At 39.0% G+C, this 115343-nt stretch carries 102 protein-coding genes, 6 tRNA genes and 1 riboswitch (1 of these 109 cut by a window edge); of the genes, 57 read left to right on the plus strand and 51 right to left on the minus strand.

The genetic code is table 11. From position 1 onward, the window contains the following. Both K6I41_RS02845 and K6I41_RS02850 read left to right on the plus strand, forming a co-directional pair. A protein-coding gene (locus K6I41_RS02845; protein ID WP_013196844.1) for a glycosyltransferase family 2 protein crosses the window boundary here: on the plus strand, positions 1–338 show its 3' end. It extends 430 nt beyond the left edge of the window; 338 of the gene's 768 nt are visible here — the last part of the coding sequence; its start codon lies beyond the left edge, outside the window; the stop codon is at positions 336–338. Positions 339–345: 7 nt separating this feature from the next. After that, the gene (locus K6I41_RS02850) at positions 346–1380 is read left to right on the plus strand and encodes a glycosyltransferase (protein ID WP_250375162.1); all 1035 of its coding nucleotides are present in this window, start codon (positions 346–348) and stop codon (positions 1378–1380) included. Here the strand turns inward: K6I41_RS02850 and ghy are convergent. Continuing rightward, on the minus strand, positions 1377–2267 hold the full coding sequence (gene ghy, locus K6I41_RS02855) for a glycosyl hydrolase Ghy (protein ID WP_192455232.1): 891 nt from the start codon (positions 2265–2267) through the stop codon (positions 1377–1379). The genes K6I41_RS02850 and ghy overlap by 4 nt on opposite strands. A 68-nt stretch (positions 2268–2335) precedes the next feature. Here ghy and K6I41_RS02860 point away from each other — a divergent pair, with 68 nt between their 5' ends. Continuing rightward, the gene (locus tag K6I41_RS02860) at positions 2336–3091 is read left to right on the plus strand and encodes a glycosyltransferase family 25 protein (RefSeq protein WP_250375163.1); all 756 of its coding nucleotides are present in this window, start codon (positions 2336–2338) and stop codon (positions 3089–3091) included. Positions 3092–3120: 29 nt separating this feature from the next. Further along, positions 3121–4050, plus strand: coding sequence for a lipooligosaccharide outer core biosynthesis glycosyltransferase GtrOC6 (locus tag K6I41_RS02865; RefSeq protein ID WP_005309593.1), 930 nt, complete (start codon positions 3121–3123; stop codon positions 4048–4050). A gap of 39 nt (positions 4051–4089) precedes the next feature. On the opposite strand, the gene K6I41_RS02870 is transcribed toward K6I41_RS02865, so the two are convergent. Further along, positions 4090–4308 (minus strand): hypothetical protein, encoded by a 219-nt coding sequence (locus tag K6I41_RS02870; protein ID WP_004789113.1) that lies wholly within the window; start codon positions 4306–4308, stop codon positions 4090–4092. Between the two features lie 203 nt (positions 4309–4511). Between K6I41_RS02870 and K6I41_RS02875 the strand changes: the two genes are divergently transcribed. Next, positions 4512–5540: a stealth family protein gene (locus K6I41_RS02875; protein ID WP_225996007.1), complete on the plus strand. Its 1029-nt coding sequence runs from the start codon at positions 4512–4514 to the stop codon at positions 5538–5540. Positions 5541–5605: 65 nt separating this feature from the next. On the opposite strand, the gene aspS is transcribed toward K6I41_RS02875, so the two are convergent. Beyond that, a complete protein-coding gene (gene aspS, locus K6I41_RS02880) occupies positions 5606–7390 on the minus strand; it encodes an aspartate--tRNA ligase (protein WP_004789117.1) in 1785 nt (594 codons plus the stop codon). Between the two features lie 171 nt (positions 7391–7561). Then, positions 7562–8326: a DUF4184 family protein gene (locus K6I41_RS02885; RefSeq protein ID WP_250375164.1), complete on the minus strand. Its 765-nt coding sequence runs from the start codon at positions 8324–8326 to the stop codon at positions 7562–7564. A 137-nt stretch (positions 8327–8463) separates the two neighbouring features. On the opposite strand from K6I41_RS02885, the gene znuD reads away from it, so the two are divergent. Both znuD and K6I41_RS02895 read left to right on the plus strand, forming a co-directional pair. Further along, positions 8464–10539 (plus strand): zinc piracy TonB-dependent receptor ZnuD, encoded by a 2076-nt coding sequence (gene znuD, locus K6I41_RS02890; protein WP_250375165.1) that lies wholly within the window; start codon positions 8464–8466, stop codon positions 10537–10539. Between the two features lie 75 nt (positions 10540–10614). Then, a complete protein-coding gene (locus K6I41_RS02895; RefSeq protein WP_250375166.1) occupies positions 10615–12078 on the plus strand; it encodes a phospholipase D family protein in 1464 nt (487 codons plus the stop codon). Positions 12079–12281: 203 nt separating this feature from the next. On the opposite strand, the gene K6I41_RS02900 is transcribed toward K6I41_RS02895, so the two are convergent. After that, on the minus strand, positions 12282–12728 hold the full coding sequence (locus K6I41_RS02900; RefSeq protein WP_004789125.1) for a hypothetical protein: 447 nt from the start codon (positions 12726–12728) through the stop codon (positions 12282–12284). 164 nt (positions 12729–12892) lie between these two features. On the opposite strand from K6I41_RS02900, the gene K6I41_RS02905 reads away from it, so the two are divergent. Then, positions 12893–13276: an RcnB family protein gene (locus K6I41_RS02905; protein ID WP_174743759.1), complete on the plus strand. Its 384-nt coding sequence runs from the start codon at positions 12893–12895 to the stop codon at positions 13274–13276. A 49-nt stretch (positions 13277–13325) separates the two neighbouring features. On the opposite strand, the gene K6I41_RS02910 is transcribed toward K6I41_RS02905, so the two are convergent. The 4 genes from K6I41_RS02910 to K6I41_RS02925 form a co-directional block, all read right to left on the minus strand. Beyond that, the gene (locus tag K6I41_RS02910) at positions 13326–13808 is read right to left on the minus strand and encodes a phosphate-starvation-inducible protein PsiE (RefSeq protein WP_013196854.1); all 483 of its coding nucleotides are present in this window, start codon (positions 13806–13808) and stop codon (positions 13326–13328) included. Positions 13809–13930: 122 nt separating this feature from the next. Continuing rightward, positions 13931–15712, minus strand: a complete 1782-nt coding sequence (locus K6I41_RS02915) for an acyl-CoA dehydrogenase C-terminal domain-containing protein (RefSeq protein WP_250375167.1) — start codon at positions 15710–15712, stop codon at positions 13931–13933. Between the two features lie 167 nt (positions 15713–15879). Further along, positions 15880–17682, minus strand: a complete 1803-nt coding sequence (locus K6I41_RS02920; RefSeq protein ID WP_004789135.1) for an acyl-CoA dehydrogenase C-terminal domain-containing protein — start codon at positions 17680–17682, stop codon at positions 15880–15882. Positions 17683–17971: 289 nt separating this feature from the next. Then, a complete protein-coding gene (locus K6I41_RS02925; protein WP_250375168.1) occupies positions 17972–18349 on the minus strand; it encodes a hypothetical protein in 378 nt (125 codons plus the stop codon). A 132-nt stretch (positions 18350–18481) separates the two neighbouring features. Between K6I41_RS02925 and baeS the strand changes: the two genes are divergently transcribed. Together baeS and K6I41_RS02935 are read left to right on the plus strand one after the other, a co-directional pair. Further along, positions 18482–20140: a sensor histidine kinase efflux regulator BaeS gene (gene baeS, locus K6I41_RS02930; protein ID WP_049838143.1), complete on the plus strand. Its 1659-nt coding sequence runs from the start codon at positions 18482–18484 to the stop codon at positions 20138–20140. 21 nt (positions 20141–20161) lie between these two features. Beyond that, positions 20162–20848 (plus strand): response regulator, encoded by a 687-nt coding sequence (locus tag K6I41_RS02935; RefSeq protein WP_003655179.1) that lies wholly within the window; start codon positions 20162–20164, stop codon positions 20846–20848. Between the two features lie 71 nt (positions 20849–20919). Here the strand turns inward: K6I41_RS02935 and K6I41_RS02940 are convergent, their stop codons facing one another. From K6I41_RS02940 to K6I41_RS02950, 3 genes are all read right to left on the minus strand, one after another. Then, entirely contained in the window at positions 20920–21501 is a 582-nt protein-coding gene (locus K6I41_RS02940; RefSeq protein ID WP_250375169.1) for a L,D-transpeptidase family protein, read from the minus strand. Between the two features lie 76 nt (positions 21502–21577). After that, positions 21578–23020 (minus strand): protein adenylyltransferase SelO, encoded by a 1443-nt coding sequence (locus K6I41_RS02945; protein WP_250375170.1) that lies wholly within the window; start codon positions 23018–23020, stop codon positions 21578–21580. 99 nt (positions 23021–23119) lie between these two features. Continuing rightward, on the minus strand, positions 23120–24292 hold the full coding sequence (locus K6I41_RS02950) for an acyl-CoA desaturase (RefSeq protein ID WP_004789144.1): 1173 nt from the start codon (positions 24290–24292) through the stop codon (positions 23120–23122). A 208-nt stretch (positions 24293–24500) separates the two neighbouring features. Here K6I41_RS02950 and K6I41_RS02955 point away from each other — a divergent pair, with 208 nt between their 5' ends. Then, entirely contained in the window at positions 24501–25034 is a 534-nt protein-coding gene (locus K6I41_RS02955) for an META domain-containing protein (RefSeq protein WP_198307074.1), read from the plus strand. A gap of 27 nt (positions 25035–25061) precedes the next feature. Here K6I41_RS02955 and K6I41_RS02960 read toward each other — a convergent pair whose 3' ends face one another. The 3 genes from K6I41_RS02960 to K6I41_RS02970 all read right to left on the minus strand — a co-directional run bounded on the left by K6I41_RS02960 (position 25062) and on the right by K6I41_RS02970 (position 28356). Further along, positions 25062–25775 (minus strand): glycerophosphodiester phosphodiesterase, encoded by a 714-nt coding sequence (locus K6I41_RS02960; RefSeq protein WP_250375171.1) that lies wholly within the window; start codon positions 25773–25775, stop codon positions 25062–25064. 74 nt (positions 25776–25849) lie between these two features. After that, complete coding sequence (locus K6I41_RS02965) at positions 25850–26428, minus strand: cob(I)yrinic acid a,c-diamide adenosyltransferase (protein WP_013196860.1); 579 nt, start codon at positions 26426–26428, stop codon at positions 25850–25852. Between the two features lie 95 nt (positions 26429–26523). Next, complete coding sequence (locus K6I41_RS02970; protein WP_250375172.1) at positions 26524–28356, minus strand: TonB-dependent receptor plug domain-containing protein; 1833 nt, start codon at positions 28354–28356, stop codon at positions 26524–26526. Positions 28357–28392: 36 nt separating this feature from the next. After that, a riboswitch (cobalamin riboswitch) is annotated at positions 28393–28599 on the minus strand. Between the two features lie 126 nt (positions 28600–28725). Between K6I41_RS02970 and K6I41_RS02975 the strand changes: the two genes are divergently transcribed. Genes K6I41_RS02975 through K6I41_RS02990 form a run of 4 tightly spaced genes read left to right on the plus strand, consistent with a single transcriptional unit; the run spans position 28726 to position 32154 of the window. Next, positions 28726–29394, plus strand: coding sequence for a phosphoribosylanthranilate isomerase (locus tag K6I41_RS02975; RefSeq protein ID WP_250375173.1), 669 nt, complete (start codon positions 28726–28728; stop codon positions 29392–29394). Continuing rightward, positions 29369–30598, plus strand: a complete 1230-nt coding sequence (trpB, locus tag K6I41_RS02980; protein WP_250375174.1) for a tryptophan synthase subunit beta — start codon at positions 29369–29371, stop codon at positions 30596–30598. The genes K6I41_RS02975 and trpB overlap by 26 nt, the downstream gene beginning before the upstream one ends. A 10-nt stretch (positions 30599–30608) precedes the next feature. Beyond that, the gene (locus K6I41_RS02985; RefSeq protein WP_192836074.1) at positions 30609–31121 is read left to right on the plus strand and encodes a DUF1543 domain-containing protein; all 513 of its coding nucleotides are present in this window, start codon (positions 30609–30611) and stop codon (positions 31119–31121) included. A 37-nt stretch (positions 31122–31158) separates the two neighbouring features. Beyond that, on the plus strand, positions 31159–32154 hold the full coding sequence (locus K6I41_RS02990; protein WP_250375175.1) for a DUF2804 domain-containing protein: 996 nt from the start codon (positions 31159–31161) through the stop codon (positions 32152–32154). Positions 32155–32162: 8 nt separating this feature from the next. Here the strand turns inward: K6I41_RS02990 and K6I41_RS02995 are convergent, their stop codons facing one another. Continuing rightward, positions 32163–33038, minus strand: coding sequence for a metal-dependent hydrolase (locus tag K6I41_RS02995; RefSeq protein ID WP_250375176.1), 876 nt, complete (start codon positions 33036–33038; stop codon positions 32163–32165). A gap of 120 nt (positions 33039–33158) precedes the next feature. Here K6I41_RS02995 and K6I41_RS03000 point away from each other — a divergent pair, with 120 nt between their 5' ends. The 5 genes from K6I41_RS03000 (at position 33159) to K6I41_RS03020 (ending at position 38483) form a co-directional block, all read left to right on the plus strand. Beyond that, the gene (locus K6I41_RS03000) at positions 33159–34208 is read left to right on the plus strand and encodes an AraC family transcriptional regulator (RefSeq protein WP_013196865.1); all 1050 of its coding nucleotides are present in this window, start codon (positions 33159–33161) and stop codon (positions 34206–34208) included. Between the two features lie 246 nt (positions 34209–34454). After that, positions 34455–35258: a tryptophan synthase subunit alpha gene (gene trpA, locus K6I41_RS03005; protein WP_250375177.1), complete on the plus strand. Its 804-nt coding sequence runs from the start codon at positions 34455–34457 to the stop codon at positions 35256–35258. Then, a complete protein-coding gene (gene accD / locus K6I41_RS03010; RefSeq protein ID WP_005309656.1) occupies positions 35255–36151 on the plus strand; it encodes an acetyl-CoA carboxylase, carboxyltransferase subunit beta in 897 nt (298 codons plus the stop codon). Before trpA ends, accD begins: the two co-directional genes overlap by 4 nt. Then, positions 36148–37434, plus strand: a complete 1287-nt coding sequence (gene folC, locus K6I41_RS03015; RefSeq protein WP_198307080.1) for a bifunctional tetrahydrofolate synthase/dihydrofolate synthase — start codon at positions 36148–36150, stop codon at positions 37432–37434. Before accD ends, folC begins: the two co-directional genes overlap by 4 nt. Further along, positions 37425–38483 carry an SPOR domain-containing protein gene (locus tag K6I41_RS03020; protein WP_049838102.1) on the plus strand — a complete coding sequence of 353 codons (1059 nt, stop codon included), beginning with the start codon at positions 37425–37427 and terminating at the stop codon, positions 38481–38483. Before folC ends, K6I41_RS03020 begins: the two co-directional genes overlap by 10 nt. A 30-nt stretch (positions 38484–38513) precedes the next feature. Here K6I41_RS03020 and K6I41_RS03025 read toward each other — a convergent pair whose 3' ends face one another. The 3 genes from K6I41_RS03025 to K6I41_RS03035 form a co-directional block, all read right to left on the minus strand. Continuing rightward, positions 38514–39092: a dual specificity protein phosphatase family protein gene (locus tag K6I41_RS03025; protein ID WP_199943768.1), complete on the minus strand. Its 579-nt coding sequence runs from the start codon at positions 39090–39092 to the stop codon at positions 38514–38516. Beyond that, complete coding sequence (locus tag K6I41_RS03030; RefSeq protein WP_199943767.1) at positions 39089–39901, minus strand: MBL fold metallo-hydrolase; 813 nt, start codon at positions 39899–39901, stop codon at positions 39089–39091. Before K6I41_RS03030 ends, K6I41_RS03025 begins: the two co-directional genes overlap by 4 nt. A gap of 301 nt (positions 39902–40202) precedes the next feature. Continuing rightward, a complete protein-coding gene (locus K6I41_RS03035) occupies positions 40203–40853 on the minus strand; it encodes a peroxiredoxin (RefSeq protein WP_250375178.1) in 651 nt (216 codons plus the stop codon). 405 nt (positions 40854–41258) lie between these two features. Between K6I41_RS03035 and secA the strand changes: the two genes are divergently transcribed. Further along, positions 41259–43979 carry a preprotein translocase subunit SecA gene (gene secA / locus K6I41_RS03040; protein ID WP_192455249.1) on the plus strand — a complete coding sequence of 907 codons (2721 nt, stop codon included), beginning with the start codon at positions 41259–41261 and terminating at the stop codon, positions 43977–43979. A 131-nt stretch (positions 43980–44110) separates the two neighbouring features. Beyond that, complete coding sequence (locus tag K6I41_RS03045; RefSeq protein ID WP_151821345.1) at positions 44111–44554, plus strand: hypothetical protein; 444 nt, start codon at positions 44111–44113, stop codon at positions 44552–44554. A 66-nt stretch (positions 44555–44620) separates the two neighbouring features. Here the strand turns inward: K6I41_RS03045 and K6I41_RS03050 are convergent, their stop codons facing one another. Further along, a complete protein-coding gene (locus tag K6I41_RS03050) occupies positions 44621–45931 on the minus strand; it encodes an MFS transporter (protein WP_013196873.1) in 1311 nt (436 codons plus the stop codon). Between the two features lie 134 nt (positions 45932–46065). After that, positions 46066–46707 (minus strand): PAQR family membrane homeostasis protein TrhA, encoded by a 642-nt coding sequence (gene trhA / locus K6I41_RS03055; protein ID WP_013196874.1) that lies wholly within the window; start codon positions 46705–46707, stop codon positions 46066–46068. A gap of 127 nt (positions 46708–46834) precedes the next feature. Here trhA and K6I41_RS03060 point away from each other — a divergent pair, with 127 nt between their 5' ends. Both K6I41_RS03060 and K6I41_RS03065 read left to right on the plus strand, forming a co-directional pair. Next, positions 46835–48046, plus strand: a complete 1212-nt coding sequence (locus tag K6I41_RS03060) for a class I SAM-dependent methyltransferase (protein WP_192455250.1) — start codon at positions 46835–46837, stop codon at positions 48044–48046. Between the two features lie 12 nt (positions 48047–48058). Further along, complete coding sequence (locus K6I41_RS03065; RefSeq protein ID WP_250375179.1) at positions 48059–48478, plus strand: GNAT family N-acetyltransferase; 420 nt, start codon at positions 48059–48061, stop codon at positions 48476–48478. A gap of 29 nt (positions 48479–48507) precedes the next feature. Here the strand turns inward: K6I41_RS03065 and K6I41_RS03070 are convergent, their stop codons facing one another. The 5 genes from K6I41_RS03070 to K6I41_RS03090 all read right to left on the minus strand — a co-directional run bounded on the left by K6I41_RS03070 (position 48508) and on the right by K6I41_RS03090 (position 54343). After that, positions 48508–49368, minus strand: a complete 861-nt coding sequence (locus K6I41_RS03070) for a patatin-like phospholipase family protein (protein WP_192455252.1) — start codon at positions 49366–49368, stop codon at positions 48508–48510. A 15-nt stretch (positions 49369–49383) separates the two neighbouring features. Further along, positions 49384–49638 carry a hypothetical protein gene (locus K6I41_RS03075; RefSeq protein WP_004789195.1) on the minus strand — a complete coding sequence of 85 codons (255 nt, stop codon included), beginning with the start codon at positions 49636–49638 and terminating at the stop codon, positions 49384–49386. Between the two features lie 164 nt (positions 49639–49802). Next, positions 49803–51938, minus strand: coding sequence for a 3-hydroxyacyl-CoA dehydrogenase NAD-binding domain-containing protein (locus tag K6I41_RS03080; RefSeq protein WP_250375180.1), 2136 nt, complete (start codon positions 51936–51938; stop codon positions 49803–49805). A gap of 18 nt (positions 51939–51956) precedes the next feature. Beyond that, positions 51957–53162 carry an acetyl-CoA C-acetyltransferase gene (locus K6I41_RS03085; protein WP_032055344.1) on the minus strand — a complete coding sequence of 402 codons (1206 nt, stop codon included), beginning with the start codon at positions 53160–53162 and terminating at the stop codon, positions 51957–51959. A gap of 170 nt (positions 53163–53332) precedes the next feature. Next, positions 53333–54343: an AraC family transcriptional regulator gene (locus K6I41_RS03090; protein ID WP_004789200.1), complete on the minus strand. Its 1011-nt coding sequence runs from the start codon at positions 54341–54343 to the stop codon at positions 53333–53335. Positions 54344–54553: 210 nt separating this feature from the next. On the opposite strand from K6I41_RS03090, the gene K6I41_RS03095 reads away from it, so the two are divergent. From K6I41_RS03095 to K6I41_RS03115, 5 genes are all read left to right on the plus strand, one after another. Beyond that, a complete protein-coding gene (locus tag K6I41_RS03095; protein WP_250375181.1) occupies positions 54554–55672 on the plus strand; it encodes a CaiB/BaiF CoA transferase family protein in 1119 nt (372 codons plus the stop codon). Positions 55673–55827: 155 nt separating this feature from the next. After that, positions 55828–57060 carry a carbohydrate porin gene (locus K6I41_RS03100; protein ID WP_250375745.1) on the plus strand — a complete coding sequence of 411 codons (1233 nt, stop codon included), beginning with the start codon at positions 55828–55830 and terminating at the stop codon, positions 57058–57060. Positions 57061–57233: 173 nt separating this feature from the next. Next, complete coding sequence (locus tag K6I41_RS03105; RefSeq protein ID WP_004789203.1) at positions 57234–59639, plus strand: glucose/quinate/shikimate family membrane-bound PQQ-dependent dehydrogenase; 2406 nt, start codon at positions 57234–57236, stop codon at positions 59637–59639. A 165-nt stretch (positions 59640–59804) separates the two neighbouring features. Further along, a complete protein-coding gene (locus K6I41_RS03110; RefSeq protein ID WP_250375182.1) occupies positions 59805–61448 on the plus strand; it encodes a nitrite/sulfite reductase in 1644 nt (547 codons plus the stop codon). Continuing rightward, a complete protein-coding gene (locus K6I41_RS03115; protein WP_250375183.1) occupies positions 61441–61929 on the plus strand; it encodes a DUF934 domain-containing protein in 489 nt (162 codons plus the stop codon). Before K6I41_RS03110 ends, K6I41_RS03115 begins: the two co-directional genes overlap by 8 nt. A gap of 49 nt (positions 61930–61978) precedes the next feature. Here K6I41_RS03115 and K6I41_RS03120 read toward each other — a convergent pair whose 3' ends face one another. From K6I41_RS03120 to K6I41_RS03130, 3 genes are all read right to left on the minus strand, one after another. Then, positions 61979–62422, minus strand: a complete 444-nt coding sequence (locus K6I41_RS03120; RefSeq protein ID WP_009389331.1) for a VOC family protein — start codon at positions 62420–62422, stop codon at positions 61979–61981. A gap of 130 nt (positions 62423–62552) precedes the next feature. Further along, positions 62553–63728 (minus strand): thiolase family protein, encoded by a 1176-nt coding sequence (locus K6I41_RS03125; RefSeq protein WP_151988987.1) that lies wholly within the window; start codon positions 63726–63728, stop codon positions 62553–62555. A 108-nt stretch (positions 63729–63836) separates the two neighbouring features. Then, complete coding sequence (locus K6I41_RS03130) at positions 63837–64352, minus strand: GspH/FimT family pseudopilin (protein WP_151988988.1); 516 nt, start codon at positions 64350–64352, stop codon at positions 63837–63839. A gap of 379 nt (positions 64353–64731) precedes the next feature. On the opposite strand from K6I41_RS03130, the gene omp38 reads away from it, so the two are divergent. After that, positions 64732–65790 (plus strand): outer membrane protein Omp38, encoded by a 1059-nt coding sequence (omp38, locus tag K6I41_RS03135; RefSeq protein WP_049838091.1) that lies wholly within the window; start codon positions 64732–64734, stop codon positions 65788–65790. A 124-nt stretch (positions 65791–65914) separates the two neighbouring features. On the opposite strand, the gene K6I41_RS03140 is transcribed toward omp38, so the two are convergent. The 5 genes from K6I41_RS03140 to K6I41_RS03160 all read right to left on the minus strand — a co-directional run bounded on the left by K6I41_RS03140 (position 65915) and on the right by K6I41_RS03160 (position 71466). Continuing rightward, a complete protein-coding gene (locus K6I41_RS03140; RefSeq protein ID WP_013196889.1) occupies positions 65915–66073 on the minus strand; it encodes a hypothetical protein in 159 nt (52 codons plus the stop codon). 3 nt (positions 66074–66076) lie between these two features. After that, a complete protein-coding gene (locus K6I41_RS03145; RefSeq protein WP_107881248.1) occupies positions 66077–67282 on the minus strand; it encodes an RtcB family protein in 1206 nt (401 codons plus the stop codon). Positions 67283–67548: 266 nt separating this feature from the next. Continuing rightward, positions 67549–69009: an amino acid permease gene (locus tag K6I41_RS03150; RefSeq protein WP_151821356.1), complete on the minus strand. Its 1461-nt coding sequence runs from the start codon at positions 69007–69009 to the stop codon at positions 67549–67551. 21 nt (positions 69010–69030) lie between these two features. Further along, positions 69031–70044, minus strand: a complete 1014-nt coding sequence (locus K6I41_RS03155; RefSeq protein WP_250375184.1) for a methyltransferase — start codon at positions 70042–70044, stop codon at positions 69031–69033. A 63-nt stretch (positions 70045–70107) separates the two neighbouring features. After that, positions 70108–71466: a uracil-xanthine permease family protein gene (locus K6I41_RS03160; RefSeq protein ID WP_250375185.1), complete on the minus strand. Its 1359-nt coding sequence runs from the start codon at positions 71464–71466 to the stop codon at positions 70108–70110. 178 nt (positions 71467–71644) lie between these two features. On the opposite strand from K6I41_RS03160, the gene typA reads away from it, so the two are divergent. The 3 genes from typA to K6I41_RS03175 all read left to right on the plus strand — a co-directional run bounded on the left by typA (position 71645) and on the right by K6I41_RS03175 (position 74663). Further along, positions 71645–73480 carry a translational GTPase TypA gene (gene typA, locus K6I41_RS03165; RefSeq protein WP_151821357.1) on the plus strand — a complete coding sequence of 612 codons (1836 nt, stop codon included), beginning with the start codon at positions 71645–71647 and terminating at the stop codon, positions 73478–73480. Positions 73481–73736: 256 nt separating this feature from the next. Further along, positions 73737–74168, plus strand: coding sequence for a large conductance mechanosensitive channel protein MscL (gene mscL / locus K6I41_RS03170; RefSeq protein WP_013196893.1), 432 nt, complete (start codon positions 73737–73739; stop codon positions 74166–74168). A gap of 141 nt (positions 74169–74309) precedes the next feature. Beyond that, the gene (locus K6I41_RS03175; protein WP_250375186.1) at positions 74310–74663 is read left to right on the plus strand and encodes a gamma-glutamylcyclotransferase family protein; all 354 of its coding nucleotides are present in this window, start codon (positions 74310–74312) and stop codon (positions 74661–74663) included. Positions 74664–74673: 10 nt separating this feature from the next. Here K6I41_RS03175 and K6I41_RS03180 read toward each other — a convergent pair whose 3' ends face one another. Further along, positions 74674–74964, minus strand: a complete 291-nt coding sequence (locus tag K6I41_RS03180; protein WP_005309756.1) for a peptidylprolyl isomerase — start codon at positions 74962–74964, stop codon at positions 74674–74676. Between the two features lie 19 nt (positions 74965–74983). Continuing rightward, entirely contained in the window at positions 74984–75808 is an 825-nt protein-coding gene (mutM, locus tag K6I41_RS03185; protein WP_250375187.1) for a bifunctional DNA-formamidopyrimidine glycosylase/DNA-(apurinic or apyrimidinic site) lyase, read from the minus strand. Positions 75809–75883: 75 nt separating this feature from the next. Here mutM and K6I41_RS03190 point away from each other — a divergent pair, with 75 nt between their 5' ends. From K6I41_RS03190 to K6I41_RS03205, 4 genes are all read left to right on the plus strand, one after another. Beyond that, on the plus strand, positions 75884–76450 hold the full coding sequence (locus tag K6I41_RS03190; protein ID WP_250375188.1) for a DNA-3-methyladenine glycosylase: 567 nt from the start codon (positions 75884–75886) through the stop codon (positions 76448–76450). A 134-nt stretch (positions 76451–76584) separates the two neighbouring features. Then, complete coding sequence (locus K6I41_RS03195) at positions 76585–78714, plus strand: TonB-dependent receptor family protein (RefSeq protein ID WP_250375189.1); 2130 nt, start codon at positions 76585–76587, stop codon at positions 78712–78714. Between the two features lie 9 nt (positions 78715–78723). Further along, the gene (locus tag K6I41_RS03200) at positions 78724–79833 is read left to right on the plus strand and encodes an NADH:flavin oxidoreductase/NADH oxidase (protein ID WP_130173364.1); all 1110 of its coding nucleotides are present in this window, start codon (positions 78724–78726) and stop codon (positions 79831–79833) included. A 54-nt stretch (positions 79834–79887) separates the two neighbouring features. Continuing rightward, a complete protein-coding gene (locus tag K6I41_RS03205) occupies positions 79888–80811 on the plus strand; it encodes an AEC family transporter (RefSeq protein WP_250375190.1) in 924 nt (307 codons plus the stop codon). A gap of 31 nt (positions 80812–80842) precedes the next feature. Here K6I41_RS03205 and K6I41_RS03210 read toward each other — a convergent pair whose 3' ends face one another. The 3 genes from K6I41_RS03210 to ygfZ all read right to left on the minus strand — a co-directional run bounded on the left by K6I41_RS03210 (position 80843) and on the right by ygfZ (position 83430). Further along, positions 80843–81667 carry a tetratricopeptide repeat protein gene (locus K6I41_RS03210; protein WP_107881240.1) on the minus strand — a complete coding sequence of 275 codons (825 nt, stop codon included), beginning with the start codon at positions 81665–81667 and terminating at the stop codon, positions 80843–80845. 183 nt (positions 81668–81850) lie between these two features. Beyond that, complete coding sequence (locus K6I41_RS03215; RefSeq protein ID WP_005309781.1) at positions 81851–82561, minus strand: DsbC family protein; 711 nt, start codon at positions 82559–82561, stop codon at positions 81851–81853. 146 nt (positions 82562–82707) lie between these two features. Further along, positions 82708–83430 carry a CAF17-like 4Fe-4S cluster assembly/insertion protein YgfZ gene (gene ygfZ, locus K6I41_RS03220; RefSeq protein WP_192834364.1) on the minus strand — a complete coding sequence of 241 codons (723 nt, stop codon included), beginning with the start codon at positions 83428–83430 and terminating at the stop codon, positions 82708–82710. Between the two features lie 212 nt (positions 83431–83642). Between ygfZ and K6I41_RS03225 the strand changes: the two genes are divergently transcribed. The 4 genes from K6I41_RS03225 (at position 83643) to K6I41_RS03240 (ending at position 85548) form a co-directional block, all read left to right on the plus strand. Next, positions 83643–84095: an SRPBCC family protein gene (locus tag K6I41_RS03225; protein ID WP_192834420.1), complete on the plus strand. Its 453-nt coding sequence runs from the start codon at positions 83643–83645 to the stop codon at positions 84093–84095. Positions 84096–84202: 107 nt separating this feature from the next. Next, on the plus strand, positions 84203–84559 hold the full coding sequence (locus tag K6I41_RS03230; protein ID WP_192834365.1) for a DUF488 domain-containing protein: 357 nt from the start codon (positions 84203–84205) through the stop codon (positions 84557–84559). 91 nt (positions 84560–84650) lie between these two features. Continuing rightward, positions 84651–84995, plus strand: coding sequence for a zinc ribbon domain-containing protein YjdM (locus tag K6I41_RS03235; RefSeq protein ID WP_250375191.1), 345 nt, complete (start codon positions 84651–84653; stop codon positions 84993–84995). 211 nt (positions 84996–85206) lie between these two features. Continuing rightward, complete coding sequence (locus tag K6I41_RS03240; protein WP_005309794.1) at positions 85207–85548, plus strand: YegP family protein; 342 nt, start codon at positions 85207–85209, stop codon at positions 85546–85548. A 54-nt stretch (positions 85549–85602) separates the two neighbouring features. Here K6I41_RS03240 and K6I41_RS03245 read toward each other — a convergent pair whose 3' ends face one another. From K6I41_RS03245 to K6I41_RS03260, 4 genes are all read right to left on the minus strand, one after another. Further along, complete coding sequence (locus K6I41_RS03245; protein ID WP_250375192.1) at positions 85603–87318, minus strand: proline--tRNA ligase; 1716 nt, start codon at positions 87316–87318, stop codon at positions 85603–85605. 58 nt (positions 87319–87376) lie between these two features. Further along, on the minus strand, positions 87377–90475 hold the full coding sequence (locus K6I41_RS03250) for an efflux RND transporter permease subunit (protein ID WP_250375193.1): 3099 nt from the start codon (positions 90473–90475) through the stop codon (positions 87377–87379). Positions 90476–90490: 15 nt separating this feature from the next. Next, on the minus strand, positions 90491–91600 hold the full coding sequence (locus K6I41_RS03255) for an efflux RND transporter periplasmic adaptor subunit (protein WP_250375746.1): 1110 nt from the start codon (positions 91598–91600) through the stop codon (positions 90491–90493). Positions 91601–91668: 68 nt separating this feature from the next. Beyond that, positions 91669–92304, minus strand: a complete 636-nt coding sequence (locus K6I41_RS03260; RefSeq protein WP_013196908.1) for a hypothetical protein — start codon at positions 92302–92304, stop codon at positions 91669–91671. Positions 92305–92589: 285 nt separating this feature from the next. On the opposite strand from K6I41_RS03260, the gene pilG reads away from it, so the two are divergent. From pilG to K6I41_RS03290, 6 genes are all read left to right on the plus strand, one after another. After that, entirely contained in the window at positions 92590–92973 is a 384-nt protein-coding gene (gene pilG / locus K6I41_RS03265; protein WP_000389061.1) for a twitching motility response regulator PilG, read from the plus strand. 23 nt (positions 92974–92996) lie between these two features. Then, positions 92997–93359 carry a response regulator gene (locus K6I41_RS03270; RefSeq protein WP_004789266.1) on the plus strand — a complete coding sequence of 121 codons (363 nt, stop codon included), beginning with the start codon at positions 92997–92999 and terminating at the stop codon, positions 93357–93359. 59 nt (positions 93360–93418) lie between these two features. Next, positions 93419–93955, plus strand: coding sequence for a chemotaxis protein CheW (locus tag K6I41_RS03275; protein WP_005309806.1), 537 nt, complete (start codon positions 93419–93421; stop codon positions 93953–93955). 44 nt (positions 93956–93999) lie between these two features. Further along, positions 94000–96081, plus strand: a complete 2082-nt coding sequence (locus tag K6I41_RS03280) for a methyl-accepting chemotaxis protein (RefSeq protein ID WP_107881234.1) — start codon at positions 94000–94002, stop codon at positions 96079–96081. A 148-nt stretch (positions 96082–96229) separates the two neighbouring features. Next, positions 96230–100732 carry a hybrid sensor histidine kinase/response regulator gene (locus K6I41_RS03285; protein ID WP_250375194.1) on the plus strand — a complete coding sequence of 1501 codons (4503 nt, stop codon included), beginning with the start codon at positions 96230–96232 and terminating at the stop codon, positions 100730–100732. After that, a complete protein-coding gene (locus tag K6I41_RS03290) occupies positions 100732–101199 on the plus strand; it encodes a hypothetical protein (RefSeq protein ID WP_198307108.1) in 468 nt (155 codons plus the stop codon). The genes K6I41_RS03285 and K6I41_RS03290 overlap by 1 nt, the downstream gene beginning before the upstream one ends. Before the next feature lie 35 nt (positions 101200–101234). Here the strand turns inward: K6I41_RS03290 and dapE are convergent, their stop codons facing one another. The 3 genes from dapE to K6I41_RS03305 all read right to left on the minus strand — a co-directional run bounded on the left by dapE (position 101235) and on the right by K6I41_RS03305 (position 103645). After that, on the minus strand, positions 101235–102371 hold the full coding sequence (gene dapE, locus K6I41_RS03295; protein WP_250375195.1) for a succinyl-diaminopimelate desuccinylase: 1137 nt from the start codon (positions 102369–102371) through the stop codon (positions 101235–101237). Positions 102372–102497: 126 nt separating this feature from the next. Then, positions 102498–102641: an entericidin A/B family lipoprotein gene (locus tag K6I41_RS03300; RefSeq protein ID WP_003655297.1), complete on the minus strand. Its 144-nt coding sequence runs from the start codon at positions 102639–102641 to the stop codon at positions 102498–102500. 122 nt (positions 102642–102763) lie between these two features. Then, on the minus strand, positions 102764–103645 hold the full coding sequence (locus K6I41_RS03305; protein WP_250375196.1) for a DUF1853 family protein: 882 nt from the start codon (positions 103643–103645) through the stop codon (positions 102764–102766). Positions 103646–103748: 103 nt separating this feature from the next. Between K6I41_RS03305 and K6I41_RS03310 the strand changes: the two genes are divergently transcribed. The 8 genes from K6I41_RS03310 (at position 103749) to K6I41_RS03345 (ending at position 105634) form a co-directional block, all read left to right on the plus strand. Beyond that, positions 103749–104108 (plus strand): YbaN family protein, encoded by a 360-nt coding sequence (locus K6I41_RS03310; protein WP_005309821.1) that lies wholly within the window; start codon positions 103749–103751, stop codon positions 104106–104108. Positions 104109–104206: 98 nt separating this feature from the next. Next, on the plus strand, positions 104207–104710 hold the full coding sequence (gene elsL, locus K6I41_RS03315) for a cell wall-recycling L,D-carboxypeptidase ElsL (RefSeq protein WP_198307111.1): 504 nt from the start codon (positions 104207–104209) through the stop codon (positions 104708–104710). Positions 104711–104916: 206 nt separating this feature from the next. Continuing rightward, positions 104917–104992 (plus strand) — tRNA-Val (locus K6I41_RS03320). Between the two features lie 24 nt (positions 104993–105016). After that, positions 105017–105093, plus strand: a tRNA-Asp gene (locus K6I41_RS03325). A gap of 47 nt (positions 105094–105140) precedes the next feature. After that, positions 105141–105217: transfer RNA gene (locus tag K6I41_RS03330), tRNA-Asp, on the plus strand. Positions 105218–105303: 86 nt separating this feature from the next. After that, positions 105304–105379: transfer RNA gene (locus tag K6I41_RS03335), tRNA-Val, on the plus strand. Between the two features lie 36 nt (positions 105380–105415). Beyond that, positions 105416–105492 (plus strand) — tRNA-Asp (locus tag K6I41_RS03340). A 66-nt stretch (positions 105493–105558) separates the two neighbouring features. Then, a tRNA-Val gene (locus tag K6I41_RS03345) sits at positions 105559–105634 on the plus strand. A 366-nt stretch (positions 105635–106000) separates the two neighbouring features. Here the strand turns inward: K6I41_RS03345 and K6I41_RS03350 are convergent. The 4 genes from K6I41_RS03350 to yccS all read right to left on the minus strand — a co-directional run bounded on the left by K6I41_RS03350 (position 106001) and on the right by yccS (position 112490). Continuing rightward, positions 106001–106786, minus strand: a complete 786-nt coding sequence (locus K6I41_RS03350) for a YdcF family protein (protein WP_198307112.1) — start codon at positions 106784–106786, stop codon at positions 106001–106003. 114 nt (positions 106787–106900) lie between these two features. After that, complete coding sequence (locus K6I41_RS03355; protein ID WP_250375197.1) at positions 106901–109483, minus strand: PepSY domain-containing protein; 2583 nt, start codon at positions 109481–109483, stop codon at positions 106901–106903. A gap of 156 nt (positions 109484–109639) precedes the next feature. Next, positions 109640–110215 (minus strand): SdpI family protein, encoded by a 576-nt coding sequence (locus tag K6I41_RS03360; protein WP_004789292.1) that lies wholly within the window; start codon positions 110213–110215, stop codon positions 109640–109642. Between the two features lie 100 nt (positions 110216–110315). After that, positions 110316–112490, minus strand: coding sequence for a YccS family putative transporter (gene yccS, locus K6I41_RS03365; RefSeq protein WP_034596023.1), 2175 nt, complete (start codon positions 112488–112490; stop codon positions 110316–110318). A 127-nt stretch (positions 112491–112617) separates the two neighbouring features. Between yccS and K6I41_RS03370 the strand changes: the two genes are divergently transcribed. Further along, positions 112618–113832: a multidrug effflux MFS transporter gene (locus tag K6I41_RS03370; RefSeq protein WP_192836047.1), complete on the plus strand. Its 1215-nt coding sequence runs from the start codon at positions 112618–112620 to the stop codon at positions 113830–113832. A 25-nt stretch (positions 113833–113857) separates the two neighbouring features. On the opposite strand, the gene K6I41_RS03375 is transcribed toward K6I41_RS03370, so the two are convergent. Next, entirely contained in the window at positions 113858–114565 is a 708-nt protein-coding gene (locus K6I41_RS03375; RefSeq protein WP_199987498.1) for a nitroreductase, read from the minus strand. Positions 114566–115072: 507 nt separating this feature from the next. Here K6I41_RS03375 and K6I41_RS03380 point away from each other — a divergent pair. Then, a complete protein-coding gene (locus K6I41_RS03380) occupies positions 115073–115276 on the plus strand; it encodes a hypothetical protein (protein WP_151767610.1) in 204 nt (67 codons plus the stop codon). Positions 115277–115343: the final 67 nt, after the last annotated feature.

The raw sequence follows: 115343 nt of genomic DNA on the forward strand, positions 1-115343 counted from the left end.
CCAATAAGGTCCATGAAAATGTGATTGTGGATGGTGAATCTCAGCGCGCTCAACATGATATTTATCATTATGGCGAGTCGAGCATTTTCGTGAAAGTCGAAAAAAATAACCAATATTCCAATTTAAAAGCATTAGAGAAATTCCAAAAAGGAAAGTCTCCAAGCGTTGCAAAATTGGTTTTGGTGATGCCAGTGACTTTTATGAAGTCTTATTTCATTCGCCGTAGTTTCTTAAATGGTTGGCGTGGTTTCGTAAATAGTATGATTAACGCGTTTTATGCATTTCTAAAAGAAGCTAAGTTGTTTGAACAGACTCTGAATAAAGATAAAAATAAGTAGGCAAGCTATGAAAATTGTTCAGGTATTGGCAACGAGCGGTGGAATTGGAGGTTTAGAGCAGCATACTTTTAATTTGGTTAATGAGCTCGCTTTAAATCATGAAGTACATGTGATTGCACATCCTTGCTATCTAGACAAGTTTAGCCAACAGGTACATTTTCATGCTGTTGATTTTGCACGCAGCCGCTGGAATATTTTTTTACTTTGGCAACTTAAAAATCTGATCCAAAAAATTCAACCTGCTATTGTTCATGCACAAGCAGGAAAGGCGGCTGAGCTGATTGCCCGAATTAAGCCATTTTTATCTGGTCCAAAATTTGTGACAACAGTACATGGTACTAAAAAGAATAAGTCTGCTTATTTAGCAGGTGATGCTGTTATTGCGGTGAGCCAAGCACTCACGCAAGGCATTCCTGAGTCTAAAGCACACGTGGTTTACAACGGGGTCTATCCTCAACCCGTACTTACAGTTGAAAATAAAGAAAAGTTATTTCAATCGATTCAAAAAAATTTTGCTGAGCTAGATACAAGCAAAAAAGTTGTTATGTGTATTGGACGTCTAGAGCCAGTAAAAAATATCAGTTTACTGATTGAGTCAATGCAACAGATTGATGCCAATTTATGGATTATTGGTGATGGTTCACTTCGAGCAAGTTTAGAAAAACAAGTCAGTGAATTAAACATGCAAGATCGGGTCGCTTTTCTTGGGTTTAGAACCGATGCTCGAGATCTGGTGCAATTAGCAGATATCGTGGTTTTGTCATCAGATCGTGAAGGTTTTCCACTCGTCATGGTCGAAGCTTTACAGGCCGATAAAGCAATGGCTTCAACCAAAGTGAACGGTGTGATTGAGTGGTTGCCGGAGCAATATCTGGCAGAAATTGGAGATGCACAAGGTTTAGCAAAAGCGATTAAATGTGCGCTTCAACCTGAGGCTCAACACGACTTTAGCCCTTTATATGCAAAAGCCAAGGCTGAACTGACTGTACCAGCCATGGCTGAGCAGACGCTTAATATTTATAAAGGCCTGCTGAAAACTTAATTATTCTTCGGTGTAAGGCGGATGGCATCAAGTACCACGAAGTTATCTTCGACATTAATGGTATGACAACCGTCATCTGCTTGATCCCAGTCTGGTAAAACTACTTCTAGTAATTTTTCTTCGTAAACTGTCGGGCTAAGCTGAGTAATCGCTTTTAATTCGATATTACCGCCATAACGTTTTAAAGAGTCTTGGCTTGGTCGAACCAATTGGCCTTTATAAATAAAAGGTTTACCCGCCATACGGAACTGCTGACTGCCTCGGCACACTGGGTTCATTGGGTGCTCTTGCCAGTTCGGATTTAAAATATCTTCGGTAAAGAATAGATCTAAACGATCACCAAATTTCTTACAATCACGACGCGTTGAAGTAAAAAGATACCATAAGCCTTCATGATAGAAAGGGGTGCTGTCGACTGCTTCGATATTCTCGATCAGATTAGAATGCTTTTCCCATTTCAGTGGAAATTCAGTACATTTCCAAAGTTCTATCGTCTTGTTGGCAGAAGTCTCTGGGATCATGTACCAAGTGTCTTCTAACTTAAATACACAAGGATAAGAAAGGTGATAGTCGAGCTTTAAGATTGTCTCTGGTGGTGTGTAGGTGCCATCTTTAAAGACTTCTAAAACAGAAAGAAAACCTACTGGATGTTCGTCATCAACTTCTTCAAAAAAAATGAAATGACGACCATTTTCATAAGTATAAAAGCTATCTGCAAATGTAAACTTTTTAGGGGAATGGATCTCAAAGAGAGAATCTAGTTGCTCAAGTGTTGTAAACGGTTGTTCTAACCAGCCAAAACGCATATACCAATGAGAGTCAAAAGATTTTGCTTTTTTTGCTTGTTGGTATTTATACCATTTTTTTTGAATCAGGCGATTTAGCATTAAATTTTACACTCGATATAACTATAATTAGATAGACTATCCCTGACTCATTTTAACATTTGAATGAAATGAAAAAATATTTAATCAGTATTGAATCTGCTAATAGTGAACGTTTAAAAAAGTTGTACTCTCAAGCAACATTTTACAAATATCGTGATGAATTTAAGCAGTTTGGGGTAATCGGTAAAAATTTAAGCGTCAGTGAATATTTTCAACAAGGGGTGGCAGGCAAGAAAAAACCGATGACGCCTGGCGAGCTTGGTTGTGCCATGTCTCATATTGCTGCACTAAAAGATTTTTTAAGCTCCGATGAAGAATATGCAATTATTTTTGAAGATGATGTGATTGAGCGTTTTGAAATTGATTTCCAAGACTTAGAAAAACATATTAGTTCTTTGAATCTAGGTCCGTGCTTTTTTCTAAGCTTGGGTGGTATTCAAATGAAAATATGCAATCGCGTTCGTGGAAAATTTTTACCCGCAGAGTTGTATAACCAAAAAATTCTAAAAGTTGATTACGATTATCTTGAAAAACTAGCCTATGCGTATGCCTATGTTGTAGACCGTAAAATGGCGCAAATGTTGGTTGATTATCATCAGCCGATAAAAATTTATGATCACTGGCAAGACCTTGTTGGACGAGGTGATTTCAGTTTCTATGTCAGCTTTTTATTCGATCACCCAATCATCGAAAATAATGATGCGTTAAGTTATTTAGAAAAAGAAAGAAGCTTAATTACTCCTATTTCACAAGATGACAGTGATTTGTTACGTTACCTAAGAGTTAAACTAAAGAAATATGTACTTAATAAATATATAATTTAGTCGTTTTTTTAGATTTTCTTACTAATTTTATGACTAAGCAAAAAAATATTATTATCGGGTCAGCAACTGGATACAGTGCTGACCTCATTTCTTCTTTTGTATATTCTTTGGAAAAGACAGACTTTGATGGCATTTTGACTTTAATTATCTATAAAGAGCAAATGCCGGAGTTTGTTAATGCATTTTCAGATATCAAAAATTTTAAAATTGAATTTAAAGTTTCAACGATTGGGAAATTTAAATCAAAGTCAAAATACTCAGGTATTTACAAGTTTAAGTTTATAAAAAATATTCTTAAGAAAATTATTGGATTAACTGTAAATGAAGCAGTTCCTGATTCAAAAATAAAAGCACTTAAAATCACAGGCTATCCGCATGTGAGTCGCTTTTTTGAATATAAAGAAGTTGTAGAAAGTCATCCGGATGCTTCACATGTGCTGCTTAGCGATGTGCGAGACGTTTTTTTTCAGGGTAATCCTTTTAAAGATCTCGGCAAAGGACTCTTTGTTGGTATGGAAAATCCAGATTATACGATAGGCACTGAGCAATATAATCAAAAATGGATTATCGATGCGTATGGAGATGGTTTTTATAATAGTGCAAAAGATGAGCAGGTTTCGTGCTCAGGCGTCACAATTGGAGATATGAACTCGATTAAAGTCTATATCAATAAAATGATTGAAGAGTTCTGCAAACAGCCATATCAAAAAATGTCTGAAAGAATCTATGATCAGGCAATGCACAATAAATTATTAATTACTGATGAATTAGCTGATGTAACTCGCTGTCAGCCATTTGAATCTATTATTGTAACTCTTGGATTATATCCAATAGATCAAATTACGATTAATGATCAAGGTCTTATTATCAATCGTAACCAAAAGATCATTCCTATTGTCCATCAGCATGACAGACATCCGGAATTGATACAGTTATGTGATAACTATATTGGGAAATAAATTTTAGGATTATCTAAATTTTATGAGGGGAAGCGGATATTAATTTTTATCCGCATTTCCTTTTAAAACCATATAAATCAGCGCAACAAAAATAAGCAATGCACCTGCTAAGCTACTTACGCAGAAATAAAGAATACGTTGATTTGTAGTGATGTTAAATAATTCATTTGCAAGGATGTAGCGCATGAAAAACCACTGCGCAAGAGAGAATACAATTACGATTAAAGCATGTCGACGTACATCAGGGCGCATTGCCATAATGAATCACCAAGGGAGAAAAAGTGGTGATATTATGCCATTTGCCCACACTCATCTCAATAGAGTCTAAATTGAGTCAATTGTGTAGAAAAATTAAAATTATGAATAAATTGTGAATTTTTATTAACATTAATAAACCTTGAATTCCATTTTTTATCTGAAATTTTCTAGTAAATTTCTGTACTTATTTGGATATATGTTTAATGCAGCCTGTTGATTTTGTAATGATTTGGGTAGACTCAACTGATACGAAATGGCAGCAACAATACATATATTATAAATCCAAAGAAACTAAAACAAAGGCGGTTGAACATGTTGATCAATGCCGCTATCGCGACTGGAATAATCTTCATTACTGGTTTCGATCTGTTGAGAAATTTTGCCCGTGGGTTAGAAAGATCCATTTAGTGACTTGTGGTCATTTCCCTGAATTTTTAGTCAAAAATCATCCTAAGTTAAATTTGGTCACACATGATCAAATCATGGAATCAAACTGTTTACCGACATTTAACTCGCATGCTATTGAAATCAATATTCATAAAATTGAGGGACTAGCAGAGCATTTTGTCTATTTTAATGATGATACTTTTATCAATAGGCCTTTAGAGCCTGAGTTCTTTTTTAGAAATGGTTTACCTTGTGATGGTGTGCGTTTACAGCCACTTATGGTTGTAGGTGAAGAGAACTTTCTAGGTGCCGTTGCCCTGACTGATGTTGCGATTATTAATAAGCACTTTGATAAGCGAAAATTACTCCATAAAAATCCCTATGCACTTTTTAACTATCGCTATTCTATGAGTAGTAATTTGGGTAATTTTTTAAGTTTATATAATCGAAAATTTTCAAGTTTTTATAGTACTCATTTGCCTCAACCTTTTTTGAAATCAGTATTTGAAGAAGTTTGGAAAACTGAAGAAGTTTATTTAAATGAAGTATCAAGTCATCGATTTAGACAGCCTTTAGACGTTAATCAGTATCTTTTTCGATTGTGGCAGTTGTGCTCATCCCGTTTTTATCCTGTCAATATATTTGAGCGTGGACAAAACTTTAACTTAAGGCTACAAAATCTCCCTGAAATTAATCAGGTTATTAAGAATGAACAACTTCCACAAATTTGTCTAAATGACGATGAACACGTGGTCGATTTTGAAAAGCTTAAAACAGAAATCATTCAAATTTTTGATCAAAAATTTAAAACACTCTCAAGTTTTGAAAAAGAAATATCCCATTAAAATTTGAAAATTAATGAATAAAAAACCCTGCATAAGCAGGGTTTTTTAATTTGAGAATCTAAAAATTATTTAGATTCTTCAGCTTTTGGCTTTTCACGTAAGCGGATGCCCAAGTCACGAAGCTGATTTGCTTCAACAGGAGCAGGTGCTTGAGTAAGTGGACATTCAGCAGTTTTAGTTTTAGGGAATGCAATAACGTCACGAATAGAAGTCGCGCCAGTCATTAACATCACTAAACGGTCAAGACCAAATGCCAAACCACCGTGAGGAGGAGCACCGTAACGAAGTGCATTTAATAAGAAGCTGAATTTCTCTTCTGCTTCTTCATCAGAAATACCAAGCGCTTCAAAAATCGCTTTTTGCATTTCTAATGTATAAATACGTAGAGAACCACCACCAACTTCAGTACCGTTCAATACCATGTCGTAAGCAACAGAAAGCGCTTCACCTGGATTGCTCTTCACTTCTTCTACGCTTGATTTTGGTAGAGTGAATGGATGGTGAACAGAAGTCCATTTGCCATCGTCAGTTTCTTCAAACATTGGGAAATCAACAACCCAAAGTGGAGCCCACTCACAAGTTGCAAGATTCAAATCATGGCCAATCTTCACACGAAGAGCACCCATTGCATCATTTACAACTTTAGCTTTATCAGCACCAAAGAATACGATATCGCCATCTTGCGCACCAACACGTGCCAACAATTCAAGTACGATCGGTTCAATGAATTTCACGATTGGAGATTGAAGGCCTTCAATTCCTTTAGCGAGTTCATTAACTTTGATGTAAGCCAAACCTTTTGCACCATAGATGCCAACGAATTTAGTGTATTCATCGATTGCACTACGTGGCAATGATGCTGCACCTGGAACACGTAAAGCAACAATACGGCCTTTAGGGTCTTTTGCAGGACCCGCAAATACTTTGAACTCTACTTCTTGCATTAAGTCTGCAACGTCAACAAGTTTCAACGGAATACGCATATCAGGTTTGTCTGATGCATAGTCACGCATTGCATCTGCGTAAGTCATACGTTGGAATTTATCGAATTTAACGCCAAGAAGTTCATCGAACATCTTCACAGTAAGGACTTCCATTAAGTCCATAATGTCATCGTCACTCATGAACGATGTTTCAACGTCGATTTGAGTAAATTCTGGTTGACGATCAGCACGTAAGTCTTCGTCGCGGAAACATTTCGCGATTTGGTAGTAACGATCAATACCACCCACCATCAACAATTGTTTGAATAATTGTGGTGATTGTGGAAGTGCATAGAAACTACCATTTTGTACACGACTTGGTACTAAGTAGTCACGCGCACCTTCAGGAGTTGCACGTGTCAAAATAGGTGTTTCAACGTCTAAGAAACCATTATCTTCGAAATAGTTACGAATAAGATTGGTCAATTTAGAACGGAAGCGTAAACGATCCAACATTTCAGGACGACGAATATCTAAGAAACGATATTTCAAACGAATTTCTTCAGAAATATTGGTATTTTCATCATTTAAAGGGAATGGAGGTGTTTCTGAAGCGGCAAGAACTTCGATGTCTTTACCTAAAACTTCAATTTGACCACTCACCATGTTGGCATTTTCAGTACCTTCATAACGGCGACGAACACGACCTGTAATTTTTAATACATATTCAGAACGTGCTTTATCTGCAGTTGCAAATGCTTCTGGAGTATCTGGGTCAATAACCACTTGAACGAGGCCATCGCGGTCACGCATATCAAGGAAAATAACACCGCCATGGTCACGGCGACGATGTACCCAACCGCATAGTGTAACGGTTTGGTCGATTTGGGCTTCAGTTAAAGAGCCACAGTAATGAGTTCGCATCATGATGAAAAATATCCAAACTATATTGGCTGAAAAGACGGATGCGTAAACCGCGCACCGTCAAAAAAAATAAGTTTTCGATTATGCCCTGTTGCATGGTTTGCCACAAGAACTAGATCAAAAAACCGCGGAAATTAACCTGAAAATGAGCAATTTGGCAGCAAATTTTCTGATTCATCCCATTCTTTGTTGCCGATCTAAAAACAAGAATAATAAGCATCCTAAGCTAAAAGTACTTAACCAACCTTGCATAAACTCATTGATAGAACGGCCCGTAAAATAATAGGTATCAGCATGCCAAACTTCATGAGGGATGTAACGTGCATAATCCCAAAATGAAAATAAGCCTAAGACTGTAGATAGAATAAACAGAGACCACGCGAAAATTTTAATTTTTTTATCTACTTTCCAGTGTTGTTTGTAGCGCTGGTAATAGTGAATACCCATCCAACCAAGAAAAGGTAAGGCAAGAGCAGAGGAGCCAAGTTGTAAAAGACGATGCAAAGGGTAGGGATGACCAAATAAATGAACGGTTTGTGATAAAAAGTCTTTAAATATAAAAGTTCTAAAGTCAGAGTGGGTAAGGCCATCCCAAATGAGATGAGTTGCTATACCGACAATGAGTGCAAATATAACGCCAATAAAAAATATAAAAATACGTTTTAAAGAGCTGAGGCCAAGATCATGTTGCACACCGAAAAAACGATACACCACTGGACGATAAAGAAAATACCAAACTGCACAAAAGACGAGGCCTAATGCAAGGTTGGGATAAATTAGACCTTTCCATTGGTGCGTCAGCATGCTGGACTGAACTGTAAATAAGCGGTAAAGATCGGGTGTCATACTCCCAATGGCTAACGCAGCAACCGGTAAAGTGTTTTGGCTAAGTTTGGATAGAGGAGGAGCTATAACGGCATGAGAGATGGTAAAAGGCATTAGAAATCAAAAATTACTCACATCATTTAGTTGACCAGTCTAACGAATCGTCTAATTAAAAATGTTTTTTATTGCAAAACAAACGAAATGTTATAATATAACAAAAATAAAACATATCGTGATTCGGGACACATCCAATGCAGTTTTATAAAAATATTTTGACCTTATCCATTTTAGCTGTCATATCCGTTCCTTCGTTTGCAGCAGAAAGTGAAAATGTTGAAAAGTTAGAAACTATTCGAATTAAGGCTCATCCACTTGAGCAAACTTCACAAGATTTTGCAGTTGCAGATACTGTTGTTGATCAAAAGCATTTATCGCAAGGTGCTGCCACCATTGGGGATGCGCTGAGTAGTGAAGTAGGAATTTATGCTAATCAGTTTGGGGCTGGTTCGAGTCGACCAGTGATTCGTGGGCAAGATGGACCACGCGTTAAAGTACTCCAAAATTCATCAGAAAATATTGATGTTTCAACGTTGTCTCCTGACCATGCGGTAACTGTAGATCCTGTGCTTGCGAAGCAAGTGGAAGTGATTAGAGGTCCTTCAACTTTACTGTTTGGTGCTGGAACTGTTGGTGGCTTAGTCAACGTAATTGATAACAAGATCCCTACGCAAATGCCTGAAAATGGTTATGAAGGACAAGTTGGCTTACGTTATAACACTGGAAGTGATGAAAAACTGGCGAGCGCTGGAGTAACTGTTGGCTTGGGTAGCCAAGTTGCTTTACGTGTTGAGGGGTTAACACGTGATGCAAATAACTACATTGCGCCAAATTACATTCATGAAGGTGAAAAAGAGCGCCGTGTAGACAATACCTTTGCTCAGGGTGATTCAGTTAACGTCGGGTTATCTTGGATTTATGACCGTGGTTATACGGGAATTTCTTATAGCAACCGTCGTGATCAATATGGCTTACCAGGGCATAGTCATGAATACGAAAGTTGTAGCGCTCATTTAACAGGAACACCACATTTGCATTGTGGAGACCATGAGCATGAAGATGGTGAAGAAGCTCATGATCATGGACAAGAAGCTCATGATCACGAACATGGCGGTCCATGGATTGACTTAAAATCTGAGCGTTATGATTTTAAAACTGAATTAAATGATCCGTTTGCAGGCTTTCAAAAGTTACGTGCACAAGCGAGCTATACCGACTATCAACATGACGAAATTGAAGAGGGTGCAATTGCAACCCGATTCCAAAACAAAGGCTATGACGGGCGTGTCGAGTTGGTACATAACCCAATTGCAAGTTGGGAAGGGGTCATTGGTGCACAGTTAGGCCAGCAAAAACTGAATTTAACTGGCGAAGAAGCCTTTATGGCACCGACCACTACTAAAAAGTGGAGCGTATTTGCTTTAGAACATAAGCAATGGAAAGACGTACATTTTGAGCTTTCTGCACGTGCAGATCAGCAAGAAGTTGATGTAGACGATAACTCTAAACAAGATTTTGATGGCTCGGCATTTTCCTATGCAGGTGCTGCGAATTGGGAGTTTGCACCCAACTACAAACTTTCTTTTGTCGCTTCACATCAGGAACGTTTACCTTTAGCTCAAGAGTTATATGCAAATGGTGGGCACTTTGCGACAAATACTTATGAGTTAGGAAATGATCAACTCAGTAAGGAAAAATCGAATAATGTTGAGTTAGGTTTGCATTTTGATAATAACAAACTTGATTACCATCTTCATGTTTACCATAACTGGTTTGATGACTACATCTACGCGCAAACCCTTGACCGTTATAAAGACTTCCGTTTAGTTCAATATACTCAAGATAAAGCACGCTTCTATGGTGCAGAGGGTGAAATTGGTTATCAAATTACCCCAATGTACAAGATTAGTGCTTTTGGTGACTATGTACGCGGTAAAATTGATGCAGAGGGTAATGCGCCGCGTATTCCAGCAGGACGTTTAGGTACTAAAGTCGATGCAGATTTTGGTGATGGTTTTAGTGGTTCTGCTGAGTATTATCATGTCTTTAACCAAGACAAAATCGCGGCATACGAGACCGAAACTGAAGGCTATAACATGCTCAATCTTGGGGTGGCATATTCTGGACAATATGGTGCAAAAACAGATTATCGTATTTATATGAAAGCGAATAACTTGTTAGATGACACGGTTTATCAACATGCATCTTTCTTATCAAATATTCCACAAGTTGGACGTAATTTTACGGTAGGTGTTGATTTTAGTTTTTAAGGCTTTAACACGAAACTAAACTTGAAAAATCAATCCAAAAGACCTAATTTGAAACTATCAAGTTAGGTCTTTTTTATGCGTATTTTTCAACGAATTCATCAAAAAATAAATTGGTCAGGGCGTCGTTATATGGCGATATTACTTTGCGTTGTTGCTATTGCATATATTGCATCGGCAATTTACCACACAGTAAAACCATTGCCGCAAGGGATTAACTTTAGTGGCAAGCTTAGACATGCCGATGTCAAATTTTTAGCAGATAAAACCTACCTTGATGCAAAAGGGCAACAGCAGGTTGATCAGCACATCTTTGATGAAATCTTGAAAATGATTGATGAGGCAAAAACCACAGTTGTGGTTGATATGTTCTTGTTTAATTCAGAAGTTGGCGATTCAAAACTAAAGCAAAGGCCATTAATGCAAGAGTTAACCGATGCATTAGTAAGTAAAAAAAGACAAAATCGCCAAATCCAGATTGTATTAATTACTGACCCGATTAACTCAGTATATGGTGGTTTAAGCCCTGAACATTATCGTCAGTTACGTCAAGCGGGTGTTGATGTGATTGAAACCAATTTAGCTCCTTTACGTGCTTCTAATCCATTCTGGTCAGGCTTATGGTACATCTGCTGTCAGAATGTTGGAAATAACCCTGAGAAAGGCTGGTTGCCGAATCCATTCGGTGATGAAAAAATTACACTGCGCAGTTATTTGAACTTATTTAACTTTAAGGCGAATCACCGTAAAACTGTAGTCGTCGATACCGATACTGGTTGGAAGTCACTGGTGACTTCAGCAAATCCGCATGATGGTAGTTCTAGACACTCAAATGTCGCATTAGTTGTAACAGGAGCGACAGCAGCAGATGTTTTACAATCTGAAGCCGCGGTTGCGCGAATGTCAGGCAGTAGTTCTCCATCGCTCATTTTAGGGGACTTTGAAAAAGACGTAACCAAACCTCAAGTTCAAGTGTTAACTGAAGGTGCGATTTATCAATCTGTATTGAAATTAATTAACTCGGCTAAGCCTAAAGAGCATCTTGATTTAAGTATGTTCTATTTATCTGAACGCAAGATTATTCAGGCTCTAAAAAGTGCTCAAGATAGAGGGGTTATTGTCCGAGTTTTACTTGATCCAAATAAAGATGCATTTGGTCGACAAAAGAATGGTATACCAAACCGTCAGGTAGCTTCAGAGCTACATGCTGCGGGAATTCCAATCCGTTGGTGTGACACACATGGTGAGCAGAACCATAGCAAAATGATTTTGAAATATAACGCCCAACAGGCTGAGTTAATTGTGGGATCTGCTAATTTTACAGCCCGTAATTTAAAAAATTACAACCTTGAAACAGATATGCTGGTTGTGGGTAAAGTTCAAGATCAAGTCTTTAAAGATGCGCAAGATTACTTCAATACCTCTTGGTCAAACCTACAAGGTAGACAGATGAGCGTGGATTACGCGAAGTATGCAGATGAGTCTAAAGTGAAGTATTGGATTTATCGTTTTATGGAATGGTCAGGGTTATCGACTTTTTAATTTTTCAATTTTTAATCTTTAGTCTTGTATAGATTTGGCAAGATGATTAGCGACATGGATGTCGCCGTTTCACTGTGTTGCAGGGAAGCAACATCAGTGAAACAAAGGTTTTTGTCACTTTTGACCTCTCAAAAGTGAGACATTAGCCTGTACAAAAGACATTAGAACATCACTGTAAGTAAAGGCTGTGCCACAAGTCCGATTTAAGGCGCTGGAGGAATCAACTGATCCAACGTCTTATCATCTAACTTTTCTAATTCACTCAAATCAGTCTTAATTTTCCACTGCGACTCATCATCTACAGGATTTGGTAAACGAGCCTCAAGCCAGTCACAGACTACATCTGGGTTAAATTCAGGATGGTTACACTGAATAATCCACGATAGAAAGTCTTTTGCTTCACCGTTCATGTATGGTGGTGGAGAAACAGGGAAGAATAAAGTCGGTAGACGTTCATTCGTTGATAGATAGTTTAAAACATGTCCTAATTCTTGAACTGTTTGCCATGCTAGCGGATGCTCTACATCAATACTGAACTTAAACCACCAAGCATGTTCGCCGTCTGCTCCATGAGCCATGATACGGGCTTCTTGTACGGTTGGAACTTTGCAAAAAAATTGATGAAGACGTTCAAAACTGATTTCAGACACAGCAATTGACCTAGTTTGAAAAATGGTAATGGTAGCACAGATACAGATTCTTCATATTTTCTTTATAGTCATTACAAACAATATCAATCAAAGCTGTTTTATTCATGGTTTCTCCTTGACTCTCTTTTAATCTAGCTCCAGATCAAGATAAAAGGAAATAGGTCATGAAAAAGCCAATCGTTCTTGTACTTTCAACATTAATGTTGGGTATGTCTGCTACTGCGATGGCCGATACGAGTCATCGTTGGGACAATAACCATGGTAAAAACTATGATCGATATGAGCATCGTGATGACCGCCGTCATGACTACCGAAATGATTATCGCGCTCCACAGTGGTCAAATGCCGATCGCGGTAAGCACTATGGTCGATATGTAGCATTTAAACGTGGCGATCGTGTTCCAGCAGAATACCGCAATAGTCGCTATTATGTTTCAGACTGGAGATCGCATCGTTTGTATGAGCCACCACGTGGATACCGTTGGGTTAAAACACCGAATCAATATTTACTCGTAGACTCAAAACACCAAATTTATCGTGTCCGTTAATTTTTGAAATCTAGAATATATAAATGGCCTCAATATTGAGGCCATTTTTTTATGCTAATTCATCATCTTGAGGCTGAGGGGGCTTTAAAGGCGTTGGTGTTTTTGCATGTTTCTCTCTCATCACTGACGGATAATTCCAAGATGCAAAACGAACAACCAAGATAGAAAGAGCTAAAATAAGAATCGAGCCGGTAATAATAACTTGGTCCATATCCGCTTTATGATCATGTTGGATATCGGAAATGAGTAGGCGAGTTAAGGCTGTAATCGCAACATAAATAAGAAAGCGTACAGGCATATGATTGGTTTTAAAGTAAATTCCAACCATTGCCCCAAGTTCTAAGTATATAAATAATAATAAAATATCATCAATTGAAGCATACTTTTTGACAGTCAAAATTTCAAAAACAGTATTGGCTGCGGACCAAGCCACCATACATCCAATAATAAACAGGGCTAAATAGTGGAAGGCTTCTACGGCGTAATGACCAAAACGGTCAAGTATTCGCTCGTATTTTTTAGGATCAGGCATAGTAAGATCTTTTGTTTGTTTCTTAATGTTTAGAAATTAAACAAATTTCATGCCAATGGAAATAGTAAATACAAAATAAAAAAGCGCCTGAATATTCAGACGCTTTTTCATAAAGAACTTAATTAAGCTTGATTCGTAAAGTAGTCTTCACTGAAGCCCATAATTAAGTCAGAACCAGCTTTAATTTTAGCAATACGTGCATCAATATCAGGCAAGATACGATCAGCAAAGTATTGAGCTAAAGCCAGTTTGTTTTGATAGAAGTCACCAGACTTATCTTTTGCTGCCGCTGCAATTTTTGCAAACATATAAGCGAAGCTGAGTAAGCCAACTGCATGTAGATAATCAACAGCAGCAGCATTCGGGAAGTCTACGTTTTCAGCAGCTTGTTCAATAATAAACTGAGTAATTGCTTCGATTTCAGTTGCAGCATCTAAAGTTGCATCTTTAATGAAGTTCAAATCGGTGTCTAAGTCATTTGCAAAGTCACGAATCTCAGTGATGTATTCAGCAATGAATGCACCGCCACATTTAATGGTTTTACGACCAATTAAATCTTGAGACTGAACGCCGTTCGTTCCTTCGTAGATTTGAGCAATACGAAGATCACGAATACATTGTTCCATGCCCCATTCACGAATATAACCGTGACCACCAAACACCATCTGAGCATCTAAAGTTGCTTGGAATGCGGTATCTGTGAGGTAAGCTTTAGCAATTGGTGTCAAAAGCGCAACGCGATTATTGGCTTTTTTCACAGCTTCAGCATCAGTTGAGAATTTAGTGATATCGAGCTGTTGACCAACATAGACTGCAAAAGCACGTGATGCTTCATTGTTTGCACGTACGTTTAACAACATGCGACGAACATCACCATGGACTAAAATGCTGTCGGCAGGTTTATTTGGTGATTGAACACCAGCTGCACTACGACCTTGTAAGCGATCAGTCGCATATTGCGCTGCATTTTGATAAGCAAATTCAGACGCGCCTAAACCTTGGATACCCATAGATAAACGTTCGTAGTTCATCATGACAAACATGGCAGCAAGACCTTCGTTTTCTTTACCAACAAGGTAACCTTTTGCTGCATCAAAGTTCATCACACAAGTTGCAGACGCTTTAATCCCCATTTTGTGTTCGATAGAACCTGGGCCAACGAGGTTACGTTCACCTAATGAACCATCCTCATTTACCAAATACTTTGGCACGATGAACAAAGAAATACCGCGTGAACCCGCAGGGGCATCTGGAGTTTTAGCAAGTACCAAGTGAATGATATTTTCTGCTAAATCGTTGTCGCCGCCAGTGATAAAGATTTTAGTACCTGTAATGTTATAAGTACCATCTTCGTTAGGTTCTGCTTTGGTTTTAATAATACCTAAGTCAGTACCTGCATGTGGCTCGGTTAAGCACATCGTACCCGACCATTCACCTGAATAAATCTTTGGTAAGTAAGTTTCTTTTTGTTCTTGAGATGCATAGCTGTTTAAAGCCATACCTGCACCCACAGAAAGAAGCGGGTAGAGCATGAATGATGGGTTAGTTGCAAATAACATTTCATCAGAAAGAACGGTGAGCATTTTTGGCATGCCTTGACCGCCCCATTCTTCATCGGCACCTAAGCCAATCCAACCACCTTCTGCATATTGACGGAATGCATCTTTAAAACCAGTTGGTGTGAACACCTCACCGTTTTCATAGCGAGCGCCTTCTTCATCACCGGTACGGTTTAATGGATGAGTCACGTTCTGAGCAAATTTAGCCATTTCTTCTAAAATTGCTTCAGCTGTTGCAGCATCTACATGAGCGAGTTTCTCATTAGACTGCCAAAATTGTTCTGCTTTAAATACATCATTTAAGATGAATTTCATATCAGCTAAAGGAGCATTGTAAATTGGCATAATCGTTCACCTTTTTTGTGCACATTGGCCTGTGCTAGATATCCTGTAAAACGAAATGGATATGGAATTTAAAGTGTAAATTTATCATTGATTTTATAAAAAAAGGACCGTCAAAACTGAGCAGTCCTTTTTTGTTTTTTAACATTGCATATCGCAACTAACTATGGTTAGAAAGCGAAATGTTCAGCGTCTAATGACATCAATGGATCTAGACCACCTGCAATCACGTCTACATGAGAACGTACGCGTGGCAAGATTTTCTTGAAGTAGAAGCGAGCAGTTGTAACTTTCGCGTTATAGAAATCAACATCGGTCGTACCTTCTGCTAATTTCTCTTGTGCAACAAGTGCCATACGAGCCCATAGATACGCTAAAGTGATATAACCTGAGAAGTAGAGATAATCTACAGCAGCAGCGCCTACTTCATCTGGGTTTTGCATTGCGCGCATACCAATCTGCATAGTGAGATCGCCCCATTCTTTGTTAAGAGCTGCAAGCGGCTCAACAAATTCTTTCATGGCAGCGTTGTCTTTATTTGCTTCAACAAATTTGTGAACAATTTTGGTAAAGTCTTTTAGCATTGCGCCTTGAGTTTGCAATACTTTACGGCCTAACAAATCAAGTGCTTGAATTTCAGTTGTGCCTTCATACAAACATGAAATACGTGTATCACGTACGATTTGTTCCATGCCATGCTCAGAAATAAAGCCATGACCACCGAAGACTTGAACACCATGCTTAGCAGATTCAGAACCTGTTTCAGTTAAGAATGCTTTTGCAATTGGAGTCAATAAAGACAAGATGTTGTCAGCAAACTTACGCTCTTCTTCTGTTTCACCTTTTTCAACGATGTCAGCATATTGAGCAAGTAAGTAAACAAGTGCACGACCGCCTTCAGCAAATGCTTTTTGAGTTAAAAGCATGTTACGAACAGCAGGGTGAACGATAATTGGGTCTGCATCTTTTTCTGGAGCTTTAGGACCAGAAAGCGAACGCATTGCTAAACGTTCTTTTGCGTAAGTTAACGCACCTTGGAAAGATGATTCAGACGCAGCTAAACCTTGAACTGCAGTACCAATACGTGCTGTGTTCATGAAGGTAAACATACAGTTTAAACCACGGTTTTCAGGTCCGATCAAGTAACCTTTAGCTTGGTCAAAGTTAATGACACAAGTCGCGTTACCATGAATACCCATTTTGTGCTCGATAGAACCACAACGAACCGCATTACGCTCGCCCACAGTACCATCTGCATTTACATGGAATTTAGGAACGATGAATAATGAGATACCTTTGGTACCTTTTGGTGCACCTGGTAAACGAGCAAGAACGATATGGATGATGTTTTCAGCCATGTCATGTTCACCAGCAGAGATAAAGATTTTCTCGCCAGAAATTGCATAGCTACCGTCAGCATTTGGTTCTGCTTTAGAACGGATAATACCTAAGTCAGAACCTGCATGAGATTCAGTTAAGCACATCGTACCTGTCCAAACACCTGAAACAAGGTTTGGTAAATAAGTATTTTTTTGTTCATCAGAACCATGATGTTCTAATGTACGTACAGCTCCGTGAGACAAGCCAGGGTACATACCCCAAGACCAGTTTGCTGTACCAACCATTTCAGAAATTGCAATACCTAAAGAGTTAGGTAAAGCCTGACCACCGTATTGTTCTTCTGCTGATAAAGACGGAAAGCCAAGTTCAATATATTTTTGATAAGCTTCTTTAAAGCCTGTTGGAGTGGTAACTACGCCATCATTCCAAGTACAACCTTCACGGTCGCCAACTTGGTTTAAAGGAGAAAGTTCATTTTCACAAAAGTCTGCCGCAGCTTCTAAATATTGATCAACCAATTCACGGCTTACGTTACCTTGGAAATCAGGTAATTTTGCATAGTGTTCTTCAGCATTTAATAATTCATGCAAAACGAATTGCATATCACGTAAGGGCGCTTTGTATTGTGGCATATCGGGTTCCTCAATACTGGTGAAACCAGAGTTATAATCTTAATCTATGAGAATGTGCCATTAGGCACCTTGGACTATTACATCGTGCAACAACTTGCATAACTGCACAAGCACCTCAGGACCTTTACTTTGTGACTGCAAAGTCAAGAAAAAAATGCTTAAACTAGCTAAGTGCTTTGAGTGTAAACACTTTTGGTTATGTTTATATGATACAAATAGTCAAAATCGTAAACAGTTATGTATAAACAAAAGGCGCCTATAGGCGCCTTTTGTTTTATGATTTTTAGAATTATTTTGCTTGAGCTGATGCAGGAGCAGGGGCGTTAACTGGTGGTTGTGGGCGCTTTGGTTCAAAACGAAGGTTACAAGTACCTTCAAGTGTCTTATCTCCAACTTGAACATTTACTGCTTGTCCATTGGCCTTACCATCACATGCTTTTTGGATTTGTTCAAAGCGAGCTTGACGTTCTGCACGGTGTTGTTCCCATGCTGCTTTTTGCTCTGGTGTGAACTCACGATGTTTCATACGGTGGTGCCCTTCACGTGGGCCATCTTGCATTATGCCTCGCTCTGGCTTTGGTGGCTGAGTCGTCGATTGACATGCCGCTAAACTTCCCATTGTTACAATTGCCGCACTGAATAATGCAATTTTTGCCGTCATTTTCATATTTAAAGCCTTTTAATGTTGTGTTTACTGATGGCTTAAAGATTAGATAATAAAGATGTAGAAACAATGGAGAGTTTTTCTTTTCGTTGTTGGTTACAATGCGAAATATAGGGTAAAAATGAGAGAGTGCTTTTGAACGTTCTACGTGTTCCCATTGCATTACGGTTATTTTTGACAGTCTTGCTCACCACATTGCTTATTGCGACTGCAAGCTTGAGCGTTTTGCACTGGACAATGCAAAAGAACTTTGCCAAATACGTGGCTGACGTTGAAATGCAGAAGCTCGACCGCCTTATTACCAATCTAGGCGATGTCTATACGGTGTACCATGATTGGGGGAATGCGATTCAGGCACAGATTTTACAAATCGAAGGAACCGCGGCTCCTGATGACTACGATCGTCTCTCGCAGTGGTGGCTTCGTCGTCAATATGACATTGCCATACAACAGCATTCTTTCGATGAACATGCCCTTATTAATATTTCACCGCAAGTTGCACCGACAAATAAAAATACTATTTTTAGCGATGAAGAGTTAAGAACGCTTGAGCAAAATTTACCTTCTCAATATCAACCCTTTGAAGGATTAAGATTCCCCTTAAGCGCAAACCAATTTCGCCCAAGTGATGATAAAAATAAGTCTAAGAAAGGGAGCTTAAAAGATATTGAAACTCAAAATGGTAAAAAGCGTTTTATTGCTTTGCCCGACCGTTTAGGTTTGAGCTCACGTTTATCTTTATATGATGCACGACACCAGTTTGTTGTAGGTGAGCCACCTTCTTCAGATCAGATGTCATTTCGCCCGATTATCTTAAACAATCAAGTGGTTGGATATTTAGGTTTAAAACCTGTTCTAGATAAAGAAGATGCTTTGAGTATTAATTTCTTTAGTAACCAAAAGCGCTATTTACTCTTAATTTATGCTTTAACCTTACTTTCAAGTTTAGTTGCAGCGCTATTGATGGCGACTTATTTTAAAAAGCCGATTCAGCGTTTATTAAATGCAACCAATGAATTAACGAAAGGAAATTATCAACATCAAGTTGTTATTAAACGAAATGATGAGTTGGGTGATTTATCAACTCAATTGAACCATTTAGCAGAAATTTTACATCAGCATGAAGAGTCGCGACGTCAATGGGTGGCAGATACTTCTCATGAGCTAAAAACGCCGTTGGCTGTATTACAAGCACAAATTGAAGCGATGCAAGACGGGATTCGAAAAGCAACCCCTGAACATTTAGATGCGATGATGCGTCAGGTTTCAAGTCTGAAAAAATTGACCCAAGACCTTGCAGACTTGGCACAGGCAGATGCCCAGCAGCTTAAGTGTTATTTGAGTTCTGTTAATCCATGGGAAGTGGTATTACAGGAAGTAGAAAACTTTAAACCTAAACTTGAGCAGGCTGGTCTCGAAATTCAAGTTGAAGGAACAAGTTCTCCGCTATTATTAGACCGTGATCGGTTTAAACAGATTATTGTTAATTTAATTAGTAATAGTATTCGTTATACAGAAACAGGTGGCAAAATTCATATTCATACAGCTCAAACTCCGCAGGAGTGGACTTTGTATGTCGATGACAGCCCATTTGGTTTAAACGATGAGCAGTTATCCCGTTTAGGTGAACGTTTCTATCGCGTAGATGATTCGCGTACGCGTAGTACAGGTGGAACAGGGCTAGGCTTGGCTTTGTCTTGTAAAATTGCGCAGGCGCTTGGTGGTACACTCAGTTTTGAACATTCACCGTTAGGTGGTTTACGTTGTGTGCTCACTTTTAAAAAGCAGAGTTAAATATAAAAGGAAAAATATCTCATGAAACATGTGATGTTGGTTGAAGATGAAGTCGAATTAGCGCATTTAGTGCGTGATTATCTTGAAGCTGCCGGTTTTGAAGTAAGTATGTTTCATGATGGTCAAGATGCCTATGCGAGTTTCCAGCAACGTAAACCTAATTTAATGGTTCTGGACTTAATGGTTCCACGAATGGATGGTTTGACCATTTGCCGTAAAGTTCGTGAACAGTCAGATTTGCCGATTATTATGGTGACGGCGCGTACCGAAGAAATTGACCGTGTATTAGGTCTCAACATGGGCGCTGATGATTACGTATGTAAGCCATTTAGTCCAAAAGAACTTGTTGCTCGCGTACAAGCTGTTTTGCGCCGTTTAGAGCGTAAAGCAGAGCCTGAACAAAATGATTCGTTCCGAATTGATAAAGCTCAACAAAGAATTTGGTATCAACAAAAATCATTGAGCTTAACGCCAACCGAATTTCGCTTACTTGAGCTATTTTTAGAGCATGTAGGGCAAGTGTATTCACGTGCACAATTATTGGATCATATTAATCCAGATAGTTTTGACGTTGCCGACCGTGTAATTGACAGCCATATCAAAAACTTGCGCCGAAAAATTAGTGAAGCAGCTGAAACTGGTAACCGTCATGAATGGATTCAAGCTGTTTATGGTGTAGGTTACCGCTTCGAATATCCTGAAGAGTAAAACACTCGCGAAAGTTATTCTGTGGATAACCACAATGTTATCCACAGAAAATGTGGATAGTTTTAAAGATTTTATGGATAAATAATAATCTTCGTATGATTTGGTACGAATTGCCAAATCTCATCTATATCTGCATTTCTAACCGCAATACATCCTAATGTCCAATCCTTATGGGGCATATAAGTCGAGCTAAACGGCATATATAAAAAGGATTTTGGAACTGATCCATGAATCATGATATTTCCACCTGTTGGTTGATTATATTGCTTGGCATAAGCAATATCTTTCGTATCGGGATAGGAAATATGCAATGATTTATAGAAAGCACTTTGTGGATTGCGCCAATCTATAGAATAGATCCCCTCAGGTGTTTTTCCATCATTTTCAAATTGTTTATGTCCTTTGGGATTAAAGCCAAGACGGATAGGATAACGACGAATCACATCCTGATTACTCTTGAGCAGAAGTATGCGTTGACTTTTAAATACTTCAATTGAGGTGATGGGCTTTGTCTTGATTAGATCCGAAATCTCTTCGGGTGAAAGAGCTTTATGGGATGAGGTAAAAGTCGGTAAATATTTTTCATATTTATAAAAAGCGATTCCGAGTGGAACTATAAGAAGTGTACAAATAATGATAGGTCTAATTTTCATATATTATTCTTTGATGCTTAAAAACTCTCTTAAGCCACTCCTAAAGTGGTTTAAGAAAGTTTTAGTTTTTAAAGTATTAAGAAGAACAGCTGACAGCTACGTCTGGTACGTCACTTGGTAATGGGCCTAAATCTTGTGGCTGTTCGAGCTCTGGTTGTCTTGTATATGGCTGGTCAAGCAGCTTAAACAAACGGTCTACTTCGCTAAAATCATCTCGTTCTGCTGCTTCAATAGCACGCTGAGCCATGTGATTACGTAAAATATAAATCGGATTTGCTTTCTGCATGTTTGCATCAAGTTCATCGATATCTTGATGTTCACGAATACTTTGATATTGGCTAAGAAACTCATCAAACTGTCGAATATCAAGGCAATCATCTCGTAGAGTTTTATATTCTTTATTTTGAAGTCGGATAAAGCTCTGAGTGTAATCGAGTTGTTCAGTTTGTAAGATTTTTAAAAAACTAAAACTACAATCAAGGCTGTCTTTATGAAAATGGGGAAGTCCCATTTTTTGACATAAACCAGTTGTGTAATGCTCAATAAAAGTCGGTTCAAATTGTTCTAAGCAACGAGCTAACTCTTCTTTGAACTGATCCTTTTGTTCAGGTTCAGCAAGTGGAATTAAGTTGTTTAACCATGTCCATAAATTCCAATGACCTATGCTTGGCTGGTTTTGATAAGTATAACGGCCTTGATAATCTGAGTGGTTATTAATCCAATTCGGGCGGAAGCGTTCCATAAAACCATATGGACCAAAATCGAGTGTTGAACCTGTAATATTTAAGTTATCGGTATTCATCACGCCATGAGCAAATCCAACCAATTGCCATTTCGCAATCATGATTGCAGTCCGCTCAATTACTTTCTTTGCAAAAGATAAAATAGGATTTTCAGTTTCTAGACACTCAGGATAATGCCACTCAATACATTTTTGAGTGAATTCTGACAGTAACTCTGGAGCGTATTGATTAATCCATTCAAAATGTCCTAAACGGATATGACATTCAGATGTTCTGAGTAGCATTGCGCCTAACTCTAGTTTTTCACGCTGTACCCCTTGAGTAGAGGTCGTAAACCCTACTGCGTGACTAGAAGCGACGCCTAAAGCATTTAAAGCATGCCCAGCTAAATATTCGCGGACAACGGAACGCAGCACTGCACGTCCATCTCCCATTCTTGAGTAGGGTGTCGGACCTGCACCTTTGAGATGTAGGTCGATGGTTTGACCTTTTGTATTGAGTATTTGTGCAATCAGTAAGCCACGACCATCACCGAGTTGTCCTGCCCATTGTCCAAATTGGTGGCCAGCATAGACCATCGCCAGAGAAGGGAATTCAGAGAAAGTACGCTGTCCGCTACAGATTTCAACCCAAGCATCTTTTTCGTCTTCTGACCATTGCAGTTCATCTGCCAAAGCAGCATTGAAATGGCCTGCTTTTGCACCACGCAAAGGCGATGGTTGCTGAACATGGAATAATTTAGAAGGAAGTGAAGGGTAGAGCGGATTAAATTGCATGGGCTTGGCAAAATAGAGAGAGCGGATTTCACTATACCATAGTTAAAAAGCAGGCATAAAAATAGCTCCCGAAAGAGCTATTTTTGATCAGAATTTATTTTAGTCTGATACCACGTTGGTATTCTTTTTAACACTACGCATAAGTGTTTCTAAGCATTCACGGTGGTGACTTAAACGGTGTTCAAGCAATTGAAAATCAACTTTAAGCTTGTGATCCATTCTATGAATTTTTTCAGCCATTGCTGCTTTTTTCGCTTGTAACTCTTGTTCTTTAAGTTTTGCCCAATCATTTAAAGTATGGGTAAATGCTTCGTATTCTTGTGCAATACGTTGTTTCATTTGACTAATGTCAGCATTTACATCATGACCATAGATAGCAAGATCTTGCTCGGCATATTTAAACTTCATCGCTAGTTCTGCTTTTTTAATATTAAAGCTTGGAATACGACGTAAATTTTTAGCTAAACCAAGTTTAGAACAAGACCAAATCAACCATTTTGTTGGGTCATATTGCCACCATTTCACACCGTTACGATAATCGTATTGGAAGATATGGTGATAGTTGTGGTAACCCTCGCCCCAAGTAGCGATAGCTAACCAGAAATTATCACGTGCCGAGTTTTCGTCTGTATAAGGACGTTTACCGAACATATGACAAAGTGAGTTAATAAAGAAAGTCACTTGATGGCTAATGATTAAGCGTAAGAGACCACCTATGAGAACTACACCCCATAAATCGCCAGTTGCCCAACCAATTAAACCTAAAATTCCAACATGAACCGCAACTACGAGTAAACCATAGTATTTATGCTGGAACATAACCAATTTATCATTGAGCAAGTCAGGTGCATTTTTAAAGTCAGGCTCAGATGGAGAATGATCGCGGATCATCCAACCCATATGGGCATACCAAAAACCACGCTCAATTGAATATGGATCTTCATCGACATGATCAACATGTCTGTGGTGAGTACGGTGACCAGATGCCCAGAACAAAATACTATTTTGTACGGCAAAAGTTCCACCGATCATTAAAAGAATTTTAAGCGGTAACGACGCTTCGTAAGCTCGGTGAGCCCACAGGCGGTGATAACCAGCAGTAATCCCCATACTACTTAGAGCTAAAAGAAAAAATAAGCTTACCCATGCGCTTACACTAAAATCATAATAATACGCGTAAATCGGGATTATGATTGCGGCAAGAATTGGTAAACCAATTAAGGTAATGCTAGCGGTCCAGTTAATTGGGGCTTTGAGTGGGGCGGAAGTCATATCCGGCAGCGCTCCTAGAATCCTTGTCAGACAAGGTACAAAGACAAAACGACATAGCAAAACCGATCATTAAGATATATTGCTATTCTATCCTTCATATTAGCACGTGCTTAGTGAGAATCACTAGCATTATTGTACAGATGTATTGAAAGAACGGTAACAGAATTAAACTATGTCACAGAGTTTTTCAAGTAGGAGAAGTTGTTTAATGAACGTACAACGATTGAAAAAAAAGAACAGCATTGATATTGCAAGGAAATTATCATTGAAGTGTATCTTGGTCACAATCAGTCTTGTATTAGCCGCATGTCAAAGTGCACCCGATCAAAATACAAAAAAAGTCCAAACAAAAAAAACAGTTCATCATGTTCAATCGCCTGTTGTAAAAAAGAGAGTGAGTCCTGATGGTATTCAAGATATTGATTGGCAGATTACTCAGATCAGTGGTCATAAGGCAAAATTCTTTACACAGTGGCCGACGCTCTCTCTAAATTCTGCTATCAAAACGGTATCAGGCCATACTGGATGTAACGCAGTTTTTGGTCGTTATACATTTAATTTTAGCCAGCAAAAACTTGACATGCAGGTAAATGCAGGACATTTAAGCTGTGATGGTGCTTTGGCCCAAGAGGCAGAACTCGTGGATGCTTTGCAGCGTATTCAACGCTTCCAACTCGTAGGTAATACGCTATATCTGCTTGATCAGAGTGGACAACGCCTTATTCAGGCACAAAAGAAATAAAAGGTGGTTTTACCACCTTTTTTATATTTATAGAGCTTGTAACATCGTGGTTGGAATATCTGTAATTAGCCCTTGTACATCTAAATCCCTAAGTCTTTTTGCTCTTTCTACATCATTCACTGTCCAGACACTAATATTTAAGTTGGCCTGCTGTGAAAGCTGAATCATTTCATCTGTTGCGAGTTGATCGTGCCAGCCAATATGACAGCAACCATATTGATGAGCGAGTTCAATTGCTGTTGCTCCAACTGGAATTTCAACTAACAAACCGCGTTTAAATTGTGAATTGATGTCACGTAAAGCAGTTAAAATTTGAAGATCAAAACTTGTGATGGTGACAACTTTTTCAAAACCTTGTAATTCGGTCTCAAGTTTTTCAACTAACTTTTCTGCGAATGCCATGTCTCTTACAGCTTTCACTTCGACTTCAATATGATCGAAATTATCAAGCAGGTTTAAAACGCCTGTGAGAGTTGGTGTTGGCTCTGAACTTGGCCAGTCAGGCCAGTTTTGACGATGATCAAATGACAGGGCTTGAGCCAAAGTAGATTGCTCAACAATTTGATCGACTCCAGCTGTACGTAAAAAATTATCATCATGGATCACGACCAACTCTTCGTCTTGAAGCTGACGAATATCAAATTCGACACCACGAATACCTAAATTTTTTATGTGCTGAAACCCACCTAGTGTATTTTCAGGAGCTTCTTTGCGTGCACCACGATGACCAATAATGCGCATAATTTTCTTCTATGAAATATTTTGACTATGGTCTCTTTAAAAAGAGCAGAGACCATGTTTAATCTAATCTATTTTTAAATAATCTCATTAATATTTTTTTGCCAAAGTACTTCTTGGCCGCCCTCGGCACGTTGTAAAGCACGAGATGCAACAAACAACCAGTCAGACAGGCGGTTTAAAAGCTGGAGCGCCGTGGTTTGAATGTTTTGATCACGTGTTTGTACCGACAGTAGAGATCTTTCTGCGCGGCGACAAACGGCACGGGCTTGATGGGCATAACTGCAAGTTAAAGAGCCTGATGGCAGAATAAACTCTTTAAGCATTGGTAAGTCTTCATTCATACGGTCAATTTCTTTTTCAAGAAATTCAATACAAACAGGCTTAAGTAAATTGTAGTTTGGAATACAAACTTCTCCACCTAAATCAAAAAGCCAATGTTGAATCAGACTTAAGCTTTTATCCCAATCAGCCTTATTAGTTACTTGGCTATCTGTGATTTGAGCACGAAGTACCCCAATAATGGCATTGAGTTCATCAACATCACCAAGTGCTGCAATTCGTAAATCGTCCTTGGCAACACGAGAACCATCGCCTAAACCTGTTGTACCTGAGTCGCCTGTGCGTGTATAGATTTTGCTTAAACGGTGTCCCATGATGGATATCCTGAACATAAAAAAGGGGATAATGTCGGTCAGAACATTACCCCGAAACTGGAGTTAAGAAAATATTTTTATAATTAAACTTTTGCTTAGTAGCTTAAGGTCACACCAGCTGATGCAAGACGGCCACCATTTACGTAATAGTATCCTTGGTCTTGATAAGCTGTTTTGTAATCAACATCTCCAATATTTTGAATATTAGTAAACAATTTAATATGCGGATTCATATTCCAGTAAGCATTAATATCTACAGTTGCGTAACCTGGATTCCTGTAATTACTATCCCAGTCTTTCGACTTTGATTTTGCAACGAGCGAAGCACTAATGCCATAAACTTCATTTTGCAGACCTGTTGTTAAGGTTAATCCTTGACGAGGGCGACGATTTAAATTCTGATGAGTCTCTTCGTTTTCAGGTTTGACATAGCTATAAGTTGCTTTTGCAAAAAGATCATCTTTCTGCCAACCAACATAAAATTCACCACCTTGGTAAGTTGCTTTATTAATATTAGTTAATTTACCAAAGTTCACTGAGCCGATAAGATCTTCAACTTCAGTATAGTAAGCAGATAAACCTGTTTTAAAACCTGCTGGTAGAGTTTGATCTATACCAATTTCATAAGATGTACTTTCTTCTGGTTTTAAATCTGGATTGCCGTTCCATGAGTTGAAAAGTTCATTAAGCGTTGGTGATTTAAAAGCAGTACCAATATTGGTATAGATACTTGTTTTATCTAAAAGTTGGTAACGTGCAGCAATTTGACCAACAGTATGTGAGCCATATTTTTCATTATCTTCTACACGAACACCGACTTGAGTGTTTAATCTATCACCATTGAATTGATGTTGAAGATAATACCCTGTCGAGTCTACGTTCTCATTGTATGGTGCTCCATAAGACAGAATATCTCCATCCAACGTACGGTGGGTGGCACCAATTAAGAGTGTTTGCTGCGGTAAAAACTTCCATTTACTATATAGCTCTACTTCCTGAGTTTTACTATGAACAAAATCAGTAGAGTCTTTTTGATTAACTTCATCTTTGAATTGTGATAAGCGAGTATTTAATTCTAAGTTATCTGTTACATTTAAACGGCTACGTAAATTGATAATCTCATTTTCGAAGTCTTGTTTAAGCAAGGCACCATTAAATGTATAAGCATCATAAAGGCTTGAACCTTCATTATGGCTATAGTCAACAGAAATACCGTAATCTTTCTGCTCAACACCAAACTTTGTACTAAAACCTTTCTGATCAAATGATGCCGTATCCGATGAGTTGGTTTTTTGATTAGTTACTTTGGTTGCGTCAGACTCTAGGCGTTGTCCACGAATTTGGGCATAAAAACCATCTTCATATAAATCAGCGCCAATAACTGATTTATAAGTTTTATTCTCACCAATTTCACCCGTGATAAAAGCTCTATTCTTTTCAGGTGTTTTTGAAACGAGCTGAATTACTCCGCCAATTGCATCAGTACCATAGAGAACAGAGGCAGGCCCTTTCAATACTTCAATTTGTTTAATATCTGTTGTGTCAATAAATGCAAGACTTGCTGTTCCTGAGGATGCATTATTTAGTCGAATTCCATCTCGTAGCACGAGAGTATGATCAGATTCTGTACCTCGTAAATAAATCTCTGCAAGTTGTCCCATGCCGCCACTTTGCACCATATTGATGGAAGCATCGGTTTGTAATAATTGTGGTAAAGAAGCGATAGGGGATTGTTCGAGAACTTTTGGTTCAATAATGTTGATACGCGCCGGAACTTCACTGGCTTTTTCAGCACTTTTTGAGGCAGTGATTACAATTGGATCAAGCTGAGTTGCATTCGTTGTATCTTCAGCAAAAATAACAGGTGAAAACCCCATCGCAATAGCGATAGCCCCTACCAGACGAGTAGGTTGAAAAGACTTAGACATAACATGCTCCATACATTCACCCCACGTGAATGATCGGGTAGATAGATGAAACAAGTAGGTCTCCGGACTTCAGCGCCATATTTATGTTATGGACATATTCACCTTCCCACATTAATGCAGTGGTGTAAGTCGATATCGACTTAAAAAATATGCTTTACATTGTTACCGTTGCGGGGGCAGTGCCGGACTTTCACCAGCTTCCCTAAAGCATGAATTGCTTACACTTGCTTCCAATTTTACGCAGTATAAAGTGGCGATTTATTTCATACAATGTCATTTAGCCCAATTCCCAGAGAACTTTTACGCAAGGGGCAAAAATTGCATTACAATGGCGCTTATTTTAAGAAATGGTTGTAGTTTAGGCAGATCATGAGCCCATCAAACCAAAAACGTACACGCGCAAAAATCTGTGGAATTACTCGCATTCAAGATGTTCAGGCAGTTGTTGCTGCTGGAGCAGATGCGATAGGTTTTGTTTTTTTTCCGCCAAGTCCAAGACATGTGACAGTTGCAGAGGTTCAAGAATTTACAAAAGTAATTCCTCCTTATGTACAAATGGTTGGTTTGTTTGTTAATGCAAGTGCCACTGAAATTCAGGATGTACTTGATTGTGTTCCCCTAGATGTATTACAACTACATGGCGATGAAACTCCAGAACAATGTCAGGAAATAGCTCGCCATTGTAAACGTCGCTGGTATAAAGCGATTCAGGTTAAACCTGATTTAGATGTAATTGCTGAAATTCAAAAATATCAGGCGGCTGGTGCTAGTGCTGTATTGCTCGATGCGTGGCATCCTGAGCTTAAAGGGGGCACAGGACATCAGTTTGACTGGTCTAAATTCCCAAAACTTGATATTCCTTTAATCTTGGCAGGTGGTTTAACCCCTGACAATGTCATTGACGCTATTCATACTACCGGTGCTTTTGCAGTAGATGTGAGCGGAGGCGTAGAATCCGCAAAAGGTATAAAAGACCAACAACTCATTGAACGATTTATGCAAGGAGTCCAACGTGGAACAGCAAAACAATGTGATTGACTATACACAGTACCCAGATGCTGCAGGGCATTTTGGTATCCATGGCGGACGTTTTGTGTCAGAAACTTTAATGGCGGCATTAGAAGATTTAGAAAATCTCTATTCCCGCATGAAAAATGATGAACAGTTTCTGGCAGAATTCGACCGCGATCTCGCCTACTATGTAGGTCGTCCTAGTCCACTTTATTATGCTGAGCGATGGTCAAAAGAGTTAGGTGGTGCACAAATTTACCTTAAACGTGAAGACTTGAACCATACAGGCTCACATAAGGTAAACAACACGATTGGTCAGGCGTTATTGGCAAAGCTTTCTGGTAAAAAACGTATTATTGCTGAAACTGGTGCTGGGCAACATGGTGTGGCAACTGCAACGATTGCAGCACGTTTAGGCCTTGAGTGTGTTGTTTATATGGGTGCTGAAGACGTTAAGCGCCAAGCCATGAACGTTTATCGTATGCGTTTATTGGGAGCAACAGTTGTACCTGTACAAAGTGGTTCTAAAACGCTGAAAGATGCCATGAACGAAGCGATGCGTGACTGGGTAACCAACGTTGATACGACGTACTATGTAATTGGTACAGTTGCAGGCCCACATCCATATCCTCAACTCGTTCGTGACTTCCAGTCGATTATTGGCCGTGAAGCACGCAAGCAGATCTTGGAGCAAGCAGGTCGCTTACCAGATGCATTGGTTGCATGTGTGGGTGGCGGTTCAAATGCAATGGGCTTGTTCTATCCATTCTTAAACGATGCCAATGTGAAAATGTATGGTGTTGAAGCGGCTGGTTTTGGTATTGAAACTGGTAAACACTCTGCGCCGTTAAATGCAGGTCATGTGGGTGTATTACATGGTAACCGTACTTACTTGATGAGTGATGAGCAAGGCCAGATTATCGAAACACATAGTATCTCAGCTGGTCTTGACTATCCGGGTGTTGGTCCTGAGCATAGCTTCTTGAAAGATATGAAGCGTGTAGAATATGTGCCGATTAATGATACAGAAGCTTTGCAAGGTTTCCGTGATTTAACCAAAATCGAAGGGATCATTCCTGCACTTGAAAGCTCGCACGCAATGGCATACGTTTCTAAGCTTGCACCGACTATGTCTAAAGATCAGATTATTATTGCAACTGTTTCAGGTCGTGGTGATAAAGATTTAATGACAGTTGCACGCATTGATGGCGTAGAAATGGTCGAGATGTAAGAGAACTATAATGCCAAGTTTGTTTATGGTGATGTTAGGCGGGCGTCATGCACGTGCTAATACAGAAGTTCATGATGTTGTCATGGCTGTAGGAGATACTTTGGAAGAAGTTTATCCTCAACTTAAACAGGCTTGGTTTGGTGAGGCTCAAGGATTACATATTGATGCTTGGGCCAAGCTCTCTGGTGTTAACTCTCAAGGGCAAAAGTATCAAATTCATTTTACAGATGCAGCACCTAAACCAGATGATTTAAAATTATATTTAATTAATCTGGGTGGATATAATGCTCGTGAATTCGGTGAACTTCACCGTTATGAGTTTGTAGTTGCACCAAATGCTATCGTTGCAAAACAATTAGGTAAACAATTTATAGATCAACAGTGGCAAAAAGCACACACAGATCGAGTCATTGATATTGATGACTGCTTAGCGATAGATTGTGTAGCAGGGCGCTATATTCATTTAATAAAAGGCGATTTTGCTGCAACAATTTGGGAAAATACGTATTTGACCGTGGTATAGGTCATTTGAAATCTAATATTCATATGGAAGTGGGTAAATGGATTTAATTCAAGAAAATGGACAGCCTCGTTATGGGCGTTTTGAATCTGTACCGTCAACCATTCACGTACAACATTATATTTATAAAACCCCTTATGGTAAGGTCTTAAAGGGCTGGCGTAAGCAATTAAAATATAAAAAATTTAAATTCTGCGGTATTCAACACAAACATTATAGTATTGGTTTAGCGATTGCAGATATCGGTTGGGTCGGGCACGGTTTTTTCTATATTTATGACCATGAAACCCAGCAAGTCATTGAGTGGAATGCGATTCAGCCTTTAGGTCATAAAACCTATCTTGATGAACAGCCATTGTTTAATCAAAGCTATTTTTCTAAATCGCCTTATCAGTTTGATATCCAACATGCCAATGGTGTGCGATATATTCGAGTAACTAAATATGGTGAGATCCAACTTAGCGCTCGTATTTTTTGTGCTGGAACCGATATCTTAAGTTTATGTACACCGACAGGTATTAACGGTTGGACCTATACCCAAAAGCAGACCACGCTGGGTGTAGAAGGGATGTTTATTAATAAACAAAACCAAATTGTACAATTTGATGAAAAGACATTTGCATCTCTAGATGATACATGTGGTTTTTTGCGACCTGAAACAGCTTGGTTCTGGCTTTCATGTAATTTTTGGGATGAGCAAGGGCGGCGTATTGGTTTAAATTTAGCTTCTGGTGTTAATGAAAGCTTTGGTAATGAAAACTGTTTATGGATTAACGGAGTTTTATTTCCACTGACTGATATTTTATTTGAAAAAGTAAATGATGAACTTTGGCAAATTAGCTCTCTAGATCAAAAACTTAATCTACAGGTCCATATTGGTTGGTGCCGATACGAAAATATTAATTTAAGAATGATTGGAAGCCAGTTCAATCAGTGGCAAGCTAAAATTAGCGGCACGATTGAGCATGAGGCAACTGATATAATCAATTGCAATGAGCAATACGGTTTACTAGAACAACATTATGCAAAATGGTAACAAGCAGGTTATAAACCTGCTTGCCAGAATGCTTCCCCAGCCGCAATAGGATCATTGGTCTTTTCAAGTGTTTCAATCCAGACTGGATATTGACGAATGACCGGATGCTGACTTGGATGAAAATCTTTTTTAAACCAATCTAGATATTGGCTTTTCATGGCTGTTAATGTGCCATTTTTGCCGAAGAACCAAGGTAAGCCTTTAAGTGTCATCAACAGTCTTTCTCTAGAACTAAAACCATCACATTTCAACATGATGTTGGTGCGATAGAGCGTAAAACCAAACATGAGTACTGTTGTAAGAACCAATACAAATCGACGAGTCGACTCAGGAACTTCACCTACTTGTTTCATGACATCAAAAGCAACATCACGATGCTCCATTTCTTCAATGGCATGCCATGCAAACAGCGCTCGGACATAGGGGTGAGCATTTTCTAAAGTTTTTTTATTGCTATAAAACGTTTCTGCCATTAATGCCGTTAAATGTTCAGCTGCTGCCGTCATTGCAATATTGTATTGTGGTGAGCGTTTGGTGAGTTCAAAACGAAAAATTCTTTTTAGTGTAGCTGTGAATTGATCAACAGGCATACCTTGTTCTTTCATGAGCTGATTCATTTTGTCATGAGCAATACCGTGTTGAGCTTCTTGTTTAATAAAGTCCACAACTCGTTTTTGTAGTTCTGGATCTTCAATTTTGTCACGGAACATACGAACGCATTCAATGAAATAACGCTCCCCATCAGGAAAGGTTAAGCTGAGTGCATCAAACATACGAGTCAAAAAAGGATCATTATTAAACCAAAAGCGAGGTGCTTCGTTTAAGTGAAAATCTAGATCTTTACGAACCACTGGCTCGACTTGATAAGAAACATGTGCGTTCATATTTTATTTCTCGCATCTAACTTGTTTACTAGTATGTCGCGGCTGGTCGGCTTTGTTTTGACAGTTATTGCCAATTTTTATACAGTTTGCGACAAGATGGCAGTAAAAAAAGGATGAGCCATGCAGGATTTTACGATTTCAAATGGGTATTTTTACCTTTGGAATACTTACTTAAAAGAAAGGGAAATGGACTGGCAGGCATTAAATCTGACGGATGTTCAGGCCCGACAAGTTCAAAATATTTTAGCTTCGTCTATTGATGCTCAATCATCTTTAAATTTTTTTCTTGAGCTTTTAGAGCTAACCGAATCTCAGCTACAAGTTTCCAATTTAGCTTTGGAAATGGCCACTTGCATTACACCCGCTAATTTTGGTGTATTGGGCTATATGGCATCCCGAAGTGGCAGTTTTGCCGAGGTTCTTGAATATATTATGAAGTTTCATCGTCTGGTGATTGACGGTGAACAAGTGGTGCCTATGCAAATTGAGCAAGATGCTTCTAAAATTCGTTTGTATTGGCCATTGGTTGATGACAGCAATATCATACTTTGTGAATTGACCTTGGCCGCGATGGTACAGCTTGCTAAACAGATAGCCCCACTACATGATTTTCTCTTGCAACAAGTTGAGTTCGTGCACCGTGCACGTGGTCCCTTAGTGCACTATCAGCGTTTCTTTCAATGCAAATTATCATTTGAAAAACCTTACTATGCATTAACTTTTGCAAGTGAGGGACTAAGTATTCGTCCTCAGCATGCAGACCCAACCTTAATGCAACTTTTAGTGAAACAGGCAGAAGAAGCATTAGCTCAGCGTAAAATACATACAGATTTAGCTCAGCAAATACATTGGATCGTCCATGAATATTTTAAGCAAAGGCAGCAGGCCCCTAAAATAGAAGATATTGCCATCGAGTTGAATATTTCAGTACGAAGCTTGCAGCGCCAGCTACAGTCATTAAACACTTCATTTAAATTAATTTTAGATGCAGAGCGTATGAGACGCTGTGAGATATTACTTAACCAAAATGCCAGCCTCACTTTAATTGCTGAACAATTGGGATATTCGGACCAGTCAGCACTTGCACGTGCCCATAAAAATTTGACAGGACAAACCCTATTAGCAAGAAAAAGACAATTACAGCTAACAAATAAAAATGCAATAAAATAGCCTTTCTGTGACGATTTTCTATTCAGATGACGATCTAATAATGGCTCGAAAATAGGAAGCTTTGATCATTGAGAAAAGTTTCAAAATATTGATAAATGTACGCCATGGGTTGTATGAATCATACAATCGAATATCGCCATAACGTTAGACCTGTTCAATGGACAAAAAATAGCGTTAAAATGCGATGTTCTTGTATTTCTACAAACAACTCCTCAATTTTAAATAATTCAAGGAAAGCACAACCCTATGTCACGTCTTGCCACCCGTTTTGAAAAGCTTAAGTCCCAACAACGTAAAGCGCTTGTATCTTATGTCATGGCGGGTGATCCACAACCGCAAGTAACAGTTCCGTTACTGCATAAAATGGTTGCGGCAGGAGTAGATGTCATTGAGCTTGGTTTACCATTTTCAGATCCAATGGCCGATGGTCCAGTAATTGCGCTTGCAGCTGAACGTGCGCTTGCGGCAGGGACTAACACATTAGATTCTCTTAACATGGTAAAGGAGTTCCGTGAACAGGATCAGGATACACCTGTTGTTTTAATGGGTTATCTAAATCCGGTTGAAGTGATTGGTTACGAGAAGTTTGTTTCTCATGCGAAAGAGTGTGGTGTAGATGGCTTATTACTGGTGGATTTACCGCCAGAAGAGTCAAAAGAGTTTGGTGCTGTGTTGAAGCAACATGACATGGATCAAATCTTCTTGCTCGCACCAACTTCTACAGACCAACGCATTCAACATGTGGCAAATCAGGCAAGTGGATTTATCTACTATGTTTCACTTAAGGGTGTAACGGGAGCCGCAACACTAGATACGGCAGAAGCTGCTGCACGTATTCAAAAAATCAAAAATGCCACTGATATTCCAGTAGGTGTTGGTTTTGGTATTAGTGATGCTGCTTCAGCAAAAGCAATGGGTAGCGTTGCTGATGCTGTGATTGTGGGTAGTGCTTTCGTTAAAAATTTTGCAACGTTGGCAGCGGATGACGCTGTTGAACAGACGGTGAATAAAGTCAAGGAGCTTCGAGCAGCGCTCGATGAGTTAGTATGAATCAAGAAGTGAAATCAGGGAAAGTTCTTAGCCCTTCGACACCATGGACAAAACGTCCGGTTCCAGGTATTGAAGTCGCAAATGAGCAACAAATTCTCAAAGCAACATTTACTGAGCCAACGATTGAATGCCCTGAATGTCATGCTCTAGTGACACGTACAGCAATCTCTTTCAATGCGTATGTTTGTCCGCAGTGTGATGAACACTTACGTATGAAAGCTCGTGATCGTTTGAACTGGTTCTTCGACAATGTAGTAGCAGAATTAGGGCAAGAATTTAGCGCGAAAGATCCGTTAAAGTTTGTCGATACCAAGCCATATCCAGATCGTATGCGTGAAGCGCAAACTAAAACTGGTGAAACGGAAGCCTTAATTGCCATGCAAGGTAATTTAAATGGCGTAGATATGATCGCATGTGCTTTTGAGTTCGACTTTATGGGCGGCTCTATGGGTACAGTTGTAGGCGACCGTTTTGTTCAGGCTGCTGAACTTGCTATTGAAAAACGTCAACCATTGATCTGTTTCGCAGCTTCTGGTGGTGCACGTATGCAAGAAGGTATGCTGTCTCTTATGCAAATGGCACGTACTTCAGCGGCGATCCAAAAGTTAAAAGATGCAGGTTTACCTTATATCGTGGTGTTAACACATCCTGTATATGGCGGTGTAACAGCTTCTTTAGCAATGTTGGGTGATATTCATATTGCTGAACCTAAAGCGATGATTGGCTTTGCTGGTAAACGTGTAATTGAGCAGACTGTACGTGAAACTCTAGAAGAACCGTTCCAACGTGCTGAATATTTGCTTGATCATGGTGTAATCGATCAGATTGTTCATCGTCACGCTTTACGTGATACTGTATCTCGACTTGTATCGAAATTGATGAACTTACCTTGAACCAACAAGCTCCACTTTCAATAGACTCTTTAGATACATGGCTCAATTATTGGAGCCATGTTCACGTTACAGGGATAGATCTTGGTCTGGAACGTGTAATTCCTGTTGCAGAAAAGCTGGGTGTGACTCAGCCTACTGCTAAAGTTTTTACAGTAGCCGGAACGAATGGTAAAGGCTCAACTACAACCACACTGGCCGCGATATTAAACGCACAGGGTTATAAAGTTGGGTTATATCAGTCACCGCATATCTATCGCTTTAATGAGCGAGTCAAATTAGGTGGAGTTGAAGTCGATGATCAAAGTCTGATTGATGCTTTTGTTCAAGTCGATCAGGCTCGTCGCGATTGTGATTTAAGCTTATCTTTTTTTGAAGCAACCACTTTGGCTGCTTTTGTCATTTTTAAACAACTGCAATGTGATGTATGGGTGCTCGAAGTTGGTTTGGGTGGGCGCTTAGATGTCGTCAATGTAATTGATCCCGACGTTGCAGTTATTACTAATATTGGCCTAGATCATACTGACTGGTTGGGCGATACTATCGAAAAAATTGCTTTTGAAAAAGCAGGCATTATTCGTCCAAACATTCCGGTTGTCTTTGCTGGTGAACAAATTCTACCTCAAGCAATCCAAGATAAAGCAGAAAGTACGCAAGCAGACTTATATACCGTTAATCGTGATTATTTTTATAAACTCGCCGATGATGGACAAAACTGGTACTTTGCCTCAGAAGGAACTACTTTAAAGCTTCCTTTAGGTCATTTAGCCATTGAAAATATTGCGGGAGCGGTTGCCGCTATTTTAAATAGCGGACTTGAAATTTCTCAGTCAGCATTAGAAAAAGGTATTCAATCTGCACGTTTAGCAGGACGTTTTGAGCAGCGTCAAGTGGAGGGGAAAACGGTAATTTTTGATGCCGGACACAATCCACATGGTGTTGAATTTTTGTTAAAGCAATTGCGAAATTTCTTAGAATACAATAAACAGTACACAGAAGTTGTCGCAGTATTTTCAATGCTGGCAGATAAAGATATAAAATCAGTAGTCGATTTATTGAAACCTACTGTTTTACATTGGAAAATTGCTGAGTTGAATGTGCCGCGTGCTGCACCGATTCAGCAACTCAATGATGCCTTGCAAGGCCAGACAGTACAACAATATGGCAATATCAAAGAGGCTTTTAAATCAGCGCTTGAGCAAACAAATAACAATCAGCTGATTTTGGCCTGTGGTTCGTTTCATACTTTAGAAGCGATTTGGGAGTATTTGGAAGAATGTCAATGAATAACAAACAACGCTGGATGGGTGGTGTTGTTTTACTGGGAGGTGGTGTTTTATTGGCAGCATTACTTCTAAAAGGGAATGAGGAAATAAAACAGGTTGAAGTTCAGCCACCCGCATCCACATCGCCAAAAACTCAAACTAAGCCAAAGCAAGCAACCGAAGGACAAATGGTACAACTACAACCTCTAGCGGTTGATGTTGAAACAGAAAAACGTTTGTTAGAAGAACAGCGCCGTTCGCGTGAAAAAGCAGTTGCTGAGCAAGAAGCACGTGCAGCTGAGTTTTTAGCAATGCAACAGCAAGCTGAAGCTGATGCTGCTCGTAAAGCCGCAGCAGAGTACGCTGCGATTAATGCACGTCGTACAGCTGCTCAAGAAAGTTCAGATAATATTCCACCAGAGTTAGTGGGTGAGGCGAAAGCTAAAAACCAGCAAACTAATGTGGCAAATAAAACAACTGATACTTCAAAAATAGATGCAGACAAAAAAGCAGCTGAAGCAAAACGCCAAGCGGAAGCTGATAAGAAAGCAGCTGAAGCAAAACGTCAGGCAGAAGCTGATAAGAAAGCAACTGAAGCAAAGCGCCAAGCAGAAGCCGATAAAAAAGCAGCTGAAGCAAAACGTCAAGCGGAAGCTGATAAGAAAGCAGCTGAAGCAAAACGTCAGGCAGAAGCCGATAAGAAAGCAACTGAAGCGAAACACAAAGCAGAAGCTGATAAGAAAACCTCAGAGGCTAAGCGTAAAGCAGAAGCTGATAAAAAAGCTGAGGCTGAAAAAGCGCGTGAATTGCTGGAAAATGGTGATAAAAAGTGGATGGTGCAAGTTGCATTGGCTGCTAACCAAGCAAATGCAGATGCAGTTGTTTCTAAATTACGAGCTAAAGGCTACAAGGTAACTACGAGCCAAACTAGCAAGGGAATCCGTATCATGGTAGGTCCTGCGAAAGACCGTGATACAGCAGATGCCGCCCGTAAGAAAATTACTTCTGATTCAAGTTTAAATATGAAATCGGCTTGGGTCATTGATTGGGTGCCATTAGATCAGCGTTAATCTGATCTAAGGGTTACTCAAAAAATGTAGTTAAGATGGATTCGACAATTGTTGTTGAATCCATTTTACATTTTCAGGGGTGAATAAACGATCAATATTTTTCCAGATAATATGGTAGCCATAACCACCTTCCTTCATTTCTTTAACCGCATCATCAATTGCCCAATTTTCAAAAATAATGCGATACATGGCAACGCTGGCGCCTGTACGGTCTGAACCATGGTAGCAGTGCAATAAAACACGCTGATTATTCTGTTTAGCAATTTTGATTTGTTGCATGACTTCTAATAAATCTTGGCGGTTAATTGCCCATGTGTTGATAGGAATATGCACAAGATTAAAATTTTCATTTTTAAAAACTAAAGTATCTGCATCTTTAGCCCTTAAATTAATAATTGTTCCAATTTGATGATTCTTTAATTCGGAAATCATTGCAGCACTAGGTTGTTCACTGCGAAAAACATCATTACTAATTTGATAAAAGTTATGGCTCTGAGAGACTAAAGTGCCCCAGTCTTTTGGTCGTTGCTCATGAGCAATACTTTCATGCTGCATACATCCTTGTAAATTTATACAGATGAGAAGTGTGATGAGCGATAATTTTTTCATGTTTGATACCGATTAAGCTCATAAGGATCATGAGCACAAATAATTTCAATCGTTGGCTCATGTTGAGCTAAATACTGTAAGCGTTTGAGATTAACAAGACGTTGCTCATTATCTTCTGCAAATGTTTTTTCCAGCACACTGAGTGATCTTAATTTATTTTTAGGATTTAACTCTAGATGTGAGTAGTAAGCATCTCCACAAAATAATAACCATTGATTTTGTTGCTTTATGGCAATACCACAATGGCCAGCTGAATGCCCCAATAGAGGTACCATTAAAATTTCATCTTGAAACAGAGGAAAGCCTTTTACCTTTTCGAGGTTGAACCATGCTTCACCTTGCTGGTATTCAACAAAGTTCCAGTAGCGATGATCTTTATATTGATTGGTTCTATAGCGAAGTTTGCCCTTAAAATTTGGAAGTTGGGCTGCGTTATATTCTGCAGCTAAAACATGCACAGTGGCATGTGGAAAATCTGAAATTCCGCCTGCATGATCAAAATCAAGATGAGTGACAAAGATGTGTTGTACATCCTTTGGATTAAACCCGAGCTTTTGAATTTGCTGAATGGCACTAAACTCAAGGTTAGGCTCAATTTTGCCTAAACGTTTAACTAATGAGCCTAGGCGTTGTTTCATATGTAAATAATCTTGCAAGCCGAAGCCTGTATCAATAAGCACTAAGCCTCGATCAGTTTCAACCAGAAGGCAATGGCAGACTACTTCAGCCCGAAAGCCTTTTTGTCCAAAGAGTGGGGCACAAACTGGGCACATGCTGCCACACTTTAAATGATGAATTTTATAGATCATGATTTTTATTTTTTATACCGAATCGCTTCGAGTTATAACTGATCTGAGCAGTAAAAACCATGTGTATTCAATACATAAATAAAAAAGCCATCACGTTGGATGGCTTTTAAGGGTGAAAAATTTACTTATTTTGCTTACGATTTACTACGTGGTTGGCTTATTTAAAATCTTTTGATGCTTGCCTACGCGCTTGTCTTGTAAGGAATCTTTCAGATGCCAGCCTACGCGCTTCGCTTGTCTTGCAAGGAACCTTTCAGAGGCTTGCCTACGTGCTTCGCTTGTCTTGTAAGCAATAAAACCTTTAGTCGGTTTTATTGCTTACAGGCTGTGGTGTTAGGCGTAAATAAGGTTTAACCGCAGTATAACCTTTAGGGAAGCGTTGTTTAATTTCTTCTTCATCTTTAAGTGATGGCACAATAACAACATCTTCACCTTGCTGCCAGTTCGCAGGTGTAGCGACTTTATGCTTGTCAGTTAATTGTAATGAATCCACAACGCGTAAGACTTCATTAAAATTTCGGCCCGTCGAAGCAGGGTATGTAATGATTAAGCGAACTTTTTTATTCGGATCAATAATTACTAATGAGCGCACTGTCAGAGTTTCGCTGGCATTAGGGTGAATGAAGCCATAAAGCTCAGATACTTTACGGTCTTTATCTGCAATGATTGGAAAGTTTACAGTTGTGTTTTGTGTTTCATTAATATCGTTGATCCAGCCCTTATGAGACTCTACATCGTCTACTGACAAAGCAATCGCTTTAACATTACGCTTCGTAAATTCATCTTTTAATTTTGCTGTGTAACCTAACTCTGTAGTACATACTGGCGTATAGTCGGCTGGATGTGAAAATAAGATTCCCCAACTATCCCCTAAAAAATCATAAAAATTAATTGGGCCTTCGCTCGATTCTTGTTGAAAATCGGGGGCAGTGTCTCCTAATCGTAGTGTCATGATCGTTCCTCAATTGCTCATAATTTGTTATTCGATTGAATGAATATGCAGCATTTACTTTATGATTAAAATTATTGTTTTTATATTTTATTATGAAATTTTTATATAAGTGTAAATATATATGACTAAAACTCATTATTTTAAGTGCTTAATCAATGTAACTTTAAGGTAAATTTGCTAAATTAGATTTCTCGGAAGTTATGCTTAATAGATGAGCGTTAATGGTGCGTTTTAGGCGCCAAATACATTAAGGGGGACTAGATGAATGAAATACCATTCATCTAACTATCAGATTTTTTTTAGGGGTTTTGTGCAAACCCCTTGTACTTCAAATTTCTGGCACCATAATAAACGACTGAGAAAAAGTTTATTCATTTGACCAAGCAAGATTTAGAGAGTTTATCCATGTTGGCAAGTCTGATCGGAGGTATCTTCGGTACAAAAAATGAGCGCGAACTCAAACGAATGCGCAAAATTGTTGAGCAAATCAATGCGCTCGAGCCGACGATATCAGCTTTAAGCGATGCAGACTTATCTGCAAAAACTCCAGAATTCAAACAACGTTATAATAATGGCGAAAGTTTAGATAAATTACTTCCAGAAGCATTTGCAGTTTGTCGTGAAGCAGCGAAGCGTGTAATGGGCATGCGTCACTATGACGTTCAGCTTATTGGTGGTATTACCTTACATGAAGGTAAAATTGCCGAAATGCGTACCGGTGAAGGTAAAACCCTTATGGGTACTTTGGCGTGTTATTTAAACGCATTAAGTGGCGAAGGTGTTCATGTCATTACTGTGAACGATTATTTGGCACAGCGTGATGCTGAGTTGAACCGTCCATTATTTGAGTTTTTGGGCTTATCTATTGGTACAATCTTTTCAATGCAAGGTCCGTCTGAAAAAGCGGAAGCTTATCTTGCTGATATTACCTATGGTACCAATAACGAATTCGGTTTTGACTACTTACGTGACAACATGGTGTTTTCTTTAGCAGAAAAGAAACAACGTGGTTTGCACTATGCGATTATCGATGAAGTTGACTCAATCTTGATTGATGAAGCACGTACACCATTAATTATTTCTGGTCAAAGTGAAGACTCTTCGCATCTGTATTCTGCAATCAATACGATTCCTCCTAAATTACATCCGCAAAAAGAAGAAAAAGTTGCAGATGGTGGGCATTTCTGGATTGATGAAAAGCAGCGTTCAGTTGAAATGACCGAAATTGGTTATGAAACTGTTGAACAAGAACTTATCCAAATGGGATTGTTGGCTGAAGGTGAAAGCCTATATTCAGCAACGAATCTGAGCCTTGTTCATCATGTGTCTGCTGCCATTCGTGCACATTTCTTATTCCAACGTGATGTTCACTATATTATTCACGATGGCGAAGTCGTGATTGTTGATGAACACACTGGCCGTACAATGCCAGGTCGTCGTTGGTCAGAAGGTTTGCATCAAGCAGTTGAAGCGAAAGAAGGTTTGGAAATTCAGCCTGAAAACCAAACACTAGCGACCACAACATTCCAGAACTATTTCCGCCTATATAAAAAACTTTCAGGTATGACAGGTACTGCTGATACTGAAGCTGCGGAAATGAAAGAAATTTATGGCCTTGATGTTGTGATTATTCCAACTCACCGCCCAATGGTACGTAATGACCAAAACGATTTAATTTATTTAAACCGTAACGGTAAATACGATGCGATTATTCAGGAAATTACGAATATTCGTGAGCAAGGTGTTGCACCAATTCTGATTGGTACAGCGACCATTGAAGCTAGTGAAATTTTATCTTCTAAGTTAATGCAAGCTGGCATTCACCATGAAGTGTTGAATGCAAAGCAGCATGAGCGTGAAGCAGACATTATTGCTCAAGCGGGTAGCCCAAATGCAGTAACGATTGCAACCAACATGGCCGGTCGTGGTACGGATATTATCTTGGGTGGTAACTGGAAAGCAAAACTTGCCAAACTTGAAAACCCTACTGCTGAAGATGAAGCACGTCTGAAAGCACAATGGGAACAAGACCACGAAGATGTATTGAAATCAGGTGGTTTGCACATCATTGGTTCTGAGCGCCATGAATCACGCCGTATTGATAACCAGTTACGTGGTCGTGCGGGCCGTCAGGGTGACCCTGGTGTTTCTCGTTTCTATTTGTCTCTTGAAGACGACCTTATGCGTATTTTCGCAGGTGATCGCGTAGTCGGAATGATGCGTGCGATGGGTCTCCAAGAAAATGAAGCGATTGAACACAAAATGGTGAGTCGTTCAATCGAGAACGCTCAGCGTAAAGTTGAAGCGCGTAACTTTGATATTCGTAAAAACTTATTGAAATACGATGATGTGAATAATGAACAACGTAAGATCATTTATTCACAACGTGATGAAGTGTTAGCTGAAAATACTTTAAAAGAATACGTTGAAGAAATGCATCACGAAGTGATGAAAGGCGTGATTGCTAACTTTATTCCACCAGAGTCAATTCATGACCAGTGGGATGTTGAAGGCTTAGAAAACGCTCTACGTATTGATTTGGGCATTGAGTTACCAATTCAAGAATGGTTAGATCAAGATCGCCGTCTAGATGAAGAAGGCTTAGTTGAGCGTATTAGCGATGAAGTAATTGAACGTTATCGCCAGCGCCGCGCTCAAATGGGTGATGAATCAGCAGCAATGCTTGAACGTCACTTCGTTTTAAACTCTCTTGATCGTCATTGGAAAGATCACTTGGCTGCAATGGATTATTTGCGTCAAGGTATTCACTTACGTGGCTATGCGCAAAAAAATCCTGAACAGGAATACAAGAAAGAAGCTTTCAACCTGTTTGTAAATATGCTGGGTATTATTAAAACTGATGTTGTGACTGATTTGTCTCGTGTACATATCCCAACACCAGAAGAACTTGCAGAAATGGAAGCTCAACAGCAGCAGCAAGCTGAATCAATGAAGCTTTCTTTTGAACATGATGATGTAGATGGTTTAACTGGTGAAGTTACACTTTCTCAAGAAAGCTTGAACGAGTCTAATGATCAGCAAGCTTTCCCTGTTCCAGAAAGCCGTAATGCACCATGCCCATGTGGGTCTGGACTAAAATATAAGCAATGTCACGGTAAGATCTAATCTGCCTTAACGAAAAAAGCAGAACAAATGTTCTGCTTTTTTTATGTTTGTAGTAAGCCTGTGAATAATGTTTGCAGTTTTAAGCATTAAATGCTATTTACTTCTCATCCAGAGTGTATGTTGGAAAGACAATGAAAAAAGTATTACAACCTTTATTTTTAACTGTTCTTGCTGTGCCTAGTTTTGTTTTCGCAGCAGAAGCAGCTTCAGCCCCTCAAACGACAACGGTTGATAAAGTACTTGCAGCAAAAGGCCCAACTTCGGCTCAAGCTGTAGTGAAGCAAGAAAATACTACAGTGATTAGCCCGCGTACAGGCATTCGCTATACGTTGGGTAACACAGGTAATCGCCCAATTATTTTACAAACGACTGCGATTGCTCCGGCAAACTCAGCAAACATTAATCGTATTGTGGCAAGTAACCCTGCTTTATCTGTGAAGAGCCAAGAAAAAGCAAAAGTTGCACTCATTGGTGAAGCTGCCGTTGCTGGTCCAGCAGCCGTTGCAGCAAGTAATGTAACAGCTCCTGCTGTATCAAATAGCATTGCACCTTCGAATCCAGCATCAATGAATTAATTCATATACGTATAAAAAAGCCAGTTCAAATTGAACTGGCTTTTTTATGGGGGTGTCTTTAAAACTTTAAATCTGATTATTCACATCATCATTTTTCGTTTCACGAATAAGTAAGAAAGCGATGAGTGATAAAAGCGATGCCGCAGTAAGATAATAACCAACTGCATATAAACCATAAGTTTCGGCAAGCTTAGTTGCAATAAGTGGCGCAAATGATGCACCAAAAATGCCTGCTAAGTTAAACGTTAATGCTGAACCTGTGTAACGAACTGAAGTTGGGAAAAGTTCAGAAAGAACTGTACCAATCGGACCGTAGGTCAAGCCCATAATCGCCAAGCCAGTACATAAGAAAAGGAAGACGATTAAGGTATTTCCAGACTCTAACATGCTAGAGAAAAACAAGCCGAAAATCGCAGCAGCAATACAGACGCCAATAGAGGTTGTTTTACGACCAAATTTTTCTGCAAAAATAGCTGATAAAGGAATGAATGCAGCAAAGCAAAGGGTTGCAAAGAGTTGAAGTTCTAAGAACTCACCACGTGCATAGCCAAGCTTTGTGGTTCCCCAGTTTAAGGCAAATACGGTTGTAAGATAGAACACTACAAATGTACAGATTGCTGCAATCGTACCAAGAATAAGCTTACCCGTATGTTTAGTGATAACTTCTTTAAATGGAATATTAACTTCTTTTTGCTTATCTAAAACTTTTTGAAATGCTGGAGTTTCATGGAGCTTTAAACGGATATATAAGCCAACAATCACTAATACAGCACTTGCAATAAAGGGAATACGCCAGCCCCATTGCATGAATGCCTGCTCAGGAATGGTGGCACTCAATAATAAAAATGAACCGGTTGCCAAAATAAAACCAATTGGAGCACCAAGCTGTGGGAACATGCCATACCATGCTCTTTTACCTTCTGGGGCATTTTCAGTCGCGAGTAATACTGCACCGCTCCATTCACCACCTAAACCCAAGCCTTGTCCTAAACGGCATACAGCCAATAGTAAGGGTGCGAAGATTCCGATGTGTGCATAGGTAGGAAGTAAACCAATACATACGGTTGAGATACCCATGGTGAGTAAAGCTGCAACCAATGTGGCTTTCCGACCAATACGGTCTCCTAAATGTCCAAATATTGCTGCACCGATGGGGCGGGCAATAAAGGCAATTGCGAAGGTCGCTAAAGATTGTAAGACTGCGGCACTGCCACTACTAGCAGGGAAAAACAAGTGAGGAAAAATAATAACGGCAGCAGTTGCATAGATATAAAAGTCGAAGAACTCAATGGTTGTACCGACTAAGCTTGCAAATAAAACCCGTGTTTTTGAATTAGTGGCTACTGCCGGAGCAGCAGTCGCAGAGGTTGAATCCATATAAAACCTTATATCAGTTAAAATTTATTTTTAATTTACTATTCCTTTTAAAGACGTATTTTTTCTAAAAGAATAGCGTGAAAGAACATCATCCATGACTCTTTCAGGATCACTGAATAAGAGTGAAAAATGAACTAAACTATGTACCAATAGATAGCAAGAAAATGTGCTCCTGCACCTAAAAGCACAAAAATGTGCCAGATCGCATGGGTATATCTTACCTTTTTTAACGCGTAAAACAATGCTCCAACCGTATAAGCTAACCCGCCAATGATCAAGAAAATCAATGCGTCTTTACTTAAATAAGTGCGCATGTCATCCATTACAAACACAGCAAGCCATCCCATTAAAATATAAGCTAGCAAAGAAATTTTTTGAAAACGATGAATAAAAACTAACTTGAAAAGTGTACCAATCGCAGCAATGCTCCAGAGTGCAATCAACAGATAGTGAGCTTTTGTAGTAGGAATTGCGATGCTTAAGAAGGGGGTATATGTTCCAGCAATTAAATAATAAATAGCTGTATGGTCAAGTTTCTTATACCAGTAGCGTAGATTTTGTGTTTGAGCAAAGTGATAGAGTGTGGAACTGGTGAAAACTAGAATGAGACTGAATGAGTATACCCACAAACCTACCCACTGAGCAGTTGAAAGATAAGATCCCTTTATAATTAAAAAGATAGAAGCTATGACTGCCATAATAATACCAGCCCCATGGCTGTAGGCATTAAATAGTTCTTCTTTTGGATCGTAAGTTTCCAACACAGATTTACTCATAAGTTTAATTTTTTTGATTAAAAATACGAATGTATAGAAATACAAAACAGTCGTAAAGTTATTTTATTTTTAATCCTAGACCCTTTAAACTTCTATTTTATATGAGTCTTCATTTTTAGGTATATCCGTGTCGGTTTTCTCCTTTGAGCAAGAACAGCAATTCTTTCATGAAATCAAGCAAATGCTTGATCAACAAGCTTTTGAGCGTTTGATCTTGAGCCAATATAAAGGAGAGTTGGCGCAACTGGAAAAAATCACTTTCCGCGTTGTAGAGCTACATGGCCAAAAACAGCTTTCAGCTCTATATCACCATACTACCCAAGATGTGACTAAAAATTATTCATTTGAAGAAGGTTTGCAACAGATTGAGCAGTTAATCATACAGTGTAAGCAAGCAAACTTATTTTCAACTAATCAAGAAATTCAACTCAAGAAAAATAAGAAAAAAGCCCTAATGAATATGGGTAAAAAGCAAGCAGTAAATGCGACACAAACGATTCAGGCACATGATCGTGAAAAGCAACGTTATGTACAGCAGGGCAATGCGTTTTTAAAAGAGCTTGGTATTACCGATGAAAAAGGCCAAATCATTCCAAGCATGGCGCGTAAATGGAAACAGATTAATAAATTTATTGAAATCTTTGCGAGTGCTTATGAGCAAATTGATGCATCTCAACAAGAGTTACGCATTGTAGATTTTGGTTCGGGCAAAGGTTATTTAACTTTTGCGTTATATGATTATTTGCAAGAGCAGCAGAAAACACCATTGATCACTGGTGTTGAATTGCGCCCGAATCTGGTTGAGTTTTGCCAGAATGTTGCAGACAAAGTGCATTTTAACCACTTAGACTTTTTTGAAGGTGACGTCCGTAGTTATCAGCCAGAAAAACTGGACGTTATGATTGCCTTACACGCGTGTGATATTGCAACAGACTTTGCCATTCATACTGGAATTCGTTTAAACGCTTCAATGATTATGTGTGCGCCGTGTTGTCACAAAGAGTTACGCCCACAATTACATAGTCCTGAAGTGTTACAACCAATGCTACAGTTTGGTATTCATGCGGGGCAACAAGCCGAAATGCTGACCGATACGTTACGTGCATTACTTTTAAAAGCGTATGGCTATGAAACTAAAGTTTTTGAGTTTGTATCACTTGAACATACCAGCAAAAATAAAATGATTTTGGCGACGAAACGCAAAAACGTTTCTGAACCTGATGCCAAGATTATGGCTCAAATCCAAGCATTGAAAGAAATGTACGGTATTAAAAAACAAACGTTGGAATTGTTGTTACAAGATCAATTGCCGATCGAAAATATTGGCTGCAAGTGCTAGGGCGGTGAGCGGATGTATAAAATTGTAGAGGGTGGTTGGGAACAGCTTGAGCAAGATGCGAAATACATCCGTGAACAAGTTTTTATTCAAGAACAGGGAATTGCACCTGAAGATGAATGGGACGACTTGGATGCCACAGTTTTGCATTTTATTGTTTATGACAAAGAGCAGCCTATCGCTACAGCACGTCTGTTGCCACAGCATAGCGTAGGGCGTGTTGCTGTTTTAGTGCCTTATCGAAAGCAGGGTATTGGTAAAATTTTAATGCAGCATACTATTGAATATGCACGTAGTCATAAACTGCCTTATTTAAAACTTTCAGCACAAACCTATGTGACAGCTTTTTACGAAGCTTTAGGTTTTCATGTGCAAGGTGAGGTTTACGAAGACTGTGGCATTCCACATATTGATATGATTATAGAATTAACTTGAGACTTCTTTTTAGAAATCTCAAGTTGGATTTATTTCATTGCATTCCAGCTTTCAATTGCCTGTAGTCCTGTTTCTAAACCGACTTCATAGCTATAACGAAGCTTTTTCGGGTTAGTAGTTAAACGACCAGCCATATTTTTAAGTGGCGGTGGGCAAACTTCTAAAATTTGCTGTTCTGGGTTTTGACCACGGACAAAATCGACCGAAGCATTATAACGAGCACAACGGCTACGTAAGCTGTTTGCAAAACCATAATGATGTTTAAACGCGTATTTTGCGAGGAATTGATCACCTCGACTACTCGCCTTAAAGTAATTTTTCGGGCGGGTGCGTAAAACCAATAGTTTCTTTACGTCACTTTGCTGAGCCGTCCAGCGAACGGGTAGGGCATCTGCAACGCCACCATCAAAATAAGGTTCACCCATAATATCGACGGGATGACGCGTTAAAACTGGAATTGAGCTAGAAGCACGAAGTGCATTTAGCAAATTATCTTTACCAGCACGGAGATATTCCGCATGACCTGTTTTGGCATGCGTCAACACCATATAAAAATCTGGATTTTTAGCGAAAAGACTCTGTTGATCAAGTGGGTGCTCTTGCTCACCAATTTCCCACATCCATTTTAAATCAAGTAAATCACCGCCTTTAAAAAAGCGTTTGTAATCGATGAATTCAGGACGAAGTGAGTGATCAACGTAAAACGTTAGAGTGCGGCCTTGCTGGCCCGCCAAGTAGTTAGCCACATTGGTTGAACCAGAAGATACACCAACGTATAAGTCAAAAGGATTGAACTGTTGTTGTAAAAATGAGTCAAGTACACCACTGGTAAAGGCACCACGCATGCCTCCACCCTCTACAACCAGTGCGTTGCGGGAAAAATCTGTCATTTGAAAAATATCTGATTACTGAGTTGAGTGCTTATGTTCTTGCATATCCATTTCAGGCATATCGTCATGTTGAGCGTGTTGCTCTGTAGAGTGTTCAGCTTTTTGCTGCATTTGCTCTTGTTGTGCTTTGCGCTGTGCTCCTGGCATATAGTCAGGTTCATTACTCATTGCTAAATAGAAAAAGCCAAGGAAAATCGCACTTAAAACACCAACGATCAGAACAAATTTCCAGCCTAGAACTGCTGACTCGGAAGAATTTTTATCGGACATAAGGATTTCTCGAATGTGCTGTAGAAGCACAAAAATGAAGTCTATTTATAGCATATTTAGGTAGTAGGCTGAAATCTTAAAGGTCATAAAGAAAAACCCATATAAATAAAATATATTTATATGGGCAAGGTTTATGCAGTTTTTAAATATTTAATAAGTCTAAGTTATTGAATATTTTGTTTCTGCTCTGCTTTGGTCTTTAGTAATGCGGGCGGTGTAAAACGTTCACCATATTTGGCAGCCAACTCCTCAGCTCGTTTTTGTGCTTTATAAGTACCGTATTGATTTAGGAATTGAATTGCTCCTCCAGTCCAAGGGGCATAACCAATTCCAAAAATAGAACCGACGTTGGCATCAATCACTGACTCTAATACGCCTTCTTCATAACAACGTAAGGTATCTAAGGCCTGTACAAACAGAATGCGATCAATCATGTCTTGTTCAGAAATATCATGATCTTTTTGCCAACGGTTCAAGCCTTCCCAAAGGTGCTTTTTACCATTTTCTGGATAGTCATAGAAACCAGCTCCAGCTGCTTTACCTTTACGGTTTAACTCATGAATCATGGTGTGAACCACTTCATCTACAGAAGTTTTAGGTAAATCTTTTCCTTCAGCTTGTAGAGCTTTACGTGCTTCACTAGCAACATGTTCAGTTAATGTTAAAGACACTTCATCTTGAATAGCGAGTGGGCCAACTGGCATACCAGCTTTCAGTGCTGCCATTTCAATACGTGCTGGGTGAACGCCCTCTGCAAGCAAACGCATACCTTCTTGAATGAACGTACCAAATACACGACTCGTAAAGAAACCACGGCTATCATTGACAACAATCGGTGTTTTTCCAATTTGTTGTACAAAGTCGTAGGCTTTAGCAAGAGTCTCTGCGGAGGTGTTTTTACCTTTAATAATCTCGACTAACTGCATTTTGTCGACAGGGCTAAAGAAGTGCAGACCGATAAACGCTTTATCATCTTTACTTGCTTGAGCTAAGCCTGTAATCGGTAGGGTTGAGGTGTTTGATGCCATTACGCCATTAGTCGCTAAATATTGTTCAGCTTCTTGAGTGACTTTGGCTTTGAGTTCTTGATTTTCAAATACGGCTTCAATAATTAAATCACAACCTTGAAGATCTTGAGCTGAAGCAGTAGCCGTAATGAGCGATAAAACCTGATCACGTTTTTCTGTGGTCATGCGGCCTTGTGAAACACGTTTATCAAGAAGCTTTTGTGAATAGGCTTTGCCTTTCTCAGCATTTTCAACAGATACATCTTTAAGTACAACAGGAATGCCTTTAATTGCAGTTGAATAAGCAATGCCAGCACCCATCATGCCAGCACCCAACACACCAACTTTAGTGGCTTGCCATTTTGCAACGTCGGCAGGGCGGCTCGCACCAGACTTAATTGCATTTAGACCATGCCAGAAAGTGCCGATCATATTTTTAGAAATTTGGCCTGTTGTAAGCTGAGTAAAGTAGCGAGACTCAATACGCAAGGCGGTATCGACATCGACTTGAGCACCTTCAACTGCGGCAGCCATAATCGCTTCAGGGGCAGGGTAACAACCTTTAGTTTTGTCTCTTAACATGGCTGGTGCAATTGCAAGAACTTGTGCAACTGCTGGAGTTTTGGGATCACCACCCGGAATTTTATAACCCTTCACATCAAAAGGCTGCTGAGATTTTGGATTCGCTTTTACCCATGCGATTGCTTTATCTAAAAGCTCTTGTTCATTTTCAGCAGTATCGTGAATTAAACCTAAAGATTTTGCTTTATCAACACCGAACTGTTTGCCTTCCATTAAAAATGGAAATGCATTTTGAAGCCCAAGCAGACGTACCATACGTACAATACCGCCGCCGCCTGGTAACAAACCTAAAGTGACTTCTGGTAAGCCAAATTTGCTTTTCGGGTCATTGATTGCAATACGGTGATGGCAACTTAAAGCGATTTCCCAACCACCGCCAAGTGCAGTGCCATTTAATGCTGCAACGACTGGAATGCCTAGCGTTTCAATTGTACGTAAATGACCTTTTAGCTTTTCAACCATATTAAAAAAGTCAGTCGCATGTTCAGGTTGAACTTGAATTAGCTCATCTAGGTCACCGCCTGCAAAGAAAGTTTTCTTAGCTGAGCGGAAAATAACACCTGAAAGTTCTGTTTCTGCTTTAAGTTTCTGAGTCGCCTCATCAAGCGAGTCACGAAACTCAGCATTCATGGTGTTCGCAGATTGACCTGTTGAATCAAGCGTTAAAATGACAATATTGTCGGCATTTTTTTCGTATTGAATTGCACTCATCTTTTATATCCCTAATTTTTATACGCGTTCAATAATGGTGGCAATACCCATACCACCGCCGACACAGAGCGTCGCTAAACCGCGCTTTTTATCTTGTCGTTCAAGCTCATCAAGTAGTGTGCCTAAAATCATGGCACCTGTTGCTCCTAGTGGATGGCCCAAAGCAATCGCACCGCCATTTACGTTGACTTTTTCAGCAGGGACGTTGAGCTCATTAATAAAACGCATTACAACTGCCGCGAATGCTTCATTGACTTCAAATAGGTCAATATCATCAATAGTAAGACCAGCTTTTTCTAAAGCTTTACGTGCAGCAGGAGCAGGGCCAGTCAGCATGATGGTTGGGTCAGTCCCGACTAACGCAGTCGCCAAAACTTTAGCTCGTGGTTTTAAATTTTGTTCTTTTACTGCTTTTTCAGAAGCCAACAAAACTACAGCTGCTCCATCGACAATGCCTGATGAGTTACCTGCGTGATGAACATGATTGATTTTTTGTGCTTCCGGATATTTTTGTAAAGCAACTGCATCAAAACCCATTTGCCCCATCATTTCAAAACTTGGGTTGAGCTTCGTTAGGCCTTCGAGTGTGGTATTACCTTTAATGAATTCATCTTTATCTAAAATCACCACGCCCGCGTGATCTTTTACTGGTACGACTGAGTGATTGAAATAACCATTTGATTGAGCCGCTGCTGCTTTTTGTTGTGACTTCACAGCGAAATTATCAACATCTTCACGACTATAGCCATCTAGAGTTGCAATAAGGTCGGCCCCGATGCCTTGTGGAACAAATGATGATTTAAGGTTTGTTTCTGGATCTAGTGCCCATGGTCCACCATCGGAACCCATTGGAATGCGTGACATTGATTCAACGCCACCAGCAACCACTAAATCTTCCCAACCAGAACGAACTTTCATGGCTGCCATGTTGACTGCTTCTAAGCCTGAAGCACAAAAACGATTGATTTGAACTCCAGCAACATCATCATTCCAGCCAGCTGCAATCGCTGCGGTTTTGGCAATGTCACCGCCTTGATCACCAATAGGAGTTACGCAGCCCAAAACAATGTCGTCGACTTTCGATGTATCGAGTTGATGGCGCTGCTGTAATTCATTTAATAAAGTGGTGAGTAAGGTAATTGGTTTTACTTCATAAAGAGAGCCGTCTTTTTTTCCTTTTCCGCGTGGGGTGCGAATGGCATCAATAATATAAGCCTCGCTCATAACAGTTCCTTTTTTATTGCTTAAAATTTATTTGTGTTTTGAGTGTACTGGTTTTAATAGCGAGTGCAATGACGATAAGCGCACCAGTCAGGTGATGATTTTTGCCAATAGAAATACAAAAAAGCCCAAGTTGAACTTGGGCTAAATGTGAAACTAAAGAGATTTAAGAGTTAGTGGTACCCGTGTAGCTGGCGATATAGGCCAGGGGTTACACCCGTCCACTTTTTAAATGCGCGGTGGAACGTACTGGTTTCACTAAAACCAACTTGTTGAGCAACGTCTTCAAGTGTTAATTCAGGGTTGAGTAATAAGTGAATTGCAGCATCTCGACGTAAGGCATCTTTTACGCCTTGATAGCTTTTACCTTCGGCAGCCAAGCGACGACGTAAGGTTTGAGGAGATAAATACAACATTGATGCAACGTCATTAAGCGTTGGCATTTCTTCACCAATCTGGCTTTTGAGCACTTCACGAATACGAGAAGTTAGCGAGTTGGTATTTTTGAATTTTACTAAAAGCTGAGCAGGTGCTGCTTTTAAGAATTCTTCTAGCGTTTTTTCATCTTGACGGATTGGCAAATCAAGATAATCCGCTGCAAAGGTGATCTCAGTACGCGGTGCATCAAACTGCATGACTGGTGCAAAAAATAATGCATCATATTCATCTGCATGTGCAGGACGTGGGTAGCTAAAATGAACACGCTCTAATGGCAAACGGCGTTCAATGAGCCATGATGCTAGACCATGCCAAATCATAAGCATACTTTCGGTAATGAAATGATCTGGATCTAAAGTTTTTGGAATGAGTGGAACTAGACGTGCTTCATGCTTGTCACGCTCTAGGCTAACAGACCATTCATCGCCAAATAATTTGTAAAATTGAGATGACAGTTCAAGGGCTTGGCCCAATGTTTTTGCGTGAATAATCAACTGACACATAATGGCAAAAGTGCCCAGACGACGTGGTTGTACGTCAAATCCAACGTGTTCATCCTGTGTGACCATCCACAACATTTTTATAAAACGAGTGTATTGTTCTGGTGAGATTCGAGCTTTAGGTTGACGTAATAATTCCGCTTCAATGCCCACATGTGAAAGGAGCATTTCAACATCCATGCCAAGGCGCTTTACGCCTGTCAAAGCCGCATTCACGAAGTGGATGCTAATCGTATCGCGACTCATATTGAATCCTTCAGTCTCTTTGATGTTCACTTTAAATTGACCTAAATGACCGTCTAAAAAAATAAATTGGCGATTTACAACAGAGTAAAAGCACTTTTTACATGTTAAATTGCCGAAATGATCAAGGTAAATGGCTGAACATGACATTGTTTTAGAATATTTGCTTAACTAATATAAAAGAAAATATGAATAATAGTGGTTAAAAAAACGATGACGACAGCATTAAATGGACTTAAAGTTCTCGATTTCTCGACACTCTTACCCGGACCTTTTGCCACAATGTACTTAGCCGATATGGGGGCAGAAGTCATCCATATCGAATCTCCATCGCGTCCAGATTTAATTCGGATCATGCCACCCTATGCAAATGGGCAAGCAACGGCACATAGTTATTTAAACCGAAATAAACAGTCAATTGTTCTTGATTTAAAAGATCCGGCAAGTATTGAATTAATTAAAGCCAAAATTTCCGAGTTTGATATTGTCATAGAGCAGTTTCGACCTGATGTCATGCGCCGTCTAGGATTAGATTACTCAACACTTGCCGAAATTAATCCGCGCTTAATCTACTGCTCAATTACAGGTTATGGACAAACAGGAAGCTATAAGGATAGAGCTGGGCATGACATTAACTATTTAGCTTTAGCCGGTATTGCTGGGTATAGCGGTCGACAAGACAGTGGTCCACCGCCACTCGGTATTCAAGTTGCAGATATTGCAGGTGGTTCACTTCATGCAGTTATTGCTATTTTAGCGGCGGTGGTTGAACGCGGGCGTAGTGGTATGGGGCAATATATTGATATTTCCATGACCGATTGTGTTGCTAGCTTAAATAGTATGGCTGCATCAGCCACACTTGCTGCACAAGTCGAGCAGGCTCCAGAGCATGGCATGCTCAATGGTGGTATTTTCTATGACTATTATATGACCCAAGATGGTCGTTATCTTTCAATTGGTAGTCTTGAACCACAATTTATGTCAGGGTTATCCATAGCGCTTGATCTGCCCCTATTATTACAAAAGGGCGCTTCATTAGATGCCGAAGATCGGAAAGAAGTTAAACAAGCTATTCAAGAAAAAATTAAAAGCAGAACATTTAAAGAGTGGCATGAAATATTTGCAAACCTTGATGTATGTGTAGAACCTGTTTTAAGTCTCACTGAGTCATTAAACTCGCCCTTAGCACAACAACGTGGATGGATTGTGGATGTTCCTTTGCAGAATAATACAGCCGATACAGAACCACAGTTGGCTTGCCCAATTAAATTTTCAAGATCAAAAATGAGATATTCCTTTATAGGTCAAAAACTTGGTGAAGGACAATGGTAAAGAGCTGGGGTCATTTCTTAGACACTGTGTATTAAGATTATTATTAGATTAATCAATTGATTAACATTTTGAATAATTTCTTTACATAAAATTAGCGTACCCTTTATAAACAAAGACATAAAAGGTATGTAAACATGAAAACACATAAATCCTTGATGGCTTCCTGTTTATCCGTTTTATCAATTACTCTTTTCATACAGCATGCACAAGCTGCTGCTGCATTCGACCCAAATAGTCCGTGGATGTTGGGTGATTGGAACGGTCAACGCACCGCGTTACAAGCACAAGGTTATGATTTTTCTTTCGGATATACCGGCGAATACGCCGGTATTTTAGATTCAAAAAATACATCAACGCATGGTAGTGCTTATACGGGGCAACTTGCTCTAGGAACTCATTTTGATTTAAACAAAATTTTAGGGTGGCAAGATACTGAAGCTCAAATCACATTAACTTATCGTGATGGGCAATCGCTTTCTGAACATTCACCAGCTTTAGCTGGGCACTTAAGCTCGGTACAAGAAGTGTGGGGGCGTGAGCAAACTTGGCGTTTAACCGATTTGTGGATCAAGAAAAAATTTCTTGACCAGAAGTTAGACGTTAAAGTGGGTCGTTTTGGTGAAGGTGAGGACTTTAATAGTTTTGACTGTGATTTCCAGAACTTGGCGCTTTGTGGTTCGCAAGTGGGTAACTGGGTTGGTGAACAGTGGTATAACTGGCCAGTCAGCCAATGGGCTATGCGTGTTAAATATAACTTGCAACCAGACTTATATACCCAAGTGGGTGTATATGAATATAACCCGGAAAATTTGGACCGAGGTAAAGGTTTTAACCTAAGCACTGATGGTTCACATGGGGCAATTATTCCTGCCGAAGTAGTTTGGTCACCTAAATTAGGCGCTCAAAGTATGGCTGGTGAATACCGTTTAGGGTATTACTACAGCACTGCTGATGCCGAAGAAATTACAAATAAGGCTCAAACATCTCATAAGCAAGGTGTATGGGTAACTGCAAAACAAAAATTATTCCAGCCTGCTGATCAAACAGACCGTGGTTTGACTGGATTTGTGAACCTGACGTTCCACGACTCTGATACCAACAAAATTGATAACATGCAAAATGTAGGCTTAGTCTATAAAGGTTTGCTCAATCAACGTCCTCAAGATGAATTGGCATTAGGTGTTGCGCGTATCCATATCAACGATGATTGGAACGATGTCCAAAATAAAGAATACGACACTGAATACAATACCGAGCTTTACTACGGTATTCATGCGACAAACTGGCTAACTATCCGTCCAAATGTGCAATATGTTCGTCATGTTAGTGCATTAAAAAATGGTGATAACACTTGGGTAGGCGGTATTAAATTCTCAACTGCATTCTAAGCGTAATTACTCTGAAAACGGATTGTCGAGGGCTAAATCATTGATTGAATGATCCTGACCTTCCGTTTTTTCTTTATGCCTGAGTTTTGTTTTAGATGTATCGATAGGCCGATTTTTGATGAAAAGCTTGGCCTATCTTTCCGATAAAAATGATGATCGATAAGAGGTGGTTTATGACTCAACCTACTTCAAGATCAGGTTTAACGACTTTTACCGTAATTATTATTGGGTTATTAGCGTTATTCCTGTTAATTGGAGGTATTTGGCTCGCTACATTAGGCGGTTCAATTTACTATATTATTACTGGTGTGTTACTCCTGATTGTTGCATGGCAACTCTATAAGCGCGCATCTACAGCATTGTGGGTGTACGCTGCTTTAATGCTAGGTACTATTATTTGGGGTGTCTGGGAAGTTGGAACAGATTTCTGGGCGCTTGCACCTCGTTTAGATATTTTAGGTATTCTTGGTTTATGGTTATTGGTTCCAGCCGTAACTCGTGGAATCAGCAACCTTGGATCAAGTAAAGTTGCCTTATCTTCAACTCTAGCAATTGCAATCTTGTTGATGGTCTATTCGATTTTCAACGATCCGCAAGAAATTAATGGTGAAATCAAGACACCTCAACCAGAAACTGCTCAAGCGGTACCAGGTGTAGCAGAGAGTGATTGGCCAGCGTATGGTCGTACTCAAGCCGGTGTACGTTATTCTCCGTTAAAACAGATTAATGATCAAAACGTAAAAGATTTGAAAGTTGCTTGGACTTTACGTACTGGCGATCTTAAGACAGATAACGACTCTGGCGAAACGACTAATCAGGTTACACCGATTAAAATCGGTAATAACATGTTTATCTGTACAGCTCACCAGCAATTGATTTCAATTGATCCTGCGACAGGTAAAGAAAAATGGCGTTTTGATCCGAAGCTTAAAACGGATAAATCGTTCCAGCATTTAACTTGTCGTGGTGTGATGTACTACGATGCAAACAACACAACTGAGTTTGCAACGAGTCTTCAAAGCAAGAAATCTGACTCTACACAATGTCCGCGTAAAGTCTTTGTTCCTGTGAATGACGGCCGTTTAGTTGCGGTGAATGCTGACACTGGTAAAGCATGTACTGATTTTGGTAAAAATGGTGAAGTGAACTTGCAAGAGTTTATGCCATATGCTTACCCAGGTGGTTACAACCCAACATCTCCTGGTATCGTGACTGGTTCAACAGTTGTTATTGCTGGTTCGGTAACAGATAACTATTCAAATAAAGAGCCATCTGGTGTGATTCGTGGATACGACGTTAACACTGGTAAACTTCTTTGGGTATTTGATACTGGCGCAGCAGATCCAAATGCAATGCCAGGCGAAGGTACGAATTTCGTTCATAACTCACCAAATGCGTGGGCTCCTTTAGCATACGATGCCAAACTTGATATCGTTTATGTTCCAACAGGTGTAGGTACTCCAGATATCTGGGGTGGTGACCGTACCGAGTTGAAAGAGCGTTATGCGAACTCAATGTTAGCGATTAATGCTTCAACTGGTAAATTAGTGTGGAACTTCCAGACAACCCATCATGATTTATGGGATATGGATGTACCATCACAACCATCTTTAGCTGATATCAAAAACAAAGCTGGCCAAACTGTTCCTGCAATCTATGTGTTGACGAAAACAGGTAATGCCTTTGTTCTTGATCGTCGTAATGGTCAACCAATTGTTCCTGTAACTGAAAAACCAGTTCCACAAACAGTTAAACGTGGACCACAAACTAAAGGCGAGCATTATTCAAAAACTCAGCCATTCTCTGACTTGAACTTGGCACCACAAGATAAATTGACTGATAAAGATATGTGGGGTGCCACTATGCTTGATCAGCTCATGTGTCGTGTATCTTTCAAACGTCTAAATTACGATGGTATTTATACTCCACCATCTGAAAACGGTACTTTAGTTTTCCCTGGTAACTTGGGTGTATTTGAATGGGGCGGTATGTCAGTTAACCCTGACCGTCAAGTTGCTGTGATGAACCCGATTGGTTTGCCATTCGTAAGTCGTTTAATTCCTGCTGATCCAAACCGTGCACAAACTGCAAAAGGTGCGGGAACTGAGCAGGGCGTACAACCGATGTACGGCGTACCTTATGGTGTTGAAATTAGCGCATTCTTATCTCCGCTTGGTTTACCTTGTAAACAACCAGCTTGGGGATATGTAGCTGGCGTTGATTTGAAAACTCATGAAGTGGTATGGAAAAAACGTATTGGTACAATTCGTGACAGCTTACCGAACTTGTTCCAGTTACCAGCTGTGAAAATTGGTGTACCTGGTTTAGGTGGTTCAATTTCTACTGCCGGTAATGTCATGTTTGTTGGTGCAACTCAAGATAACTACTTACGTGCGTTTAACGTTACTAATGGTAAGAAACTTTGGGAAGCGCGTTTGCCAGCAGGTGGACAAGCAACACCAATGACTTATGAAATCAACGGTAAGCAATATGTTGTGATCATGGCTGGTGGTCATGGTTCATTTGGTACAAAAATGGGCGACTATTTAGTGGCCTATGCCTTACCAGATAACAAATAAAAAGCTTTTATAGAAAGAGCCTGGATTTATCCGGGCTTTTTTATGTCGTTTTATATTAAAGCTTATCAATAAAACCGTTATTAAATATGCAAAAAAAGCATTTTATTGATGAATGAAAGCTCGCTATGCTATCCGCCTTAATAATGAATCTACTAGCCATACGCCATGTATTTATATACCGATTTCGACCAGCAGCTGGTTAATGAACGAGTTGCTCAGTTCCGTGATCAGACTGAACGCTATTTAGCTGGCAAACTTTCTGAAGATGAATATCGTCCGTTACGTTTGCAAAATGGTTTATATGTGCAACGCTATGCGCCTATGCTGCGTATTGCTGTGCCGTATGGCTTAATGAATTCTAAGCAATTACGTAAAGTTGCTGAAGTTTCAACTGCTTATGACCGTGGTTATGCACACGTATCTACACGTCAAAACATCCAGTTGAACTGGCCTGCACTTGAAGATGTGCCAGATATTTTGGCTGAACTTGCAACTGTACAAATGCATGCCATTCAAACAAGTGGTAACTGTATTCGTAACACAACAACCGACCAATATGCAGGTGTAGTTGCTGGTGAAATTGCAGACCCACGTTCAACATGTGAATTGATTCGTCAGTGGAGTACATTCCACCCAGAATTTGCATTCTTGCCACGTAAGTTCAAAATTGCTGTTTCTGCACTTGAAGAAAAAGATCGTGCGGCAACTGCATTCCACGATATTGGTGTTTATATCGTGCGTAATGAAGCGGGCGAAATCGGCTATAAAATTATGGCTGGTGGTGGTTTAGGCCGTACTCCAATCATTGGTAGCGTTATTCGTGAGTTTTTACCACGTGAAGATTTAATTGCTTATTTAGAAGCGGTTCTACGTGTTTATAACTTGCATGGCCGTCGTGATAATAAATACAAAGCGCGTATTAAAATTCTAGTTAAAGCATTAACTCCTGAAGTATTTGCACAGAAAGTTGAAGCTGAATTTGAACATACACGTGAAGCATTGAAAATTCAGCCAGAAATCTTGAAAAAACTGGATGAAGAATTCACCCCGTTTGATTATCAAGATTTAGCCGATGAAGACTTTACCGCTTTATTTGCTGAGCATCCAAAATTCAAACAGTGGTTCAATATCAACACGCATGCGCATAAAGTGAAAGGCTATCGTATAGTTACGATTTCTCTAAAACGTGCTGGTATTGCACCGGGCGATATGACCACTGAAGAAATGAACTTTATTGCAGATCTTGCAGATAAATATACATTCGGTGAACTTCGTACCACTCACGAACAAAACATTGCTTTGGCAGATGTACCTCAAAAAGATTTGTTCGATGTATGGCAAGCGCTTGAACAACAAAATATGGCACGTGCACATATTGGCTTTATTACCGATATTATTAGTTGCCCGGGCGGTGATTTCTGTTCACTTGCAAATGCGAAATCAATTCCTATTGCTGAAGCGATTACACGTCGTTTTGATGACTTAGATAAAGTTTATGATCTTGGTCATTTAGATCTAAATATTTCTGGTTGTATGAATGCTTGTGGTCATCACCACGTAGGTAACATCGGTATTTTAGGTGTAGATAAGAAAGGCGCTGAATTCTACCAAATTACATTAGGTGGTAATTCTGACCATGATGCATCAATCGGTGACATCTTAGGGCCATCATTTGCAGCAGATGCTGTGCCAGACGTAATCGAAGAAGTATTAAATACTTATCTTGATTTGCGTACTGAAGGTGAGCGTTTTGTTGATACATATCGCCGTGTAGGAATTCAACCATTTAAGGAGCGTGCATATGCTTAATACAGCTCTACCAGTGCTTTATAAAGATGGCACGATTTCAGATAATACTTATCAAATCATTGCTGAAGATGGTGTGATTCCTCAAGGTGACGTTGTTGTAACAACGGCTCAACTTGACCAATTAGCTAACATTCAAGGCAAAAAAGCTTTGTATGTGACGGTAAATGATTCGCCTGAAAATCATACATTCCCATTAAATGAACTTGATGCAATTTTTATTGAGTTTGCAGGTTTCGGTGATGGCCGAGGTTACTCATTTGCAGCACTATTACGCCGCCAAGGTTTCCAAGGTGAGTTACGTGCAACAGGTGATGTGTTTAAGGATGTTTTAAACTACTTAAAGCGGTCTGGTTTTGATAGCTTTGTCGTAAAAGAAGGCAAAGACGTACAAGAAGCTGCGGCAGGTTTGCAAGACTTTACCAACCCATATCAAGCTTCAACTGGTGTGCCAGAAGCGAGTTATCAAACAGGTGCTCAATAAATCCTGAAATAAAAAATCCCGCAATTTGCGGGATTTTTTATATTGAAAATTATGTATCAAGTTGGCAGTTAACCATCCACTTTATACCAAATTGATCGGTAAACGCTCCGTATAATGCACCCCAGAACGTTTTTTCTAGAGGCATTTCAATTTGACCATTTACAGATAGAGCATCAAAAAGTTGTTTAGCTTTTTCTTGCTCATCCTTTTCAAGGTTAATTGCGATGTAGTGATTATTGCCTTGGGTAAAAACACTGTTAGGCGCACAGAACTGATCATTTGTATCTGATGCCATGAGTACAGTGTATTCATTGATAGGTAGAGAAACGTGAAGAACCAGATTTTTGTTCGCTTCAGATAATGTCACACCTTCTGACGGTGGCATATCACCATAGCGACTCAACATGGCGAACTCGCCACCAAAAACTGATTTATAAAAATTAAAGGCTTGCTCTGCCTGACCTTGGAAATTGAGGTAGTGATTGAGTTGCATTGTTATTGTCCATTGTTGTTTTCGTTTAAAAGAATAAGTTAAAACTTAAAAGTGATTTTGTGGGTCATTTTTTGTAGTTTTTTCATAAAAAAATCCCACCGAAGTGGGATTTTAAAATAGCTAATTTTAATTAAATAAGTTCAATCGCAACGGCTGTTGCTTCACCACCGCCAATACAAAGTGCTGCAATACCTTTTTTACCACCGGTGCGTTTCAGTGCATGAATCAGTGTGAGAATAATACGAGAACCTGTAGAACCTACTGGATGACCTAATGCACAAGCACCACCATTAATATTGACTTTTTCAGCATCAAGTTTGAAGTCATCAATTGGGCACATGGTAACCATGGCAAAAGCTTCGTTAATTTCCCACAGGTCAACATCTTGCGCATTCCAACCCGCTTTTTTAAGAACTTTTTCAATAGCGCCAACAGGAGCGATTGTAAATTCTGAAGGATGTTGAGAGTTTGAAGCTGTCGCAATAATTTTTGCCAGTGGCTGTAAACCACGTTGAGTAGCAACCTCACTTGAGGTTAATACTAATGCAGATGCACCATCTGAAATAGAGCTTGCGTTTGCTGCGGTAATTGTACCGTCTTTTGCAAAAGCTGGTTTAAGTGAAGGAATTTTGTCGATCTTTGCATTTAAAGGTTGTTCATCTTGATCAACAACGACATCGCCTTTGCGACTAGGTACGGTAACCGAAACGATTTCATCTTTGAAATAACCTTCGGTAATTGCTGTTTGAGCTCGTTTTAAAGAGCGAATCGCAAAGTCATCCATTTGCTCGCGTGTATAGCCACGAGTATTTGCCATATCTTGAGCAAAAGAACCCATTAGACGACCAGTTTCAGCATCTTCAAGTCCATCAAGAAACATATGATCTTTAATTTCACCATGGCCCATACGATAGCCGGCACGTGCTTTTGGTAAAACATAAGGTGCATTTGTCATAGACTCCATGCCGCCGGCAACAACAATTTCAGCACTGCCAGCTTTAATCATGTCGGTTGCTTGCATCACGGCTTTCATGCCAGAGCCACAAAGCTTATTAATCGTTACAGCACCTGTAGAATCAGGTAAGCCAGCTTTGCGCATTGCTTGACGAGCAGGGCCTTGTTTTAAACCCGCAGGAAGAACACAACCCATAATGACTTCTTCGACATCAGTAGGTTGTAAACCTGCTCGTTCGATTGCTTCTTTAATCGTTACAGCACCTAATTCAGGCGCTGTAAGTCCTGATAGTGATCCTTGAAAACCACCCATGGCAGTACGAGCACCATTAACAATTACGATATCAGTCATTGTTGTAATCTCCGATTGTTCTTTATCTCAAATTAAGAAAACATTAAAACTTAAGCAGTATATTGCAAAATGGGGGATGGCTTGGATTCTGTATTAGACTGTAGAGTTCTAACAATTTTGAAGTTCTTCTAAGCGTACATGCCCCATTTTGCTAAGAACTAATTTAAAATTTTTAAGCTGATTATAAGAACAATAAGTAAAACTGCCGTTAGACTCACGTGGAAGTCCGGTATCTCCCTGAAATACAATACTATTTAATTTTTTGCCGAATTTTTGAAATTTCAAAGAGCCATAATGATGATTAAGTTCAATATTGGTTAAAATTTCTTCGTCGCTTTCTCTTTGTAGATTATGATTTGTGTCTATAAAGCTTATAAGCCTTGTATCCCAATTACTATTACATATAGACAAATCAACACTTGGGCAAAGTACGACACTCTTATGTCGTAGAATTGCGTCGTATTTGGCTTTTTGTATATGAATTGTGAGTAGTTGAGGCGTGTTTTTTAATTCCATTGAAGCCATAAATTGGTGGTATAAAGGAAGGGCTAGGGTGAACATAATCATAAGAATTGCGAGCGTTATAATGAGTTCCATCAATGTGAAACCGGGAGATTTAAACATTAAAATTCCTTAATATATGAAGAAATATTTTGATTTTATGCGTTCTATCAATGATTTATATGACTTTTTATAATGAGGAAACACAAAATTAAATAAAGGTTATCAGGACGCTAGAATACTGGTAAAATCACCCTAAGCGAAAGAAAGAAGTTGTTCATATTTGCTAGTTGAGTAAAAAATTACCGAATTACAACGGAAATTGTAAGTAATTTTGTCAATAATTTACTTGATTAAAATTATCAAGCACTTGGAAAGTCTATCAAGTGTTTGTATGATTCAAATGTGAATAGCTTAAAAATAATACTGGGGTGAAAATATCTCAGGGGCCAATAAATTTAGGCTGAGCTTGAACAACAATTGTTATCTCTGGAGGATATCCATGAAATTGAGTCGTATTGCACTTGCTATGCTTGTTGCTGCTCCATTAGCTGCTGCTAATGCTGGCGTAACTGTTACACCATTATTGCTTGGTTACACTTTCCAAGACAGCCAACACAACAATGGCGGTGACAAAGGTGAGTTAACTAACGGACCTGAACTACAAGACGATTTATTCGTTGGTGCAGCTCTTGGTATTGAGTTAACTCCATGGTTAGGTTTCGAAGCTGAATATAACCAAGTTAAAGGTGATGTAGACGGTCTTGCTGCTGGCGCTGAATACAAACAAAAACAAATCAATGGTAACTTCTATGTTACTTCTGATTTAATCACTAAAAACTATGACAGCAAAATCAAGCCATACGTATTGTTAGGTGCTGGTCACTACAAATACGAAATTCCTGACCTTTCTTATCATAACGATGAAGAAGGTACTTTAGGTAATGCTGGTTTTGGTGCTTTCTGGCGCTTAAACGATGCTTTATCTCTTCGTACAGAAGCTCGTGGTACTTATAACTTTGACGAAAAATTCTGGAACTATACAGCTCTTGCTGGTTTAAACGTAGTTCTTGGTGGTCACTTGAAGCCTGCTGCTCCAGTAGTAGAAGTTGCTCCAGTTGAACCAACTCCAGTTGCTCCACAACCACAAGAGTTAACTGAAGACCTTAACATGGAACTTCGTGTGTTCTTTGATACTAACAAATCAAACATCAAAGACCAATACAAGCCAGAAATCGCTAAAGTTGCTGAGAAGTTAACTGAATACCCTAACGCTACTGCACGTATCGAAGGTCACACAGATAACACTGGTCCACGTAAGTTAAACGAACGTTTATCTTTAGCTCGTGCTAACTCTGTTAAATCAGCTCTTGTAAACGAATACAACGTTGATGCATCTCGTTTGTCTACTCAAGGTTTTGCTTGGGATCAACCGATTGCTGACAACAAAACTAAAGAAGGTCGTGCTATGAACCGTCGTGTATTCGCGACAATCACTGGTAGCCGTACTGTAGTTGTTCAACCTGGTCAAGAAGCGGCAGCTCCTGCAGCAGCTCAATAATTTGAGTTCTTGAACAGTAAAAAAGCGACTCGTTAGAGTCGCTTTTTTTATTGCGATTTTTAAAATATTTAGTCATTTCTATATCTCCTTAATAATAATTACTTTCGATCTTGGTCTAAATTATTTACCAATCACCTTTTCTTAATTGCTGTTTAGCATCTTGTCTATCTCTACGATGCTGAGCACGAGGTTTCTCCGTTTCATGCATTCCACCTTTGTGAAGTAAAGGGGAAAGCGCCACTTGATTACGGACTTTGATTTTCGACATTTCTTTAATTTTCATGTTTTAACCTTTAATACATAAAACTTGTTTAAGTGTGTGAACAACTTCAATGAGGTCAGCCTGATTTGCCATGACTTCATCAATATCTTTATAAGCACTTGGGATTTCATCAACAACACCACTGTCTTTGCGGCATTCAATACCTTGGGTTTGTTCAATAAGATCTTGCTGGTTAAAAAGAGTTTTTGCCTTGCTTCGACTCATCTTGCGACCGGCTCCATGAGAACAAGAACAAAATGACTCGGGGTTTGCTTTACCTCTGACGATATAAGAGCGTGCTCCCATTGAACCTGGAATAATGCCTAATTCATCTAAGCCTGCTCGAATTGCACCTTTTCGGGTAATCAATAAACTTTCACCGAAATGTGTTTCACGGCTTACATAGTTATGATGACAATTAATAGCCTCTTTGGTCATTTGAAACGAGGGTAGAAGTGGGCGAATCGCTTCTAAAATTAAACGCATCATTTCCTTGCGATTTTCAAAAGCATATTCTTGGGCCCACTCTACAGCTTCTACATAATCATCAAAACTGTTTGAGCCTTCGGCAAAATAACTTAAGTCTTTATCTGGTACGTGACCAAAACGATGTTGTGCTTCTTTCTTGGCTAATTCAATAAAATAAGTGCCAATAACGTTACCCAGTCCTCGGCTACCTGAATGTAGCATTACCCATACGTCTTGATTTTCATCAATACATAGCTCGATAAAGTGGTTGCCACCACCTAAAGTACCAAGTTGCTTTTGCCATGTTGCATCAAATTGTCGAAGCATTCGAACAAGTCCAGGATGCTTTTTGATAATAGGCTCTAAGCGTTTTTCAAGTGGAATAATGCTAGAAGCTTTTGCTTTAACTTGTTTATGCAAAGCAAATCCGACTGGTACTTTACGTTCGATTGCATCGCGTAAACGACTTAAGTTATCAGGCAATTGCGAGGCCTTTAGACTTAAGCGAATTGCATTCATTCCACAGCCAATATCTACACCTACAGCAGCTGGGATAATGGCATGTTTAGTTGGAATAACACTGCCTACAGTCGCACCTTTTCCTACGTGAACATCTGGCATAACAGCAATATGTGAATAGATAAATTGCAGTTGAGCCATTTTCTTGAGTTGTTCGATACTTTCACTATCTATATCTTGAGTGAAAATTTTAACGGGAACACCGTAAAGTGCTTCCTCATTTAATATTTTTTGTATGCCCATAATTTTTCTCTTGTTTTTGTCCGAGCAGGCATAAAAAAACCTAGCGAATGCTAGGTTTCAAATTTGAGCATTCGGACAAGTGAAGTGAATTTGTACACTTGTCCGTGAGCTGACATCGTGCCAAATTATTTAATCTGTTTTACCTTGTAGTGTTGGCATGATGTCCTCCTTATTTAAAAGCGCCGTTGAAAATCTGAACGGCATTTTACGCTTTTTAAATCAAAGATCAAGCTTTTGATCTTTGATTTACTTTTAATTGCTGATTCTTAGTCTTGCTCTGGCTTCACATTCATTTGATCATAAGCGATCAGTTTGGTTTTATTTTTCCACTTATAGCCTAACCAAATAATTAAGAATAATGGCAAACTAATATAAGTTGAAAGTAGGCCTAACCAGTCAATTTTTCCGCCTAAAATGGCTTGATAGTTCTGCCCTAAGATGATGATTGAACAGAGAATAAAGGCAAACCAAGGGGCAAATGGGAAAAATTTGGCGCGGTAAGCTAAATCTTCTAATTTATATCCTTGAGCAATATAACCTTTACGGAAACGATAGTGTGAAATAGCAATGCCCAGCCAGACAATGAAACCACACATCCCTGACATATTAAGTAGCCAGTTAAAGACTTGTTTTTCGCCAATAAAAGTTGTCAAGAAACAAAAAGCGGCAATAAAAGTGGTGGCATATAGTGCATTCATTGGAACGCCACGACCATCAAGTTTTGCAAACCACTTTGGTGCACGACCTTCCTGAGCCATTTTAAATAACATACGAGTTGATGAATACATGCCTGAGTTACCTGCTGACAAAATAGCAGTAAGAATGACAGCATTCATTAAACCAGCTGCAAAAGCAAAGCCAACTCTTTCATAGAGCAATGTAAACGGAGAAAGTGCAACATTTTCAGTGGCAGCAGCTTGTAGTAAATTTGGGTCATCATAGGCAATTAGCGTGCCGATAATGAAGATACATAAAATATAAAATAATAAGATTCGCCAGAAAATCTGTTTGATTGCAAGTGGAATCGTTTTCTTTGGATCTTTAGATTCACCAGCAGCAACCCCCACCATTTCAGTCCCTTGGAAAGAGAATCCGGCAATCATTGCTACACCGATCATGGCCTGTAAACCACCAACAAAAGGTGCTTCTTTATAGGTCCAGTTTCCAAAAGCTGCGACACCTGGCGTTAGCATAATCTTAATGATCATAGCTAAGCCAATGATAATAAAGGCAACGATTGCGATCACTTTTACCATTGAGAACCAGAATTCGCTTTCGCCGAATCCTTTTACCGTCATGGCATTGATTGCAAAAATTACAATAAGGAACAGGGCACTCCAATAGAACCCTGGAATATCAGGGAACCAGAACTTCATAATAAACTGAACTGCAACAAGTTCGAATGCAACTGTAATTGCCCAGTTATACCAATAGTTCCAACCTAAAGCGAAGCCAAAGCCTTCTTCGACATAACGACTACCATATGTAAAAAAAGCCCCAGAAGTTGGATTATGGGTTGCAAGTTCACCTAAACTGGTCATTAAGAAATAAATCATAATACCAATAAGCGAATAGGCGAGTAGCGCTCCACCTGGGCCAGCATTTGCAATGGTCGATCCAGAAGCAAGGAAGAGGCCTGTACCAATGGAACCACCAATGGCGATCATATTCAGATGACGAGCTCCGAGCTTACGCTGGAGTTTTTCAGGAGCATGTGTTTCGCTCATGGAGATTCCTTACATAGTTTGTTATGCACAGGCATATAACACCTTAAAGCCTTGAAGATCAGTTTTAATCTCGCACTGACCAAAGTGCTTCTCAATTAAGATCGGATAGTTTAAAAAACGGTTTGCTACAATCCATAGCTCACCTGATGCCTTTAAATGTTTTTTAGCGTTTTGGCAGAGTCCTTCACTTGCATCATAGTTGGTATGAATACCTTGATGGAAAGGAGGATTACTGACAATGGCATCGAGTTCTGTTGGAGCATCTGCAATACCTATGACAGGCTGCAATCTCAACTGGTCTGAACCTATTCCATTTCGACTAAAAGTCATTTCCGTTGACCGTAAAGCGAAAGCATCAATATCTAGGGCATGAATAATATTACTTGAATTTATTTTTGCCAAATAGCAACTGATAATTCCAGCACCACACCCGAAGTCGGCAATTCTACCTGATTTCACCTGATTAAGATAAGGGAGTAAAACAGCAGTTCCGACATCTAGATGATTTTGACTAAATACACCGGGAAGGGCACAAATCGTAAGCTCTTGTTCATTAACCTGAACCGTATAGGTTTTAAGCCATTTTTCTAGAGGTTTAATTTGTTCCGTTTTCTCAATTTTTAAGTGCCATAGTTGACAGTGACGCGCACTATCAAGTTTTAGTACTTTGCCAAAGCTTTGTAATTGTTTGGCGGCTCTTTCTACGCCACCTTTTTTTTCACCGACTAAAAAAACCGATTGCTTGGTTTTAAGATGGCTCATCACTACATGTAATATGTAATTTAAGAGTTCTTTAGATTTTGGAACAAAAATAATTGCTTGGTCGAATTGTTGTGAGGGAAACTCAACTGAGAAGTGAGCTTTTGTTCCACTATTTATAAATCCTTGATAGTCGGCATGGTTCCATGTCCAGACTGACGCATCAGTCCCAGCTGGTAATTGACTGACTAAGGCATCATTCGGTGCATTAATTAACAAGATACTACCTTTCAAATAGTCTTGCTGTCTTAATACCACTTCACTTCTAGGATCCATGTACATCTCTCATGAAGAAGAATGCCCAGTGGGAGCTGGGCAGTAATCAAAATTAAAAGTTAGTTATTTATGCGTTTCAGGAAGCACAACATTTAAAATTAATGCTGCTATACCACCTGTTGCCACGCCAGAGCTAAAAATATTTTTAAATAATTCTGGAAGATGCTCTAAAATTTGGGGAACTTGAGCAACACCCAAACCTAATGCAAGTGAGATGGCAATAATTAATAATGCTCGGCGATCAAGGTGAATAGATGAAAGAATATTAATGCCTGATGCAGCCACGGCACCGAACATCACCATAACAGCGCCGCCTAAAACTGCTTGAGGAACTGCTTGTATAACACCAGCTACCGCAGGAAATAGACCTAATAAAATAAGTAATCCAGCAATCCAGATACCTACATAGCGGCTAGCCACGCCAGTGAGTTGAATTACACCATTATTTTGAGCGAAAACAGAACTTGGGAAAGTATTAAATAATCCAGCGAGTAAAGAGTTTGCACCATTTACTAATACACCACCTTTAATGCGTTTCATCCATTCAGGACCATTAACAGGTTGGTTAGAAAGTTTACTGGTTGCTGTTACATCACCAATGGCTTCTAAAGAGGTCACCAAATAAATGAATGCCATTGGAATAAATAAGCCCCATGAGAAGCTCAAACCAAAGTGCATTGGTGTTGGAATCTGTACGAGGGGTGCATCTTTAATACTAGAGAAATCTAGATGTCCCATAAATCCAGCAAGAATGTAGCCAATCACTAGCGCGATTAAAATAGCTGAGCTTTTAATCCAAACCACTCGAATACGATTGAGTACAATAATAATTGCAAGTACGGTACATGACATAATAAGGTTGTCTGCACTTGCAAAAGTATGATCTTGTATGGCTTGGTAACCACCACCCATACTAATCAAGCCTTCTTTAATAAGCGTTAAGCCAATTAATAAAACAACAATACCTGTCACCAAAGGAGTAATTAGTCTTTTTACCCATGGAAGAATTTGCGAAACACCCATTTCAATAAAGGAGCCAGCAATTACTACACCGAAAATTGCAGCCATGACTTGGTTTACAGGTGTTCCAGCAGCCACCATTGCACTACCAATACCAATAATAGGACCAATAAAGTTAAAGCTTGTGCCTTGAACAATCAGAAGACCAGCACCAAACGGACCAACTTTTTTACATTGTAAAAATGTAGCAATACCTGAAATTACCAAAGACATCGATAAAATCATGTTAGTTTCAGAGCGTGAAACACCTAAAGCTAAGCAAATTAAGAGGCCAGGTGTAACAATTGGTACAATAATCGCAAGCAAATGCTGAAAAGCTGCTAAAAAAGCGATCAAAGGTTTTGGTCGATCATTTAAACCATAAACAAGGTCTAAATGGTCTTGAGAGTGTTGATTGGACATGGGTGTAGGTCTGCCGCAATTTTGCAAATTGGCGCTATTCTAATCGAGATAACTATCTTTACAAAACGAAATACAGGCTATTGGAAATTTTTTTTGTCAATGTCAATAAACTGTCACTACTCAAGAGTAGTGTTTTTCTGTATAATTTGCCCTCAAATTTCAGGCGTTTCTAATTTTCATGTCAGATATCAAAAATCTCCGTAATATCGCAATTATTGCGCACGTCGACCACGGGAAAACCACACTTGTCGATAAACTACTTCAGCAATCTGGTGCTCTCGGTGACCGAGCAGGCGAGATTGAGCGTGTCATGGACTCGAACGCGCTTGAAAGTGAACGTGGTATTACCATTCTTGCAAAGAATACTTCTATTACTTGGTTGGATAAACGTACTGATACAACTTACCGTATCAACATCGTGGACACCCCGGGACACGCCGACTTCGGTGGTGAAGTAGAACGTGTTATGTCGATGGTTGACTGCGTATTGCTTTTAGTTGACTCTCAAGAAGGTCCAATGCCACAAACTCGTTTTGTGACACAAAAAGCGTTTGCTCGTGGTTTAAAACCAATTGTTATTATCAACAAAGTTGACAAGCCAAGCGCGCGTCCAGACTGGGTTATCGATCAAGTATTTGATCTATTTGATAACCTTGGTGCAACTGATGAACAGTTGGACTTCCCAATCGTTTATGCATCAGGTTTACGTGGTGTAGCGGGTCCTGCTCCAGAAGAACTTGCAGAAGACATGACCCCGTTGTTTGAAACGATTGTTGATATCGTTGAACCACCAGCAGTTGATGTTGATGGTCCGTTCCAAATGCAGATTTCATCACTTGACTATAACAGCTTCGTAGGCGTTATCGGTGTTGGTCGTATTCAACGTGGTTCAGTAAAATTAAATACTCCTGTTACTGTAATTGACAAAGAAGGCAATACACGTAACGGTCGTATCTTGAAAATCATGGGTTACCATGGTTTAGAGCGTATTGATGTTGAATCAGCTTCTGCTGGTGATATCGTATGTATTACTGGTATCGATGCACTTAACATTTCTGACACAGTTTGTGATCCGAAAAATGTTGAAGCATTACCAGCATTATCTGTAGATGAACCTACAGTATCTATGACATTCCAAGTAAACAACTCTCCGTTTGCTGGTAAAGAAGGTAAATTCGTAACTTCACGTAATATCCGTGAACGTCTTGATCGCGAATTAATTCATAACGTAGCTTTACGTGTTGAAGATACTGACAGTCCAGACCGTTTCAAAGTATCTGGCCGTGGTGAACTTCACCTTTCAGTTTTAATTGAAAACATGCGTCGTGAAGGGTTTGAAATGGGCGTATCTCGTCCACAAGTAATCATCAAAGAAATTGATGGTGAAAGACAAGAGCCTTACGAAAACGTAACTTTTGACGTTGAAGAACAGCATCAAGGTGCTGTAATGGAACAAATGGGTCACCGTAAAGGCGAGATGACCAATATGGAAGTTGACGGTAAAGGCCGTATCCGTATTGAAGCAACTGTACCTTCACGTGGTTTGATCGGTTTCCGTTCTGAATTCTTGACCATGACTTCTGGTACAGGAATCATGACTTCAAGCTTCTCGCATTATGGTCCTGTTAAACAAGGTACTGTTGCGAAACGTCAAAACGGTGTGTTGATTTCTATGGTTCAAGGTACTTGCTTGGGCTATGCATTGTTCAGCTTGCAAGACCGTGGTCGTTTGTTCGCTAAGCCGCAGTTAGAAGTTTACGAAGGTATGATCGTGGGTATTAACTCTCGTTCAGACGATATGGTTGTAAACCCAACTAAAGCGAAACAATTAACTAACGTTCGTGCATCTGGTACAGATGACGCTTTAACTTTAGTACCTGCAATTGAATATACGCTTGAACAAGCGCTTGAATTCATTGAAGATGACGAGTTAGTAGAAGTAACACCTAAATCAATCCGTATCCGTAAGCGTTACTTGACTGAAAACGAACGTAAACGTAACCGTGATAAATAATTTTTCTTAACTGAAAAAGAAAAAACCGCTAAATTAATTTAGCGGTTTTTTTAATCGTTATATTTAAAATTAAACTAAGCTTAAAATCATATTTTTCTTATAAGAGAATATGTTGTTAAAGTGTGAGATAGTTTTCTTTTTTTTGATAAAAATATTAAATTATCAATATCATGGCGAGTACTATCTAATTTGATACGAGGCCAATGAAAAAGAAAAATATGACCTGTTTCGGCCCCCGACATCTGGAGATGTTTAGATGAGTATTATTCAAGAATTTAAAGAATTTGCCATTAAAGGCAATATGATGGATTTAGCCATTGGTGTGATTATTGGTGGTGCTTTTGGCAAAATCGTGGACTCTTTAGTAAAAGATATTATCATGCCAATTATCAGTGTGATTACTGGCGGTGGTGTTGATTTTTCGCAGAAATTTATTGTTCTAGGATCCAATCCTACAAATCTGCAATCTTTAGATGCTTTGCAAAAAGCAGGTATCAATGTTTTAACTTATGGTAATTTCCTCACCATTTTAATTAACTTCCTAATTTTGGCTTGGGTAGTGTTCTTAATGGTGAAATTATTAAATAAACTTCGTCGTAATAAAGAAGAGCCAGAAGCTCCAGCTGCAACTCCTGAAGATATTCAGTTATTGCGTGAAATTCGCGATGAGTTGAAAAAGCAAGCTTAACAATATTCTGAATTAATAGGAAACGGTACCGAGAGTGCCGTTTTTTATTACTTAGTATTTTATACTGGACTAAAGATATTGATAAAATAGACAGGCTACCGATAGGCTCAACTACGTACATTGTAAAAAGGATATAAATAAATGAATCAGCTTTTTGTGTATGGCACTTTATGTCCGAATAAAGCAAATGCTCATATTTTAGAGCAGATTGGTGGAAGCTGGACAAAAGCTAGTGTGCAGGGTGTGATTCATATTTTAGATTGGGGACCTGACAAAGGCTTAAAAGCGCTTGAGTTAGATTCGCAGGCGGATTGGGTAGAGGGCTATTTGTTTAGTACAGAAAAACTTGCTGAAAACTGGCAAATGCTTGATGACTTTGAAGGTTTTCAATACAAGCGTGTCATTGCAGATGTGAAATTAGAGTCGGGTGAGTGTGTTAAAGCCTGGACATATCAACTGAATGCACAGGCTCAAACTTCTGAAAAAAATAATTAAATTAATGGAATCAACGTAAGCTGCCCATTCGGAATTTAACTTCTAAAAGATGATAGCCAAACTGGCTTTTGATTGGACCTTGTAACACACGTTCAGCAGCTGTAAAAACAACTTTGTCGATGACTGGCACAAGTTGTCCTTTTTTAACTTCGCCAAGTTCACCGCCACGTTTTGCCGAATTACAGGTGGAGTATTGTTTGGCAATTTTTGCGAAGTCGGCACCATTTTGTAACTTCTTTTTTAGCTGCTCAGCTAAGTCTTTATCTTTGACTAAAATATGACGGACAATTGCTGTTTGCATGTTGTCTTTCTCCAAAAAATTAAGGCTTTCTCAGCTTTTTAAGTGGTTGGCACTGGGGACAAAATACGCTGGCACGTTGACCAAGTTTTAAGTTTTCTAATGTGGTTTCACAGTTAACACACATTTCTCCAGCACGACCATAAGCAAGTAGAGTTTGCTGGAAATAACCATTTTCACCCATGGCATTGCTGTAGTCGCGTAAAGTCGAACCACCTAAATCAATTGCTGACTTTAGAATTCGTTTAATTTCGACAACCAGTTTCTCAATCTGTTGCATACTTAAATCACCAGCAGGTTGTGCTGGGTGAATGCCAACATTAAATAAGCTTTCAGTTGCATAGATATTGCCTACACCGACGACTACATGATTATCCATGAGTGCAATTTTTATGCCGACAGCCTTATTCTTGAGTTTGGAAGCTAAATATTCTGCATGAAAGTCAGCACTTAAAGGCTCAGGTCCTAAAGTGTCAATGAGTTTGCCTTGAGTTTCCGTATTAAGCCAAAGAATACAACCGAAACGACGAGGGTCATGGTAACGTAATTGCTGATCTTCAAATTGAATAATCAGATGGTCATGCTTTCTCAGTTCGTCATTTGGCTCGGTTAGACGAAAGCTTCCTGACATGCCTAAATGCCAAAGCATTTGATCTTGTTCAAACTCTGCCAAAATATATTTTGAACGTCGGTTTAACCCAATGAGACGTTGCCCAACAAGTTTCTGAACATCATCTGGTATAGGCCAGCGTAAGCTAGGATTGCGTACTTCAACACTTAGAACTTTTTGATTCAATAATGGAAATAAACTGGTTTTGGTGGTTTCGACTTCGGGTAACTCAGGCATGCCAACTCGCAGAATTAACAGATATACTGGATTAATCAAGTATAACGTGTGGTATGTAATATTTCAGAGATTACTATGTCAGATATTTTACCATTAAGCTGGTTTCAACGTGAAACCTCAGAAGTGGCTTATGACTTAATTGGCTGCGTATTATGTAAGCGACAACCTGATGGTCAAGTCATCCGTTGCACAATTAGTGAAACAGAAGCTTATTTGGGTGTTCGTGATAAAGCTTGCCACAGCTACAATGACAAGCGCACAGCACGAACAGATATAATGTATCGCTCTGGCGGTACGATTTATGTCTACTTAATTTATGGCATGTATGAAATGCTCAATCTGATTACTCAGACAGAAGGCATCCCTGAAGGGGTAATGATTCGTTCTGCATTTTTAAGTGGTGCTTCAACAAAAAAAGAATATAAGCTTCTAGCTGGACCCGGAAAATTGACACGCTATTTGGGTATTGATCGGACTTTAAAAGGTCAAACCTTGGGAGAGGAGTCTGGACTATGGATTGAAGCAGCTTCAACGCAGCCAGAAGTGGTATTGACGCCACGGATTGGAATTGATTATGCCGAAGAAGCAAAAGATTGGCCTGAACGTTATTGCTGGAAAGACCATCCATCTTTGAGTCGATAATTCCAATCTGGAAATCAGTTTTTAGATATCGATGAAGAGTGTTCTAGATTTACAACAATGCAGATCGAATTCATTATCCAGACAAGACACCGCTTTTTGTTATGATAACTACAATATAAATAAAGGAAATAAGCATGTCCTTATTACGCTTAGACCGACTTCATTACTGTATTTTGATGAGTATGGGCTGTATTTCTAGCCCCATTGTGTGGGCTGAAGACTTAACCCAAGACGTGACTGTATTGCCAACGTTACATGTGGAAGCAACTCGTACCGATACCGCCTATTTGCAGACACCAGCTTCGGTTTTTCGAATAGATGCGCCTCAAGTCGATACTTCTTCACAAGTAAACTTAACCGAAGTTGTGAAGGGTATACCGAGTTTACAGCTTCGCAATCGTGAAAATTATGCACAAGATTTACAGTTATCTATGCGTGGTTTTGGTGCACGTTCAACTTTTGGTGTCCGTGGTATTCGCCTATATGTGGACGGTATTCCTGCAACGATGCCAGATGGACAGGGTCAAACATCTAATATCGATTTGAGTAGTCTGGACCATGTTGAAGTTCTAACGGGACCTTTTTCATCGCTATATGGAAACTCATCTGGCGGGACAATTTTAACGTCTACTAAAGAAGGGCAAGGGAAAGACTCAATTGAGCTGAGCTATTCGGGAGGCAGCCACGATAAAAGTCGAGCTGGACTCGTGCTACAAGGTGGAGCAAAGGGCGCGAATGAACCAAGTTATGTTATTAGCTCATCTTACTTCGACACTAATGGTTACCGAGAACATAGCGGTGCAGAAAAAGTACTAAATAATGCAAAGCTCAGTTGGAATCTTGATGATGGTAGCAAAATCAACTGGGTAACCAACTATGTAAAAATTCATGCAGACGATCCGCAGGGTTTAACGTATGACCAGTGGAATGCTAATCCAAAGCAACAAGTTCCATTTTTAAAGCAATTTAATGTCCGTAAAGACATTGAACAAACTCAAACGGGTGTGACATGGTCTAAACCGATTAATGATAAAAATGAACTCTATGCCATGGCATATTTAGGTAATCGTCAAGTCACTCAATATCAATCTATACCTAAATCAACACAAGATGCCAGTATCAATCATGCAGGCGGGGTGATTGATTTTGAGCGTGATTATTATGGTGCTGATTTCCGTTGGACGGGCAAAGAGTTACTTCCAAATACTACTCTAAGTGTTGGTGTTGCACTCGATGCAATGGATGAAGATCGTAAAGGTTTTGAAAACTTTAATTTAGTAAACGGACAGCCTTCTTATGGCGTCAAAGGTAATTTGCGCCGTGATGAAGATAATACCTTATGGAATGTCGACCCATATTTACAAGCATCATGGCAGTTCTTACCAACTTGGCGTTTAGATACGGGTGTTCGCTATAGCAATGTCCATTACAAATCTAAAGATAACTATTTAAGTAATGGCGACGATAGTGGTAAGACTGATTACAGTAAAGTTTTACCTTCGGCTGCTTTAAGCTGGCAAATTTTACCTGAACTGATGGCCTATGTGAGTTATGCCAAAGGATTTGAAACGCCAACTTTTACTGAAATGGCATATCGTCCAGATGGAGAAAGTGGTTTTAATTTTGATTTAACAGCATCCACAAGCGATACCTATGAAACAGGCTTAAAATCACAAAACCAATTAGGTGATTTTACTTTGGCGGTTTTTCAAACTAAAACCAAAGATGACATCGTTTCTGCCGGCAACTCAAATGGCCGATCAACGTTTCGTAATGCAGATAAAACCTTACGTGAAGGGGTAGAGTTTGCATGGAATAAAAAGTTGTGGCGAGATTTAACTGCGACTGCTAGCTATACATATTTAGATGCAACTTTTGATGCTGATATTCCAGCATTAGGAAGTATTGCTCAAATTCCATCGGGTAATGCCATTCCAGGAATTGCTAAAAACCAGACTTATGCCTCTTTAGCTTGGCAGCCATCGCACGGTCTATATGGCGGTGTAGATGTACAGTATATGGATAAAGTATACGTGAATGATACCAACAGTGACGCAGCGCCAAGCTACAGTGTAACCTCAGCTAATGTGGGTTATGCATGGGTAATAGGCGACTGGAAAGTGAATAGTTTTGCCCGTGTTGATAACCTATTTGATAAAAACTATACAGGTTCAGTGATCGTAAATGATGGAAATGGACGCTACTTTGAACCAGCGGATGGACGTAACTGGAGTGCAGGTTTACGTGTAATTAAGCAATTCTAGGAATTAAAAATGGCAAAATTATTTGAAACGGTTAACTTTGGTTCACTACAACTGGTCAATAGAATTGTAATTGCTCCAATGTGCCAATATTCGGCAACAGATGATGGTGAAATTACCTATTGGCATGAACAGCAATGGGCAAATTATGCATTGTCTGGCGCAGGACTTTGTATTGTTGAGGCGACTGCTGTACAACCTGAAGGTCGGATTAGCTATGCTGACCTTGGGCTCTGGAATGATCAGCAACGTGACCAAATCAAAGCGTTGTTAGCTAAGGTTCATACACTTTCACCAATGCCATTTGGAATTCAGTTAGCACATGCAGGGCGTAAAGCATCTACTGAAAAACCGTGGTTAGGTAAAGGTCAGATTGCAAAGGATCAGCCTCATGGTTGGCAAACGGTTGCACCAAGTGAAAGTACTTTTTCTGTTCATGATGCAGCACCCCATGCTTTGACTATTGCTGAGATTAAACAGGTTCAACAAGACTTTGCAGTGGCTGCAAAACGTGCTGTAGAAGCTGGGTTTGAGCTGATTGAAGTTCATGCTGCGCATGGTTATTTATTACATCAATTCTTATCGCCAATTGCCAATCAGCGTACTGATGAATATGGTGGTTCTTTAGAAAACCGTATGCGTATGACTCTTGAGGTTCTTCAGGCAATTAAACTCGCTGTACCTGAAGGTTATCCTGTTGGTGTTAGACTCTCTGCGACTGATTGGTTAGAGAGCATCGAGCACTGGGATGTTGAATCTACAGTGGGTTTATCAAAAGCTTTAGAGCAATTGGGCGCAGCCTATGTGCATGTGTCTAGTGGTGGTTTGCACGAGCATCAGTCTATTACGATTGGGGCAGGTTACCAAGTTCCATTTGCTGAACAAGTCAAAAAGCATGTGTCTATTCCAGTCATTGCTGTAGGGCTAATTACTGAGCCAGAACATGCTGAACAAATTCTGGAAAACCAGCAAGCTGATGCTATTGGTCTTGCTCGTGCAATGTTATATGACCCAAGATGGCCTTGGCATGCAGCAGCGGCTTTAGGGGCAGAAGTTAAAATTGCGCCTCAGTATTTACGTTGCCAACCACATGGATTAAAGCAGCTTTTTAACTCTTTTTAATTGTATTGGGCAAAGTCATCTTTGCCCATTTTTCTTGCTAAGTGAGGACGGTCAGTGGTTTTTCAGGTTATTTTACCTATCTTGATATTGCTATTGATGGGCTATGTTTGTGTCCTCATCAAATTGGTAACACCTGAACAGATCAGGGCACTTAGCGCATTCGTAATTAAAATTTCCTTACCAGCTTTTTTAATTCATTCTTTGGCAAATAAAAACTTACAAGACATTTGGCACCCAGCTTATTTTCTTGCTTATGGCGGTGGGTCCTTAATTTTATTTTTCTTGGCTTTCATTCTCTATCGAAAATATTTTAAAAATAGCTTAACCCATAGTGCCGTCATCTCGATGGGCGCATCTATGTCCAATACTGGATTTATGGGAACAGCTATTTTAACCATGTTGATAGGTAATCACGCTGCTATTTATATTTCTTTAACACTCATCATTGAAAATTTATTGATTGTGGCGCTGATGCTCATTCTGGCCGAAGCTGGTTTACATCAACAACAAAATCTTTTACCGCTTTTAAAACAGACTTTTTTTAACTTACTCAAGAATCCTGTCATTATCGCTATTTTGGTTGGAATGGGATGTATTCTTTTCGATGTTAATCTTCCTACGACGCTTGATCAGTCTCTAGAGTTACTTGGACGTACAGCTTCGCCTTTGGCTTTGTTTGCAATTGGCGGGAGTTTAGTGGGTATTGGAATCACAACAGTAAATACAGAAAGTATTTTGTTGGCGATATTTAAAGTTATCCTCATGCCATCTGTTATTTTTTCTCTCTTTTTGATCACTCCAAATGTAAGTCGTGAGATGCTTTACGCAGGAACATTAATTGCTGCTTTACCAATGCCGATTGCTTTCGGAATTTTTGGACAAGCCTACGGTCTAAATGAAAAAGCATTAACACCGCTTATGATTAGTACAGTTGTTGGTTTCATTGGGGTTAGCGGGCTTATTGCTTTGTGGTGGTAAAAGAAAAGCCCCTTACGGGGCTTTTCATTGACTATTTTTTTGGTGCTGGCTGTGCGGGAGCATTTGCAGCCTGTTTACTTTTTTCTGCAATAATCTTATCAACCGAGGCTAAAGACTCTTTAGCGTTAGGAACATTTTGATTGGCAAGTTCAGTAAAGATCTTTTTGGCCTCAGGTAAATTTTGTGGAATGATATTGCCATTCGCCATCATGGTCGCTAATGCCATAGACGCAGGAGCGTAGCCTTTTTGAGCAATCGATTGTAAAGCTTCGATACCTTGGCGTTTCATTAACGGATTTTTATTTTCCACACCTTGGCTAATATCATAAAGTGCTTTCACCTGAGTCGCTGGATAGTTACCTTTTCTAATTAAAGGCGCTAACTTTTGAAGAGCAATTTGATGTGACTGCGGTTTCTTCTGAGCAAATAAAATCGTCGCGATTTTCACAGTTGCATCATCAGAACCTTGAGCCGATGCTTTTTGAATATATTGACTGAATTTGTTGCTGTCTTTGGCAACCCCTAATTCACCAGTCTCATAAATTTGTGCAAGCGTGTAACTCGCTTGGGCGTAACCTTTATTTGAAGCATCTTCATAATATTTGAGGGCTTTAGAAGAATCTTTTGCTGTACCTTGGCCCATTTGAGTCATATAGCCTAAGTTATAGATGGCTTGGGCATTCCCTGTTTGGGCTAGGCGTTGCATTTCTTGAAATGCGGCAGAGTAATTTTTTGCTGCGTAGAGTTGTTCAGCTTGTTTGAAAACATCGGTTTTAGCAGCAGTCGCCGTGTTATCAGCTGCAAAAATTGATGCACTTGAAAGGGTGATTAGGCTTGCGATTAGTAATTTCTTCATTTCTTTTTAACCTTTTACTTCGTAGCTACATCATTCCATTGATGCATTAAATAGTTTCATTTCTCATCATAAATATTGATTGCTGAAAGTAAACAGCCGATTTGTATATAAAGCGCTGCACTTTGGGCAAATTGTGGAGAAAAAAGACCCACTCACATTCATACAACGGAGTGGGTAATATTATTATTTTGCTGACTGAAGTAATGCTTCAATTTGCTTGGCATCACTTGGAACACCAGAGAGTCTTTGACCATCTTGCAAGAACAGGGTAGGTGTTCCATCAATATTTAATTTTTGACCTAAAGCGATATTTTTCTGAATTGGGCTTGAGCAACTTTTGCTATTAGTCGGCAATTTGCGGTTAAGCATGTAATTTGTCCACGCTTCTGCCGGGTTTTTTGAGCACCAGATTTGATTTGAAACTTTTTCAGCATTTGGATGCAAACTAGTAAGAGGATAAAGGAACACATATACCGTTACGTTATCAACACCAACCATATTTTGCTCTAAGCGCTGGCAATATGGGCAATCGGGGTCACTAAAGACATAGATCGTACGTTCGCCTTTACCTTTTACATATTTAATAGCCTGATTTAATGGCAAACTTTTAACGTCAATTTTACCCAGTTCGGCAATACGTTCTTCAGTCATATTTTTTTGTTGTTTGATGTCGACTAGGTTACCAACAAAAAAGTACTTAGCATCTTGGTTGGTATAGACAATGCGGCCGCTTGTGTACACTTCATAGATGCCTTGCACAGGAGATTGATAAACACCTTTTACAGGCAAATCTGGATAATTCGTCTTAAGATTTTGTTCAAGTGCTTTAACATCAGCATGAGCAGAACCGAAAATAGCCAGACTCAACATGAGTGTAGCAAGTTTAGTTTTCATCTTTTTTCTCTTTAATTTCAACAGGGCTAATGATGGCATATAAAACTTAAAAAATTGATGTTCTAATCTAATGAAATCATTAGTGTTTTGTATCTATAAAAAAGCCCACTAACTTAGAAGTGGGCAGTTCGAGCTAATAAAAATTATTATTGTGGTCTTGCAACATCGCCACTTAAAGCTTCAGGTAACTCAAGAACTTGAAGCCCCAACTCTTGTAGAGCAGCAGGTTTAGCAACAACTAAAGCAAGATAGCCTTCATCATTTGCAATACTATTAACGACTTCAACATCGTTATTTAATTGAGTTGCTGAAGCAGGCGCTTCACCTGTACCTTGTACGAGATGTAACCAATGTTTTGGTTTTGCTTTAAACCAAAGACGCGCCACAATTTCCTGACCTAAGTAACAGCCTTTATCGTAATTGACACCTTCACGTTGATGTAAACGCAATTCTTGGGGCTGGAACTCATGTTCAGTTGCCTGTGTAATCCACGCTTGACCAGTCATAATGGCTTGTTTTTGCCATTCAGAAATATCAGTTTCAGTCGTATTGAACTCAGTTTGATGATTCACAACTTTTGGAAACACAGCGCCTTGTTCACTTAAGGTCATTTTCGAAAAAGCACCAAATTTTTTAACATGTTTGGCAAACTCTTCAGCTTGATCTTGAGCAACTACAATTTCAAAACTTTCAGGATTAATCTTCTTTAGCCACAAGCCAAAATGAATACGACCTTTAAGATCACAAATGGCTGTATAGCGAGTTTCATTTTCAGCTAAACGTTCAGTATCTACAGTAACTTGGCCTTGTAAAAACTTCTGTGCATCTACACCGTTTAAAGCATATGAGGAGAAAGCGAGCAGACTCATGATTAATCTCAAATTCAATATGTTTCTTTATGATTGCTGACTATTTTGCTCCATTTTTACTAAAAAATCAGCCCTAGTTTTCGTAATTTGATTTCACCTGAAAAAAGTATTTTGTTTGAAAAAACACCAAAAATATACGTTCGGATAAATCGGAAGGTTTAAGCTAATAAGCATAATTTCGATAATTTAAAAGAAATTAAAATAAGGAGAATATAATGGCAACAGGAACAGTAAAATTTCATCGCGTATTTAAGGCTCCAGCCGAGCGAGTTTACCGTGCATTTTTAGATCCAGATGCTTTAGTCAAGTGGTTACCACCGCACGGCTTTACTGCAAAAGTTCATAGTTTTGATGCAAATGTTGGTGGCTCATACAAAATGAGTTTTACCAATTTTTCGACAGGTTCAACACACGCTTTTGGTGGAACATATGTTGAACTCATTCCAAATGAATTAATTCGATATAACGACCAATTCGATGACCCAAATTTACCAGGTACTATGCAAGTTACCATTACGTTAAAAAGCGTATTGGTAGGCACGGAAGTACATATTACGCAAGAAGGCATACCTGAAGTTATTCCTGAGGAAGCTTGTTATTTGGGATGGCAAGAATCCTTATCTTTGCTTACTTTATTGATTGAAGCTGAAATTCCAGATCAATAAAGCTTCTAAAATTTTGATGAAATATTTAAAAAGTGAGTGGAGCTAAATCTGCTCACTTTTCTTTTATAAGATCTATCTAAAATGTAAAACTTACACAGAGAAAGATTATGGATATACACATTAAAAGAATTTATGAAAATGCTGAACCTAGTGATGGAAAGCGAATTTTGGTTGACCGCCTATGGTGTAGGGGAATTAGTAAGGAAAAGGCTCATTTAGATTTGTGGTTAAAAGAAGTGGCACCTTCAACTGAACTGCGCAAGTGGTTTCATGCAGCAACGCCAGATCATTGGGAAGAATTTAAGCAGCGTTATTTAAAAGAGCTTGAAACCAACTCCGCAGTTGAAGAGCTACATCGCATCGCAGTAGAACATATAGTTACGCTTTTATATTCAGCAAAAGATGTTGAAAATAACCATGCAATTATTTTGAAAGAATATTTATTAAGTAAAAACTCAAAATGAATGTATAAATTTTTTTTTGGTAAAAGTCTTTTATTTAAAACTTTAAAAAATGAGTCATATCTCGCATAATATACTTTTTGAGATTTTTTTCATGTCTTTGCCAAACTGCCCAAAATGCCAATCAGAATATACTTACCAAGATGGCGACTTATTGATTTGTCCTGAATGCTCAAATGAGTGGAAAGAAGGGGATACATCGCTTACTGAAGAACAAGAAATTATTAAAGATGCTAATGGAAATGTATTAGCTGATGGCGACAGTGTAACTGTCATTAAAGACTTAAAAATTAAAGGTTCATCTTCAGTCGTAAAAGTAGGCACGAAAGTAAAAACGATTCGTTTAGTTCCAGATGCAAGCGATGGCCACAATATTGATTGCAAAATTGATGGTATTGGTCAGATGAAGTTAAAATCTGAATTTGTAAAAAAAGCTTAAATTGTTAATTTTAATTACATTTCAGTAGGGATATGCACTTATATCTCTACTTTTTAAATTTCTAACATCATTATAATTTTATTACGAAAAAGTATAAAAAATGGGCTATTCAAAGAATGATAGCCCATTTATATTGTCATAAATAACAAATAACTTTCGTCCAGAATAATAACGAAAGTCATACCCACACCAACAAAAAAATGAGGTTTTTATGGCAGGATGGTACGAAATTTCACTAGCGAGTGATGGACAATACCGCTTTATTTTAAAGGCAGGAAATGGTGAACCTATTCTAAATAGTGAGCTATATAAGGCTAAAGCTTCTGCGGTAAATGGTATTGAATCAATTCAGAAAAATAGTGGTGATGACGCACGATATGAGCGTTTAACTGCAAAGAATGGGAAACCTTATTTCAATTTAAAAGCTGCAAATCATCAAATTATTGGCACAAGTCAATTCTATGCGAGTGAAGCTTCACGAGATAAAGGAATTGAATCTGTTAAAACCAATGGTTCATCGACAACTATTAAAGACTTAACGGTTCAGGCATAAAATTGAGTTAAAAAAAAGCAGCTTCTAAAAGCTGCTTTTTTATTTGTCTATTTATTAACGCGCTAACTTAGCTAAAAGTTCTTCTTTCGTTAAATTGCTCGCTTCAGCATCGCGACGGCCTTTATATTCAAAAGTACCAGCATCAAGACCTTTTTCACCAATCACAATACGGTGTGGAATACCCATCAATTCAAGGTCAGAGAACTTAACGCCCGGACGTTCGTTACGATCATCAAGCAACACATCAAAACCTTGAGCTTGAAGTTCTGCATAAAGTGCTTCTGCTGCTTCAAGAGTGCGTGGTGATTTGTGCGCATTCATCGGAACAATTGCAATTTCAAAAGGGGCAATGGCTTGTGGCCACATAATACCTTTGTCATCGTAGTTTTGTTCAATTGCAGCTGCAACAACACGAGTTACGCCAATACCGTAGCATCCCATGGTTACTGTAAATGGTTTGCCATCTTCACCTAGAACTTTACAGCCTAAAGCTTCAGAGTATTTAGTACCAAGCTGGAAAATATGACCTACTTCAATACCACGTTTAATTTGTAGTGTGCCTTTACCATCTGGAGATGGATCGCCTTCAACTACATTACGTAAGTCAAAAACTTCTGTAATTTGCGCATCACGTTCCCAGTTTACGCCAACAGCATGTTTATCAGCTTCATTTGCACCAGCAACGAAGTCTGAAAGAACAGATGCAGCACGGTCAACAATTACAGTTAAGCCTTTTTCAACTAAACCTTGTGGACCTGTAAAGCCAGCAGTTAAACCAAATGCTTGAAGTTGTGCTTCAGTTGCAAAAGTAAGAGGGGCAGCCACTAAAGGATGCTTCTCAGCTTTAATTTCATTAAGTTCGTGGTCACCACGTACAAATAGAGCAACGACAGGAACATTACCTTTTTCGTCAGCAACACCTTGAACCAATAATGCTTTCACAGATTGCTTAGGGTCAGCATTTAAGAACTGACATACATCATCAATCGTTTTCTGGTTTGGTGTTTCAACCAATTTAAATTCTTGTGTCGGTGCTGCAAGTTCACCCACTAAAACAGCCTCAGCCATTTCAACATTTGCTGCATAATCAGATTCAGTTGAAAATGCGATGTCATCTTCACCACTAGCAGCCAATACGTGGAATTCGTGTGAAGCTGAACCACCAATAGAACCTGTGTCAGCTTGTACTGGACGGAAATCTAAACCTAAACGAGTGAAAATACGACTATATGTGTCGTACATTACGTCATAAGTTTCTTGTAACGACTCTTGAGTTGCATGGAAAGAATAAGCATCTTTCATGATGAACTCGCGTGAACGCATTACACCAAAACGTGGACGAATTTCATCACGGAATTTGGTTTGAATTTGGTAGAAATTTACAGGAAGCTGCTTATAACTTTTAAGTTCGTTACGCGCCATGTCTGTAATAACTTCTTCATGCGTTGGCCCAAGTACGAATGGGTTCGTATGACGATCTTTAAAGCGTAATAATTCAGGACCATATTGTTCATATCGACCCGATTCTTCCCAAAGACTTGCGGGTTGAGTCACGGGCATGAATACTTCCATTGCGCCTGAGCGGTTCATTTCTTCACGAACAATCGCATCTACTTTTTTAAGCACACGTGTTCCCATCGGCAGCCATGTATATAAACCAGATGCCAATTTACGAATCATCCCCGCACGTAACATGAGCTGGTGTGAAATCACTTCAGCATCATTTGGGGTTTCTCTCAACGTTGCAAATAAAAAGCGGCTTGCGCGCATGGAAAAAGTCCTAAAAGTTAAGCGTTATAAAAACGCAGATTATACGATAATCGCTGCATTATGACATGAATCGTCGAGTTTGACGCAGCATAAAGTTTTTCAAGTCATCTAGATAAGTGAAAATGACGGGTACAACTACAAGAGTCAATAGGGTAGAGGTAATTACTCCCCCAATCACAGCGTGAGCCATTGGTGCGCTTTGCTCACCGCCTTCGCCAAGACCTAAAGCTAAAGGAACCATCCCCATCACCATGGCACTTGTTGTCATTAAAATTGGACGTAAACGAGTTTTGCCCGCTTGTAAAATAGCATCATAACGGCTTACACCCTGATCCATTGCTTTTTTAATAAAGTCGATAAGCAAAATCGCATTTTTGGTGACGAGCCCCATCAACATAATAATGCCAATAATCGAAAATAGGTTTAGGGTACTTTTGAATAAGAATAGGGCAAGAAAAACACCAATGAGTGACAATGGTAAAGAAGTCATAATTGCAGCAGGATGGATAAAGCTATTAAACTGAGAACCTAAAACAATATAGATAAATACAATTGAAAGGGTGATGGCTGTTAATGCATATCCAGCAGATTCAGCCATGTCAGCATTTGCCCCTTGAGTATCAAATGTATATCCAGCAGGTAGTTTAAATGCCTTTTGCATTTTATCGATGTCTTGACCAATGTCGCCACTAGGTCGTCCTGAAGTATTTGCCTCAATCAGTACTTCACGTTCAAGATCACGTCGGTTAATTTGTGAAGCACCGAGTTTTTCTTCGGTTGTTGCAACTGCGCTAAGTGGAACTAATATATTTTGCCCAGTCGCATTGGTCTTATTGGAATTGAGATATAGGTTCTGCACATCTTGTGGAAGCATACGTTTATTTTCATTTAAACGTACATTCACATCATAATTTTCGCCATCGCGATCTTCCCAAGTTGTGACATTATCACCCGCAATTAATGGGCGAATCGCATTGGCAATCTGAGAAACAGATAAACCTAAGTCACTTGCCAGTACACGATTAATATGGACACCCAGAGTCGGCTTTGGTTCTTTCAATGAGCTTTCTAAATCAACTACACCTTTAATTTTTTCCATTTCAGTAATAAAACGATCTGAAATTTTCTGTAGCTCATTTAGGTCAGATCCTTTAATAGAGATCATGATTGGCTTTTGTCCGCCAGAGACAGAATCTTGTGCTGCGGCAACAGAAGTCACTCGAATACCCGCTACACTTTGCAAACGATCACGGAACTCATTGTTGAGTGTATTTAAATCTGAGCTACGTTCTTGTTTGGGCTTTAAGGTCACGCCTAAACCCGCATGGTTTTTACCAGAGTCTACTTCACTGTTGACCACGCCATAAGTGGAAACCACATCGGGAAATTGTCTAATAATTTTATCGACTTGATGGAGTTTCGCTTGGGTATATTCCAAAGAAGCATCTACAGGAGTTTCAAACTGAATACGAACTTCACCTTTATCTGGGGTAGGTACAAATTCGGTCCCAATTAGTTTAGACAGTCCTAGTGCAGCAAATAGTGAAACAATTGCAATAATGACTGTGATGAAACGGAAACGTAAAGCCAGCTTTAAGAGCTTTTCATAAACATGAGTCAGTCGATCTAACACATTAGAAATATGGTTAAAAAAGCGTTGTAGCCAATTATCTTTTTTCTTGATTGGATCTTTCCAGTGAGCAGAAAGCATTGGATCGAGCGTAAAACTAATAAACATTGAAATTAAAACGGCTGTACTCACCGTTACGCCAAACTGATAAAAGAAACGTCCAATCAACCCGCCCATGAAGGCAACAGGTAAAAATACGGCTACAATGGTAAGAGTGGTTGCGAGTACAGCTAAACCAATTTCTTTTGTGCCTTCTAGGGCAGCAGTCACATGATCTTTGCCAAGTTCAGTATGTCTTACAATGTTTTCCCGAACCACAATCGCATCATCAATTAAGAGACCAATACTGAGTGATAGGGCTAATAACGTCATCATATTAATGCTGAAACCAAAAGCCCAAATGAACGTTAAGGTTCCTAGCAAAGTAATTGGTAAGGTTAAACCTGTAATGACGGTAGAGCGGAAAGAGCCTAAAAATAATAGAACAATTAAAACTGCTAAGGCAGCACCTTCAATAATGGTACGGGTCACATCTTTAATTGAAGCACGAATTCCTTTGGAGCTATCGGCCACAACTTTGTAGTTTAAACCCGCAGGCATTTGTGTTTTTAATTTCTCTAAAGTTTGGTAGGTTTTATCGACAACCTGAATTACATTGGCATCAGAACTCTTTAAAATATCGACAGAGACTGCTGTTCTTCCATTATAAAATGCGCTTGATTGTAGTTCGGCTTGTGTATCTTCAATCGTTGCAACTTGCTTTAGAAAAATTGGTGAACCATTTTTATTGGCAATCACCAAATCACCAAAAGCAAGTGGATGAATGACCTTTGATTGAATCTGTACAACCAGTTCAGAATTCTTTTGTTGTAAGGTTCCTGCGGGAACTTCAATATTTTCATTTTTTAGCGTATTGATGACCTGATCAATCCCAATGCCGTAACTTTGCAGTTGCTCAGGAAGAATTTTTATTCGTATTTGCCGTTTGGCATCCCCCAATAAATTCACATTACCGACACCAGACACGGTTTTAAGCTGCGGCACGATACGTTTATCTACATATGAACTTAATTGAGCCAAACTCATGCTATTTGATTCAAATACAACTGACATGATCGGGCTAGAGGAGGGGTCGTAGCGTTGTACAATCGGTGTATCAATTTCATCACGAAATTGGGCTGTGACAGGAGCAATTTTGTCACGAACATCTTGTGCTGCAAGGGCCGATGAAGTATCGAGATTAAACTCAGCCACAATCATCGAAAAACCTTCACTTGAGCGTGAAGTGATTTGTTTAATCCCGGAAATTGTATTGATCTGATCTTCGAGTTTTTTTGTAATATCTGATTCGACAGCTTCAGGTGAAGCACCAGCATATTGCGTAGTCACTACTACGAATGGGAAATCGACGTTCGGAAACTCTTCAACCGTCATACGTTTCCAAGAAGCTAACCCGAGTACCATTAAGCTGATCATCATCATAATAGTAAAAACGGGATATTTCACACTGATTCGAGTAAACCACATATGCTATTTGCTACCTTATTTATTTTTTCCGGTTGTAACCGTCACTTTTTTATTAATGTCGGAATCATCAAATTGAATACGGCTCACTAGATCTGTGCGTTGTAGACCATCAACTAAAGCAATATTGTCGTTATAGCGCTGTTCAATCACACGAATTTTAACTTTTTGAATGGTGTGATTACGTACCACCCATACAAAAGGATCATGTTGCATATTTTGAATGCTATCTAAAGGAATAGTTTGGCCTTGCTGAGTGTCATTACGGAGAATATTTCCATTAATGAAAGCGCCAATGCTTAGCGAATCAATTTTTTCTTTAGGAACGGCAAAAAATTCGATTTGTCGGCTGTCTTGATCTGCAACAGGTGAAATACGCGTAAGCGTCGCATTTAACTGTTTAGAATTTCCCTGAATCTGATATTGAATGCTGCTACCGACTTTAAGAGCAGACTGCTGTTCAATTGGTAGCTTGGCTTGTATTTCAAGTTGGTCTGGATTTACGATTTCAAATAATGTTTGACCAACTGATACAGTCTGACCAGGTTCGACTTGTCGTTTAGTAATGACGCCTGAAATTGGGCTGGTAATAATACCGTCTTGATCAGCCTTACGAGCAATATCAACATTCGCTTGTTGAGCCTTTACACTTTCAAGTTGTCCTTTATAGTCAACTTGACTCTGCTCAAACTCGACACGAGCAATAAACCCTTGATTAAAAAGTCGTTGCTTTCGGTTCATTAAATTGCGTGCAAGTTCAGCTTGTGACTGAGCTGATGCGAGGTTGGCGCGCGCTTGTGCTAATCGTGCAACATTGTCTTGATTATTCAATCTCACTAAAACTTGGCCTTTTTGTACCTGTTGACCAACATTTGTAGTTACAGTCGTCGCCGTGGCACTCACTTGAGCCTGAATTGAACTTTGCTGAACCGCACGGATGGTTCCCGTAAATGCAGTTTGAGAGTCAAGTGCTCCTTCTTTAACTGCAATCAGGTCTTGAGGAATGAGTTCAATTTTTGCTGGAGCTGATGCCGTTGTTTTAGTCGTTTCTTGCTGATTACATGCAGCTAAAATCAAACATACACTAATAATACTCAGTTTAAAAATAGTGGAAGGGGTGAGATGCATCTTGTGCATACAGCATCATCCTATAGTTCAAATTTTATTTTGCCCCTATTCTTGATAAACCTTTACAGTTATTCAAGCTTTTTTAAACGTTCGATAATGTTTTCATACTCGCTATTGGTACGTTTGTAAGTCTTGGAAAGTGTTTCAAGTGTCTGTTTGACTCTGTAAATATTATTTAGATTGTTTTCAATCAAAGTCTTATGTCGTTCAGGAATGACTTCTCTCTTTCTGAAATATTCCATTTCTTGACGTTTAAATAAAATTTTGTCTTGTTGTAACTGGTCGAGTTGTTCCTCTTGATAGTTAATTTGCTTCTTTATAGCAAGTAATGCTTGATCTCTTTTAAGCATGGCTGTCTTACTATTGCTATAAGCATTTTTTAATTTGATATCTAGTTCTCTATGCCGTGCCGATAATGCTCGTTGACTTGATTGATTTAAATCAGCCTCGGCACTATAAGAGTGATTTCTTTTAATCACTTGCATATTTTGATCTAGAACTTCATAACCGTAACGAATGTGAGCAGGAGTGACAGATGTACTGATATTGGCCGTACCGTGTTGATCATAATAACGATACCAGACCACTTTAGAAGTATCCGCTAGAGCCAAGGTTGTTGAAAAATAGAGCGAACCGAAGGAAATAATGCCTATAGATACAGACAAGCAGTTCCTATAAAAGGCATATTTCATCCGATTATTCATTGAATATCCCCAAAAAAAGAAAGCTAAATTGCTTATTTTTAAATAATTAATCTTTAATATATTAGTTATTATTTAGCTGAATAAAAATATAGTCATTATAAAAAAAATGATAATTTTAATTAAAGTGTGATGAGGTTAAAAGTTATTGTTTATAAATGAGAAAGTAGACAAAAATGCCTCATTGAAAATAGACTGTGAGATATGTTAAAAATGCGTATAAATGCGTAAAAACAAATTTAAGTTAAATTGCATTTATATTTTATATTTATGGGGATGGAAGATTAAATGGAAGATGCATTCCAAAATCTGAAAGTAATGGTAATTGATGACTCAAAAACCATTCGCCGAACAGCCGAAACTTTATTACAGCGAGAAGGCTGTGAAGTAATTACTGCGGTGGATGGATTTGAAGCTTTGTCCAAAATTGCAGAGGCAAATCCAGATATTGTTTTTGTCGATATCATGATGCCTCGTTTAGACGGTTATCAAACTTGCGCTTTGATTAAAAACTCTCAAAATTATCAGAACATTCCCGTTATCATGCTCTCTAGTAAAGATGGTTTATTTGATCAGGCAAAAGGGCGTGTGGTAGGTTCAGATGAATACTTGACGAAACCTTTTAGCAAAGACGAATTGTTAAACGCGATTCGTAATCATGTAAGTTCATAATTAAGTAATTTAAGGGCAAAGAAATGGCACGTATTCTTATTGTTGATGATTCACCAACAGAAACTTATCGTTTTAGAGAAATTCTAACCAAGCACGGCTATGATGTACTTGAAGCATCTAATGGTGCAGATGGTGTAACTTTAGCAAAAGCTGAACAGCCTGACTTAGTGTTAATGGATGTTGTTATGCCTGGTGTAAATGGTTTTCAGGCAACACGTCAGATTACCCGCGATGAAGACACTAAGCATATTCCAGTTGTTATTGTGAGTACTAAAGATCAGGCAACTGACCGAGTATGGGGCAAGCGTCAAGGTGCAATCGATTATCTGATTAAACCTATTGAAGAAAAGCAATTGATTGATGTAATTAAACAATTTCTAAATTAACTCATCCATCCATAAAAACATAAATAACGGGATTATCTGCCCGTTTTATAGGATCGAGTATGGCAGCGAATGGATTTATCGAGTTACTTCGTTTGTCTAAACGGGGTAATAAGAATTACGCTTCAGTTCAAAATGAAGCACAGCGATGGTCAGGGATTGCTTTTGAAATGAGAGGGCAATACTTCGTCGCACCACTTGGGGAAGTGTCAGAAGTTATCTATCCACCGAAATATACGCCAGTTCCAAACGCTCAAAGTTGGGTAAAAGGTTTAGCGAACATTCGGGGAAGGTTGCTTTCAGTTTCTGATTTGGCTCATTTTATTTCAGGGCAACGAAGTACATTTTCGTCTGCCCAAAAAGTGTTATGTATTAGCCATCACGACCAGTATGTGGGGTTGGTTGTGGATCAGGTCTTGGGGATTCAGCACTTTAATAAAAAAAGTTTTTTTTCTCAAAGCTTAGACTTAGAGGAAAACCTAAAAGATTATTGCCAAGGTTATTTTCACCAACATAATCAGCATTGGCATGTCTTTTTATTTAGTCGTTTATTGCAAAACCCACATTACATGAATGCATCGACAAAATTTATAAACTAATTTTTTTACGCTGTGAAAAACAGAGTATTTTCTGGGGAGAAGCTATGGGCTTTAAGCTTAAAAAGAAAGGCGGCAATCGTGTTGCGTCCGAAAAATCGGGTCTCAATTTTATTGCAAAAATCCAGTCAGGAATTGAGCAATACGCCAGTTTATTTGGGGAAAGTGAAAAGTCCAAGCCTATCCTTTATGTAGCGTTGTTATGTTTGGTATTTGCTTTAACTTCGCTCGTTTATTTATTTTATAGCGTACCTCGACATAACGAATTAACACGTAGTTTAGGTGAGTTGCGGTTATTGTCACAAACGATTTCTAGACAAGCTACTGAAGCAACGGCTTCTGGTTCACCTAAAGCTATGAAAGACTTAGCTGAATCAAATAAACTTTTTGCAGAAAATATCAAAGATGTTGAAAATATTCATGGTACATCTTCAAAAGAATACAAAAAGGTTGCGGTTCTGTGGAAAGCTTTGTCTTATGACATTAACTTAATCTCGTCACATCAAGATGTAATTAATCAGTTATATAACATGAATATCTCGATTAGTGACTCTATTCCAGAGATTCAGGCTGAATATAACTTGATGGTTGATAAGATGGTTCGCGAAAAAGCCCCAAGTAGTCAGGTGATTATTGCTAAGAACCAAGTATTTATTGCAGAACGTATTTTACGCTCTATTAACACTGTTTTGGTTGGTACTGAAAACTCTCAAACCTCAGCACATGACTTTGGTGTGGATATTGAGACGTTTGGTGTGTATTTAAATGCACAGCTAAACGGAAATGCTGAATTGGGTGTTGCTAGAGTTGAGTCTCCAGAAGTACGTGAGTCTTTGGAAGGTATTAAATCTGAATATGATAAAGTTTTAAAATCTGCAGCGGCATCAGTTCTTAAACATACAGATCAGATTGTAAACGTACGTCAGTCATCAGGCGAGATTTTATCGGAATCTGATGAAATGTTATCTGTATTGGGTGATCTTTCTGAGCAAACACAATATGGTTGGAAAGCATTTGCTTTAGTTGCACTTCTTACATTATCACTGCTTGGTTTAATTAGTTCAGTCTTAAAGCTTTTATCACTTCGTAGTAAAGCAGATAAACAACGTGTAGCTACCTTGCAAGAAGAATATGACCGTAACCAAAACGCGATTTTACGTTTACTAGATGAAATCGCCGACTTGGCAGACGGTGACTTGCGTTCATATGCAACGGTATCTGAAGATTTTACAGGAGCGATTGCCGACTCGATTAACTTTGCGATTGACCAATTACGTGATCTTGTATCCCGAATTCATGAAACTTCTCAGGAAGTTGCCCGCTATACGCATGATACACAGAATATTACTAACCAGTTGGCAGAAGCATCAGAGCATCAGGCACAAGAGATTGCCGGCGCATCAACTGCAATGAATGAAATGGCGCAGTCAATTGACCAAGTATCTTCAAATGCATCGGAATCTACCGAAGTAGCAGAACGTTCGGTACAAATTGCTTCTAATGGCGCACAAGTGGTAAACCGTTCAATTGAAGGTATGGACACGATTCGTGAGCAGATTCAGGAAACTTCTAAACGTATTAAACGTTTGGGTGAGTCTTCACAAGAAATTGGTAACATCGTATCGTTAATTAACGACATTGCGGACCAAACAAACATTCTTGCATTAAATGCGGCAATTCAAGCATCTATGGCAGGTGAGGCAGGTCGTGGTTTTGCCGTGGTTGCAGATGAAGTACAGCGTCTTGCAGAACGTTCAGCATCGGCAACTAAACAGATCGAAACTCTGGTTAAAACAATTCAGACCGATACTAACGAAGCTGTTATTTCAATGGAACAAACAACAACTGAGGTTGTACGCGGAGCGAACTTGGCAAAAGATGCGGGTATCGCCTTGGACGAGATTCAAAAAGTATCGGGTGACTTGGCAAACTTAATGGCCAGCATTTCTGATGCAGCAAAACTTCAGTCTGCATCTGCGAGTCATATTGCGACAACGATGACCGTCGTACAAGAAATTACTTCGCAAACGACAACTGCAACATTCGATACAGCACGTTCGGTTTCTGAATTAGCAAATATGGCAGAGTCATTACGTGAATCGGTAACGGACTTTAAATTACCTGATTAAATTGGGGATGAGGATAGCTGTTTCTATAATAGCTATCCTTTTAAAAAGTATTAACAACGCTAGGTAAATATTGGGGACACAGCTATTTATCTGGTGTTGACTCTGTCGTTTTTCTCCATTTAGGAGACAAGCAAAAGAAGCCTTTGCTATGAAAGAAATATTAAAAACTTTAACTGAAGCAATGATGCTACCGGAAGATAGCTATTCTCAACAAGATGCTGAATTTCTTGATATCTTCGTTGAAGAAATTGAAGAAATTTTTGTTGAATTGCAATCTTTGATTCATGAATGGATGCAATCTAAAAATGTTGCTACGCTGACTGAGATCCGTCGCCATTTTCATACCTTGAAAGGTTCAGGGCGAATGATTGCAGCGAAATCCTCTGCTGAGCTTGCTTGGACTGTAGAAGATACGCTTAATCGGATTATCAATGAGAGTCTCACATTAACTCCTAACATCCAACAATATGTTCAGTTGGTATTTAAGTTCTATTTCTTTAAATTAGTAGATGACTTTAAATCTAAAAAGGAACATGCAGTAGATTTTAGACCTCTTATTTTATTGGGACAACAATTACAACAACAGCAAAGTTTAGAGCCTGCTTTAGAAGAACTTTTATTATTGTCTGATACTCTCACTGCGGAAACTAAAACTGGTTTAGAGGTGAATGATTTAGAGCCGGTGTCAGATAATTTAATTCTAGAAACCACGATAGAAAGTGAACATAATCTTGCTGAAACCTTAGTTTTATTTATGGAAGAAGCGGAAGAGCACTTAGCGACCATTGATCAATTTTTAGAACAAGAAATACATCAGCACGAAAGTTATAATGCGCTCATACGTGCGTTACATACATTGCGCGGTAGCTCGGCAATGGCTCAGGTAGAAGCAATTTTTGATGCTAGTACGAAGGTTGAGCATTTATTCAAAATCTTATTACAAGAAGAACTTTCTTCTCATTCAGAAGAGATATTATTACTCCGTGATTACAGAAAGTTTATTCGAAATTGTTTAGATCTATTAGCTGCACACTGCTCTAATGACCAATTAGATTCTGACCTGAAACAATTCAATCAGGTTTGGGATGCGTATATGGAGCAGCATGGGGAGCATTCAAGCCCACTCATGCCTCCACATGGTCTGGTATCTCAGCTGTTACAGCTCAATGTTTCAGAATTACTTGATGCAGAGTTAGATTTTGAGAAGGGAATTCGTTCTGAGTTTCCTCACTATCTTGAACGATTAAGTGAACAAGCTAACTTGTTACTGCAACATACTCAGTCTCAGGCCATGGTTGGTTTATATGAATATACGAACCAACTAAAAGATAGCTATGATGTATTGCTTGATCGACCTGATTTATTGCAATCAGATTATGTTTTTGAAATTTATCAGAAAGCACATCAACAATTAATTCAGTTATTTGACGCATTAGCTGCGGGTCAAAGAGTTAGTATTATTGAGCAACACCAAAATGTTTTGGAAGAGCTAAAACTATATACCCAACATATTCCAAGCCTTAATTCTGAACCATTAGATAATCAGGATGTTGTTGAATCATTATTTAGTGTTGATGTAGAACAAACATCAGATGAATCTCCGGCATCTATCGAAAGTGTATTAACTGATCATGTAGCAATGAGTCAGAGTATGCATTTAGATCGCCAGTTCATGACTACTGAGCACGTAAATCGTTATTTTGATCCAGAACTGTTAGATATTTTTCTTGAAGAAGCTGATGAGTTGCTTGAAGGAATGGATACAGATCTTAATATTTGGGTTAATGATCAAGAGAACTTTGCTGCTCTTAATAACCTGATGCGTTATTTGCATACCTTAAAAGGTGGGGCAAATATGATTCAGGCAAATTATATTGGTTTAATTGCACATGAATTAGAAAGTATTTATGAGCGCATAATTCAAAGACAGTTGGTTGCTTCATCTGCTCTTATTGATTTTATCCGTCTGGTTCAAGATGATTTAGCTGACCGTCTACAAATAGTACGTGAGCAGCACCTCGATTATGCTGCTTTTCATACTATTCAAGCGCTTAAGAGTGCCGGTAAGGTATATGAGTCACTTGGCTCTGTTGTTGAAGAGATGCAAGCAGAGTCTGAAACAGATGTTATATCAGAATTAAATGTTGAAGTATTACAGCAAGAAGCTATACACGATACTGCGTTAAATCTCGATGAGTTAACTTCTAATTTTGAGCAGATTGTTGAGTCTAATACTCGACTTGTTGAGCACACAGAATTACAAATTTTTGATGCAGAAGGCTATACAGACAGTATCCAAGATCAGGATATTGATTCTGTTGTCGAGCAGACATTTATGGAGGAAGCGGCCGAGCTGTTAGAGATGGCCGATCATCTGTTAAAGCAGTGGTTTGAGCAGCGTACCAATCGTAGTATCTTGCTTCAGCTACAAAGAGCAGTGCACAGTTTGAAGGGGGGGTCCCGTATGTTGGGACTAGAAACTGTGCAAGCAATTGCTTATCAACTTGAGAATGCTTTTGAAAAATTTGCGCTTTATCATTTTAGTTCAAATATTTATGACAACCTATTAGAGAGTGCAATTGTCTGGTTAAAAGAGGCAATTTTTAAGCAAAATTATCAACATTTCGATGGTTTACAGCATAGTCTAGAAAATATTCAGTTTATTGAAACGGCAATTCAAATTCCGAGTAAATTGACTAGAACTGATCTATTTGGCACGGAACCTGTAATGAGTTTTGTACAAGGTGATGGTACAGAACCACCGCCAATGATGGGTGCATGGGAACATACCCAGCATCTTGAACAAAACAATGAGATGATTCGTGTTTCAGCAGATTTAATCGAGAAAATGATTGATTTGTCTGGTGAAAATTCGATTAACCGTTCACGAATTGAAATGGATCTAAGTCAATTTGGTCATACGCTCGTAGAAATGGAATTAGCCATTCAACGACTTGCAGATCAGTTACGTCGAATGGAAGGCGAATTAGAAACCCAGATTATTGCAAAACACGGTATTGAGCACTCTCGTTATACAGAATTTGATCCTCTAGAGATGGATCAATATTCTTCATTGAATCAATTATCGAAATCACTTGCCGAATCTGCATCCGACTTAGTCGATTTCAAAAATACATTATCCGAAAAAATCAGAGATACCGAAAGTTTATTGGTACAGCAATCACGTATTCAGGCTGAAATTCAAGAAGGGCTAATGCGAACGCGATTAGTACCATTCTCTCGATTGCTACCTCGTTTACAACGAATTGTGAGACAGACTTCTACTGCATTGGATCGACCAGCAGAACTTTTTGTTAATAATACCGAAGGTGAGCTAGACCGGACAATGCTAGAGCGTTTGGTTACACCGCTTGAGCACATGCTTCGAAATGCAATTGACCACGGTCTAGAAGATCGTGTGCAACGCGAACAAGCAAAAAAAACAGAAACTGGACGTATTGAACTAAATATTCACCGTCAAGGTACGGATGTTGTTGTTACGTTTAAAGATGATGGTCGAGGTATTGATATTGAGAAGGTCCGTCAAAAGGCTCTCTTGTCTGGTTTGATTAATTCTGAACAAGTATTAGAACATCAAGATATTTTGCAGTTGATTTTCCATCCAGGGTTAAGTACAGCCGATCAAGTCACTCAGATTTCAGGTCGTGGTGTAGGGCTTGATGTTGTACAAAGTGATATTAAAGCTTTGGGCGGACATGTGACTGTTGACTCTGTTTATGGGCAAGGAACAATCTTTACCATACGTGTTCCAACCACAGTAGCTGTTAGTGATGCCTTGATGGTTAAAGTTGCTGATCAACAATTTGCAATTCCGTTAGCTCAAATCGATCGAATTGTTCGAGTTTCACCAACATCGTTAGAACAGTATTTTGGAAGTGCACAAGAGTTCTTTGAATTTGAAAATAAACGCTATCCATTACGCTATTTATCTGAGTTTGTTGGTAATCAACCGATTCCACGTTTAAGTGGGATGATGTATTCGCTACCAGTATTAATGATTAAGGCCAATAATGGGCAAACCATTGCATTATTGGTTGATCAACTTATTGGTTCACGTGCGCAGATTGTAGTTAAGCCAATCGGGCAGCAGTTCTCTAGTATTGGTGCGATTGCAGGTGCAACTATTTTAGGTGATGGTCAAGTTTGTCTAATTTTAGATGGACAAAATATTGCTCGCCAAATTCAGTCTACTCGTCGACATAAGTCGCTCAATGAGACTGTCTATAGACAACGCGAGTCTGACGAACGCCGTCTCATTATGATTGTAGATGACTCTGTTACAGTCCGTAAGGTAACGACTCGTTTACTCGAACGTCAGGGCTATGACGTAGTCACTGCTAAAGATGGTATTGATGCAATTGAGCAGTTGGAAAATATTAAGCCAGATCTAATGTTGCTTGATATTGAAATGCCGCGAATGGATGGTTTTGAGGTACTTAACCTCGTACGACATCATGATCTACATCAACATATGCCAGTCATTATGATTACATCAAGAACTGGTGAAAAACACCGTGAACGAGCATTTGCTTTAGGAGTTAACCAATACATGGGTAAACCTTTCCAAGAAGAAGACTTACTTCACAATATTGATGCTTTTTTCACGACACGTGAAGAGGAGCTTGCCTAATGAAAAATCAGATAAGTACATCATTAATTAATGAAATGGATCAGCAAGAACTTCAACATTTAATTACTGTTTCAACCGGTTTTATTGATGCGTATATTATTGAGTGCGATCAGCAAGTGCCGATGCTATTGCCACAAAACATCGTGTTATCAGCGATGGATGTTAAAAATGGTATTAAGCATATTGAATGGCATGACGTAAAGCTTCCGGTCTATTCATTGCACAATGAAATTGACTCGCGAGCGGTGGCATTGGTTATTGAAAGTGAAGATATCAGCCAACGTTTTGCACTCATCTGCAAATCGATGCCAGCTTCAGTTCGTTTACGTATTTCTGAAGTCGTAGATGAAAATGAAGATATACAAGATACTTTACAGAATCCAAGTGTATTTAAATATGTGCGAATGGAGAATCAACGCTACCACGTTCCTAATTTGCAATATATCCAAAACTCGCTTCATCTATAAAAAAAAGGAACTCATTTGAGTTCCTTTTTTAATTTTTATTTAGCTAATAAATTTTCTAAAATTTGCTCATAAATATCAGTCAGGGGATCGAGGTCATGCACGTCAACATGTTCATTAATTTGATGAATTGTTGCGTTAAGAACTCCTAACTCCAATACCTGTGCACCTGTCGGAGCAATAAAACGTCCGTCCGAAGTACCACCACTTGTTGAAAGCTCAGTTTCAGTACCAGTTACATTTAAAATAGCAGTTTGAGCGGCATTAACCAGTTCACCGATTGGAGTCAGGAAAGGTAAACCAGACAAATTCCAAATAATTTCATATTTTAAACCGTGTTTATCTAAAATCTCATGAACACGTTGTTTAAGCTGTTCAGCTGTCACTTCTGTTGAATAACGGAAGTTAAAAGTAACTTCTAAAGTACCCGGAATTACGTTGGTTGCACCAGTTCCAGCATGAATATTTGAAATCTGAAATGATGTTGCTGGGAAATATTCATTTCCATTATCCCAAACGGTTTGGCATAGCTCTGTTAAAGCGGGTGATGCTTCATGAATTGGGTTAAGTGCTAAATGTGGATAAGCAACATGGCCTTGTTTACCTTGAACCTTTAATACTGCATTAAGTGAACCACGACGCCCATTTTTAACAATATCACCTAATTTATGAGTACTTGAGGGTTCACCTACTAAACACCATTTAATTTTTTCGTTACGTTCTTCAAGAGTCTCAATAACCTTGACCGTACCATTAACAGCAGGGCCTTCCTCATCTGAAGTAATCAGGAATGCGATAGAACCTTTATGGTTTGGATGTTTTGCTACAAAACGCTCAGATGCGACAACCATAGCTGCCAAAGCTGTTTTCATATCTGCCGAACCGCGACCATATAATTTTCCATCGCGGATTTCAGGTACAAATGGATCTGAATTCCAAGCTTCTAATTTACCTGTCGGAACGACATCAGTATGACCTGCAAAACAAAATACAGGCTCTTCAGTTCCACGACGTGCCCAGAGATTATCTACATCACCAAAACGCATTGGTTCAATATGAAAACCAACTTGGCGTAAGCGGTCTGCCATGATGGTCTGGCAAGTATGATCAACTGGAGTAACAGAAGGTTGTTGTAAAAGTTCTAGGCTAAGCGAGAGAGTATCTGAATGGTTCATACCGGAAATTGCGTGCTGATCAGGTGAAATATAGTCCGATATAATAGGCGAATCTCTACGTGATGGGTACGTAAAAATAAAAAAACCTTATCAGAACGATAAGGTTTTTTTAGTGATAACTCTAACTTACATTTTATCTTGTGTTTTTTCAGCAGTATTCGTTACAGCATCACCTGCTTTAGAAACATCTTTACCAAAACCCTTAAACGTATTACAGCCTGTTAAAACAACAGCAATCATGACAGAAGCAGCTAAAACTTTTTTCATCATTTTCTCCGTTTAAATTTAATAATGAAGTAAATTTAGATTAAAAAACAAACGGAAAAAGAAACATGACTGTTTAATAGTAAAAACGTTATAAAATGTTTCTAGAATCTTAAATTTATTGTTAATTATTTAAATTTCTGGAAGTTGGACTTAAATTTTAAATATGAAGGATGTCTAAACATATAAAACAGAACTTCCTGACCATTTTTACAATATAAACCGTCTGTCCACCAATGTGCTGGGGCGGAACTAGGTTGTTTATTTGGACACAGCCATTCCTGTCTTTCTAGTCGATAAAAAGAAGAATGAGGAATTGTGGTGCCCCAATACCCTAAACGACGCTGTAAATTTATCCAGTCAGGTAGCGGCTGTTTTAAATTTAAATCTAGAGGAAGATAAAGCTGACCCTTTAAAACTGAAAAACGTTGTTGAATTTCAAAGTTTAAGGCTTCAGAAAACTGAAATTGTTTGTTCGTAAAATGATAAAGCTTTTTGCTTAAAGTATCCTGACGGTTTAAGCCAATCCATTGTTCTAAATGTAAATCTGCCTCACCGAGATAATATTTTAAGGCTACCTCCCAATGTTCAATTTCTTGAGTTTCTTTATTTAAAATTAAAAAATCTAGTTCTCCTAAAGTTTTTGCTCCCTCAATTTTTTGAATACTATGTCCTAATAGTTGATAGGAGTGATACTGATCCTCTTGCAACCAAAACCAGAGTAGATGCTCAAAGCGTAAACCTAAGCGTGTACTTTTAAGCTGAGATAAAAACCGAATTAAAGGCTCTGGAGTTTGATCAAGCTCTTTCAAACGCGGCAAATAGTTTTGAAAATGAACCTCCCAAAACTCACTTGTATGTAACTTGAAATGATGTTGTATATCTAAGCTTTTTGGTATTTGACAAAGTAAATTTGGACTAGCAATACAAAAAGCGAGTTGTCTAACTATAGGATGTTGAAATTGAAGCCATGGCTCGAAATAGGACGTTTTAACTGAGGCAATATTCATACATTTAATACTCGAAGTAATTCATCCTAATTTCATAACGGATCAACAAAAAATATTAGAAAAACACTTTATACTAACGCTAACAGCAGGTTAAGGTTTATATATGCGAACATTGTTCTGGCGCTCTTTGGTCGTGATTTTTATCACGCTAGGCATTATTGGAGCAATTTTACCAGGTATGCCAACAACAGTGTTTTTGATTCTGGCTGCTTGGGCTGCGTCAAAAGGCTGGCCACAAATGGATAATTGGTTGTTAAATCATCCTAAATATGGTCCAACGCTACGTGATTGGCGAGCCAATGGCACAGTGCCTCGTAAAGCGAAGTGGATTGCAAGCATAATGATGGCGATTAGCGGAATTATCATGCTATTCACTTCAGCACCACTTTTAGTCAAGGTTTTTACTGATCTTACTATGTTCATCGTTGCAGTTTGGTTATGGCTACGCCCTGAGCCAAAATAAAAGATTGATAATCTTTTATTTCCAGTGTAAGACAAGCCCTTACAACAATTTTTTAATTAAACTCAATGTATTTGAGTTGATATAAGAGAATAAGTTCAATGTCTCAATTTAAGCTCGAAGATGCGGATGTTCTTATCGATTTAGCAAACCAAACATTAACTTTGCCTAAACATAATAAGTTCTATGTCATTTCTACAGGAAAGAATGGAATTGGTGAGCAGGAAAACACGGGTAGAACACCGCGCGGATGGCATAGAGTAGCAAAGAAAATTGGTGCCGAGTCCCCACAAAATGCAGTTTTTATTGCACGTAAGCCAACGGGGGAGGTTTATAGCACTGAGTTAGCTACCCAATATCCTCAGCGAGACTGGATACTTTCTCGTATTCTTTGGTTAGATGGACTAGAAGAAGGTTTTAATAAAGGCGAAGGTCACGACACCATGCAGCGTTACATTTACATTCATGGAACGCCAGACACGCAACCAATGGGGGTGCCAATGTCACATGGCTGCGTTCGAATGCGTAATGAAGAAATCATTGAGCTATTTGATTTAGTTACTGAAGATGCGTTAGTTTATTTATCTGAACAATCTTTAACCTGAGAGCGAGTTTTATCTAATCTTGATGAGCTGTGCAAATGTGGTAAATATTGAAATAAGTGTTTAAATAAAATACAAAAAATTGTTTTTTACTTAATAATGACTTATTTTTAATCATTCATTCGCATTTTTTTAAAAAGAAGTCGAAAAGCGTTTGACACCTGTTAAAGATTCTCTATAATGCACCTCACAAACGATGAAGACGTTAAGGGCGCTTAGCTCAGTTGGTAGAGCGTCTGCCTTACAAGCAGAATGTCGGCGGTTCGATCCCGTCAGCGCCCACCAAGCCTTTACGTTAAGCTCTCAAGTGCAGCGGTAGTTCAGTTGGTTAGAATACCGGCCTGTCACGCCGGGGGTCGCGGGTTCGAGCCCCGTCCGCTGCGCCACTTAAGACTTAACATCGTTTACCCCACAATTTCGATATTGTGAAAGTGCAGCGGTAGTTCAGTTGGTTAGAATACCGGCCTGTCACGCCGGGGGTCGCGGGTTCGAGCCCCGTCCGCTGCGCCACTTTTCAGTTCGGGTTGTGTTTGGAAGAAGGTTTGAAATGTAAAAATTTTAAATCAAAAAATTAATGAATAATTAGTTTTCTTCTAGGGCGCTTAGCTCAGTTGGTAGAGCGTCTGCCTTACAAGCAGAATGTCGGCGGTTCGATCCCGTCAGCGCCCACCATATATGTGACCATACTTTATTTTAAAGTATTGTAGTGCAGCGGTAGTTCAGTTGGTTAGAATACCGGCCTGTCACGCCGGGGGTCGCGGGTTCGAGCCCCGTCCGCTGCGCCATTCTCTTGATTCCCTTGTTTAGAGAATGTAGAGTATAAAGATACATTCGCTATCTTTTCTCATTAAGGGCGCTTAGCTCAGTTGGTAGAGCGTCTGCCTTACAAGCAGAATGTCGGCGGTTCGATCCCGTCAGCGCCCACCATTATTTCTTTCAGAAAATTTAATTTCCTAAATTAATTCTTCCATAAATATCTTTTGCTTACATGTAAACATATTTACTATGTGACTAGATATATTTTTCAATTTTCCATTCTAAAAAATAAAGTTTTACTCCTTTGAGTTATTTTTCTATTGATTTCAATTTTTTAACTTTAGTACTTCTATACTTATGCCTTCGATGGGTTCCTAATCCTCATTAAATTTGTTTCATTCGAGACTAAATATAAGAATTTAATCTGCAATTTATTATCTTCGGCTTAGATCGACTTTATATTTGTACTGATTGCTAATATTTTGGCAAATAAAAAACTGCTATTTTTTGAATAGCAGTTTTTCGACTAAATTACTTTTAATATTCGTTTAGAAGCCATCCACTCGCATACGCGAAATATTCACGTAACCATGCATTGTAGCGAGTAGCTAAAGGTGTTTCGGCTGCTACTCCATAAACTTGGGTATAGCCCTGTTTCTTTGCAATTGCTACTGCTCTAGGAATATGAAAATCACTTGTCACAATAGCAATTGGTTGGTTTAAGTTAATGTGCTGCTGTGCTAATAGTGGTTTACTATTTTTTAAATTAAGCTCAGTACTGGTACTTTTATCTTCAAGAATCATTCGTTCTTTTGCAATATGATACTTTTGTTCAAGATAACGAGACATCACTAATGCTTCGCTTTCTTTTTCTGAAAAATCTAAACCACCTGTTAAAACAACTTTTGCTTGCTGTTGTTTAAGCGCTAAAGGGGCGGCTGTATCTAAACGTTTTGCAAGAATTGTAGATGGTTGACCATTTTCGACACCGCTTCCTAAGACAATAATTGCTTTTACTGGAGGAATATTATCTGAAGTATCTTTATTTTCTTTAATAAAGCTAAAAAAATAGCCTAAGCCAATTAGCCATATCCAGAAGCATAGCCACCCAAAACGCCAAAATGTATGTAAGCGATAGTGGTAGAAGAAAAAGCGTTCTAAATGATAATAAAATAAAGAATATAGGCAGAAGAAAGCACCTAAAATGAAAGGAATAATTGTGCCTACATTAATTTTATTGAGACAAATTAAAACTAATCCATCTAGAAATAAAATCGAACCAATGATTGCTAGGAAAATACGGATCCACTTACTGACTTGCATTGTGCTTAGAGTTGCAATTTAAATTGCAGACAGTGTATGCAAAATCATTCTGAATGCAATAAAAAACCGAGTAAAGCATTTAAGCTGTTACTCGGTTTTTGTTTTTATTGATCTTTAATAGACGTCACGGCGGTAACGGCCTTGTTGCCTTAACTCATCTACTTGTTCTTCACCTAGAATTTCGATAAGTGCTTGATCGACTCCACTTGCCATACCATCAATACTACCGCATACATAAAGAACCGCACCGCGTTCTATCCAGCTTACTAATTCTACTGCATTCTGGCGGATTACATCCTGAACATACACACGTTTTTCTTGATCTCTTGAAAATGCTAAATCGAGGCGTTTTAACATTCCTGTTATTTGCCATGCCTCAATAGTTGATGAATAGAAGAAATCACAGGCTCTTTGACGTTCACCAAAGATTAACCAGTTTTCAGTGTAATCATGACGTGTACGGGTGTGTAATAGGCTCATTAAACCAGCAATACCTGTTCCGTTACCAATACAAATAATAGGGCGGTTATCATCAATAAGATGGAATGATTCATTGGTACGAATACGCAAGGCAATTTCATTATTAACTTGCGTATGTTGAGTAAGCCAACCCGAACCTAAACCTAAGTTACCAGATGCGTCATATTGTTGGCGTACAACCAAACGAAGGACTTGCTGAGAAGGAATACTCGCAATCGAATACTCTCGCGTTGGTAGAGTAGGGAGCTGCTCTAATAAATGATCCAGATTCGCAAAGGGTTCAATTTCGCCCGTTAAATCTTTATTCCAAAGAGCTTTTTCGATTGAAATCTGTAAAGAATCAACTTTTGTATTTTTAAGAATATGATGTTTCTGCAAAAAGTCGTGAATACGTTCAGGACTATTACCTGATTGAATTTCAGCAATATCACCCGCTTGCCATAGTGCTTCGTGCTTTGCATTAAGCTCAATATTATAAGCAGGTTGACCTAAGCTATTTGGATTGAGTAGGTCGCGTTTTTGCAATATCCATGTATCAAATACTTTTTCTAAATTTACCGCATGCAAATCTAATTTAGTTGCTTTCGCGAGTGCCTGATTCCAGTTCTGAATATCCGCTAAGTTTGCATTATCAACTTCAATTGTACTAAAGAGGGTATGAGCACCATTAGCTTTAAGCCAGACATCTACCGCATGTCCAAAGCTACAATAAGTATCAGGATATTCTTTAGAACCTAATGCCAAAACAGCATAGTTGATGTGTTTAAGATCTAGATTTGCTTTTAAAAGCTTTTTAGCAAAGCTTGTGGCGAGATCTGGTGCATCACCAGTACCATAAGTACTGATCACAAATAGAACTTGCTCATGCTGCTCTAAATCAAACTGTGTTAGCTGCTGTACAGGTTTAACCTGAACAGGTTGATGAGCTTCTTGTAAACTTGTTGCTGTACTCCAAGCGAGTTGTTCGGCTACACCTGTCTGAGTTGCATAGGTAATAAGCCAAGGTTTCGCATTTGGATCAATGTATTGTCCAGCTAAAGACTGACGAGCCGCCTGTGTTAATTTTTTCTGTTTACGGCGTTTAAGATAAAGCATCCATCCTGTAACCAAGAACAAAGGCATGGCTAATGAGGCAAGCATTGCACCAAATTGATAAATTGGTCCAAAGAAACTACCACGATGCACTGGTAACATGCTGCTCATGATCTTTTGATTAAGCTTTTTATCTTCGTAAAGCTCCATCTTTTCGATATTACCAGTTTGATAATTATAGATGGCTTGGTTACGTGCACGCTCATGTTGCGGCGTAGCATCGACAAAGCTTAACTCAACTTTTCCATCATCTTTTTTCGGTAAGTTCAATGTTAGTGTCGAATAATCACGCCCGACCTGACTATTGAAGCCACTCCATGTTTGATTAAGTGCTGTAATGAGCTGAGTATTATCTAATTGAGGCTCTGATTTTTTATCCTTATTACGGTCAGATTGTTTACCTTGTTGCATTCCACGATTTTGAGGAGTGGCACCATGACCCTGTGGTTTAGGTTGTTCAACTCCCATCACTTTGAACATGCCACTACGCCACCAGTCATAAGACCAATATAGACCTGTACACGCGAAAAGAAGATAAAAAACAATGACCCACGTACCTACAACAGCATGTAGATCCCAAATAAAATTTCGGCCTTTCAACTTCGGCTTAACAGCGAGCCATTGACGAGCAGAATGCTTTTTAGGCCAACGTAAATATAACCCACTGAGTACAAAGTAAATTAACATGAGTGCGCATGCACCAGTAATTTGTTTACCAACTTCACCAGCTGTTAAATTACGATGAATTTGCTGTATGAGTAACAACAACTTTCGGCCTTTTACATCTGGCAGAACCTGAGCATTATATGGATTAACCATCATATTGTAGCCACGGCGTTCACCCTCTTTTTCAATATTCACAACAGAAGAAGAGGTGGGGTCCTTGGCAATCGTAATGCTATTAATTTTAATTTCAGGCTGAGTTGTATTGAAATGTTGATATAGCTGAGCAGGAGTTAATTTTGGAGTGTTTTCAGCTTGAACAACATAACTATCAGAATTCACCCATTTTAAAATTTGTTGATCATAAGAATAAATTGCACCTGTTACACCCATAATGGATAAGATGAGGCCAGCAGTAATACCCAGAAACCAATGAATTTGAAATAAAATTTTTTTAAACATGGTCGAAAATGTAAATATGATGGAGATCTTGTAACGAAGTATAGCCGAAGATTGGGGAGATAATATGGATTTTGGAGATAATATTAATTTTCATTATCATTTATTTTTACTTTAATAAAAAAACCTCCATCAGGAGGCTTTTTATAGAATCTAGAATTACAAGGTTTTTGGTTCACCTACAGATTCTTTTAAGTGAGTGCGAATCGTGTTGAACGAGAAGTTCTTAGAATCCATGCGCTTAGGTAGAATATAAGCACCTTGCTGCTCTTGACCTTTTGGATCTTTCACTTTGAAATTAACCAAAATGAAATCAGGTGCGTTGTACCATTCGTAGATATTTTTCCATCCAATAGTACCTACGCCTTCTTGATGGCCCATTTGCTGACGCATAACGATGCCATGAGGCTGTACACCTAAACGAATACCTTTGATTTCCTGTACTGGAAATTCATTCATTTTGCGTTTAACGTACCATTCTAATCCGTATTTACGACCTAGGTAGTAAAGTACTACAGCGACAATAGCAACCCAGCAAAAAACAGTAGAGTAGTTCTTAATAAAAATAAGACCTAATATAGCTAGGGCTAAAACGACACCCATAATTGCCCAAATTTTTGTGCTGATTTTATTAGTGCTGCGCCAGATAAGAAGCTGTGCATTACGTTGTTCAGCTTCTGACACGTCATATGGAACGGGCTGAAGCGTATAAGCGTATAAAGTTTTCGCGGTCATAGTGCAAATAACAAATTGTAAACTGTTTTAAGTTTAGCACTAATTGGCATAAGTCAGGAACGGATATTATGCCAATTTCATACTAATTTCCGACTCAAATTTATAACGATGCAAGCTCGCTGGCATCGTTATCAAGATCATGACTTAGACGTTGTTTTAACATACTAAAACGGTTCAATACACCAAGCATGAGCGAGAGCTGCTGTAAAATAATGAGTGATTTTTGGTCATCTTCATCATTTTGGCTTAAACGTTGACGTATCGTTTGGAGCATATTTTGTGCTGTAAGATCAGGCATTTCGTCTCTTAATAGCGCACCTTGAATATCATCAAGGGCTTGGTCTAATAGTTTAAGGACAGCTTGATCCTGAATGTTTTCTCGATGTGCTCCAAGTGCCGCGATATAACTTAAAAATGTATGGTTTAAACATAAAAATTCAAAAATATCGGATTTACGAGTCGGGTCAAAGTCTGGTTCAGTTGCTAAAGTTGAAATAAGTGAAGCAACTTCAGCATCAGTATTATGTGCAGCTCGACGTACAATTCGGTAATTTAGCGCATGATTACGGCCTTCATGATATTGTTTGACAACTTCGGCTAAATAATTACATTGAGCTTGTAGTGAGCGTCTGATGTTACGAGGCAAACGTCGGAATTTCCAGTCAGGCCAAATAAAGGTCACCCCAAACCAAGCTAAAGCACATCCCATTAAAGTATCTACAAATCGAGGAATGGCAGCAGCCATTGCTGAACCATCTAGATTAAAGTTAATTAATGCCAAAATGGTGATAAAGGCAGTTGCCTGTGCATATTGTTTACTGCGTAATTCAAAAAACAGGACTCCACTTAATATCAACATGAATAGTTGTCCTTCCGTCGAAGGAATTAAGAAGATAATCGCAAGTCCAACAACAATACCCACTAACGTCCCAACAATTCGTAGGCGTAAGCGGCGCTTGGTCGCGTTAAAGTTGGGTTGGCTTACAAATAGAGCTGTAAGCATAATCCAGTAACCATATTCAATATGGGTCATTTGAATAAACACATATCCAATAAACAAAACAATTGAGACACGAATTGCATGGCGGAACAGCACAGATTCAGGAGTTAAGTTTTGTTTTATTCGGATGACGATATCATTCCATCCTTGTAAATCATCATCTTTCAGCTGGTTCTCGGCTTGTTTTACTTTATCAGATTGAATGTGTTGTTCAGTTTCCAAGTTGAGTAACTGGGAATCGATAGACTTTAAATTTTGGTATAAAGCGAAAAGAGCATTTACCCATAAAAGGTCATAATGCTGATCACGACGTAACTTTTCTAAAGAGAGGCGTAGGTTTTCAAAGCTTTGTTTAAACCTTTTATTATGGTTATAAGGTTTACGTTGCAAAATACATTCGTTTAACTCTTGGCAAGCTTTACCTTGAACTGCCAAAATTCGTTGGAATCTAAATAAAATATCACTGTGTTGAAAAATTTTGGCTAATTTTTGATAGTCAATATGGGCTGAGTCAGCACGTTCATGAATATCTTGAGCAACAAAATAATAATGTAAGCTTCGGCGAGTATCTTTTTGTCCACGGTCGCCTTTTAAACGAGTCAGTAAAGCTGTTTTTAAGTCATTAAAAATCGTAATCAACTTACCGTTTTCTAACGACAGCTCGATCATACTTTGCTGATAGCTGGCAGGGGTCATATCTACATCAAACAAATTTGATTTTGCAAAAAGAAAATCGCCTAGGGATGCATAAGACGCAGCCAGTTTGTCTTGTAGTTGTCGAACCGGAAATAATAAAAAGCTAATAGTAGCAATGAGGCCATACCATGCAGCGCCTGCAACTAAAAGGGCAGGTTGGATATACCAATGATCAAAAAGGTGAACACCTAGCATGGTATAGACTGAAACAACTAAACAGCCATAAGAGATGGTTGCGTAACGACGTCCTAATGAACCGAGTAAAATCCAGCCAATACATGATGCAATTAACCCTAAAGCAAAAGCCATTGGGTAGGGGAAAAGTAGTTGTACGGAAGCAGCGGTAACGAAGAACCCAATATAAGTATAAATCAGGTTCATGATTCGCACGGAAAAGCGATCATCAATATCGCTTAAGCCTGCCGCGACTACACCTAAAGTGAGTGGAATGGTTGCTAATTGATAGCCTAAAAAATAAGGCACGAAAGCAGTTCCTGAAAAGGCTATCAGCATTCGTACGTTATACATAAATGTTGTGTTATAAGTCGCTCTTTTTAGGCGTTTAAACCAAGATTTCAAAGGAAGTCCTTGCTGATCAACCTGAGTGATAAAGGATTTGTGTATTTCTACACCAATGTTGCACAAATCATACGATAGACAGTGTAAGCTTGTCTGTATGCAAATGATTGAAAAATGAAATATCGTTATGTCTGAACAAACAGCCCAGCGTCAATACTCTATTGGCTGGATTATGCTGCTCGCTTTGCTTACGGCTTTAGGGCCATTATCCATCGATATGTACTTACCTGCTTTGCCACAAATGGCTCATGATTTTGGGGTAAGTACGCAAATGGTGGCAAATACATTACCAGCTTACTTTTTTGGTTTAGCTGTTGGGCAATTAGTTTATGGTCCTCTAAGTGATCGTATTGGTAGAAAAAAACCACTTTATTTTGGTCTCGCACTTTACGCAGTCGCAAGCTTATTTTGCGTATTGGCGACAAATGAATGGGGCTTGATTGCTGCTCGTATTTTGCAAGCTTTAGGTGGCTGTGTGGGCGTGGTCATGGCTCGTGCAGCAATACGCGATAAATTAGACGTTCAAGGCTCGGCACAAGCTTTTTCAAGCATGATGATTGTAATGGGACTTGCACCAATTTTGGCACCTATGATTGGAGCATGGATTTTAATCTGGTTCCCTTGGCAAGCTATTTTTATTGCCCTTTCAATTGTTGGCGTTATATGTTGGCTGTGTGTACATTTCTTCTTTAAAGAGACCTTGGCAACTGATAAAAGGCTTAAGCTTTCACCATATCAAGTAGTGACCCTCTATGGGGCTATTTTCAAAGATACGAGCTTCCGTTTACCTATGTTTGCAGGGTGTTTAACAGGAGCAGCGCTATTTTGTTATATCAGCTCAGCACCAGCAGTGTTTATGGATCAGTACGGACTTAATCAGCAAGAGTTTGCTTATGTATTTGGACTGAATGCTTTTGGCATTATGTTGATGTCATCTTTAAACAAGCACTTAACAACACGTGTTGAAATCACTAAACGTTTAACAGCTGGTTCAATGGTACAAGTAACAGGAGCAACCATTGTACTGATTGCTGGTTTAATCCCAGCAGCGCCTTTATGGCTTGTAATGTTAGGGCTATTTTTAGCGATTTCAGGGATTGGTTTAACAGGACCAAATGCAATGGCGTTGGCAATGTCCAAACAAGGCGCTCGCGCAGGGACAGCGAGTGCAATCATGGGAAGTATGCAATTCGCTTGTGGCCTGTTAGGTGGTGTATTACTTAATTTCCTTATTTGGTCTGCGTCGCTCAATATGGGCGTGATGATGGTGTTATTTACACTAAGCGGTTTTATTGTCGTATTAAAAGCGACGAAACAGGTAGCAATAAAGCCATTCTCATAGTTTTAAGAGAATGGCCACTTATATATTATTCGTCTAGAAAAACTGCGAAATTTTCAACTGGTTCTCTAGGGGTAATAAAGGTATTTACAATGTGGTTGGGATCAGCATGACCTAACGCAATTGCACATACGAGCTCTTCTTCATCTGATGCACCCAAGATATCTAAAACAACAGGGTGAAAATGGTTCCAAGCTGCTTGTGGGCATGTATCTAAACCACGTGCCTTGGCAGCAACCATCACGTTCTGGATCATCATTGCGATATCCATTTTAGATCCGATTCCCATCGTTTTATTTACAGTAAAGAAAAGGCCGACTGGAGCATCGAACAGTTTGAAATTACGTAACTGCTGTTCCGCCATTTTTTCTTTTTCACCTTTTTTGATTTCAAGTAGACCATAGAGTCCCCAACCATTTTCACGGCGGCGATCAATAAAAGGCGATATCCATTTCTCAGGATAATAGGCAAAGGTTTCTTTATATTTTTCTGCAAGCTCTGGGTTTTTTGAAACTTCAATTTGTGCTGCACAAACACGCTCTACCATTTCATCACGCTTGTTGCCTGTTACCACATAGACTTTCCATGGTTGAGTATTTGTTCCAGAAGGTGCTCGACTTGCAACTTGTAATATATCTTTAATGACTTCTGACTCAATTGGAGTATTTAAAAAAGCGCGGACAGAATGTCGAGAAGTGATGGCTTTATCAACGAGACGAACTTGTTCCTGATTCATGAGTACTCCTACATCTTTTTCTTAAATATTTCATACTTTTTGAAGCTTAATTTCATGCTTTGAAAGTACTTCATTTATAAGCAAAAAATATTAGAAAAGAGATATCCTTACAGGTATGATAATTTAATTAGTCTAGACATATTGTCTGATTAATTATAATTCGAATATGCCACTTTAGATTTAAATAAACAAAATAGTGTGATTTTGTCGGTTATAAAAATAAAAGCATAACAATGAGTGGGTGAAAAATATTCAATTGAAATAAAGGTATAATATGTTTAAAAACAGTACAAAACGGATAGTTTTATATAAAATATGACCATTTTTTATATAAAATTTTAATGAAAAATATACACAAAACTTTAAATTTCTGCATAATACCGACTTTTTTACGCAGGTATGATTTCTCCATACTCACGTTAGGAAATGCTGGCTGCAAACAAAATCCTTTTACAAAAAGGATTTAGATGCAGAAATGGAGAAATACACGAGGTATAGGAGCTTTACATGAGTTTACCACTCATCAACAAGCAGTTCATGAAACAAGGATTGGCGATTACCATTGCAACCATGAAAATGAACGTAACTCAAGCAGCTACTGAGCCACAAAAAATACAACAGCTTAGTACAGGTCTAAACGCACTCTTCTTTGATCATGAAGAAAAGGGCGCAGATAATCGCGTTATGGCGATGGCTCGTTACAGTCTTTGAAATTTATATCCAGTTTAGACATTTGTTCAAAAGTATATGTAAATATGCTTATTGGCTTAAATCCAGA

The sequence above is a fragment of the Acinetobacter sp. AS23 genome, assembly GCF_023612055.1.
Classification (GTDB): Bacteria; Pseudomonadota; Gammaproteobacteria; order Pseudomonadales; family Moraxellaceae; genus Acinetobacter; species Acinetobacter oleivorans.

Coding starts and splice junctions, on each gene's coding strand:
- K6I41_RS02975 (WP_250375173.1), top strand. CDS start 28,726: ATGAGCCCATCAAACCAAAAACGTACACGCGCAAAAATCTGTGGAATT.
- mscL (WP_013196893.1), top strand. CDS start 73,737: ATGAGTATTATTCAAGAATTTAAAGAATTTGCCATTAAAGGCAATATG.
- K6I41_RS03300 (WP_003655297.1), bottom strand. CDS start 102,641: ATGATGAAAAAAGTTTTAGCTGCTTCTGTCATGATTGCTGTTGTTTTA.
- K6I41_RS03100 (WP_250375745.1), top strand. CDS start 55,828: ATGGCTTCCTGTTTATCCGTTTTATCAATTACTCTTTTCATACAGCAT.
- K6I41_RS02960 (WP_250375171.1), bottom strand. CDS start 25,775: ATGCGCATTATTGGTCATCGTGGTGCACGCAAAGAAGCTCCTGAAAAT.
- K6I41_RS03360 (WP_004789292.1), bottom strand. CDS start 110,215: ATGACCGCGAAAACTTTATACGCTTATACGCTTCAGCCCGTTCCATAT.
- K6I41_RS02850 (WP_250375162.1), top strand. CDS start 346: ATGAAAATTGTTCAGGTATTGGCAACGAGCGGTGGAATTGGAGGTTTA.
- elsL (WP_198307111.1), top strand. CDS start 104,207: ATGTCTCAATTTAAGCTCGAAGATGCGGATGTTCTTATCGATTTAGCA.
- typA (WP_151821357.1), top strand. CDS start 71,645: ATGTCAGATATCAAAAATCTCCGTAATATCGCAATTATTGCGCACGTC.
- K6I41_RS02875 (WP_225996007.1), top strand. CDS start 4,512: ATGCAGCCTGTTGATTTTGTAATGATTTGGGTAGACTCAACTGATACG.
- K6I41_RS02885 (WP_250375164.1), bottom strand. CDS start 8,326: ATGCCTTTTACCATCTCTCATGCCGTTATAGCTCCTCCTCTATCCAAA.
- K6I41_RS02945 (WP_250375170.1), bottom strand. CDS start 23,020: ATGCAATTTAATCCGCTCTACCCTTCACTTCCTTCTAAATTATTCCAT.
- K6I41_RS02940 (WP_250375169.1), bottom strand. CDS start 21,501: ATGAAAATTAGACCTATCATTATTTGTACACTTCTTATAGTTCCACTC.
- K6I41_RS03080 (WP_250375180.1), bottom strand. CDS start 51,938: ATGAGTGCAATTCAATACGAAAAAAATGCCGACAATATTGTCATTTTA.
- aspS (WP_004789117.1), bottom strand. CDS start 7,390: ATGATGCGAACTCATTACTGTGGCTCTTTAACTGAAGCCCAAATCGAC.
- dapE (WP_250375195.1), bottom strand. CDS start 102,371: ATGAACCATTCAGATACTCTCTCGCTTAGCCTAGAACTTTTACAACAA.
- K6I41_RS03245 (WP_250375192.1), bottom strand. CDS start 87,318: ATGCGCGCAAGCCGCTTTTTATTTGCAACGTTGAGAGAAACCCCAAAT.
- K6I41_RS03065 (WP_250375179.1), top strand. CDS start 48,059: ATGTATAAAATTGTAGAGGGTGGTTGGGAACAGCTTGAGCAAGATGCG.
- K6I41_RS03115 (WP_250375183.1), top strand. CDS start 61,441: ATGCTTAATACAGCTCTACCAGTGCTTTATAAAGATGGCACGATTTCA.
- secA (WP_192455249.1), top strand. CDS start 41,259: ATGTTGGCAAGTCTGATCGGAGGTATCTTCGGTACAAAAAATGAGCGC.
- K6I41_RS02865 (WP_005309593.1), top strand. CDS start 3,121: ATGACTAAGCAAAAAAATATTATTATCGGGTCAGCAACTGGATACAGT.
- K6I41_RS03195 (WP_250375189.1), top strand. CDS start 76,585: ATGTCCTTATTACGCTTAGACCGACTTCATTACTGTATTTTGATGAGT.
- K6I41_RS02955 (WP_198307074.1), top strand. CDS start 24,501: ATGAACGTACAACGATTGAAAAAAAAGAACAGCATTGATATTGCAAGG.
- K6I41_RS03110 (WP_250375182.1), top strand. CDS start 59,805: ATGTATTTATATACCGATTTCGACCAGCAGCTGGTTAATGAACGAGTT.
- K6I41_RS03310 (WP_005309821.1), top strand. CDS start 103,749: ATGCGAACATTGTTCTGGCGCTCTTTGGTCGTGATTTTTATCACGCTA.
- K6I41_RS03255 (WP_250375746.1), bottom strand. CDS start 91,600: ATGCATCTCACCCCTTCCACTATTTTTAAACTGAGTATTATTAGTGTA.
- K6I41_RS02905 (WP_174743759.1), top strand. CDS start 12,893: ATGAAAAAGCCAATCGTTCTTGTACTTTCAACATTAATGTTGGGTATG.
- K6I41_RS02910 (WP_013196854.1), bottom strand. CDS start 13,808: ATGCCTGATCCTAAAAAATACGAGCGAATACTTGACCGTTTTGGTCAT.
- K6I41_RS03095 (WP_250375181.1), top strand. CDS start 54,554: ATGACGACAGCATTAAATGGACTTAAAGTTCTCGATTTCTCGACACTC.
- K6I41_RS03045 (WP_151821345.1), top strand. CDS start 44,111: ATGAAAAAAGTATTACAACCTTTATTTTTAACTGTTCTTGCTGTGCCT.
- K6I41_RS02935 (WP_003655179.1), top strand. CDS start 20,162: ATGAAACATGTGATGTTGGTTGAAGATGAAGTCGAATTAGCGCATTTA.
- K6I41_RS03200 (WP_130173364.1), top strand. CDS start 78,724: ATGGCAAAATTATTTGAAACGGTTAACTTTGGTTCACTACAACTGGTC.
- K6I41_RS03280 (WP_107881234.1), top strand. CDS start 94,000: ATGGGCTTTAAGCTTAAAAAGAAAGGCGGCAATCGTGTTGCGTCCGAA.
- K6I41_RS03350 (WP_198307112.1), bottom strand. CDS start 106,786: ATGCAAGTCAGTAAGTGGATCCGTATTTTCCTAGCAATCATTGGTTCG.
- K6I41_RS03270 (WP_004789266.1), top strand. CDS start 92,997: ATGGCACGTATTCTTATTGTTGATGATTCACCAACAGAAACTTATCGT.
- omp38 (WP_049838091.1), top strand. CDS start 64,732: ATGAAATTGAGTCGTATTGCACTTGCTATGCTTGTTGCTGCTCCATTA.
- znuD (WP_250375165.1), top strand. CDS start 8,464: ATGCAGTTTTATAAAAATATTTTGACCTTATCCATTTTAGCTGTCATA.
- K6I41_RS02860 (WP_250375163.1), top strand. CDS start 2,336: ATGAAAAAATATTTAATCAGTATTGAATCTGCTAATAGTGAACGTTTA.
- accD (WP_005309656.1), top strand. CDS start 35,255: ATGAATCAAGAAGTGAAATCAGGGAAAGTTCTTAGCCCTTCGACACCA.
- K6I41_RS03305 (WP_250375196.1), bottom strand. CDS start 103,645: ATGAATATTGCCTCAGTTAAAACGTCCTATTTCGAGCCATGGCTTCAA.
- mutM (WP_250375187.1), bottom strand. CDS start 75,808: ATGCCTGAGTTACCCGAAGTCGAAACCACCAAAACCAGTTTATTTCCA.
- K6I41_RS03290 (WP_198307108.1), top strand. CDS start 100,732: ATGAAAAATCAGATAAGTACATCATTAATTAATGAAATGGATCAGCAA.
- K6I41_RS03250 (WP_250375193.1), bottom strand. CDS start 90,475: ATGTGGTTTACTCGAATCAGTGTGAAATATCCCGTTTTTACTATTATG.
- K6I41_RS03235 (WP_250375191.1), top strand. CDS start 84,651: ATGTCTTTGCCAAACTGCCCAAAATGCCAATCAGAATATACTTACCAA.
- K6I41_RS03070 (WP_192455252.1), bottom strand. CDS start 49,368: ATGACAGATTTTTCCCGCAACGCACTGGTTGTAGAGGGTGGAGGCATG.
- K6I41_RS03370 (WP_192836047.1), top strand. CDS start 112,618: ATGTCTGAACAAACAGCCCAGCGTCAATACTCTATTGGCTGGATTATG.
- K6I41_RS02895 (WP_250375166.1), top strand. CDS start 10,615: ATGCGTATTTTTCAACGAATTCATCAAAAAATAAATTGGTCAGGGCGT.
- K6I41_RS03260 (WP_013196908.1), bottom strand. CDS start 92,304: ATGAATAATCGGATGAAATATGCCTTTTATAGGAACTGCTTGTCTGTA.
- K6I41_RS02950 (WP_004789144.1), bottom strand. CDS start 24,292: ATGACTTCCGCCCCACTCAAAGCCCCAATTAACTGGACCGCTAGCATT.
- ygfZ (WP_192834364.1), bottom strand. CDS start 83,430: ATGAGTCTGCTCGCTTTCTCCTCATATGCTTTAAACGGTGTAGATGCA.
- pilG (WP_000389061.1), top strand. CDS start 92,590: ATGGAAGATGCATTCCAAAATCTGAAAGTAATGGTAATTGATGACTCA.
- K6I41_RS03160 (WP_250375185.1), bottom strand. CDS start 71,466: ATGTCCAATCAACACTCTCAAGACCATTTAGACCTTGTTTATGGTTTA.
- K6I41_RS03210 (WP_107881240.1), bottom strand. CDS start 81,667: ATGAAGAAATTACTAATCGCAAGCCTAATCACCCTTTCAAGTGCATCA.
- K6I41_RS03035 (WP_250375178.1), bottom strand. CDS start 40,853: ATGACACTACGATTAGGAGACACTGCCCCCGATTTTCAACAAGAATCG.
- K6I41_RS03375 (WP_199987498.1), bottom strand. CDS start 114,565: ATGAATCAGGAACAAGTTCGTCTCGTTGATAAAGCCATCACTTCTCGA.
- K6I41_RS03000 (WP_013196865.1), top strand. CDS start 33,159: ATGCAGGATTTTACGATTTCAAATGGGTATTTTTACCTTTGGAATACT.
- K6I41_RS03130 (WP_151988988.1), bottom strand. CDS start 64,352: ATGTTTAAATCTCCCGGTTTCACATTGATGGAACTCATTATAACGCTC.
- K6I41_RS03275 (WP_005309806.1), top strand. CDS start 93,419: ATGGCAGCGAATGGATTTATCGAGTTACTTCGTTTGTCTAAACGGGGT.
- K6I41_RS03355 (WP_250375197.1), bottom strand. CDS start 109,483: ATGTTTAAAAAAATTTTATTTCAAATTCATTGGTTTCTGGGTATTACT.
- trpA (WP_250375177.1), top strand. CDS start 34,455: ATGTCACGTCTTGCCACCCGTTTTGAAAAGCTTAAGTCCCAACAACGT.
- ghy (WP_192455232.1), bottom strand. CDS start 2,267: ATGCTAAATCGCCTGATTCAAAAAAAATGGTATAAATACCAACAAGCA.
- K6I41_RS03380 (WP_151767610.1), top strand. CDS start 115,073: ATGAGTTTACCACTCATCAACAAGCAGTTCATGAAACAAGGATTGGCG.
- K6I41_RS03190 (WP_250375188.1), top strand. CDS start 75,884: ATGTCAGATATTTTACCATTAAGCTGGTTTCAACGTGAAACCTCAGAA.
- K6I41_RS02925 (WP_250375168.1), bottom strand. CDS start 18,349: ATGAAAATGACGGCAAAAATTGCATTATTCAGTGCGGCAATTGTAACA.
- K6I41_RS03020 (WP_049838102.1), top strand. CDS start 37,425: ATGTCAATGAATAACAAACAACGCTGGATGGGTGGTGTTGTTTTACTG.
- K6I41_RS03230 (WP_192834365.1), top strand. CDS start 84,203: ATGGATATACACATTAAAAGAATTTATGAAAATGCTGAACCTAGTGAT.
- K6I41_RS02965 (WP_013196860.1), bottom strand. CDS start 26,428: ATGGGACACCGTTTAAGCAAAATCTATACACGCACAGGCGACTCAGGT.
- K6I41_RS02995 (WP_250375176.1), bottom strand. CDS start 33,038: ATGAACGCACATGTTTCTTATCAAGTCGAGCCAGTGGTTCGTAAAGAT.
- K6I41_RS02920 (WP_004789135.1), bottom strand. CDS start 17,682: ATGCCACAATACAAAGCGCCCTTACGTGATATGCAATTCGTTTTGCAT.
- K6I41_RS03155 (WP_250375184.1), bottom strand. CDS start 70,044: ATGGATCCTAGAAGTGAAGTGGTATTAAGACAGCAAGACTATTTGAAA.
- K6I41_RS03075 (WP_004789195.1), bottom strand. CDS start 49,638: ATGTCCGATAAAAATTCTTCCGAGTCAGCAGTTCTAGGCTGGAAATTT.
- K6I41_RS03050 (WP_013196873.1), bottom strand. CDS start 45,931: ATGGATTCAACCTCTGCGACTGCTGCTCCGGCAGTAGCCACTAATTCA.
- K6I41_RS02985 (WP_192836074.1), top strand. CDS start 30,609: ATGCCAAGTTTGTTTATGGTGATGTTAGGCGGGCGTCATGCACGTGCT.
- K6I41_RS03240 (WP_005309794.1), top strand. CDS start 85,207: ATGGCAGGATGGTACGAAATTTCACTAGCGAGTGATGGACAATACCGC.
- K6I41_RS03215 (WP_005309781.1), bottom strand. CDS start 82,561: ATGAAAACTAAACTTGCTACACTCATGTTGAGTCTGGCTATTTTCGGT.
- K6I41_RS03025 (WP_199943768.1), bottom strand. CDS start 39,092: ATGAAAAAATTATCGCTCATCACACTTCTCATCTGTATAAATTTACAA.
- K6I41_RS03145 (WP_107881248.1), bottom strand. CDS start 67,282: ATGGGCATACAAAAAATATTAAATGAGGAAGCACTTTACGGTGTTCCC.
- trhA (WP_013196874.1), bottom strand. CDS start 46,707: ATGAGTAAATCTGTGTTGGAAACTTACGATCCAAAAGAAGAACTATTT.
- K6I41_RS03030 (WP_199943767.1), bottom strand. CDS start 39,901: ATGATCTATAAAATTCATCATTTAAAGTGTGGCAGCATGTGCCCAGTT.
- K6I41_RS03090 (WP_004789200.1), bottom strand. CDS start 54,343: ATGAGTCGCGATACGATTAGCATCCACTTCGTGAATGCGGCTTTGACA.
- K6I41_RS03085 (WP_032055344.1), bottom strand. CDS start 53,162: ATGAGCGAGGCTTATATTATTGATGCCATTCGCACCCCACGCGGAAAA.
- K6I41_RS02915 (WP_250375167.1), bottom strand. CDS start 15,712: ATGCCAATTTACAATGCTCCTTTAGCTGATATGAAATTCATCTTAAAT.
- K6I41_RS03125 (WP_151988987.1), bottom strand. CDS start 63,728: ATGACTGATATCGTAATTGTTAATGGTGCTCGTACTGCCATGGGTGGT.
- K6I41_RS03285 (WP_250375194.1), top strand. CDS start 96,230: ATGAAAGAAATATTAAAAACTTTAACTGAAGCAATGATGCTACCGGAA.
- K6I41_RS02990 (WP_250375175.1), top strand. CDS start 31,159: ATGGATTTAATTCAAGAAAATGGACAGCCTCGTTATGGGCGTTTTGAA.
- K6I41_RS03140 (WP_013196889.1), bottom strand. CDS start 66,073: ATGAAAATTAAAGAAATGTCGAAAATCAAAGTCCGTAATCAAGTGGCG.
- K6I41_RS02870 (WP_004789113.1), bottom strand. CDS start 4,308: ATGGCAATGCGCCCTGATGTACGTCGACATGCTTTAATCGTAATTGTA.
- K6I41_RS03120 (WP_009389331.1), bottom strand. CDS start 62,422: ATGCAACTCAATCACTACCTCAATTTCCAAGGTCAGGCAGAGCAAGCC.
- K6I41_RS02970 (WP_250375172.1), bottom strand. CDS start 28,356: ATGTCTAAGTCTTTTCAACCTACTCGTCTGGTAGGGGCTATCGCTATT.
- K6I41_RS03105 (WP_004789203.1), top strand. CDS start 57,234: ATGACTCAACCTACTTCAAGATCAGGTTTAACGACTTTTACCGTAATT.
- K6I41_RS03175 (WP_250375186.1), top strand. CDS start 74,310: ATGAATCAGCTTTTTGTGTATGGCACTTTATGTCCGAATAAAGCAAAT.
- K6I41_RS03180 (WP_005309756.1), bottom strand. CDS start 74,964: ATGCAAACAGCAATTGTCCGTCATATTTTAGTCAAAGATAAAGACTTA.
- K6I41_RS03150 (WP_151821356.1), bottom strand. CDS start 69,009: ATGAGCGAAACACATGCTCCTGAAAAACTCCAGCGTAAGCTCGGAGCT.